This window comes from Pseudodonghicola flavimaris (assembly GCF_030164425.1).
Lineage (GTDB): Bacteria > Pseudomonadota > Alphaproteobacteria > Rhodobacterales > Rhodobacteraceae > Pseudodonghicola > Pseudodonghicola flavimaris.
This window is the reverse complement of sequence record NZ_JASNJD010000015.1, coordinates 1-110,586: the sequence shown is the minus strand read 5'-3', so window position 1 is coordinate 110,586 and position 110,586 is coordinate 1. Positions and strand designations below refer to the sequence as shown.

107 protein-coding genes, 3 tRNA genes and 1 pseudogene are annotated in these 110,586 nt (G+C 67.0%); 57 read left to right on the top strand and 54 right to left on the bottom strand.

Annotated features, from left to right (window positions below; translation table 11 throughout):
- Window positions 1-418: 418 nt before the first annotated feature.
- Window positions 419-2,137, bottom strand: coding sequence for a methionine--tRNA ligase (gene metG / locus QO033_RS17870; RefSeq protein WP_284482323.1), 1,719 nt, complete (start codon window positions 2,135-2,137; stop codon window positions 419-421).
- 95 nt (window positions 2,138-2,232) lie between these two features.
- Window positions 2,233-3,456, bottom strand: coding sequence for an MFS transporter (locus tag QO033_RS17865; protein WP_284482322.1), 1,224 nt, complete (start codon window positions 3,454-3,456; stop codon window positions 2,233-2,235).
- Window positions 3,457-3,769: 313 nt separating this feature from the next.
- Here QO033_RS17865 and QO033_RS17860 point away from each other — a divergent pair, with 313 nt between their 5' ends.
- The gene (locus tag QO033_RS17860) at window positions 3,770-4,816 is read left to right on the top strand and encodes an aldo/keto reductase (protein ID WP_284482321.1); all 1,047 of its coding nucleotides are present in this window, start codon (window positions 3,770-3,772) and stop codon (window positions 4,814-4,816) included.
- Window positions 4,817-4,902: 86 nt separating this feature from the next.
- Here QO033_RS17860 and QO033_RS17855 read toward each other — a convergent pair whose 3' ends face one another.
- The gene (locus QO033_RS17855) at window positions 4,903-5,874 is read right to left on the bottom strand and encodes a GlxA family transcriptional regulator (RefSeq protein ID WP_284482320.1); all 972 of its coding nucleotides are present in this window, start codon (window positions 5,872-5,874) and stop codon (window positions 4,903-4,905) included.
- A 93-nt stretch (window positions 5,875-5,967) separates the two neighbouring features.
- Here QO033_RS17855 and QO033_RS17850 point away from each other — a divergent pair, with 93 nt between their 5' ends.
- Genes QO033_RS17850 through QO033_RS17840 form a run of 3 tightly spaced genes read left to right on the top strand, consistent with a single transcriptional unit; the run spans window position 5,968 to window position 9,129 of the window.
- Window positions 5,968-6,885: a BKACE family enzyme gene (locus QO033_RS17850; protein WP_284482319.1), complete on the top strand. Its 918-nt coding sequence runs from the start codon at window positions 5,968-5,970 to the stop codon at window positions 6,883-6,885.
- A 4-nt stretch (window positions 6,886-6,889) separates the two neighbouring features.
- Window positions 6,890-7,657 carry an SDR family oxidoreductase gene (locus QO033_RS17845; protein WP_284482318.1) on the top strand — a complete coding sequence of 256 codons (768 nt, stop codon included), beginning with the start codon at window positions 6,890-6,892 and terminating at the stop codon, window positions 7,655-7,657.
- Window positions 7,654-9,129, top strand: a complete 1,476-nt coding sequence (locus tag QO033_RS17840; RefSeq protein ID WP_284482317.1) for a carnitine 3-dehydrogenase — start codon at window positions 7,654-7,656, stop codon at window positions 9,127-9,129. The genes QO033_RS17845 and QO033_RS17840 overlap by 4 nt, the downstream gene beginning before the upstream one ends.
- Before the next feature lie 18 nt (window positions 9,130-9,147).
- Here QO033_RS17840 and QO033_RS17835 read toward each other — a convergent pair whose 3' ends face one another.
- Window positions 9,148-10,008, bottom strand: a complete 861-nt coding sequence (locus tag QO033_RS17835; protein ID WP_284482316.1) for a helix-turn-helix domain-containing protein — start codon at window positions 10,006-10,008, stop codon at window positions 9,148-9,150.
- 103 nt (window positions 10,009-10,111) lie between these two features.
- Here QO033_RS17835 and QO033_RS17830 point away from each other — a divergent pair, with 103 nt between their 5' ends.
- Both QO033_RS17830 and QO033_RS17825 read left to right on the top strand, forming a co-directional pair.
- Window positions 10,112-11,008 (top strand): fatty acid desaturase, encoded by an 897-nt coding sequence (locus QO033_RS17830; RefSeq protein ID WP_284482315.1) that lies wholly within the window; start codon window positions 10,112-10,114, stop codon window positions 11,006-11,008.
- A 19-nt stretch (window positions 11,009-11,027) separates the two neighbouring features.
- On the top strand, window positions 11,028-11,930 hold the full coding sequence (locus tag QO033_RS17825; RefSeq protein WP_284482314.1) for a DMT family transporter: 903 nt from the start codon (window positions 11,028-11,030) through the stop codon (window positions 11,928-11,930).
- Window positions 11,931-11,936: 6 nt separating this feature from the next.
- Here the strand turns inward: QO033_RS17825 and QO033_RS17820 are convergent, their stop codons facing one another.
- Window positions 11,937-12,656, bottom strand: a complete 720-nt coding sequence (locus QO033_RS17820) for an NUDIX hydrolase (protein WP_284482313.1) — start codon at window positions 12,654-12,656, stop codon at window positions 11,937-11,939.
- 26 nt (window positions 12,657-12,682) lie between these two features.
- A complete protein-coding gene (locus tag QO033_RS17815; protein WP_284482312.1) occupies window positions 12,683-13,081 on the bottom strand; it encodes a DUF983 domain-containing protein in 399 nt (132 codons plus the stop codon).
- 172 nt (window positions 13,082-13,253) lie between these two features.
- Here QO033_RS17815 and QO033_RS17810 point away from each other — a divergent pair, with 172 nt between their 5' ends.
- From QO033_RS17810 to QO033_RS17795, 4 genes are all read left to right on the top strand, one after another.
- Window positions 13,254-13,919, top strand: coding sequence for a CREC-EF hand family protein (locus tag QO033_RS17810; protein ID WP_284482311.1), 666 nt, complete (start codon window positions 13,254-13,256; stop codon window positions 13,917-13,919).
- 124 nt (window positions 13,920-14,043) lie between these two features.
- A complete protein-coding gene (locus tag QO033_RS17805) occupies window positions 14,044-14,589 on the top strand; it encodes an RNA polymerase sigma factor (RefSeq protein ID WP_407682130.1) in 546 nt (181 codons plus the stop codon).
- Window positions 14,582-14,959: a hypothetical protein gene (locus QO033_RS17800; RefSeq protein ID WP_284482310.1), complete on the top strand. Its 378-nt coding sequence runs from the start codon at window positions 14,582-14,584 to the stop codon at window positions 14,957-14,959. Before QO033_RS17805 ends, QO033_RS17800 begins: the two co-directional genes overlap by 8 nt.
- Window position 14,960: 1 nt before the next feature.
- On the top strand, window positions 14,961-15,470 hold the full coding sequence (locus tag QO033_RS17795; protein WP_284482309.1) for a periplasmic heavy metal sensor: 510 nt from the start codon (window positions 14,961-14,963) through the stop codon (window positions 15,468-15,470).
- 48 nt (window positions 15,471-15,518) lie between these two features.
- Here QO033_RS17795 and QO033_RS17790 read toward each other — a convergent pair whose 3' ends face one another.
- From QO033_RS17790 to QO033_RS17750, 9 genes are all read right to left on the bottom strand, one after another.
- On the bottom strand, window positions 15,519-16,943 hold the full coding sequence (locus tag QO033_RS17790) for a diguanylate cyclase domain-containing protein (protein ID WP_284482308.1): 1,425 nt from the start codon (window positions 16,941-16,943) through the stop codon (window positions 15,519-15,521).
- 170 nt (window positions 16,944-17,113) lie between these two features.
- A complete protein-coding gene (locus tag QO033_RS17785) occupies window positions 17,114-19,318 on the bottom strand; it encodes a 3-hydroxyacyl-CoA dehydrogenase NAD-binding domain-containing protein (protein ID WP_284482307.1) in 2,205 nt (734 codons plus the stop codon).
- On the bottom strand, window positions 19,315-19,803 hold the full coding sequence (locus tag QO033_RS17780; protein WP_284482306.1) for a cupin domain-containing protein: 489 nt from the start codon (window positions 19,801-19,803) through the stop codon (window positions 19,315-19,317). The genes QO033_RS17785 and QO033_RS17780 overlap by 4 nt, the downstream gene beginning before the upstream one ends.
- On the bottom strand, window positions 19,803-21,014 hold the full coding sequence (locus tag QO033_RS17775) for an acetyl-CoA C-acetyltransferase (RefSeq protein ID WP_284482305.1): 1,212 nt from the start codon (window positions 21,012-21,014) through the stop codon (window positions 19,803-19,805). The genes QO033_RS17780 and QO033_RS17775 overlap by 1 nt, the downstream gene beginning before the upstream one ends.
- A gap of 10 nt (window positions 21,015-21,024) precedes the next feature.
- Window positions 21,025-21,663 (bottom strand): glutathione S-transferase family protein, encoded by a 639-nt coding sequence (locus tag QO033_RS17770; protein WP_284482304.1) that lies wholly within the window; start codon window positions 21,661-21,663, stop codon window positions 21,025-21,027.
- A gap of 220 nt (window positions 21,664-21,883) precedes the next feature.
- Window positions 21,884-22,096, bottom strand: coding sequence for a hypothetical protein (locus tag QO033_RS17765; RefSeq protein WP_284482303.1), 213 nt, complete (start codon window positions 22,094-22,096; stop codon window positions 21,884-21,886).
- A gap of 136 nt (window positions 22,097-22,232) precedes the next feature.
- On the bottom strand, window positions 22,233-24,014 hold the full coding sequence (locus tag QO033_RS17760) for an acyl-CoA dehydrogenase C-terminal domain-containing protein (RefSeq protein WP_284482302.1): 1,782 nt from the start codon (window positions 24,012-24,014) through the stop codon (window positions 22,233-22,235).
- A gap of 51 nt (window positions 24,015-24,065) precedes the next feature.
- Window positions 24,066-24,467 carry a MerR family transcriptional regulator gene (locus QO033_RS17755; RefSeq protein WP_284482301.1) on the bottom strand — a complete coding sequence of 134 codons (402 nt, stop codon included), beginning with the start codon at window positions 24,465-24,467 and terminating at the stop codon, window positions 24,066-24,068.
- A gap of 828 nt (window positions 24,468-25,295) precedes the next feature.
- Window positions 25,296-25,670 carry a MerR family transcriptional regulator gene (locus QO033_RS17750; RefSeq protein ID WP_284482300.1) on the bottom strand — a complete coding sequence of 125 codons (375 nt, stop codon included), beginning with the start codon at window positions 25,668-25,670 and terminating at the stop codon, window positions 25,296-25,298.
- Window positions 25,671-25,790: 120 nt separating this feature from the next.
- Here QO033_RS17750 and QO033_RS17745 point away from each other — a divergent pair, with 120 nt between their 5' ends.
- From QO033_RS17745 to QO033_RS17735, 3 genes are read left to right on the top strand one after another with little or no spacing between them, the layout of a single operon-like run.
- Window positions 25,791-26,210: a PaaI family thioesterase gene (locus tag QO033_RS17745; protein WP_284482299.1), complete on the top strand. Its 420-nt coding sequence runs from the start codon at window positions 25,791-25,793 to the stop codon at window positions 26,208-26,210.
- Window positions 26,210-26,722: a PaaI family thioesterase gene (locus QO033_RS17740; protein WP_284482298.1), complete on the top strand. Its 513-nt coding sequence runs from the start codon at window positions 26,210-26,212 to the stop codon at window positions 26,720-26,722. The genes QO033_RS17745 and QO033_RS17740 overlap by 1 nt, the downstream gene beginning before the upstream one ends.
- Window positions 26,719-28,047: an MATE family efflux transporter gene (locus QO033_RS17735; RefSeq protein ID WP_284482297.1), complete on the top strand. Its 1,329-nt coding sequence runs from the start codon at window positions 26,719-26,721 to the stop codon at window positions 28,045-28,047. The genes QO033_RS17740 and QO033_RS17735 overlap by 4 nt, the downstream gene beginning before the upstream one ends.
- A 31-nt stretch (window positions 28,048-28,078) precedes the next feature.
- On the opposite strand, the gene arsC is transcribed toward QO033_RS17735, so the two are convergent.
- The 4 genes from arsC to QO033_RS17715 are packed head-to-tail and all read right to left on the bottom strand — an operon-like array spanning window position 28,079 to window position 30,099.
- Window positions 28,079-28,423: an arsenate reductase (glutaredoxin) gene (gene arsC / locus QO033_RS17730; protein WP_284482296.1), complete on the bottom strand. Its 345-nt coding sequence runs from the start codon at window positions 28,421-28,423 to the stop codon at window positions 28,079-28,081.
- The gene (locus QO033_RS17725; RefSeq protein WP_284482295.1) at window positions 28,420-29,478 is read right to left on the bottom strand and encodes a quinone-dependent dihydroorotate dehydrogenase; all 1,059 of its coding nucleotides are present in this window, start codon (window positions 29,476-29,478) and stop codon (window positions 28,420-28,422) included. Before QO033_RS17725 ends, arsC begins: the two co-directional genes overlap by 4 nt.
- A complete protein-coding gene (locus QO033_RS17720; RefSeq protein WP_284482294.1) occupies window positions 29,475-29,813 on the bottom strand; it encodes a DUF952 domain-containing protein in 339 nt (112 codons plus the stop codon). The genes QO033_RS17725 and QO033_RS17720 overlap by 4 nt, the downstream gene beginning before the upstream one ends.
- Before the next feature lie 55 nt (window positions 29,814-29,868).
- On the bottom strand, window positions 29,869-30,099 hold the full coding sequence (locus QO033_RS17715) for a hypothetical protein (protein WP_284482293.1): 231 nt from the start codon (window positions 30,097-30,099) through the stop codon (window positions 29,869-29,871).
- Between the two features lie 71 nt (window positions 30,100-30,170).
- On the opposite strand from QO033_RS17715, the gene QO033_RS17710 reads away from it, so the two are divergent.
- The 3 genes from QO033_RS17710 to QO033_RS17700 all read left to right on the top strand — a co-directional run bounded on the left by QO033_RS17710 (window position 30,171) and on the right by QO033_RS17700 (window position 34,096).
- Window positions 30,171-30,794 carry a TetR/AcrR family transcriptional regulator gene (locus QO033_RS17710; protein ID WP_284482292.1) on the top strand — a complete coding sequence of 208 codons (624 nt, stop codon included), beginning with the start codon at window positions 30,171-30,173 and terminating at the stop codon, window positions 30,792-30,794.
- Window positions 30,795-30,883: 89 nt separating this feature from the next.
- Window positions 30,884-32,413, top strand: coding sequence for a bifunctional aminoglycoside phosphotransferase/ATP-binding protein (locus QO033_RS17705; RefSeq protein ID WP_284482291.1), 1,530 nt, complete (start codon window positions 30,884-30,886; stop codon window positions 32,411-32,413).
- Window positions 32,414-32,515: 102 nt separating this feature from the next.
- Window positions 32,516-34,096 carry a bifunctional metallophosphatase/5'-nucleotidase gene (locus QO033_RS17700; RefSeq protein ID WP_284482290.1) on the top strand — a complete coding sequence of 527 codons (1,581 nt, stop codon included), beginning with the start codon at window positions 32,516-32,518 and terminating at the stop codon, window positions 34,094-34,096.
- A 48-nt stretch (window positions 34,097-34,144) separates the two neighbouring features.
- On the opposite strand, the gene QO033_RS17695 is transcribed toward QO033_RS17700, so the two are convergent.
- Window positions 34,145-35,899 (bottom strand): tetratricopeptide repeat-containing sulfotransferase family protein, encoded by a 1,755-nt coding sequence (locus tag QO033_RS17695; RefSeq protein WP_284482289.1) that lies wholly within the window; start codon window positions 35,897-35,899, stop codon window positions 34,145-34,147.
- A gap of 126 nt (window positions 35,900-36,025) precedes the next feature.
- Here QO033_RS17695 and QO033_RS17690 point away from each other — a divergent pair, with 126 nt between their 5' ends.
- A complete protein-coding gene (locus QO033_RS17690) occupies window positions 36,026-36,700 on the top strand; it encodes an SOS response-associated peptidase (RefSeq protein ID WP_284482288.1) in 675 nt (224 codons plus the stop codon).
- A gap of 9 nt (window positions 36,701-36,709) precedes the next feature.
- Here QO033_RS17690 and QO033_RS17685 read toward each other — a convergent pair whose 3' ends face one another.
- On the bottom strand, window positions 36,710-37,192 hold the full coding sequence (locus tag QO033_RS17685; RefSeq protein ID WP_284482287.1) for a MarR family winged helix-turn-helix transcriptional regulator: 483 nt from the start codon (window positions 37,190-37,192) through the stop codon (window positions 36,710-36,712).
- Window positions 37,193-37,477: 285 nt separating this feature from the next.
- Here QO033_RS17685 and mnmH point away from each other — a divergent pair, with 285 nt between their 5' ends.
- On the top strand, window positions 37,478-38,536 hold the full coding sequence (gene mnmH, locus QO033_RS17680) for a tRNA 2-selenouridine(34) synthase MnmH (protein ID WP_284482286.1): 1,059 nt from the start codon (window positions 37,478-37,480) through the stop codon (window positions 38,534-38,536).
- 25 nt (window positions 38,537-38,561) lie between these two features.
- On the opposite strand, the gene selD is transcribed toward mnmH, so the two are convergent.
- From selD to QO033_RS17620, 12 genes are all read right to left on the bottom strand, one after another.
- Window positions 38,562-40,724, bottom strand: a complete 2,163-nt coding sequence (gene selD / locus QO033_RS17675) for a selenide, water dikinase SelD (protein ID WP_284482285.1) — start codon at window positions 40,722-40,724, stop codon at window positions 38,562-38,564.
- Window positions 40,725-40,726: 2 nt separating this feature from the next.
- Window positions 40,727-41,122 (bottom strand): Na+/H+ antiporter subunit G, encoded by a 396-nt coding sequence (locus QO033_RS17670; protein WP_284482284.1) that lies wholly within the window; start codon window positions 41,120-41,122, stop codon window positions 40,727-40,729.
- Window positions 41,123-41,135: 13 nt separating this feature from the next.
- Entirely contained in the window at window positions 41,136-41,408 is a 273-nt protein-coding gene (locus tag QO033_RS17665; RefSeq protein ID WP_407682128.1) for a K+/H+ antiporter subunit F, read from the bottom strand.
- Window positions 41,405-41,902, bottom strand: coding sequence for a Na+/H+ antiporter subunit E (locus QO033_RS17660; protein ID WP_284482283.1), 498 nt, complete (start codon window positions 41,900-41,902; stop codon window positions 41,405-41,407). The genes QO033_RS17665 and QO033_RS17660 overlap by 4 nt, the downstream gene beginning before the upstream one ends.
- Before the next feature lie 3 nt (window positions 41,903-41,905).
- On the bottom strand, window positions 41,906-43,456 hold the full coding sequence (locus tag QO033_RS17655) for a monovalent cation/H+ antiporter subunit D (RefSeq protein ID WP_284482282.1): 1,551 nt from the start codon (window positions 43,454-43,456) through the stop codon (window positions 41,906-41,908).
- Entirely contained in the window at window positions 43,453-43,806 is a 354-nt protein-coding gene (locus QO033_RS17650; protein WP_284482281.1) for a Na+/H+ antiporter subunit C, read from the bottom strand. Before QO033_RS17650 ends, QO033_RS17655 begins: the two co-directional genes overlap by 4 nt.
- Window positions 43,807-43,810: 4 nt before the next feature.
- Entirely contained in the window at window positions 43,811-46,666 is a 2,856-nt protein-coding gene (locus QO033_RS17645) for a monovalent cation/H+ antiporter subunit A (RefSeq protein ID WP_284482280.1), read from the bottom strand.
- A gap of 387 nt (window positions 46,667-47,053) precedes the next feature.
- Complete coding sequence (locus QO033_RS17640) at window positions 47,054-47,869, bottom strand: M90 family metallopeptidase (RefSeq protein WP_284482279.1); 816 nt, start codon at window positions 47,867-47,869, stop codon at window positions 47,054-47,056.
- Between the two features lie 107 nt (window positions 47,870-47,976).
- Complete coding sequence (locus QO033_RS17635) at window positions 47,977-48,222, bottom strand: MoaD/ThiS family protein (protein ID WP_284482278.1); 246 nt, start codon at window positions 48,220-48,222, stop codon at window positions 47,977-47,979.
- Window positions 48,215-50,461, bottom strand: a complete 2,247-nt coding sequence (locus QO033_RS17630) for a xanthine dehydrogenase family protein molybdopterin-binding subunit (protein ID WP_284482277.1) — start codon at window positions 50,459-50,461, stop codon at window positions 48,215-48,217. The genes QO033_RS17635 and QO033_RS17630 overlap by 8 nt, the downstream gene beginning before the upstream one ends.
- Window positions 50,461-50,940: a (2Fe-2S)-binding protein gene (locus tag QO033_RS17625; protein ID WP_284482276.1), complete on the bottom strand. Its 480-nt coding sequence runs from the start codon at window positions 50,938-50,940 to the stop codon at window positions 50,461-50,463. Before QO033_RS17625 ends, QO033_RS17630 begins: the two co-directional genes overlap by 1 nt.
- Window positions 50,937-51,803 carry an FAD binding domain-containing protein gene (locus QO033_RS17620; RefSeq protein ID WP_284482275.1) on the bottom strand — a complete coding sequence of 289 codons (867 nt, stop codon included), beginning with the start codon at window positions 51,801-51,803 and terminating at the stop codon, window positions 50,937-50,939. Before QO033_RS17620 ends, QO033_RS17625 begins: the two co-directional genes overlap by 4 nt.
- Window positions 51,804-52,009: 206 nt before the next feature.
- Here QO033_RS17620 and glpD point away from each other — a divergent pair, with 206 nt between their 5' ends.
- Window positions 52,010-53,560 carry a glycerol-3-phosphate dehydrogenase gene (glpD, locus tag QO033_RS17615; RefSeq protein ID WP_284482274.1) on the top strand — a complete coding sequence of 517 codons (1,551 nt, stop codon included), beginning with the start codon at window positions 52,010-52,012 and terminating at the stop codon, window positions 53,558-53,560.
- Here glpD and QO033_RS17610 read toward each other — a convergent pair.
- The 6 genes and pseudogenes from QO033_RS17610 to QO033_RS17590 all read right to left on the bottom strand — a co-directional run bounded on the left by QO033_RS17610 (window position 53,550) and on the right by QO033_RS17590 (window position 57,632).
- Complete coding sequence (locus tag QO033_RS17610) at window positions 53,550-54,242, bottom strand: sirohydrochlorin chelatase (protein ID WP_284482273.1); 693 nt, start codon at window positions 54,240-54,242, stop codon at window positions 53,550-53,552. The genes glpD and QO033_RS17610 overlap by 11 nt on opposite strands.
- A gap of 183 nt (window positions 54,243-54,425) precedes the next feature.
- The gene (locus QO033_RS17605; RefSeq protein ID WP_284482272.1) at window positions 54,426-55,349 is read right to left on the bottom strand and encodes an HNH endonuclease; all 924 of its coding nucleotides are present in this window, start codon (window positions 55,347-55,349) and stop codon (window positions 54,426-54,428) included.
- 167 nt (window positions 55,350-55,516) lie between these two features.
- The gene (locus tag QO033_RS17600) at window positions 55,517-56,125 is read right to left on the bottom strand and encodes a DODA-type extradiol aromatic ring-opening family dioxygenase (RefSeq protein ID WP_407682127.1); all 609 of its coding nucleotides are present in this window, start codon (window positions 56,123-56,125) and stop codon (window positions 55,517-55,519) included.
- Window positions 56,126-56,162: 37 nt separating this feature from the next.
- Window positions 56,163-56,366 (bottom strand): annotated as a pseudogene (locus QO033_RS25295) (DODA-type extradiol aromatic ring-opening family dioxygenase); the annotation flags it as partial.
- Between the two features lie 4 nt (window positions 56,367-56,370).
- Window positions 56,371-56,730 (bottom strand): protocatechuate 4,5-dioxygenase subunit alpha, encoded by a 360-nt coding sequence (locus tag QO033_RS17595; protein WP_284482271.1) that lies wholly within the window; start codon window positions 56,728-56,730, stop codon window positions 56,371-56,373.
- Window positions 56,731-56,762: 32 nt separating this feature from the next.
- A complete protein-coding gene (locus tag QO033_RS17590; protein WP_284482270.1) occupies window positions 56,763-57,632 on the bottom strand; it encodes an amidohydrolase family protein in 870 nt (289 codons plus the stop codon).
- Window positions 57,633-57,843: 211 nt separating this feature from the next.
- Between QO033_RS17590 and QO033_RS17585 the strand changes: the two genes are divergently transcribed.
- The 12 genes from QO033_RS17585 to QO033_RS17530 all read left to right on the top strand — a co-directional run bounded on the left by QO033_RS17585 (window position 57,844) and on the right by QO033_RS17530 (window position 70,350).
- Window positions 57,844-59,055 carry a LysR family transcriptional regulator gene (locus QO033_RS17585; RefSeq protein WP_284482269.1) on the top strand — a complete coding sequence of 404 codons (1,212 nt, stop codon included), beginning with the start codon at window positions 57,844-57,846 and terminating at the stop codon, window positions 59,053-59,055.
- A 133-nt stretch (window positions 59,056-59,188) separates the two neighbouring features.
- A complete protein-coding gene (ligA, locus tag QO033_RS17580; RefSeq protein WP_284482268.1) occupies window positions 59,189-59,590 on the top strand; it encodes a protocatechuate 4,5-dioxygenase subunit alpha in 402 nt (133 codons plus the stop codon).
- Window positions 59,590-60,441, top strand: a complete 852-nt coding sequence (locus QO033_RS17575; protein WP_284482267.1) for a class III extradiol dioxygenase subunit beta — start codon at window positions 59,590-59,592, stop codon at window positions 60,439-60,441. Before ligA ends, QO033_RS17575 begins: the two co-directional genes overlap by 1 nt.
- A 13-nt stretch (window positions 60,442-60,454) precedes the next feature.
- Window positions 60,455-61,399 carry a Gfo/Idh/MocA family oxidoreductase gene (locus QO033_RS17570; RefSeq protein WP_284482266.1) on the top strand — a complete coding sequence of 315 codons (945 nt, stop codon included), beginning with the start codon at window positions 60,455-60,457 and terminating at the stop codon, window positions 61,397-61,399.
- 96 nt (window positions 61,400-61,495) lie between these two features.
- Entirely contained in the window at window positions 61,496-63,040 is a 1,545-nt protein-coding gene (locus QO033_RS17565) for an acetolactate synthase large subunit (RefSeq protein WP_284482265.1), read from the top strand.
- Between the two features lie 363 nt (window positions 63,041-63,403).
- Window positions 63,404-64,663 (top strand): imelysin family protein, encoded by a 1,260-nt coding sequence (locus tag QO033_RS17560; RefSeq protein ID WP_284482264.1) that lies wholly within the window; start codon window positions 63,404-63,406, stop codon window positions 64,661-64,663.
- Between the two features lie 107 nt (window positions 64,664-64,770).
- A complete protein-coding gene (locus QO033_RS17555; protein ID WP_284482263.1) occupies window positions 64,771-65,796 on the top strand; it encodes a hypothetical protein in 1,026 nt (341 codons plus the stop codon).
- A 192-nt stretch (window positions 65,797-65,988) separates the two neighbouring features.
- On the top strand, window positions 65,989-66,255 hold the full coding sequence (locus tag QO033_RS17550; protein ID WP_284482324.1) for a (2Fe-2S)-binding protein: 267 nt from the start codon (window positions 65,989-65,991) through the stop codon (window positions 66,253-66,255).
- Entirely contained in the window at window positions 66,245-66,730 is a 486-nt protein-coding gene (gene bfr, locus QO033_RS17545; RefSeq protein ID WP_284482262.1) for a bacterioferritin, read from the top strand. Before QO033_RS17550 ends, bfr begins: the two co-directional genes overlap by 11 nt.
- Complete coding sequence (locus tag QO033_RS17540; RefSeq protein WP_284482261.1) at window positions 66,666-68,246, top strand: di-heme oxidoreductase family protein; 1,581 nt, start codon at window positions 66,666-66,668, stop codon at window positions 68,244-68,246. The genes bfr and QO033_RS17540 overlap by 65 nt, the downstream gene beginning before the upstream one ends.
- Window positions 68,246-69,265, top strand: a complete 1,020-nt coding sequence (locus QO033_RS17535; protein ID WP_284482260.1) for an imelysin family protein — start codon at window positions 68,246-68,248, stop codon at window positions 69,263-69,265. The genes QO033_RS17540 and QO033_RS17535 overlap by 1 nt, the downstream gene beginning before the upstream one ends.
- Before the next feature lie 2 nt (window positions 69,266-69,267).
- Entirely contained in the window at window positions 69,268-70,350 is a 1,083-nt protein-coding gene (locus QO033_RS17530; RefSeq protein WP_284482259.1) for a DUF1513 domain-containing protein, read from the top strand.
- 156 nt (window positions 70,351-70,506) lie between these two features.
- On the opposite strand, the gene QO033_RS17525 is transcribed toward QO033_RS17530, so the two are convergent.
- The 5 genes from QO033_RS17525 to QO033_RS17505 all read right to left on the bottom strand — a co-directional run bounded on the left by QO033_RS17525 (window position 70,507) and on the right by QO033_RS17505 (window position 74,538).
- Window positions 70,507-70,581 (bottom strand) — tRNA-Glu (locus QO033_RS17525).
- A gap of 170 nt (window positions 70,582-70,751) precedes the next feature.
- Window positions 70,752-70,826: transfer RNA gene (locus tag QO033_RS17520), tRNA-Glu, on the bottom strand.
- 80 nt (window positions 70,827-70,906) lie between these two features.
- Window positions 70,907-72,649: a single-stranded-DNA-specific exonuclease RecJ gene (gene recJ / locus QO033_RS17515; RefSeq protein ID WP_284482258.1), complete on the bottom strand. Its 1,743-nt coding sequence runs from the start codon at window positions 72,647-72,649 to the stop codon at window positions 70,907-70,909.
- A 192-nt stretch (window positions 72,650-72,841) separates the two neighbouring features.
- Window positions 72,842-74,128 carry a homoserine dehydrogenase gene (locus tag QO033_RS17510; RefSeq protein WP_284482257.1) on the bottom strand — a complete coding sequence of 429 codons (1,287 nt, stop codon included), beginning with the start codon at window positions 74,126-74,128 and terminating at the stop codon, window positions 72,842-72,844.
- A 104-nt stretch (window positions 74,129-74,232) separates the two neighbouring features.
- On the bottom strand, window positions 74,233-74,538 hold the full coding sequence (locus tag QO033_RS17505) for a hypothetical protein (protein ID WP_284482256.1): 306 nt from the start codon (window positions 74,536-74,538) through the stop codon (window positions 74,233-74,235).
- A 146-nt stretch (window positions 74,539-74,684) separates the two neighbouring features.
- On the opposite strand from QO033_RS17505, the gene QO033_RS17500 reads away from it, so the two are divergent.
- Window positions 74,685-75,281 (top strand): TetR/AcrR family transcriptional regulator, encoded by a 597-nt coding sequence (locus QO033_RS17500; RefSeq protein ID WP_284482255.1) that lies wholly within the window; start codon window positions 74,685-74,687, stop codon window positions 75,279-75,281.
- 231 nt (window positions 75,282-75,512) lie between these two features.
- On the opposite strand, the gene QO033_RS17495 is transcribed toward QO033_RS17500, so the two are convergent.
- Complete coding sequence (locus tag QO033_RS17495) at window positions 75,513-76,424, bottom strand: pirin family protein (protein ID WP_284482254.1); 912 nt, start codon at window positions 76,422-76,424, stop codon at window positions 75,513-75,515.
- A gap of 192 nt (window positions 76,425-76,616) precedes the next feature.
- Here QO033_RS17495 and QO033_RS17490 point away from each other — a divergent pair, with 192 nt between their 5' ends.
- A complete protein-coding gene (locus QO033_RS17490) occupies window positions 76,617-77,093 on the top strand; it encodes a hypothetical protein (RefSeq protein ID WP_284482253.1) in 477 nt (158 codons plus the stop codon).
- A 36-nt stretch (window positions 77,094-77,129) separates the two neighbouring features.
- Here the strand turns inward: QO033_RS17490 and QO033_RS17485 are convergent, their stop codons facing one another.
- From QO033_RS17485 to QO033_RS17475, 3 genes are read right to left on the bottom strand one after another with little or no spacing between them, the layout of a single operon-like run.
- The gene (locus QO033_RS17485; protein WP_284482252.1) at window positions 77,130-77,675 is read right to left on the bottom strand and encodes a TadE/TadG family type IV pilus assembly protein; all 546 of its coding nucleotides are present in this window, start codon (window positions 77,673-77,675) and stop codon (window positions 77,130-77,132) included.
- A gap of 5 nt (window positions 77,676-77,680) precedes the next feature.
- Window positions 77,681-78,217, bottom strand: coding sequence for a TadE/TadG family type IV pilus assembly protein (locus tag QO033_RS17480; protein ID WP_284482251.1), 537 nt, complete (start codon window positions 78,215-78,217; stop codon window positions 77,681-77,683).
- Entirely contained in the window at window positions 78,214-79,986 is a 1,773-nt protein-coding gene (locus tag QO033_RS17475) for a TadE/TadG family type IV pilus assembly protein (RefSeq protein ID WP_284482250.1), read from the bottom strand. Before QO033_RS17475 ends, QO033_RS17480 begins: the two co-directional genes overlap by 4 nt.
- A 335-nt stretch (window positions 79,987-80,321) precedes the next feature.
- Here QO033_RS17475 and QO033_RS17470 point away from each other — a divergent pair, with 335 nt between their 5' ends.
- The 10 genes from QO033_RS17470 (at window position 80,322) to QO033_RS17425 (ending at window position 92,568) form a co-directional block, all read left to right on the top strand.
- Window positions 80,322-81,749: a Glu/Leu/Phe/Val family dehydrogenase gene (locus tag QO033_RS17470; RefSeq protein WP_284482249.1), complete on the top strand. Its 1,428-nt coding sequence runs from the start codon at window positions 80,322-80,324 to the stop codon at window positions 81,747-81,749.
- Window positions 81,750-81,951: 202 nt separating this feature from the next.
- On the top strand, window positions 81,952-83,205 hold the full coding sequence (locus QO033_RS17465; RefSeq protein WP_284482248.1) for a sarcosine oxidase subunit beta family protein: 1,254 nt from the start codon (window positions 81,952-81,954) through the stop codon (window positions 83,203-83,205).
- Window positions 83,206-83,256: 51 nt separating this feature from the next.
- A complete protein-coding gene (locus tag QO033_RS17460; RefSeq protein WP_284482247.1) occupies window positions 83,257-83,520 on the top strand; it encodes a sarcosine oxidase subunit delta in 264 nt (87 codons plus the stop codon).
- Entirely contained in the window at window positions 83,517-86,447 is a 2,931-nt protein-coding gene (locus QO033_RS17455; RefSeq protein WP_284482246.1) for a sarcosine oxidase subunit alpha family protein, read from the top strand. Before QO033_RS17460 ends, QO033_RS17455 begins: the two co-directional genes overlap by 4 nt.
- Window positions 86,440-86,985, top strand: a complete 546-nt coding sequence (locus QO033_RS17450) for a sarcosine oxidase subunit gamma (protein WP_284482245.1) — start codon at window positions 86,440-86,442, stop codon at window positions 86,983-86,985. The genes QO033_RS17455 and QO033_RS17450 overlap by 8 nt, the downstream gene beginning before the upstream one ends.
- A gap of 34 nt (window positions 86,986-87,019) precedes the next feature.
- The gene (locus QO033_RS17445) at window positions 87,020-87,388 is read left to right on the top strand and encodes a hypothetical protein (protein ID WP_284482244.1); all 369 of its coding nucleotides are present in this window, start codon (window positions 87,020-87,022) and stop codon (window positions 87,386-87,388) included.
- A gap of 18 nt (window positions 87,389-87,406) precedes the next feature.
- Window positions 87,407-89,410 (top strand): DNA primase, encoded by a 2,004-nt coding sequence (gene dnaG / locus QO033_RS17440; RefSeq protein ID WP_284482243.1) that lies wholly within the window; start codon window positions 87,407-87,409, stop codon window positions 89,408-89,410.
- A gap of 116 nt (window positions 89,411-89,526) precedes the next feature.
- A complete protein-coding gene (rpoD, locus tag QO033_RS17435) occupies window positions 89,527-91,509 on the top strand; it encodes an RNA polymerase sigma factor RpoD (protein ID WP_284482242.1) in 1,983 nt (660 codons plus the stop codon).
- A gap of 162 nt (window positions 91,510-91,671) precedes the next feature.
- Entirely contained in the window at window positions 91,672-92,121 is a 450-nt protein-coding gene (locus QO033_RS17430; RefSeq protein WP_284482241.1) for a hypothetical protein, read from the top strand.
- Window positions 92,122-92,151: 30 nt separating this feature from the next.
- Entirely contained in the window at window positions 92,152-92,568 is a 417-nt protein-coding gene (locus QO033_RS17425) for a hypothetical protein (protein ID WP_284482240.1), read from the top strand.
- 44 nt (window positions 92,569-92,612) lie between these two features.
- Here QO033_RS17425 and QO033_RS17420 read toward each other — a convergent pair whose 3' ends face one another.
- Window positions 92,613-93,479: an SDR family oxidoreductase gene (locus QO033_RS17420; protein ID WP_284482239.1), complete on the bottom strand. Its 867-nt coding sequence runs from the start codon at window positions 93,477-93,479 to the stop codon at window positions 92,613-92,615.
- Between the two features lie 108 nt (window positions 93,480-93,587).
- On the opposite strand from QO033_RS17420, the gene QO033_RS17415 reads away from it, so the two are divergent.
- Both QO033_RS17415 and QO033_RS17410 read left to right on the top strand, forming a co-directional pair.
- Entirely contained in the window at window positions 93,588-93,980 is a 393-nt protein-coding gene (locus QO033_RS17415; protein WP_284482238.1) for a winged helix-turn-helix transcriptional regulator, read from the top strand.
- 54 nt (window positions 93,981-94,034) lie between these two features.
- Window positions 94,035-94,451, top strand: coding sequence for a secondary thiamine-phosphate synthase enzyme YjbQ (locus tag QO033_RS17410; RefSeq protein ID WP_284482237.1), 417 nt, complete (start codon window positions 94,035-94,037; stop codon window positions 94,449-94,451).
- A gap of 6 nt (window positions 94,452-94,457) precedes the next feature.
- Here QO033_RS17410 and QO033_RS17405 read toward each other — a convergent pair whose 3' ends face one another.
- On the bottom strand, window positions 94,458-95,999 hold the full coding sequence (locus QO033_RS17405) for a calcium-binding protein (protein ID WP_284482236.1): 1,542 nt from the start codon (window positions 95,997-95,999) through the stop codon (window positions 94,458-94,460).
- A gap of 675 nt (window positions 96,000-96,674) precedes the next feature.
- Between QO033_RS17405 and nrdR the strand changes: the two genes are divergently transcribed.
- Both nrdR and ribD read left to right on the top strand, forming a co-directional pair.
- Window positions 96,675-97,142, top strand: coding sequence for a transcriptional regulator NrdR (nrdR, locus tag QO033_RS17400; RefSeq protein WP_284482235.1), 468 nt, complete (start codon window positions 96,675-96,677; stop codon window positions 97,140-97,142).
- Window positions 97,139-98,245 (top strand): bifunctional diaminohydroxyphosphoribosylaminopyrimidine deaminase/5-amino-6-(5-phosphoribosylamino)uracil reductase RibD, encoded by a 1,107-nt coding sequence (ribD, locus tag QO033_RS17395; RefSeq protein WP_284482234.1) that lies wholly within the window; start codon window positions 97,139-97,141, stop codon window positions 98,243-98,245. Before nrdR ends, ribD begins: the two co-directional genes overlap by 4 nt.
- Before the next feature lie 256 nt (window positions 98,246-98,501).
- Here the strand turns inward: ribD and QO033_RS17390 are convergent, their stop codons facing one another.
- The 3 genes from QO033_RS17390 to QO033_RS17380 form a co-directional block, all read right to left on the bottom strand.
- Entirely contained in the window at window positions 98,502-100,529 is a 2,028-nt protein-coding gene (locus QO033_RS17390) for a capsular polysaccharide biosynthesis protein (protein ID WP_284482233.1), read from the bottom strand.
- 4 nt (window positions 100,530-100,533) lie between these two features.
- Window positions 100,534-101,658, bottom strand: coding sequence for a polysaccharide biosynthesis/export family protein (locus QO033_RS17385; protein ID WP_407682129.1), 1,125 nt, complete (start codon window positions 101,656-101,658; stop codon window positions 100,534-100,536).
- 105 nt (window positions 101,659-101,763) lie between these two features.
- Window positions 101,764-103,065, bottom strand: a complete 1,302-nt coding sequence (locus QO033_RS17380) for a capsule biosynthesis protein (protein ID WP_284482231.1) — start codon at window positions 103,063-103,065, stop codon at window positions 101,764-101,766.
- 173 nt (window positions 103,066-103,238) lie between these two features.
- Here QO033_RS17380 and QO033_RS17375 point away from each other — a divergent pair, with 173 nt between their 5' ends.
- The 7 genes from QO033_RS17375 to QO033_RS17345 all read left to right on the top strand — a co-directional run bounded on the left by QO033_RS17375 (window position 103,239) and on the right by QO033_RS17345 (window position 108,552).
- A complete protein-coding gene (locus QO033_RS17375; protein WP_284482230.1) occupies window positions 103,239-103,850 on the top strand; it encodes a riboflavin synthase in 612 nt (203 codons plus the stop codon).
- Between the two features lie 155 nt (window positions 103,851-104,005).
- Window positions 104,006-104,629 carry a hypothetical protein gene (locus QO033_RS17370; protein WP_284482229.1) on the top strand — a complete coding sequence of 208 codons (624 nt, stop codon included), beginning with the start codon at window positions 104,006-104,008 and terminating at the stop codon, window positions 104,627-104,629.
- A 160-nt stretch (window positions 104,630-104,789) separates the two neighbouring features.
- Complete coding sequence (gene ribB, locus QO033_RS17365) at window positions 104,790-105,911, top strand: 3,4-dihydroxy-2-butanone-4-phosphate synthase (RefSeq protein WP_284482228.1); 1,122 nt, start codon at window positions 104,790-104,792, stop codon at window positions 105,909-105,911.
- A 3-nt stretch (window positions 105,912-105,914) separates the two neighbouring features.
- Entirely contained in the window at window positions 105,915-106,466 is a 552-nt protein-coding gene (locus QO033_RS17360) for a 6,7-dimethyl-8-ribityllumazine synthase (protein ID WP_284482227.1), read from the top strand.
- Window positions 106,463-106,945 (top strand): transcription antitermination factor NusB, encoded by a 483-nt coding sequence (gene nusB, locus QO033_RS17355; protein ID WP_284482226.1) that lies wholly within the window; start codon window positions 106,463-106,465, stop codon window positions 106,943-106,945. Before QO033_RS17360 ends, nusB begins: the two co-directional genes overlap by 4 nt.
- Before the next feature lie 247 nt (window positions 106,946-107,192).
- Window positions 107,193-107,528 (top strand): hypothetical protein, encoded by a 336-nt coding sequence (locus QO033_RS17350; protein ID WP_284482225.1) that lies wholly within the window; start codon window positions 107,193-107,195, stop codon window positions 107,526-107,528.
- A gap of 574 nt (window positions 107,529-108,102) precedes the next feature.
- Window positions 108,103-108,552 (top strand): MmcB family DNA repair protein, encoded by a 450-nt coding sequence (locus QO033_RS17345; RefSeq protein ID WP_284482224.1) that lies wholly within the window; start codon window positions 108,103-108,105, stop codon window positions 108,550-108,552.
- Here QO033_RS17345 and QO033_RS17340 read toward each other — a convergent pair.
- Complete coding sequence (locus tag QO033_RS17340; protein ID WP_284482223.1) at window positions 108,542-108,730, bottom strand: DUF6324 family protein; 189 nt, start codon at window positions 108,728-108,730, stop codon at window positions 108,542-108,544. The two genes, QO033_RS17345 and QO033_RS17340, sit on opposite strands and share 11 nt — an antisense overlap.
- A 79-nt stretch (window positions 108,731-108,809) precedes the next feature.
- Between QO033_RS17340 and QO033_RS17335 the strand changes: the two genes are divergently transcribed.
- The 3 genes from QO033_RS17335 (at window position 108,810) to QO033_RS17325 (ending at window position 109,963) form a co-directional block, all read left to right on the top strand.
- Window positions 108,810-109,292: a GNAT family N-acetyltransferase gene (locus QO033_RS17335; RefSeq protein ID WP_284482222.1), complete on the top strand. Its 483-nt coding sequence runs from the start codon at window positions 108,810-108,812 to the stop codon at window positions 109,290-109,292.
- A 46-nt stretch (window positions 109,293-109,338) separates the two neighbouring features.
- Window positions 109,339-109,415: transfer RNA gene (locus QO033_RS17330), tRNA-His, on the top strand.
- A gap of 350 nt (window positions 109,416-109,765) precedes the next feature.
- Window positions 109,766-109,963, top strand: a complete 198-nt coding sequence (locus QO033_RS17325) for a hypothetical protein (protein WP_284482221.1) — start codon at window positions 109,766-109,768, stop codon at window positions 109,961-109,963.
- Window positions 109,964-110,586 lie beyond the last annotated feature (623 nt).

Genomic DNA, 110,586 nt, shown 5'->3' with positions numbered 1-110,586 from the left:
GGAAGTTAAGTGCCGTCGCGCCAATGGTACTGCGTCTCAAGACGTGGGAGAGTAGGTCACCGCCAAACCTAATAAGCGCTCTTGTATCTCTATATACGATAAAATTTACCCAAACATAAAACACATCAATCCAAGCTCCCCGAGCTACGCCGCAACACCGTGGAGCCACGCACTCCCTCAAGTGCGCGCTGTCCCTCTGCTTCTTCGCATCGGGCTCCACGCGCCCACCTGGGCTCCAGATGGGCTCCAGACCCTCTCCCCCGCGCGAAGACCACCCAAAGGCAGGGCGGCGATCAGCCCACCCACCAGATCGCCGGCGCACCACAACCCAAAACCTCCCGCACAGACACACCACAAAAAAACCGGCAGAGGTCATACCTCCCCCGGTTCCATCTCATTCAACTGCGATCCCCAAGGCTCAGCTGCGGATACCCGCAAAGCGGCTTTGCCAGTCTTCCCGGTCCTCGTCGCTGATCTTCGCGAACAGCACATCGGGAACGCTGAAGCCATGGCCCGCGGGCAGGGCGGTCAGCGCCGCGGCGACATCGTCCGGCCAGCCCAGATCGGGAATGCCCATCGCTTCGGCCAGCCGGGCGGAGGTGAAGGGGATGAAGGGCGCCGAGAGCACCGCGTAGAGCCGGATCAGGTTCAGCCCCAGACGCACCTGCATCGCCGCTGTTTCCGGATCGGTCTTGAAGGTCGACCAGGGGGCGGCGGATTGCAGGTATTCGTTGCCGGCGACCCAGATCGCCCGCAGTTCCTGCGAGGCCTTGCGCACCTCCATCGCCTCCATGCAGCCCTCATAGGCGCGCACCCGGGCGGTCAGATCGGCGAGCAACGCCTCTTCCTGACTACCATAGGCGCCGCCCTCGGGCACCGCTTCGCCGAATTTGGAACGGCAGAACTTGGTGATCCGGCTGACGAAGTTGCCCAGCACGTCGGCCAGGTCCTTGTTGACGGAGACCTGGAAGTTGTCCCAGGTGAATTCCGCGTCCGAGCTTTCGGGCGCATGGCTCAGCAGCCACCAGCGCCAGTAGTCCGCCGGCAGGATCTCCAGCGCCTGGTCCATGAACACCCCGCGTCCGCGCGAGGTGGAGAACTGGCCGCCGTCATAATTCAGATAGTTGAACGACTTGATGTAATCGACCAGTTTCCACGGCTCGCCGGATCCCATCAGGGTGGCGGGGAAGCCCAGCGTGTGGAAGGGGACGTTGTCCTTGCCCATGAATTCGACATAGCGCACGTCGTCGGCACCCTTGTCGGTACGCCACCAGCGTTGCCAGGCGCTGTCGTCCAGCCCCTTGGCATCGGCCCATTCCTTGGCGCAGGCGATATATTCGATCGGCGCATCGAACCAGACATAGAAGACCTTGCCTTCCATCCCCGGCCAGTCCTCGGCACCCTTCTTGACCGGGATGCCCCAGTCCAGATCGCGGGTGATGCCGCGGTCCTGCAGCCCGTCGCCGTCATTCAGCCATTTCTTGGCGATTGACGTGGTCAGCACCGGCCAGTCGGTCTTGCTATCGATCCAGGCCTCGAGCTTGTCCTTCATCGCCGATTGCCGCAGGTAGAGATGCTTGGTCTCGCGCAGCTCCAGATCGGTGGAGCCGGAGATCGTCGAATGAGGGTTGATCAGGTCGGTCGGGTCCAGCTGCTTGGTGCAGTTGTCGCATTGATCGCCCCGCGCGCTTTCAAAGCCGCAGTTGGGGCAGGTGCCCTCAATATAGCGGTCGGGCAGGAACCGGCCGTCCGCCCGGGAATACATCTGTTGTTCCACCACTTCGCGGATCAGCCCATGCTCGGCCAGTTGGCCGGCGAAATGCTGGGTCAGCGCATGGTTCTGCGGGCTGGACGAGCGGCCGAAGTGATCGAAGCTGAGGCCGAAGCGGCGGGCGATATCGGCCTGCACCTCATGCATCTCGGCGCAGTAATCGGCCACCGGCTTGCCGGCCTTGGCCGCAGCCAGCTCCGCCGGGGTGCCGTGTTCGTCGGTGGCGCAGAGAAACATCACCTCGTTGCCCCGGCCGCGCTGGTAGCGCGCGAAAAGATCGGCCGGCAGCTGAGAGCCCACCAGATTGCCCAGGTGTTTGATCCCGTTGATGTAGGGAATTGCAGAGGTGATGAGAATGCGTGCCATGGGATGCCCGACTGTTTGGTGATCGGACCTCCCATACATTTCGGGCCGCCGAAAGGCCAGAGGCAAGCCACCGGGGGCGTGCGGTCGCGGTGGGCCTAGCGGTCGCGGTCGCGTTGTCGCCCGGTCAGCCGCCCGATCAGAAAGGAGGTGCGGGGGCTGTAGACATAGCGCGTGCGTCGCTCGGCCGGGCGGGCGCGCATTCGCCACAGGCCGAAGACGATCAGCAGCGCATGTGCGAGAGAGATCATGGTGAACATCGCCGCTGGCCCATAGGCGTCGATCAGTACGGAGGCGCTGTAGGGCGCGGCAATCGCCCCCAGCGCGAAATAGAACATCAGCGCCGCCGACAGCTCCACCCGTTCCGATGTCTCGGTGAAGTCATGGGCATGGGCCACCGCCACCGAATAGATCGGAAAGCTGGTCAGCCCGAACAGGAAGGCCGCGCCCATCACCGCCCAGGTGCCGTTCTGCTGCATCAGAATGGTCACCGCCGCCGCCGCGATGGTTGCGACCGACAGCCAGATCAGCACGGCGCGGCGGTCGAATTTGTCGGCGATCCAGCCGATCGGATATTGCGCCAGCGCGCCGCCGAGCACGAAGGCGGCGAGAAAGGTGGCGATCTGATCGGTGCTGAGCCCGACGGCGCGGCCATAGACCGGCCCGACCATCCGGAAGGAGGCGGAGGAGAGCGCCGCCACCAGCACGCCCGCCACCGCCAGGGGCGACCGGCTGAGCGGCAGCAGCGGTCTCAGCCGCGGCGCCGCCGGCGTCTCCGGCTGCGCCACCCGGGTCAGGGTCAGCGGCAGCAACGCGGCGCAGCAGAGGATGGCGAGGAAGTTGTAGGAGACGTAGCTGGCCGGCTCCAGCACCCCGATCAGCAGCTGGGCGAGCAGTGAGGCACTCATGTCCACCACCCGGTAGGTTCCCATCGCCCGGCCGCGGGTCTCATTGGTGACCTTGGCCTGAATCCAGGCCTCGATCACCGTGTAGCAGCCCGCCACGCAGAGCCCGGTCGCCACCCGCATGATCGCCCAGGCGGTGGGGTTGATCAGCAGCATATGCGCCAGCAGCCCGATGGCGCCGGCGGCGGTGAAGGCAGCAAAGGCGCGGGAATGGCCGATGGTGCCCATCAGCCGCGGCGCCCACCAGCAGCCGATGAAGAAGCCGATGAAATGCGACGACCCCAGCGCGCCGATCTCGGCGGTGGAAAACCCAAGGGAGAGGCCCGAGAGCGCGTCGAGCGGACTGACCCCGCCTGAGGACAGCTGCAGCAGCAGAATCGACAGAAACAGGGCAGAGAAGGAGATGATCAGGCGCATGGTCTGCCCAACCTGACGCGCACGTTCCGGTTGTCGAGCCGGTTTGCGACGGAAAATGTCGCCTTTCACCCTCTCTCGCGGTGCGGGCCGGGGTCGGGATGGGGCCTGTCGCCGCCGCGGCTGTTCCGTGGCTTGGGTCCTGCCGCTGGGGCGGGGGAGGGCGGGCGCTGCCGTGGTGTCCATTTCGCGGACGCTCGCCGGGCCGGTGTGCCGTCATCGTCGCCTTGCGGCCGGATTTCGATTGCCCCCGTCCCGCCAGGGACTAGGGTCCGCCGGGACTGACGACATGGAAGACTGACGAAAGGAACGCGCGATGAAAATGAATCCGCTCGGCCGCACCGGCCTGATGGTCTCGGAGCTCTGCCTGGGGACGATGACCTATGGCAACCAGACCCCGCCGGAGGAAGCCCATGCGCAGATCGACCGGGCGCTGGCCGCCGGCGTCAACTTCATCGACACCGCTGAGATGTATCCGGTCAACCCGCCCCGCAAGGAGACGCTGGGCCATAGCGAGGCGATCATCGGCGACTGGATCGCGGCGAACCCGGGGCGGCGGCAGGAGTTCATCCTCGCCACCAAACACTCCGGCGAAGGCTCGGCGATTGCCCGCGACGGGGCGCCGATTTCCTCGCGCACCATCCCCGAGGTGGTCGAGGCGTCGCTGCGGCGGCTCAAGACCGATGTCATCGACCTTTATCAGTTCCACTGGCCGAACCGGGGCAGTTACATGTTCCGCAAGAACTGGACCTATGACCCCTCGGGCGGCGACCGAGAGGCGGTGATCGCGGATATGGTCGATTGTCTCGAAGCGCTGAAGGCGCAAGTCGACAAGGGCAATATCCGCCATTTCGGCCTGTCGAACGAAAGCGCCTGGGGCACCGCGCAATGGCTGCGGCTGGCAGAGCAGACCGGCGGCCCCCGCGTCGCCACGATCCAGAACGAATATTCGCTGCTCTGCCGGCTCTATGACACTGATCTGGCGGAACTGTCGGTCTATGAGGATGTCGGGCTGATGGCCTTTTCGCCGCTCGGGGCGGGATATCTGACCGGCAAGTATCGCGGTGGCGCGGTGCCCGAAGGCTCCCGCATGTCGCTGGTGCCGGAGCTGGGCGGGCGCAAATCGCCCTATGTCGACGCGGCGGTCGAGGCCTATATCGGCATCGCCGAGCGGCATGGGCTCGACCCGGTGCATCTGGCGCTGGCCTGGTGCCGGACCCGCCCGTTCATGGCAAGTGCGATCTTCGGGGCCACCCGGCTGGAGCATCTGGACCGGATCCTGAGCTCGGTCGAGGTCGAGTTGAGCGAGGAAATCCTGGCTGAGATCGACCAGGCGCACCGGGCGCATCCGATGCCCTACTGACCGATCCCGGCGCCCGGGGGGATGCCGCTGGCGCGGCATGCCTCCGGCGGGGATATTGGGCGCTAGAAAAAGATCGCGGCGGGGCGTCAGGGCCGGGCGCGGCGCAGGCTGCGGGCGCTCTGGCCATGGGCGGCGCGGAAGGCGCGGGAGAAACCGGCGGCAGAGGCGAAACCAGTGGCGAGCGCCACATCCATCAGCGGCAGGTCGGTTTCGAGGACCAGGCGCCGGGCCTCGGCCAGCCGCAGGCTCAGCGCGTGGGCGCTGGGGGTGGTGTCGAGGCGGGCGCGGAACTGGGTTTCGAGGCTGCGCGCACTGCAGCCGCAGCGGCGGGCGATTTCGGCGATGGGCAGCGGCGCGTCCAGGTTCTGCTCCATCAGCAGGCTGGCCTTGCGGGTGAGGGCGGAGTGGCGCGGATCGCGGCCGAGGCGCCGCTGCGCCCGGGCCGGATCGCCGGGACTGTCGTAGAGGAAGAGACCGGCGACCCGCGCCGCCAGCGGGGTGCCGAAACGATGGCCGATCAGGTGCAGCATCATGTCGATTGCCGGCAGGGCGCCGCCGCAGGTCATCCGCGGTCCGTCGATGTGAAAGCGGTCCTGCAGCACCTGCACCTCGGGGAACCGGGTGGCGAAGCGATCGAGATCCTCCCAATGAGTGGTGGCGCGATAGCCGTCGAGCAGCCCGGCCGCCGCCATCAGCCAGGGACCGCCGTCGACGCCGGCCAGGGTGGCGCCGGTGGCGGCGATCCGGCGCAGGCTGGCGCGCAGGGCCGGGGTATCGTGCCGCTCCAGTCCGAAGCCCGCCACTGTCAGCAGCAGATCGCAGCCGGACACCCGGGCCAGCGCCTCGCCCGGCACGGCGATGCCGCTGGTCAACTGCGACGGGGCGCCGTCGGGGGTGGCGAAGCGCCAGTCGAACAGCGGCCGACCGGCCATCCGGTTCGCCGCGCGCATCGGGTCGACGGCCGCGGCGAAGCTGAGCGTATTGGTCTCCTCCGGCACCAGGATCACGGTGCGCAGCGGGCGGGCGCTCGGGGTCAGGATGTTTTTTGCGGATTTCATCAACTTTGCTTCGTATCATGAAAACTCTTGCAGCAGAACCCGGGTCAGGCTGGCGGCGACACCATCATCAGACAGCCTGAGGGAGTTTCCACAATGCCGCTTGCCATGAACCGCGAGGTCTTCATCACCTGTGCCGTCACCGGATCGGGCAGCACCCAGGACCGCAGCCCGCATGTGCCCCGCAGTCCGGCGCAGATCGCCGACAGCGCCATCGAGGCGGCGCGGGCCGGGGCGGCGGTGGTGCATTGCCATGTCCGCGATCCCGAGACCGGGGCGCCGTCGCGCGATCTGGCGCTCTATCGCGAGGTGACCGAACGCATTCGCGAATCGGAGGTCGACGTGGTGCTGAACCTGACCGCCGGCATGGGCGGCGATATGGTCTTCGGCCCCACCGAGCGGCCGCTGCCGCTGATGGAGGCGGGCACCGATATGGCCGGCGCGGCCGAGCGGGTGGCGCATGTGGCGCAATGTCTGCCGGAAATCTGCACGCTGGACTGCGGCACGATGAATTTCGCCGAGGCCGATTACGTGATGACCAACACGCCGGGCATGCTGCAGGCGATGGGCCGGATGATGACCGAGCTTGGCGTGAAGCCCGAGATCGAAGCCTTCGACACCGGCCATCTGTGGTATGCCAAGCAACTGGTCAAGGACGGGGTGCTGGACAGCCCGGCGCTGGTGCAGCTCTGCATGGGGGTGCCCTGGGGTGCGCCGGACGATCTGAACACCTTCATGGCGATGGTCAACAACGTGCCCGACGACTGGACCTTCTCTGCCTTCGGGCTGGGGCGCAACCAGATGTCCTATGTCGCGGCCTCGGTGCTGGCGGGCGGCAATGTCCGGGTTGGGCTGGAGGATAACCTCTGGCTCGACAAGGGGGTGCTGGCGACCAACGCGCAGCTGGTCGAGCGTGCGGCGGGCATCGTCGAGCGGATGGGCGCCCGGGTGATCGGCCCGGAGGAGGTCCGCGCCAAGCTGGGCCTGACCAAACGCGCGCCCAAGGCGGTCTGATCCGATGACGGCAGGGCGGGTGGTGATCACCGGCGGTGCGGCGGGGATCGGCCTGCGGTTGGCGGAACGGTTCGCCGCGCGCGGCGACCGGGTGGCAGTCTGCGATGCTGACGCGGCGGCGGTGGCGGCGGTGGCCGCCGCCCATCCCGACTGGATCGCGGCGCCGGCCGATGTCACCGACGAGGCCGAGATGGGCGCCTTTCTCGCCCGGGTGGAATCCGACTGGGGCGGCGCGGACGTGGTCTGCGCCAATGCCGGGATCGGCGGGCCCGCGGGCCGGATCGAGGATCTGGATTATGACGGCTGGCGCGCCTGTCTCGATGTGTCGCTGAACGGGGCGTTTCTGACCTGCCGCTGGGCGGCACGGGTGATGCGGGCGCAGGGGGCGGGGCTGATCCTTCTGACCTCTTCGACGGCCGGGCTCTTCGGCTATCCGCTGCGCGCGCCCTATGCGGCGGCGAAGTGGGGCATCGTCGGGTTGACCAAGACCCTGGCGATGGAACTGGGGCCGGACGGTGTCCGGGTGAACGGGTTGGCTCCGGGCGCGGTCGAGGGGCCGCGCATGGAACGGGTGCTGGCCAAGGAGGCGGCGGCCTCCGGCCTGCCGGTGGAGCAGGTGCGTCAGCAATATGTTAAGGGCGTCAGCCTGCGCAGCTGGGTCAGCGCCGATGAGGTGGCGGATATGGCGCTGTTTCTCGCCTCTCCCGCCGCGGCAAAGATTTCCGGCCAGATCCTGGCCATCGACGGACATACGGAGACATTGGTGCCATGAGCAAGATTGCAACCATCGTCGGCGGCGGCGTCATCGGCGGCGGCTGGGCCGCGCGGTTTCTGCTGAACGGCTGGGACGTGCGAATTTTCGATCCCGATCCGCAGGCAGAGCGCAAGATCGGCGAGGTGCTGGACAACGCCCGCCGTGCCCTGCCGGGGCTGACCGATGTGGCGCTGCCGACGGAAGGCGCGCTGACGTTCCACGACGATCTGGCGGAGGCGGTCGCCGGCGCGGCCTGGATTCAGGAAAGCGTGCCGGAGCAGCTGCCGCTGAAGCAGAAGGTCTTCGCCCAGATCCAGGCCGCCTGCGATCCGGGGGCGGTGATCGGTTCCTCGACCTCGGGGTTCAAGCCGTCTGAATTGCAGGCAGGGGCGGCCTGGGTCGGGCAGATCGTTGTCACCCATCCGTTCAACCCGGTGTATCTGTTGCCGGTGGTGGAACTGGTGACCTCGCCGGACAACCCGGCCGAGCTGGTGGCGCGGGCCGCCGATACGCTGACCTCCATCGGCATGTATCCGTTGCACCTGAAGAAGGAGATCGACGCCCATGTCGCCGATCGCCTGCTGGAGGCGGTCTGGCGCGAGGCGCTCTGGTTGGTCAAGGATGAGATCGCCACCACCGAGGAGATCGACAACGCGATCCGCTATGGTTTCGGCATCCGCTGGGCGCAGATGGGGCTGTTCGAGACCTATCGGATCGCCGGGGGCGAAGCCGGCATGCGGCATTTCATGGCGCAATTCGGTCCGGCGCTGAAATGGCCCTGGACCAAGCTGATGGATGTGCCGGAGTTCACCGAGGACCTGGTCGATCTGATCGCGGACCAGTCGGATGCGCAATCCGGGGCCTATTCCATCCGGGAGCTGGAGCGAATCCGCGACACCAACCTGGTCGGCATGATGCGGGCGCTGAAGGCGCAGAACTGGGGCGCGGGCGAGCTGCTGAACGCCCAGGACGGGCGGCTGAAATCCGGCAGCGTGCTGGGGGCCCGGGCCGGCGAGATCGCGGATGTCAGCCAGCCCATCGTCACTCTGCGCCGCGCGGTGCCGCTGGACTGGACCGATTACAACGGCCATATGACGGAATTCCGCTATCTGGAGGCCTTCGCCAGCGCCTCCGACCGGTTCATGGAACTGGTGGGGGCGGATGCGGATTACATCGCCTCGGGGGGCAGCTATTTCACCGCCGAGAGCCATATCCGCCATATCGACGAGCTGCACGCGGGGGCGCTCTTCACCATCCACACCCGGGTTCTGCTGGGGCAGGGCAAGAAGATGCACCTGTTCCACGAGATGCGGGCCGGCGACCGGCTGATCGCCACCGGCGAACATTTCCTGCTGCATGTCAGCCTGGAGAGCCGGCGCCCCTCTGACCCGTCGGCCGAGATTCAGGCGGCGCTGGAGCGGATCGCCACCGCCCATGCGGCGCTGCCCTTGCCGGAGGGCGCCGGGCGCTTCGTCGGGCAGCCGCGCTGATCTCCGGGGGGCGGGGGGTCAGGTGATCTCCCGGCGCAGGCGCCGCAGATGATCGGGCAGGCCGCGGGCGGTGACCGTGGCCTCCCGCACCAGCCGGTCGAAATGATGGGTAAAGACCTCGATCCGGTCGCGGTCGCGAAAGGTCAGGTAATGGCCTCCGGCATAGAAGACGCAGAGCAGCGGACCGAACAGCGTCACCGGCGCCGAATAGAGCCGCCGGGCGTCGAAGAGATAGAGCCTGAGCCGCGGATAGAGCTGTTCGCTGAGTGTCAGGAACTGCGCGATCTGCTCCTGCCGGACCGTTGCCGGCAAGCCGTGGTAGTAGCCGGTGCCGCGCGCGAAACTCTCCATCTCATGCAGCGGCAGGGCGATTTCGTAATCAGATTGCGAGCCGCGCATCCAGTTCAGTCGATCCTCTGACGCGCCGATGGCCTGATCGGCCGTGCGCCCCAGATGCGGGGTATATTCCCACTCCAGCATCGCCCGCGTCTTCAGCATGTCGGGCAGGGCGGCGGGCACATGGCGGATCTTGTACCCGGCGGCCTCGCGATGCCAATCGAAGATCTGCTCGTCGACCAGTGCCCGCGGCGCTTCGGTCATGCCGAGCGAGGTGGACAGCAGTTCCGCTGCGCTTTCGGGCCGGTCGGAGAGGCTGAGCAGCCAGTCGGCCGAGACCCCCAGCGCGGCTGCACAGGCGCCGATCACATGGGCGTTGGGCAGGCGGGCGCCCTGATCGGTCAGCAGCTGCGAGATGGTGGAGCGGTCGACGGCGATGGCCCGGGCCAGCGCGCTCTGGCTGATGCCGGTCTGGGCCATGGCGGCGGCGAGCCGGGCGCGAAACTGCGCGGCGCGCAGGCGTTTGTCGATGATTTGCGACATGTGGTGATAAATATCACATCCGATGAATTTTGTTAATCACATTCAGAATGGTCACATGCCGCGCCGCAGCGTTAGCTGGAGCGAAGGCAGGCATGAGGGTGACATGAGCAGACAGGGCAGGGCGGCAGGACAGATAGATTGGCCCACGGTTCTGCTGATCCCGCTCTGCTACGGCGGCTGGATGGCGGCGCTGTGGCTCCTGCCGCTCTGGGCCGGATGGCCGCTGGCGGTGCTGGCCATCGTGCTGCATTCGTCGCTGAGCCATGAGGTGTTGCACGGTCACCCGACGCGCTGGCGCTGGCTGAACGAGGCCAGCATGGCTCTGCCGATCGGGCTGGCCTTTCCCTATAACCGGTTTCGCGATCTGCATCTGGCACATCATCGCGACGCCAATCTGACCGATCCCTATGACGATCCGGAATCCAATTACCTCGACCCGGCGGTCTGGGCCGGGCTGCCGCGCTGGCGGCGGCGGCTTTTCCGCGCCAACAACACGCTGCTGGGGCGGATACTGCTGGGGCCGGCCATCGGTCAGGCCAGCTTCCTGGCGGCGGACTTCGGGCTGGCCGGGCGCGGCGACCGGGCGGTCTGGCTGGCCTGGGGGCTGCATCTGCCCGGGGTGGCGCTGGTGATCTGGCTGGTGCTCTGCGCGCCGATGCCGCTCGGCTCTTATCTGAGCGCGGCCTATGCGGCGATGGGCGTGCTGAAGATCCGCACTTTCCTGGAACATCGCGCGCATCAGAAGACCCGCGCCCGCACGGTGATCGTCGAGGATCGTGGCCCGCTGGCCTTTCTGTTTCTGAACAACAACCTGCATGTGGTGCATCACCTGAACCCGGCGGCACCCTGGTATCGGCTGCCGGCGCTCTATCGCGCCGGGCGGCAGCGCTATCTGGCGGTGAACGACGGCTATCGGTATCGCTCCTATGCCGAGGTGTTTCGGCATCATTTCCTGCGTGCCAAGGATCCGGTGCCGCATCCGCTCTGGCCGCAGGGGTGATTTGGGCGCATAGGGGGGCATGAGCCTCTGGATTCCCGTTACCCTCGCCGCCGCCAGCTTTCAGACCGTCCGCTTCATGCTGCAGAAGGTGTTGAGCGGGGGCCGCCTGTCGGTCTCTGGCGCGACCTTTTCGCGGTTCGCTTATTCGGCTCCGGTGGTGCTTGCTGCACTCGGCCTCTATCTCGCCGTGACCGGCCGCAGCCTGCCGGCGCTGGACGCGCGGTTCTGGGCCTTCGCGATGATCGGCGGGACCACCCAGATCCTCGCCACGCTCTGTGTCGTGGCGCTGTTCAAGCAGCGCAACTTCGCGGTCGGCATCACCTTCAAGAAGACCGAGGTGATCCAGACCGCCATCGTCGGCCTGCTGGTGCTGGGCGACCGGATCAGCCTGGGGGGATGGATCGCCATCCTGCTGGGGCTGAGCGCGGTGCTGGTGCTGTCGAAACCGCCGGAGGGCGATGGTCGCTGGTGGCAGCATCTGACCAACCGCGCCTCGCAGCTCGGGCTTGGGTCCGGCGTGCTCTTCGCGATCTCGGCGGTCACCTATCGCGGTGCTTCGCTCGAACTCGACAGCGCGGACCCGGTGTTCCGCGCCGGGGTGACGCTGGCCTGCGTGGTCAGTTTCCAGATGCTGGCGATGGGGCTCTGGCTGCTGTGGTGCGACCGGGCAGAGCTGCGCGCAGTCTGGGCGGCGCGCCGCACCGCCGCCTTTGTCGGGCTGACCAGCCTCGGCGGGTCGTTCTGCTGGTTCCTGGCCTTCACGCTGCAGAACGCCGCCTATGTCAAAGCGCTGGGGCAGGTCGAACTGCTCCTCAGCCTCCTGGCCTCGATTCTGGTGTTTCACGAGCGGATCACCCGGCGCGAGATCGCCGGGATGGCCCTGTTGGGGCTGTCGATTCTGGCGCTGGTCCTGGCGCTCTGATCCGGGTCAGCCGTCCGGCATCGGAAAGCCACGCAACCGCAGGAACAGGCTTTCCTCATCGTTGTTGCGGAAGAAGGGCACCGATTCCGGCGGCGCCGGATCCTGGACCCGGCCGGCGACCTCGGCCAGCACCACTTCGGTGATGAAGGGCAGATCGAAGCTGCGCGCTTCCTTCAGCGGAATCCATTGCAGATGCGACAGCTCGTCCGAGGCATGGGTGAAATCGTCCAGGTCGCCCTGAATCGCCTCCGCATCGACCAGGAAGAACCGGGCATCGAACCGCCGCGGCCGGCCCGGCGGGGTCAGCGCGCGAAACACGAATTGCAGTGCCTCGGCCGAGGGCAGGTTGCCGGTATCGGCAAAGCGCTGCCAGTCGGCGGGCACCGCGCCCGGCCAGGCACCGGGACGGCCCAGCACCAGCCCGGTCTCTTCCCAGAGCTCGCGGATCGCGGCGGCGGCCAGTGCCCCCTGCATGCCGCCCGGCGCGTTCTCCTCCAGCCGGTTATGGCAAAGCGCGGGCAGGGGGGTGGCCAGCGGTATATGGGCATCGCCCGGATCGACCGCGCCGCCGGGAAAGACGAACTTGTTCGGCATGAAGGCGGCCTTGGCGCCGCGCTGCCCCATCAGGATCGCCGGCTGGTCCATGCGGTCGCGCAGAACGATCACGGTCGCGGCGTTGCGCACGGCAGTCTTGTCCGGCGCGGGTTTGGTCTGGTCGTTGGTCATGCCCCCTCCTCATATTGGCGGAAGGGTCAGTCTTCGTCTCCGAACCCGTGCATGCGCCGCGCCCATTGGAAAGCGACCACCGCGCCCTTCAGTCTGGGCAGAAGGTAAAGCGACAGGACCAGACAGCCAACCGCAAAGATGGAAAACAGCACCATCGGTTCGGGACGGAAGATCTCAAAAGCCACCAGCAGCAGCGGCGCCATCAGGTGCCCGACGATCAGGATCGTCAGATAGGCCGGGCCGTCATCGGCGCGGTGATGGTGATAGTCCTCGTTGCAGACCGGGCAGTGATCCACCACCTTCAGATAGCTGTGCAGCAGCCCGCCCTTGCCACAGTTCGGGCATTTGCGCCGAAAGCCGCGAAACACCGAGGCGCCGAACGGCCGCTCTTCTGTCGCGGTGACGGCCATCGTCTGATCTGTCATGCTCCCCCCTCATCGAATGCGGTCCACAGACCGGCAGCAGCCTTGCAAATCCCGGCCGGAAAGGGAACCGAAAACGCAGGTCGAATTTTCTGCGACGGATTTTTCGCCCGGCATCGTTTGAAGGATATGAACGGCGGCGCTGGGCCGTCGGGCAGCGAAAGGAAAGACAGATATGAAACACCGTCATTTCATCGCAGGTATCGCGGTCGCAACAGTGGCACTGGCCGGCGGGGCCGCGCTGGCGCAACAGCAAGGGCCGATGGGCGGTCGTCACATGGGGCAGGATATGCGTCCGCCGATGTCCTTCGAACAGCTGGATAGCAACGGTGACGGCCAGATCACCAAGGACGAGATGCAGGCGCGGGCCAAGGCACGCTTCGACGCGCTGGACACCGACGGCAACGGCACGCTGAGCCAGGAGGAACTGGGGGCGCCGGCCCGCAAGTTCGCCGACGAGCGGACCGCCCGGCGGTTCCAGATGCTGGACGAGAACGGCGACGGCGCCATCAGTGCAGAAGAGATGAAGGGGCCGCGTCGGGACGACGACATGATGAACCGGATGTTCATGCGCTCCGACGCTGACAAGAGCGGTGGCATCTCGCAGGAAGAGTTCGACGCGGCCCGCGAAAGAATGCAGGCCCGTATGGGCGACCGGCCGCAGATGGGCGGACAGCCGCAGATGGGCAAGCAACATGGCATGGACGGCGGCATGGGCCACGGTCATGGCATGGACCGGATGCATCAGAAAGGTCCGCGGATGGGCGGTGACTGCGACGGCTCCGGCCGTGGCGGGATGAAGCCGGCGATGCCGGGGCAACCCACGCCCGAGGGCAACTGATCCGGTGGCCCGGTTCGGGACCATATTTGGCTCCAGGGCCGGGCGTGGCCGTGCCGTTCCGCCCACCGGCGGGGCGGCCGCATCCGGGGCGACGGCGGCTGACGATCTGTCGGACGATGCGCTTTTGGTGCTTTTCGCGAATGGCGATCCGCTCGCCGCGCGGCACCTGGCCCAGCGGTTGGGGCCGCGGACCTATTCGGTCGCGTTCCGGGTGCTGGGAGATCGCGACGAGGCCGAGGACGTCGCGCAGGAAGCGATGATGCGGCTGTGGAAGATGGCGCCGGACTGGGTGCCGGGACAGGCGCAGGTCTCCACCTGGCTTTACCGGGTGACGATGAACCTCTGCCTCGACCGCAAGCGCCGCGACGGCCGCAGCGGGCTGCAACGGCTCGATGACGTGCCGGAGCCGCTGGACCCGGCCCGGACCGCTCCGGAGCAGATGCAGGAAGACGCGCGCGCCGATGCCCTGCAACGGGCGCTGCAGAGCTTGCCGGACCGGCAGCGCCAGGCAGTGGTGCTGCGCCATATCGAGGAACTGTCGAACCCCGAGATCGCGGGGATCATGGATATCAGCGTCGAGGCGGTCGAAAGTCTGACCGCCCGGGGCAAACGGGCGCTGGCAGCGGCTCTGGCCGGCCGGCGCGAAGAACTGGGGTATAGCGATGACTGACAAACAGAGACAGGACGTCGGGCTGGACGGGTTCTTCGCGGCGGCCCGACGCGACCGCGATACGATGCCGGTGGGGCTGGCCGAACGGATGCGCGCAGATGCCGCGATGGTGCAGGCCGGTTTTGCCCGCGCCGCCGCACCGGTGCCTGCGCAGGGCGACGGGTTGCTGGGACAGCTGTGGCGGGCGCTGGGGGGATGGCCGGCGCTGTCGGGGATGGCGGCGGCCTGTGCCGCCGGCGTCTGGATCGGTGTTGCTCCGCCGACCTTCCTGCCCGATCCGCTGGGGCTGGTGACGCAGGCGCAGGAACAGGCGGATGTGAATGTTCTGGACGGTTACACCCTGTCCACCCTGATCCAGGAGGATGGATAAGATGACCAAGTCTGACAGCAAACCGCCCCGGATGCGGCCCTGGATTCGCGTGCTTCTGGGGGCGTCCCTGGCGCTGAACCTGGCGGTGGCCGGGCTGGCGATCGGGTCGGCGATCCGGTTCGGCGGCGATCGCCCGGACCGAGCCCGCCCGCCGATGCCTTTGGGGGCGCTGATGTATCGCGCCCTGCCGCGCGAGGATCGCGACATGCTGCGCCAGCGCGACCGAATGACCCGTGAAGAACATGAGGCGCGGCGCAAGTCGGAGGCGGCAGAGCTGGACGCCGCCCTGCGCGCGGTGCCCTTCGATCCGGCGGAGGTCGAGGCCTTCGTCCGCCGCGACGCGGAGCGCCGGCAGAATTTCGACCGCGAGATGCGCGAGGCCTGGATGGCCCGTATCATCGGGATGAGCGATGCGGAACGCGCCAACTACGCCGATCGTCTGCAACAGGCGCTGACGGCGCAGGCCCGTCACCCGGGTCCGCCGCCGCACGACAAGAAAGACCGCGACTGAGGCACACATGAGGCGCGCGCTCGGCGGATGGCGTTCGGCGGTCGCGGCTCAGGCCGGGGCGGTCTGGGCCAGAGTCACCCGGTTGCGGCCGTCGCGCTTGGCGGCATAGAGCGCGCGGTCGGCCCGACGGATCAGCCGGCTGAGCGCCAGTGCCGGATCCGGTCCTGAGACCTGCGCAGGATGCCCCGGCGCGACGCCGATGCTGGCGCTGATATGGATCGGCTCCTCCACCCCCATCACTTGCATCGGTGTGTCGGACAGGCTGCGGCGCAGGAAATCGGCGGTTCTGGCTGCGGTCTCGGCGGTGCAGCGGGGCAGGGCGATCAGGAATTCCTCTCCCCCCATGCGGGCGATCAGGGCGCTGTCGTCCAGCGCCTCGCGCAGCCGATGGGCGGTTTCGACCAGAACCGCATCCCCGGCCGGATGGCCCCAGCGGTCGTTCACCCGTTTGAATTCGTCCAGATCGGCCAGCATCACCGCGAAGCCTTCGCCGCGGTCGGCGGCGGCGCGGGCGATCTCGGCCAGGCGCGGCATCGCATAGCGGCGGTTGAACAGCCCGGTCATCGGATCGCGCAGCGCCGCCTGCAGCTCATCGCGCAGGGTGGCGCGCAGCCGGTCGGCCATTGCCTTGCGCCGGATCTGCGCATCCAGCCGCAGCGCCAGTTCCTCCGCATCGAACCCGTCGGTCAGAACGTCATGGGCGCCCCGGTCCAGCGCCTCGGCGGCGAGCGGCAGATCGCCGGCCGGCGGGACCGCGATCACCGCGGTGTCGCGGGTGGCGCCGCGGGCGCGCAGATCGGCCAGCAGCCGCAGCCCGGCATCGCGGGCGGGACCGCTGAGATCGACCACCGCCGCATCGGGGCCGGGGCGCACCGGAAACCGGTCGAGATCGCCGAAGCTCATCGCCCGCATGCGATAGGGCAGCTCACGCTCCAGCGCCCGTCGCCAGCCCGCCGCGGTGGCCGTCTGATCGGCCAGCAGCACCACCTGATCGTGATCCTGCGGTTGGGCGATATAGGCCGGCGCCGGATCAGCCATGCCCGAGGGGTTGTAGCCGCGGATCGTCACCGCCGGGGTCGCCAGTGTCAGATCCTCGGAGGTGAAATGCGACCGGATCAGGCTGCGGATGCGGGCCTGCAGCAGCCGGTCGTCGAGCGGCTGGAACAGCGCCTCATCCATCCCGGCCTGCAGCGCGCGCAGCTTGGCGGGGCGGTCGTTCTGGCCGACCACGGCGATGATCGGGATCGCCGCCAGCAGCGGATCGGGTTGCAGCAACTGCCGTAGCCGGGTGGCATCGCCATCGGGCAGCGACATCGAGGTGATGATCAGATCGGGCCGGACCTTGCGCACCAGATGCAGGATGCCGGCCAGCCGGCTCGCCTGCACCACGCGATACCAGGCGGCGGAAAGCTGGACTTTCAGCATGATGCGGGTGGTTGAGACCCCATCGAGGATCAGGATTGTCCCTTGCACACGACGGCCTTTCGCATTCCCCCGGGGGGCAGAACTGTCGAAACAATTTTGGCGCAGTCTGGTTAATAAAGCGTTGCGGTTTTGCCTGGACCCCGCGTCAGGAAAGGAAAAGGCCCGGCATCGCGGGGATGCCGGGCCCGGTGATCAGCGCCGGAGCGCGTGGCGGCCGGTTAGGCCGCCTGCTGTGCCTCGGGGTCGAAACGTTCGTAGAAGGTCTCGCCCTTCTCGGCCATCTCGCGCAGCAGCGGCGGGCAGGCGAAGCGGTCGCCATAGGCGGTGGTCAGCTGGTCGCAACGCTCGGCGGCATATTCGGCGCCGATGATATCCAGCCAGCTCAGCGGGCCGCCCGACCAGGGGGCGAAACCCCAGGCCAGGATGGCGCCGACATCGCCTTCGCGGATGTCCATCAGCACGCCTTCCTCCAGTGCGCGGACGGCTTCCAGCACCTGGGCGAACATCAGCCGCTCCTGTACCTCGATCAGGTCGGGCTGCGGATCGGCCAGCGGGTATTTGTCCGCCATCCCTTTCCAGTAGCCCAGACGCTTGCCCTTGTCGTCATAGTCGAAGAAGCCGGCCTTGGCCTTGCGGCCCAGACGGCCTTCGTCCTCCATCCAGAACACCAGATCGTCCGACGGGCTTTCGGGATAGGCATTGCCCATCGCCGCCTTGGTCGCCCGCGCGATCTTGGCGCCGAGGTCGATCGAGGTCTCGTCGGTCAGCTGGATCGGCCCCACCGGGAAGCCGAGCTGCTGTGCGGCATGGTCGATCAGCACCGGCGAGACGCCCTCGGTCACCATCCGCATCGCCTCGTTCATGTAGGGGATGATGCAGCGGTTGCAGTAGAAGAACCGCGCATCGTTGACGACGATCGGGGTCTTGCGGATCTGGCGCACATAATCCAGCGCCTTGGCCACCGCCCGGTCGCCGGTTTCCTTGCCCTTGATGATCTCGACCAGCAGCATCTTCTCGACCGGCGAGAAGAAGTGGATGCCGATGAACTGGTCGGGTCGTTTCGAGGCCTTGGCCAGTTCGGTGATCGGCAGGGTCGAGGTGTTGGAGGCGAAGATGCACTCCTCGGGGATGATGGCCTCGACCTTCTGGGTCATCTCGGCCTTGACCTTCGGATCCTCGAACACCGCCTCGATGATCAGGTCGCAGCCCTTGAGCTGTTCCAGATCGGGGGTGGCGGTGATCCGCGACAGCATCGCCTCTTTCTTCTCCGCCGTCACCTTGCCGCGCTTCATCCCCTTGTCGAGGTACGCCTCGGTATAGGCCTTGCCCTTGTCGGCGGCGGCCTGGTCGCGGTCGATCAGAACGACCTCCATGCCCGCCTGGGCCGACACCAGCGCGATGCCCGCGCCCATCATGCCGGCGCCCAGCACGCCCAGTTTCTGCACCCGTTGATCGGGCACGTCCTTGGGCCGCACGGCGCCTTTTTCCAGCGCTTCCTTGTTCAGGAACAGCGATCGGATCATGGCGGAGGACGACGGGTTCATCAGCACGTTGGTGAACCAGCGCGCCTCGATCCGGAGCGCGGTGTCGAAATCGACCAGCGCCCCCTCATAGACGGCAGACAGCAGCGCCTTGGGCGCGGGAAAGGCGCCCTTGGTCTTGCCGTTGACCATGGCGTTGGCGCCGACGAAGGTCATGAAGCCCGCGGGATGATAGGGGGCGCCGCCCGGCATCTTGTAGCCCTTCGCATCCCAGGGCTTGACCAGATCGGCATCCTTGGCCTGCAGCACCCAGTCCTTGGCGGCGGCGACCGGATCGGTGGCGATCTCGTCGATCACGCCGGCGGATTTCGCCTTGGCGGCATCGACCATCTTGCCTTCCAGCAGGAAGGTCGAGGCACCCATGGCGCCCAGCTTGCGGGCCATGCGGGTGGTGCCGCCGGCGCCGGGGAAGATGCCGACCAGGATTTCCGGCAGCCCGTATTTCGCCTTGGGGTTCTCGGCCACGAAGATGCGATGGGTCGCCAGCGGCAGTTCCAGACCGATGCCGGCGGCGGTGCCGGGCAGGGCGGAGGCGATCGGCTTGCCGCCCTTCTTGGTCTTCAGGTCCATGCCGGCGAGCTCGATCTTCCGCAGCAGCCCGTGCATCTGCATGATGCCGTCGAACAGGCCCTGGGCGGGGTTGTCGCCGGCGTCTTCCTTCATCTTCGCCAGCAGGTTCAGATCCATGCCGCCGGCGAAGGAGCCGGGCTTGCCGGAGGTGATGACGATGCCCTTCACGGCCTCATCGGCCAGGGCGTCGCTGACGCAGGCGTCCAGCTCGGCCAGACCCGTGAAGGACATCACGTTCATCGACTTGCCGGGCACGTCCCAGGTGATCAGGGCGACGCCGTCGGCGTCCTTGGTCATTGTGAATTCGGTCATGTTTCGTCTCCGATCTGGTCAGCCGTCAGCGGGCTGCCGTCCTTGCGGGTAAAGTTCGCGCCCTCGGCGCCGATCTTCACCATCACGTCGATATCGCTGTAATACGCGGTTTCGGTTTCGGTGCGCGTGCCCACCACCAGAAAGCTGGCCGGCACGTCGGTCCTGTTGACGAAGTGGTGGCCGTTGGCCTCCCCCGCCTTGAAGGTGGCGCAATCGCCCGGGCGCATCTCGGTCTCGCCGTCGTTCTCGATCAGGGTCAGCACCCCTTCGGTCACCATGGCGAATTCGTCCTGCTGCATGTGGTAGTGGCGCAGCGAGGATTGCGCGCCGGGCTCCAGCCGGACCAGGTTCACCCCGTATTGGGTGAGCCCGCCGGCGTCGCCCAGCCGCTGGCTGGCGCGCCCGGCCACCGCGTCGGCAAGCTTGCCGGCGGGGTAGATCGAGCCCGTGCGCCAGGGGATCTGTGTCAGGTCCAGCTTGGGCATCACACCCGCTCGATGATGGTGGCCGCCCCCATGCCCGAGGCGATGCAGAGCGTGGCGAGACCCACTTCCTTGTCCTGGCGTTCCAGCTCGTCCAGCACGGTGCCGATGATCATCGCCCCGGTGGCGCCCAGCGGGTGGCCCATGGCGATCGAACCGCCGTTGACGTTGACCTTGGAGGCGTCGACATCGAAAGCCTGCATGAAGCGCAGCACCACGGCGGCAAAGGCCTCGTTCACCTCGAAGAGGTCGATGTCGGAAATCGACATGCCGTTGTCCTTGAGGATCTTCTCGGTCACCGGCACCGGGCCGGTCAGCATGATGGTCGGATCGGTGCCGATCTTGGCGGTGGCCTTGATGCGGGCGCGCGGCTTCAGACCGTATTTCTCGCCGAATTCCTTGTTGCCGATCAGCACCGCGGCGGCGCCGTCGACGATGCCGGAGGAGTTGCCGGCATGGTGCACGTGGTTGATCTTTTCCAGGTGCGGGTATTTCAGCAGCGCCACCTTGTCGAAGCCTGGCATCTGTTCGCCCATCATCTGGAACGAGGGGTTCAGTGCGCCAAGGCTCTGCATATCGGTGCCGGGGCGCATGTACTCGTCACGGTCGAGGATGGCGAGCCCGTTCTGATCGCGCACGGTGATCACCGATTTGGCGAAGCGGTTGTCGTCCCAGGCGGCCTTGGCGCGGCGCTGCGATTCCACCGCCAGCGCATCCACCTCCTCGCGGGAGAAACCGTATTCGGTGGCGATGATATCGGCCGAAATGCCTTGCGGCACGAAATAGCTGTCCATCGCCAGGCTGGGGTCGACCGCGATCGCGGCGCCGTCCGAGCCCATGGCGACCCGGCCCATCATCTCGACGCCACCGGCGATATAGGCCTCGCCGGCGCCGCCCTTCACCTGGTTGGCCGCCAGGTTCACCGCTTCCATGCCGGAGGCGCAGAAGCGGTTGATCGCCAGGCCAGGGATCGATTCATCGAGGTCCGAGGCCAGCACCGCCGACCGCGCCAGGCAGCCGCCCTGTTCCATCACCTGGGTGACATTGCCCCAGATCACATCCTCGACGGCATGGCCGTCGAGATTGTTGCGCTCCTTCACCGCGTTCAGCGTCAGGGCGCTGAGCCGCAGCGAGGTCACCTCGTGCAGGGCGCCGTCCTTGCGGCCCTTGCCGCGCGGGGTGCGCAGCGCGTCATAGATATAGGCTTCGGTCATGGTCTTCTCCTTATGCGCGGTCCGACGGGTTGCCGGGCATCAGATCATAGGGGTGTTTCCAGCCGGGCTGTTCGGAAAGCCGAGAAAGCCAGGCGTCGATATGGGGCCAGTCGGCCCGGTCGAACCCGAAGGGTTCGGGATAATAGAGATAGCCGCAGCAGCTGAGATCGGCATTGGTGAGACCGTCGCCGACGATCCAGTCGCGTCCCTCCAGATGGGCATTCAGCACCTGATAGGCCGCCTTCAGCCGGCCCTGGGAAAAGGCGATCACATCGGCGTTGCGGTGCTGCTCGGGCAGGAAGTTCATCAGGAAGCGGGTCATGCCGGCCTGGGAACTGAGCTTGTGGTTGTCCCAGAGCACCCAGCGCAGGACCTCGTATTTCTCCGCCTGGGTGGTGCCGCCGAACTTGCCGGATTTGTCGGAAACATATTGCTGGATCGCGCCCGACTGGCTCAGCCTGAAATCGCCGTCCACCAGCACCGGCGCCTCGCCCAGCTCGTTGACGGTTTCGCGATAGGCCGGCGTGCGGGTCTCGCCGTTGAAGAAGTCGACATAGACCGGCTCCCAGTCCAGCCCGCTCAGTTGCAGCGCCAGAGCTGCCTTGTAGGAATTGCCGCTTTCGCCGAAGCAGTAGAGTTTGATGGTCATGTCAGATATCCTCCCGTTGCGCCTGTGACTGCTGCCGGATTTGAGTATTTGGGCAGAGAAGAAGCAAGGGCCGGGGTGCCCGGTAACGCAGTGTCACGTGCGGCTCTGCACCGGGGAGCGGCGCGCGCGCCCGGTATCCTCTCTGCTGAAATACTCTCGCCGGAGGAACCCGCAGCGGGCCATCCGGCCGGCCGCTCATGCGTGGCGCGCCGCGCATCGCTCAGCGTTTCCTCGCGTCGAGCTCGGCGTTGAACCGGCGCAGCCGGAACGCCAGCTCCTCCGGATCGGTCACTTGGTCGAAATTCTCGAACAGGAAAGACAGCGCCTCTCCTTCGTCGAGCCCGGCCTCGGCGGCGAAGCTGCGCAGGCGGCGAAAGCCGTCTTCGGTCATCGCGACGGGGAAGCGGCGGGTCAGTCGGAAGCGTTTCGGCATGATCTCCTCCCAGAGGTCCGACAGGGCGGGGTCCGGCGGGGCCAGATCCGACAGGGCCAGATCCGACAGGGCCAGTTCCGACAGGGTCAGAACCGGCAGGGCAGGGCGCGCCGCGATCAGGCGCGCCCCACCGGGATCAGAACAGCTCTGCGTCCAGGCTCATCACCGGGTCGGCGCCGCTTTGGATCCGCGCCAGGTGCAGTGCCGTCGCCGGCAGGCGCCGCGCCATGTAATAGCGGCCGGTGGTCAGCTTGGCGCTGTAGAAATCCGGGTCCGAGGTGCCGCCGTCCAGCGCCGCGCGGGCGGCCTTGGCCATCCGCGCCCACATCAGCCCGAGGCAGACATGGCCGAACATGTGCATGAAGTCATAGGAGCCGGCGAGCGCGTTGTTGGGGTTCTTCATGCCGTTCTGCATGAAATACATCCCCGCCGCCTGCAGGTCCTTCGACGCCGTCTTCAGCGGTTCGATGAAATCGCGGTCATAGGCCTCGTCCGCGCCGGCGCTCTCCTTGCAGAAGCTCTTCACCAGGTCGAAGAAGGCCATCACATGCTTGCCGCCGTCGGTGGCCAGCTTGCGGCCGACCAGATCCAGCGCCTGCACGCCGTTGGCACCCTCGTAGATCATCGCGATACGGGCGTCGCGGGTGTATTGCGACATGCCCCATTCCTCGATGTAGCCATGGCCGCCGTAGACCTGCTGTGCCTGCACCGTCATGTCGTAGCCCTGATCGGTGAGGAAGCCCTTGATCACCGGGGTCAGCAGCGAGATCAGCCCGTCGGCGTCCTTGTCCTCGGCGCGGTGCGCCTGGTCGATCAGCGTGGCGCCCCAGAGGATGAAGGCCCGGGCGCCTTCGGTGAAGCTTTTCTGATCCATCAGGCTGCGGCGAATGTCGGGGTGCACGATCAGCGGGTCGGCCGGGCCGTCGGGGTTCTTGACGCCGGTGACGTCACGGCCTTGCAGCCGGTCCTTGGCGTAGATCACCGCGTTCTGATAGGCGGCCTCGGCCTGGGCCAGGCCCTGCATGCCGACGCCCAGGCGGGCCTCGTTCATCATGGTGAACATGGCGCGCATGCCCTTGTGTTCCTGACCCAGCAGGAAACCGGTGGCACCGTCGTAGTTCATCACGCAGGTGGAGTTGCCGTGAATGCCCATCTTCTCTTCGATCTTGCCGACCGAAACCGCGTTGCGCTCGCCCAGGCTGCCGTCGTCATTGACCATGACCTTCGGCACGATGAACAGCGACACGCCCTTGATGCCCTCGGGGCCGCCGACGATCTTGGCCAGCACCAGATGGACGATGTTCTCGGCCATGTCGTGGTCGCCGGCGGAGATGAATATCTTCTGACCGGTGATCTTGTAGCTGCCGTCGGCCTGCGGCTCCGCCTTGGTGCGCATCAGGCCCAGATCGGTGCCGCAGTGGGGCTCCGTCAGGTTCATGGTGCCGGTCCATTTGCACGACACCATATTGGGCAGATAGGTCTGTTTCTGCGCGTCCGAGCCATGCGCCAGGATGGCGCTGGCGGCACCGTGGGTCAGGCCCTGGTACATGGTGAAGGCCTGGTTGGAGGCCGAGAACATCTCGCCCACCGCGGTGGACATCAGATAGGGCAGCGCCTGACCGCCGAAATCCTCGGGCATGTCCAGCCCCGGCCAGCCGCCGTCCTTCATCTGTTCGAAGGCGTCCTTGAAGCCGGAGGGGGTATAGACCACCCCGTTTTCCAGCCGGCAGCCCTCGGTATCGCCGACCACGTTCAGCGGGTGCAGCACCTCGGAGGAGAGCTTGCCGGCCTCTTCCAGCACCGCGGCGGTGAAGTCGCGGTCCAGCTCGTCATAGCCGGGGATGCCGGAGGCGCTGATGTTCAGGACGTCATGCAGGACGAACTGCATGTCCTTGGTGGGGGCGGTGTAACTGGGCATGTCGAGCCTCTCCCAAATTGTCTCGGTTTGCGTCAGAGGGGTGGGACGGGCCTATTCGGCGGCCTTCCCGGTTTCAGTCATCGACGCGATCACCCGCTCGCCCCATTTCAGCTGATCCTTCAGCTCGGAAATGGCGCTGTCGAGTTCATCGCGCTGGCGTTCCATATCGGCCAGACGCTCGCGCGCGATGTCATAGGTGCGCGAGATCTGGGTGTGTTGCTGGTCGCCGATATCGTAGAGATCGAGCAGCTGGCGGATCTCCTCAAGGCTGAACCCGAAACGCTTTCCGCGCAGGATCAGCTTCAGCCGGGCGCGGTCGCGCTTGCTGAACAGCCGCTTCTGGCCTTCACGTCTGGGAAAGAGGAGTTCCTTGGACTCGTAAAAACGGAGCGTGCGCGGTGTCACGTCGAAGGCGTCACACATTTCGCGGATTGTCATCATCTGTTCGCTCATAACTACTGTCTCTCGCGGCCTGGTTCTTCGATCTTGCATCGAGCCTCAGGTGCGACCTTGAGGGCTCGTATACAACAGGGAGTTGACGTTTACGTAACCCATACGTCACGTCACTTTACGGTGTGACGTGGGATCACGTCAATTTACGGGTTCGACCTGTACAAATGTCATTTTGTCCTTTGTTTCCAATGTATAGGACGGTGCCCCAAGGGAAGTGTAAGCGCTCGGCGGCGGCGCGGCTACCGGAAACGACCGAAAACAGCTGAATGTTGCCGAACCAAAGGGGACCGGCTGAACCCGCTTGCGGCCCGCGTCGAGTCGGGGCGGCGCCGGCGTTTCGCGGCGCCTGGCGGCAGCGGAAGGGGAGACAACGATGCTCCGCGCGCGTTCGTCGGGGGCGGTATCGCGAGGCAGGGCGGTGGCCGTCGGTCCTGACGATCCGGGGCACCGGGCGCAGGCGGCGATGGAGGGCCTGCGGCGTGCGGGGCGCTGGGCGGCCGGGGGATGGCCGATCCGGGGGCGATCCGGGGCGGGGCGTTTCGGGCGTGGCAGGACAGGCCGGCGGTGCGGCGGTGGCCCGAGGTCACTCAACCTGAAATGGAAAAAATCTTTGGTTTCAACGGGCTTCGGAGCGGATCGGTTCGGGCGGTCTGCGGCCAGTCTCGGGCAGGACGCGCAGGGGCAGGCCCAAGCTCTGGCCGCGCGGGCCATGGCCCGGGCGAATCGCCCGGCCAAGCGGGTGGCGCTCTCAGCGCCCGGAGGCTTCGGCGAAGCGGCAGAGCGCCCGTCCTTCAGGCAGTGCGGATGGACAGGCGCAGGAACGTCACGTCAGAGCTGGTCGAGCGCCCGCAGGGTTTCCGCCCGCATCTCGGTCAGTTCGTCCAGCGCCTCGTCGATCTGCTGACGCTGGGTCTTCAGTTCCTTGAGCTGCCGGTCGGCCATTTCGATGAAGGCCTGAAGCTGCGCTTCCGTGCCCTCATTCTCATAGATCAACAGCCATTGGCGAATCTCTTCGAGCTGGAAGCCGAATCTGCGGCCGCGCATGATCAGGATCATCCGCGCCTTTTCGCGCGGCCCGTAGAAGCGGGACCTGCCTTCGCGCTCGGGGCTGAGCAGCTCGATATATTCGTAATAACGCAGCGTACGCGGAGTCACGTTGAACTCAGCGCACATTTCCTTGAAGGACAACCGCGGATCGGACATTGAACTTTCTCCCTCGCGGCGCAACTTATGGCGGCGCCGGGGCGAGCGCAATGGCCGCGCTTGCCTTGGGGGAGGGGCAGACCCTAAACAGAGACGACCCACAAGCAGGAGATCACCCCCTTGGCGGATAAGGTCAAAATGGCACAACAATTCATCCAGGCCTTGCCGCACGCGCGCGCGCTCGGGCTGCAGCTGACGGAGATCGGCGATGGCCGGGCCGTCATCTCGATGCCCTATGACGCAGCGCTGATCGGCGATCCCAAGACCGGGGTAATTCATGGCGGCGCGGTGTCGGCGATGATGGACACCTGCTGCGGCGCCGCGGTGATGAGCCATCCCGAAGCCCCCGGCGCCACGGCGACCATCGGGCTCAGGATCGATTACATGCGTGCCGCCACCCCGGGCCAGACCGTGACCACCACCGCGACCTGCTATCACGTCACCCGCAATGTCGCCTTCGTCCGTGCCGTGACGGTGGACGAAGACGCGGATCGCCCCGTCGCCACCGCGACCGGCAGTTTCACGGTGGAGAAAAGCTGATGGCCCGTCCCAGACCCGAACCCGTCCAGGTGGTGAAACAGCGCCGCGATGCCGCGCTGAAGGCGCTGGTCGAGGCGGTTCCCTATATCAGCTTTCTCGGCATCACCTTCGACCGGCGCGGCGATGAGCTGACGGCGGTTCTGAACTATGACGAACGGCTGATCGGCAACCCGCTGCTGCCGGCGCTGCACGGCGGGGCCACGGCGGCCTTTCTTGAGGTCACGGCGATCATCACGCTGGGCTGGTCGCAGCTCTGGCCGCAGGTGGAATCGGGCAGCATTGCGCTCGACGATCTGACCGCCGGAAACCTGCCGCGACTGCCCAAGACCATCGATATGTCGGTCGACTACCTGCGGTCCGGCCTGCCGCGCGATGCCTATGCGCGGGCGCGGATCAGCCGGTCGGGCCGGCGCTATGCCTCGGTCCACGTCTCGGCCTGGCAGGATCAGCACGACAAGCTCTTCGCGCAGGCGACGGGTCATTTCCTGATGCCACGGCCGCCCCAGGCATGAGCATGTCTTCGGCGCCGGGCGGCGCGCTGACCAACCGGCGCATCCTGCACATCGCCCTGCCGATCGTGCTGTCGAACATCACGGTGCCGATCCTGGGCGTGGTCGATACCGCCGTGGTCGGACAGATGGGGGCGGCGGCCCCGATCGGCGCCGTCGGGCTGGGGGCGATCATCCTGTCCGCGGTCTACTGGATCTTCGGCTTTCTGCGGATGGGAACGGTCGGGCTGACCAGCCAGGCGCTGGGTGCCGGCGAACGCGGCGAGGTCACCGCGCTGCTGCTGCGGGTGCTGCTGATCGGGCTGTCCGCCGGTCTGGTGATGATTCTGCTGCAGGTGCCGATCTTCTGGGCCGCCTTTCGGCTGGCCCCCGGCAGCGTCGAGGTCGAAGGGCTGACCGCGACCTATCTGCAGGTGCGGATCTGGTCCGCCCCGGCGGCGATCGCGCTATTCGGCATCAACGGCTGGCTGATCGCGCAGGAGCGGACCCGGTCGGTGCTGGCGCTGCAGCTGTGGATGAACGGCATCAACGTGGCGCTGGATCTGCTCTTCGTCCTCGGGCTCGGCTGGGGCGTCGGCGGTGTCGCGCTGGCCACCTTCCTGGCGGAATGGTCCGGGCTGGTCTTCGGGCTCTGGCTCTGCCGCGGGGCTTTCTCCGGCGCCGGCTGGCGCCAGCGCGCGGCGATCTTCGACCGTGACCGCCTGGCGCATATGCTGGTGGTCAACACCGACATCCTGATCCGGTCGCTGCTGCTGGAGGCGATGCTGGTCAGCTTTCTCTTCGTCGGCGCCGGCTTCGGCGATGTGACGCTGGCGGCCAATCAGGTGCTGATGCAGTTTCTCACCTTCTCCGCCTTCGCGCTGGATGGTTTCGCCTATACCGCCGAGACGCTGGTGGGGCAGGCGATGGGCGCCCGGGCGCGGGCCCGCCTGCGCGAGGCCGCCCTGCGCAGCAGCGCCTGGGGGGTGCTGGTGGTGGTCCTGGTGGCGGCGGTGTTCGGGCTGTTCGGCGGCGCGATCATCGATCTGATGACCACGGCGCCCGAGGTCCGCGAACGGGCGCGGGAATTCCTGCCCTATCTGGTGGCGGCGCCGGTGGTCGGGGTCGGCGCCTTCATGCTGGACGGTATCTTCATCGGGGCCACGGCAACCCGCGACATGCGCAACATGATGGCGGTGAGTTTTGCCATCTATGCCGCCACCGCGGCGGCGCTGGTGCCGCTGCTGGACAATCACGGGCTGTGGCTGTCGCTGCTGGTGGGCTTCGTGGCGCGGGGCGTCACACTGGGCCTGCGCTATCCGGCGCTGGAGGCGCGGGCCGCCGCCTGAGCTTCAGGACCCGTCCCTCAAAGGCCGGTTCTCAGAGCAGGTCGAGCAGCGCCTCGGGCGGGCGACCGATCACCGCGCGACCGTCGCGGATCGCCAGCGGGCGTTCGATCAGCACTGGATGCGCGGCCATCGCCGCCATCAGCTTGGCGTCGTCGTCGGTCTTCGACAGGCCCAGGTCGCGGAACAGCTTTTCCTTGGTCCGCATCATCTCCACCGCCGGCGGATTGCCCAGGGCGGCGCGGGCGGCCGCCAGTTCCTCGGCGCTGGGGGCATCGTCCAGATAGCGGCGGATATGCAGATCGGCGCCCTTCTCCTCCAGCAGGGTGAGCCCCTGGCGCGATTTGGAGCAGCGCGGGTTGTGCCAGTATTCGATCATAGCCAGTCCTCTCTCTTGCAGCCGGTGGCCTCCGCCACCGAGGCGAAGCCATCGCGTTCCAGCAGCCGGTCGAGCCCGCGGGCGATCTCGGCCACCAGCCCCATGCCCTGATAGATCAGCGCGGTATAAAGCTGCACCGCGCTGGCGCCGGCGCAGATCTTGGCATAGGCCTGTTCGGCGGAGCCGACCCCGCCGACCCCGATCAGCGGCACCTGCGCATCGGTCAACTGGCTGAGCCGGGCCAGAACCCGGGTCGATTTCTCGAAAAGCGGCGCCCCGGAGAGGCCGCCCGTCTCGTCCCGGTGGGGGCTTTGCAGCCCATCGCGCGACAGGGTGGTATTGGTGGCGATCACCGCATCGACGCGGGTGCTCAGCGCCACCTCGGCGATATCGGCCAGCTCGGCCTCGTTCAGATCCGGGGCGATCTTCAGGAACACCGGGATCGGCCGTGCCAGGACATCGCGGGCGGCGATCACCCCCGACAGCAACGCCGCCAACGCCGCCTTGCCCTGCAGATCGCGCAGTTTTTCGGTGTTGGGAGAAGAGACATTGACGGTGGCGAAGTCCAGCGCCGCGCCGCAATGGGTCAGCACCCGGGCGAAATCGCCGGCGCGGTCGTCGCTGTCCTTGTTGGCACCGAGGTTGAGGCCGACGGGCAGCCGCCGGGGCCGGGCCTCAAGCCGGGGCAGCACCGCCGCCATGCCCTGGTTGTTGAAGCCGAACCGGTTGATCGCGGCGCGATCGGCATCCAGCCGGAACAGCCGGGGCCTGGCGTTGCCGGGCTGCGGTCGCGGGGTGATGGCGCCGGCCTCGAGGAATCCGAAACCGCAGCGCGCCAAAGCGTCCAGCGCCTCGGCGTTCTTGTCGAGCCCGGCGGCGAGACCGATGGGGTTGGCCAGATCGAGCCCGGCGAGCCGGGTCTTCAGCCGTGGCGAGGTGATCGGGCCGGGGCCGCCCACCAGTCCGGCGCGCAGCGCCTTCAGCGACAGCCCATGGGCGACCTCCGGGTCGAAACGGTGCATCAGCGCCAGCCCGGCGCGGTCGATCAGTCTCATGTCATCGGGTCCGGAAAGCGATGCTGCCCGTCGATCAGCGGCAGCGGCGCCGACCACAGCACATCGGAGATCCGCAGCGGCCGGTAGAGATGCGGAAAGAGCGCCCCGCCGCGCGAGACCTCCCATTTCAGCGCTTCGCCCATCTGTTCGGTTTCGCAGGCCAGAAGCACCAGCCCCTCGGCCCCGGCGAAATGTTTCGCGGCGGTCTCGGCCGCCTGAGCGGCGGTGGAGAAATGGACGAAGCCGTCGGCCACATCCACGGGCGCGCCAGATGTTTCGCCCGCGGCTTGCAGGGCGGCCCATTCGTCGGCGCGGAAAATCTTGTAGATCAGCATGGCGCACCTCTGCCGGGGATTGGCGCGGCGGTCAATCCCCGGCGGGGGGCTCGCGTCACATCCAGCGGGCGCAGCGGCGCTGGATCTGCGGGATGATCACATAGACCATGGAGGCGACGATGATCGGGACCATCACCAGATTGCGCTCCCAGATCGCCCAGCCCTGGGTCAGCGGCATCAGCAGATAGAGCAGGAGGGTCACCAGCGGGTAGACGCCGCAGAAGACGAAGAGCGCGAAGCGGAGCCGCGATGGTTTGCGGGTCAACTGGGGAGGAGGGGAGGACATTCGATTATCCTTTAACGAGACGGAACGTTCCGTTACTATGAGGCGAGGCAAGGAAAAGTAAAGGGGCCGCGATGCCGAAATCCGATGATCCGTCGGCGCCGGAGGAAAAGCGCCACTCGATCGGCGCGCGCCGCAACCCGGCGACCGAGGCCGCGATCCTCGACGCGGCGATCGAGATCGTGGCGGAGAAGGGCATCGCCCGTTTCAGCATGGAGGCGGTGGCGCGCCGGGCGCGGGCCGGCAAGGCGACGCTCTATCGCTGGTGGCCGACGCGGGGGGCGCTGCTGATGGCGGCCTACGAGCGGCAGAAACAGATCGGCGGTTATCCCGACACCGGCACCCTGGAAGGCGACGTGGCCGCGGTGCTGCGGTTGCTGTTCGACCACTGGGCGCGTCCCGAAGGGGCGATCTTCCGCCATATCATCGCTGCCGCCCAGAGCGACGCCGATCTGGCCGCGGCGCTGGAGGGCTATCGACGCGAGCGGCTAGACAGCCTGACGGTGCTGGTGGACCGCGCCGCCGCGCGGCGCGAGCTGTCGGGCGCGGTGTCGGGGCCGGACATGGCGCGGGCGATCATGGCGATGGCCTGGCTGCACCTGATGGTCGGGCGGCTCGATGCCGATGCGGAGGGCATCGCCCGCACGTTGGTGCGCGGCTGGGTGGCCGACACGCCGTCGCCCGGTCCGGCCGTTTGATCCGCCGCAAGGACAGGCCGCGCCGGTCGGGTAGGGTGGTCGGGCAGAATGGGCGGCGGGTGATCGGGAACAGGACCGGAGGCTGAGCGATGCAGGTCGAAGATCAGGGCAGGACGATGGCGTTTCTCGCCGATCCCGCCAGCCATGGCGGCGCGGCGGCGGTGGAGCGGATCGACACCCATATCTCGGCGATCTTCCTGGTCGGCGACCGCGCCTATAAGCTCAAGCGCGCGGTGCATCTGCCCTATGCCGACTTCTCCACTCCGGCGATCCGGCTGGCTGCCTGCGAGACGGAACTGGCGTTGAACCGGCCGGCGGCGCCGGAGCTTTATCTGCGGGTCCGGCGGATCACCCGGGGGCCTGAGGGGCTCTGTTTCGACGGGACGGGAGAGCTGGTGGATGCGGTGGTCGAGATGGCCCGTTTCGATCAGCAGACGCTGTTCGACCGGCTGGCGGCGCGGGGGGCGCTGGACGCGCCGCTGATCCGGGCGCTGGCGGGCCGGATCGCCGCAGCCCACGATCAGGCGCCGGTGGTGGTGCCGACGGACCCGGGGCAGGGGGGCGCGGCCAATATCGCTGGCGTGCTCGACATCAACCGGGCCGGCTTCGGCGAAAGCGACGCGTTCTCCCAGGCGGAGATCGACAGCCTCGACGCCGCCTTCCGCGCCGGGCTGAGGCGGCATGCGGCGCTGCTGGACCGACGCGCGGCGGCGGGGGCGATCCGCCGCTGTCACGGCGATCTGCACCTGCGCAATATCTGCCTCTGGCAGGGGCAACCGCGGCTATTCGACTGCATCGATTTCAACGATCAGCTCGCCACCATCGACGTGCTCTACGATCTGGCCTTTGTGGCGATGGATCTTTGGCACCGCGGCCTGAGGGCAGAGGCCAGCCTGCTGGTGAACCGCTATCTCGACCTGAGCGGGGCCGAGGACGGCTTTGTCCTTCTGCCCTACTTTCTGGCGCTGCGGGCGGCGGTCCGGGCCCATGTCACGGCGACGCAGGTCGCCACCGCGCCGGCGGATCGGCGCGATGGGCTCAGGGCGGCGGCGCGCGGCTATTACGATCTGGCGCTCGCGACGCTGACGCCGCGGCCGCCACGGCTCTGGGCGTTGGGTGGGCTGTCGGGCAGTGGCAAATCGACGGTGGCAGAGGCGCTGGCGCCCGAACTGGGGCCACCGCCGGGCGCCCGGCTGATCGAAAGCGACCGCAGCCGCAAGGCGATGTTCGGTGTCGCGCCGGAGACGCGCCTGCCGGAAGAGGCCTATCGCCCCGAGATCTCCGAGCGGGTCTATGCCGATATGGCGACCCGGGCCGAGGCGATCCTGCAGGCTGGCGGCACCGTGCTGGCCGATGCGGTCTATGACCGGCCCGACCGGCGGGCGGGGATCGCCGCGGCGGCGGCGCGGGCGGGGGTGCCCTTTACCGGGCTCTGGCTCGATGTCCCGGCAGAGGTGCTGCGCGCGCGGGTTGCCGCCCGGCGCGGCGGCGCTTCGGATGCCACGCCGGCGGTGTTGGAGGGACAGCTGGCCCGCGATCCGGGGCCGGGGGATTGGCGGCCGGTGGCGGCGACAGCGTCCATCGCGTCGGTTGTCGCGGCGATTCTGACGCCCCCCTGACGCGCGGAGCCGGGTTCCGCCCCGGCATCGCATCCACGCTTTGACTTGGCCCCGGCACCACGGCAAGCTCGTTCTGTCCCGACACCGACAGAGAGGATTCCGATGTCGTTTCGCCTTTTGACTTCCGCGGCCCTGATGGCGCTCAGCGCCGGGGCGGCCTCCGCCGATTACAAGCTGACCATTCTTCACACCAACGATTTTCACGCCCGTTTCGAGCCGATCAGCAAATACGACAGCGGCTGCAGTGCCGAGGACAACGAGGCCGGCAAGTGCTTCGGCGGCTCGGCCCGGATCGCCACCGCGATTTCCGACGCCCGGGCGCGGTCGAACAATTCGATCCTGCTGGACGGCGGCGACCAGTTCCAGGGCACGCTCTTTTACACCTACTACAAGGGCAAGCTGGCGGCGGAACTGATGAACCGCTTCGGCTATGACGCGATGACGGTGGGCAACCACGAATTCGACAACGGGCCGGAGGTTCTGCGCGGTTTCGTCGATGCGGTGGACTTTCCGGTGCTGATGGCCAATGCCGATATCAGCGGTGAACCGGCGCTGAAGGGCAGTGCGCTGCGGAAATCCGTGGTGCTGGAGCGCGGCGGCGAGAAACTGGGCATCATCGGGCTGACGCCGCAGGACAACCCGGAACTGTCCAGCCCGGGGCCGAACATCATCTTCACCGATCCGGTCGACGCGGTGCAGGCCGAGGTCGACAGGCTGACCGCCGAGGGCATCGACAAGATCATCGTGCTGAGCCATTCGGGCTATACCGTCGACGAGCGGATCGCGGCGGAGACCAGCGGCGTCGATGTGATCGTCGGCGGCCATTCGCATACCCTGCTCAGCGATACTTCAGACCGGGCGGCGGGACCCTATCCGACGATGATCAACGGGGTCGCCATCGTTCAGGCCTATGCCTATGGCCGGTTCCTGGGGGAGCTGAACGTGACCTTCGACGATGACGGCACCCTGACCGAGGCGACAGGGGCGCCGCTGCTGCTCGATGCCAGCGTCGCCGAAGACAGTGCCGTCAAGGCGCGGATCACCGAGGCGGCGCAGCCGCTGGAGGAAATCCGCAACCAGGTCGTGGCCCAAGCCGCCGCTGCCATCGACGCCGGGCGTGAAAGCTGCCGCGCAGGCGAATGTGCCATGGGCAATCTGGTGGCCGATGCCATGCTCGATCGGGTCGCCGACCAGGGCGTGACCGTGGCGATCACCAATGGCGGCGGGCTGCGGGCCAGCATCGATGCTGGCGATATCACCATGGGCGAGGTGCTGACGGTGCTGCCGTTCCAGAACACGCTGTCGACCTTCGAGATCTCCGGTCAGGGGCTGATCGATGCGCTGGAAAACGGGGTCAGCCAGGTCGAGGACGGCGCCGGCCGCTTCCCGCAGGTCTCCGGTCTCAGCTTCACCTGGGACCCGTCGAAACCGCCGATGGAGGGCCGCATCACCGAGGTGCAGGTTGCCAGCGAAGACGGTTTCGTGCCGATCGACCCGGCGGCGACCTATCTGGCGGTCACCAACAACTATGTCCGCAACGGTGGCGACGGTTACAAGGTGTTCACCGGCGACGACAAGAACGCCTATGACTTCGGTCCCGATCTGGCCGATGTGACGGCGGCCTATCTGGCGGCGAATTCGCCCTATGAGCCCTATACCGACGGTCGTATCAGCAAGAAGTAAGCCAGGACTGCCCGGCGCGTCCTGCCAGCGGGCGCGCCGGATCTGGGGTCAGGGCTGTCCCGTGTCCGAAACCCCGGGCCAGAGCGCCGGATCGAGCGTTTCGGTAAAGGGCGCGAGAATCTCCGCATAGGCCCGCCACTTGCCCACCGACCTGCGGTGCACCGGCTGGCGCAGCTGCGTCGCGCTCATCGTCAGCACGGCGGCACCGGTCTCATGCGGGCGCGCCATCTGCGCCTGCCAGTCGAGCCCGCAGTGATCGGCCAGCTGGCGGCTGGCGGCGTCGATATCCGCCGTCATCGCCTCATAGCTCAGATCGAAGATGCGATCGGGGAACAGCGCGTGCCAGCGCTGCATCATCCGGGCATAGAGGTTGAACCGGTGCCCCATGGCCCTGAGGTCATAGGTGTAGTTCAGCGCGCCGCCCTGGAACTGGCTGCGCCACATCGACAGGGCGATATCGCGCGGATCGCGGGTCAGGTGAACGATGCGGGCCCGCGGATGGGCAGCGGCGAGAAACCCCAGCAGCCGGTAATTCTCGGGCATCTTGTCGACAAAGGCGCGGCTGCCGGCGGGCAGGGGCGGGTGCTGCTGTGTCTCGAAGCTGCGGAACTGCGCCAGCTCGGTCGCGCCGATCGGGCTTTGCGCCTCGACAAGCGGATAGAAGTAGCGGCCGGCCGCGATCTGCTCGCCCAACCCGGCCACCTGCGGATGCGCTGCCAGGATCGCCTCGGCCAGGGTGGTGCCGGAGCGTGGCAGCCCGAGGACGTAGATCGGGGTGATGATCTCCTCCTCCGCCATCGCGGGCGGCAGCGGGAAATAGCCCAGCAGCCGGTCGTTCAGCGCGGTGTCGGCCTCCGGGTCATAGGGGCGCTGGCGGGCCATGTCGCGGTTGGCCTCGGCCCAGTGCCGGGCGGCGCGGGGGATGTCATCGGCCTGATCGGCGATCCGGGCCAGGGCGAAATTCAGCAAGGCCTTGTCGGCGCCGCGCGCCGGGGCGCGTTTCAGGGCCGCCTGCGCAACCGGGGCCAGAGCGGCATTCTCGGCCGGGTCCTGCAGCAGGCTGAGCTGTTCGATCGCCTGCGCATTGCGTGGATCGAGCTTGAGGACGCGCTGGTATTCCGCCGCCGCCGCCTGCCGGTCGCCGGTTTCCGTCAGCGCCGTGGCCAGGCGCAGATGCGCGCCGACGTGCCCGGGCGCCAACGCCACCGCCTTGCGCACCACCGCCAGGGCTTCTTCCTGACGCAGCTGGCGCGCCAGCGGCAGGCTGATGTTGATCAGGGTTTCGATGTTGTTGGGGTCGATGTCCAGCGCGGTCTCGAAATCCCGCAGCGCCGCATCGCTCTGCCCCATCTGGTCGCGCATCAACCCGCGCAGGTTGTAGCTGCGGGCCTGCCGGGGGGCGAGGGCGATGGCACGGCCCGCCGCCGCCTCGGCCGCCTCGCTCCGGCCCAGATTGGCCAGTGCCTGCGCCACCAGATACTGCGCGCCCTCATCTCCGGGCTGGGTGGCGCAGAGCCGTTCCAGCACCGTCAGCGCCTTGTCCGCCTGGCCCAGAAGGATCAGCGTCTGGCCGAGATTGCGGTGCGGATCGGGAAACCCGGGGTCCAGCTTCATTGCCTTCTGGAACATCGCCAGCGCCTCGCGCTGTTGGCCCAGGCCGCACATCGCCACGCCGACCAGATTGGGCAGGCGCGCATCCTTCGGCGCCCGCGCCATCGCGGCCTTGGCGCTTTTCAACGCCTGCTTGTATTGTCCGTTCATGAGGTGCGACTGCGCACGCGCCAGGGGCGTCTGGAGTGTCATGGTCTTGTTATCTAGATGTTACGCTGGCGGCGGCAATATGCCCGTTGCGCGATCGGCGGGTCCCGGCCACCCTGACGTCGGGGCCGCCCGGATTTTGGACAGCTGCAGACAGGAAGGACCGGTCCGATGTGCGGACGCTACGCCCTGACGCTGCCGGACGACGCGATGGCGCGGCTGTTCCGGGCCCAACCCTCGAACCGGCTGCCGAAGCTGCCGAATTACAACATCTGCCCGTCAGATCAGGTGCATGTGGTGATGCAGGAGGCGGGCGGCCGCCGGCTGCGGCCGATGCGCTGGGGGTTTCTGCCCTCCTGGTATCAGACCCCGACCGCCGGACCGCTGCTGATCAACGCGCGGGCCGAGACACTGGCCGACAAGCCCGCGTTTCGCGCCGCCTGCCGGCAGCGGCGCTGCCTGATCCCGGCCAGCGGTTTCTACGAATGGGAGCGGCGGGCAGAGACCCGGCTGCCTTGGTATGTGCTTCGCCGCGACGGGGCGCCGATGGCGCTCGGCGGTATCTGGCAGGACTGGGGCCGGGACGATCCGCAGCCGACCTGCGCCATCGTCACCACCGCCGCCAATCCGGTGCTGGCGCCGATTCACCACCGCATGCCGCTGCTTCTCGAACCCGAGGACTGGCCGCTCTGGCTGGGAGAGGCGGGCCACGGCGCCGCCCGGCTGATGCGCCCTGCGGCCGAGGAGATCCTCGTCCGCCACCGTGTCGGGACGGAGATCAATTCCAACCGCGCCGAAGGGCCGGGGCTGATCGAGGAGCTGATCGAGCCCTTCGATCCGGAGTGATCGCCGCCGCTACTCTTCCACGCGGGGGGACCGTGTCTCGGGCGTCTTCAGCGGCGCCCGGCTCAGGGCATTGCCGGCCATCGTGGCCTTCTGCATCAGCCTGAGCAGCACCGCCTGCTCTTCGGGCGACAGGCCCGCCAGGATATCCGGCTGCAACGCCTCCACATGCGGCCGGGCCGCCTCCAGCAGCGCCGCGCCGGCCTCGCTCAGGCTCAGCTCCTTGGCGCGGCGGTCGGTGGCCGAGGTGCGCCGCACCACCAGCCCACGCCGGTCCAGCCGGTCGATCACCTTGCCCAGGGTGGCGCGATCATAGGCGACCAGCCCCGCCACCGTCGCCTGGTCGATGCCGGGATGGTCGTGAATCGCGCTCAGCGCGGCATATTGCACCGAGGTCAGCGACAGCCCCGCCGCCGCCATCCGCTCCATGAACAGCGCGACGGAGATCTGGTTCAGCCGCCGGATCAGATGTCCCGGCATGGTATGAATATCCATTGGCCCTTTCCCTCGGCTGCGGCGCATCGTCATATCTATAGAAGCCTGTCCTCTCCAGGGGAATGGGCGCCGATCCCCGCAGCTTTGCCGCCGGGGGGAGGCGCCCTTGGGTCTTGTTCTGGTCCGAAATATCCCCGGGGGTGAATTTGCGCGGCGCGCAACCAGGGGGCGGACAGCCCCCTGATCCGCCCAGCACCCGCGCACCCCGGCGCGGGGCGCGCCAATCCTCCCCCGAGGTTACCGTGCCGGCTTCCCCTGCGGCGACCGGCGCGCTAAGTCTCGGCCATGCCAATCGCCTTCACCACGCTCGCCGACCTCTTCGCGCACGGGTTCGACACCGTGATCGATGTCCGCAGCCCCGCCGAATATGCCGAGGACCACCTGCCGGGCGCGATCAGCCTGCCGGTTCTCGATAACGAGGAACGCGCCCGCGTCGGCACGATCTACAAGCAGCAAAGCCCGTTCCTGGCCCGCAAGCTGGGGGCGGCGCTGGTGTTTCGCAACGCCGCGCATCACATCGAAACCGCGCTGCAGGGCTATGCGGGCGGCTGGCGGCCGCTGGTCTACTGCTGGCGCGGCGGGCAGCGCTCGGGGTCGTTTTCCTGGATGCTGGGACAGATCGGCTGGCGGGCCGACAGCATCCAGGGCGGCTATCAGACCTATCGCCGGCTGGTTTATCGCGCGCTCTACGATGCGGAGCTGCCCCATCGGCTTATCCTGCTCGATGGCTATACCGGCACCGCCAAGACCGATGTGTTGCACCGGCTCTCCGGGCGCGGGGTGCAGGTGCTCGATCTCGAAGGGCTGGCGGCGCATCGCGGGTCGCTGCTGGGCGAGATGGAGACGCCGCAACCCAGCCAGAAAGGCTTCGAATCGGCGCTGGTCGGTGCGCTGATGGCGCTCGATCCGGCCCGCCCGGTGGTGGTGGAGGCGGAATCCAGCAAGATCGGCGCACGCATCCTGCCGCCGGCGCTCTGGGCGGCGATGAAACGCGCGCCACGGATCGAGGTCTCGGCGCCGCTTTCGGCGCGGGCTGCCTATCTGGTGGCCGCCTATGACGACATCCTGTCGGATGGGGCGCGGCTCACCGACCGGCTCGATCCGCTGCGGGCGCATCGCGGGCATGCGGTGGTCGATGGCTGGGCGGCGCTGATCGCGGCGGGCGACAAGGCCGGGGTGACCCGGGCCCTGATGGACCAGCATTACGACCCCTCCTACGACAAGTCCCGCCGCGCCATCGGGGCGGAGGTTCTGGCCCGGGTGCAGGCCGGGCGGCTCGATGCCGCCGGCATCGATCGCCTTGCGGCGGAAGTGGAGCAGATCGTGGAGACCTGGGCGGGCTGATCCGGGGGGCTCAGGTCTGGCGGGCTCAGGTCAGGTGGATGCCGGGGGGGCCGGCCGACAGGGCGCCGATCCGGGCTGCGGCATAGCCGGCGCGCTGCAGGGCGGCGACGGTCTCTGCGGCCTCTGCTGCCGGGATCGCGGCGAGCAGGCCGCCGGCGGTCTGCGGATCGAACAGCAGGGCGCTCAGCGGATCGTCCGGCAGATCCGGTAGCAGCGCCTTGTTGTCGTCATAGAGCGTGGAGCGATGGCCGGCGCGCGACAGCTCCAGCGCACCCTCCAGCAGCGGCACGGCGGTCAGCTCCAGCGTCGCCGCCAGGCCCGAGGCTTCGCAGATATTCAGCAGATGGCCGGCCAGGCCGAAGCCGGTGACATCGGTCATCGCATGGGCGTTCGCCAGGACCTGCGCCGCGTCGCCTTGCGGTTTGGTCATCCGGTCGAAGGCCGCGGCGATCCAGGCCCCGCGCGCCGCCCCCTGCATCTCGGCCGCCATCAGCACCCCGGTGCCGATCGGCTTGGTCAGCACCAGCGCATCGCCGGGCCGGCCACCGGCGAGGGTGATCGGCGCCCGGTTCAAAAGCCCGGTCAGGGTGAAGCCGATGGTCATCTCCTCGCCCATGGAACTGTGGCCGCCGGCGATCTCGGCCCCCGCCGCGCGCAGCACGGCATCGGCGGCGGTCATGATCTCGGACAGGCTGCGGCGCTGCAGGGCAGGGGACATGCGCGGCAGGATCAGGGTAACCGTGGCGGCCTGCGGCGTCGCTCCCATTGCCCAGATATCACCAAGCGCGTGAACCGCGGCGATCCGGGTCATCGTCACCGGGTCCTCGGTGAAGGCGCGCAGGTGGTCGGTGGTCAGCACCTGCCGCTGGCCGCCGATATGCAGCAGCGCGGCGTCGTCGCCGGGCAGCGGTGTCACGTCGCGGCGCAGCCCGCCGGGCAGCCCGGCCAGCGCCGCCCGCAGCGCACCGCGCCCGACCTTGGCGCCGCAGCCGCCGCACATCGGTTTCTGTGGCAACTCCTCGGCGCCGGCGGTCCGCAGCGCGGGCGGCGCCGGCGGTGCCATTGCCGGCAGGGCGCGGAACCGGTCCATGAACCGCTGGTCGATCCGGTTCTTCCAGCGCCAGATGGCGGGGCCGGAGAACGGCAGGCCCCATTTCTCTCCCAGCGCCGACTGGCCGCCGAGCGAGATCAGCTTGAGGTAATCCTTTTGTGGCCGGTAGCGCCTGAGCGGACCCGTCTCCGACAGCCGGGTGCGCAGGTTGGCCAGTAGGACCGGCGCCTCGCGCACCGCATAGACCCCGGCCTTGGGCCGTGGTGCCGCGCTCAGGTGGGCGCAATCGCCGGCGGCGAAGATCGCCGGATCGCTGCTTTGCAGATATTCATCGACGGCGATGAACCCATCGTGCAGCCGCAACCCGGTGTCGGCGATCCAGTCATAGGGACGGGCGCCGGCGGCCCCGGTGATGAAATCGGCCGCGATCCGCGTGCCATCCGCGAGCCGCAACCCATCTGGCCCGATCGCGGCGATCTCCACCCCCTCGCGGATCGTCACCCCATGAGCGGCCAGCGCCGCCCGCAGCGGGCCGGCGGCGGCACGTCCCAGCGCCGACAGCGCGCGGGCGCGCTCGACAAGCACCAGTTCGGCCGGGCGGCCGCGGGCCTTCAGCGCATGGGCCATGGCCAGGATCAGCTCGGCCCCGGCGACGCCGCCGCCGATCACCGCCACCCGCGCCGGTCCCTCTGCCGCCAGATAGGCAGACCAGCGGCTGGCGAAGGGGCCGAGCGGCTTGGCGGGCACCGCATGTTCGGCGAACCCTGGCAACGCCGGCATGGTCGAGGTGATGCCGACATTGACCGAACAGAGATCATAGCCGATCGGCGGCCGCCCCGGCACATGGATCAGCCGTGCCGCCGGATCGATCCCCTCGCATTGGCCCAGGACCACCCGGGCGCCGGCGAAGCGCGCCAGGCGCACCAGATCGATATCGAGATCGTCGCGCCGGTAATGGCCGGCGACAAAGCCCGGTAACATACCGGAGTAGGGCGCGGTGGGGCCGGGGTTGATCACCGTCACCCGGGTGCCGGGCAGCGGGTCCATGCCCCACATCCTCAGCACCAGCGCATGGGCATGGCCGCCGCCCACCAGCACCAGATCGCGGGTCAGCGGAACCGGCGGCCTCCCCTGCATGATCAGTCCCGGGCGAGGGGCGCGGTCGGCGCCGCTTCGGGCGAGGCCGGCACATCATGGGTGGCCCAGAGCCCGTCCTCGCCGGCGGGCGGCAGGCTCTGCGGCGTCTCGTGACGGTGAATATGCGCCTTGGCGATGAAATTCGCGGTGATCGGCGCGGTCAGGAACAGAAACAGCGTGATCAGGAGTTCATGCCAGGACAGGTGCCCCTCGGAGGCGATCGCATGGATCATCGAGGCGATCAGCACACCGCCGACCCCCAGCGTCGTGGCCTTGGTCGGCGCATGCAGCCGGGACATCGGATCGTTCAGCTTGACCAGCCCGAAGGAGCCGACCAGCCCGAAGATGCCGCCCAGAACCAGGGCGGCGGCGATCAGATATTCGAAGATCTGTGACATCGTCCGGCTCCCCTCACTCGATGATATTGCCGCGCAGCATGAAGCGCGCATAGGCGACCGTCGACACGAAGCCGAGCATGGCGACGATCATCGCGGCCTCGAAGAAGATCTCGGTGCCGTTGGCCAGCCCGTAGAGGATCAGCAGGGCGATGGCGTTGATCACCATGGTATCCAGCGCCAGCACCCGGTCGCCGACACCCTCGGCGGTGGCGATTTTCCACAGGTTCAGCAGCAGCGCGATGGCGAAACAGCCGGTGGCGAAAAAGATGGCATAGGTCAGGATCATTCGAAAATCTCCATCAGGCGGCGCTCGTACCGGGTCTTGATCTCGTCGCGCACGGCGTCGGGATCGGGGGCATCCAGGCAATGCACCAGCAAATAGTGCCCCTCGGCCGACAGGTCGGCGCTGACGGTGCCCGGCGTCAGGGTGATGGTGCCGGCCAGCACGGTGATCGCCTCGGGCTTGCGCAGCTCAAGCGGAATGGTGATCCAGGCCGGGTGGCGGCTGGCATTCGACTTGAACAGCACGATCCGGGCGACGGTGAAGTTGGCCACCACGATATCCCAGATCACGATCAGCAGATAGGCGAGGATCTTCAGCGGATTGCGCAGCGCCGGCCGGTCGGGCCAGTAGGGGCGGGTGATGAAGGGGATCACCGTCCCCAGCAGCAGCCCGAACAGCAGCGAGTTGATCGAATAGCGGTTGACCAGCAGCAGCCAGACCAGCGTCAGAAGGCCGGTCAGCAGCGGGTGCGGAAAGATCCGGGCAAACATGCGCATGGGTCAGGGCCTCTGCAGAACGGATTGGATGTAATCCGCCGGCGCATAGAGCTGGGCGGCGGTGGCTTCGGTGAACTTCAGGATCGGACCGGCCAGAACCGTCAGCAGGACCAGACCGGCCAGCAGGGCGAAGGCCGCGACGAAGGCCAGCCCCGGCACCGGTTCGGGCGCCAGTTCGGGCGTCAGCGGCTGGCCGATGTCGGTTTCCTCCTCGGTCTCGGGCGGGGTCACGCTGCGGTCGTGGGCCTTCCAGAACACCAGGCTGCCGGCACGGCTGAGCCCCATGATGGTGATCAGCGAAGTGATCAGGATCACTGCCCAGATGGTCCAGACCCAGGCGTCGCCGCGGGCGGCATCCATCACCAGAAGCTTGCCGACGAAGCCGGACAGTGGCGGCATCCCGGCCATGGCGATGGCCCCGGCGAAGAACAGCGCCGCGATCAGCCCGTTCTGCGGCATCACCGGCCGCGGGCTCAGCGCGCCGCCGCGCCGTTCCATCACCAGATCGGCGACCAGGAACAGCAGCGCAGCGGTCAGGGTCGAGTGGATGGTGTAATAAAGCGCCGCCGCGGTGGCCTGTGGCGTGAACAGCGCGATGGCGATCAGCAGGGTGCCCATCGAGGCGATGGCGCCGAAGGCCACCAGCCGGCCGATCTCGCGGGTGCCGAGAATACCGATGGAGCCGGCCGCCAGCGTCAGCAGTGCCGCCGGCAGAAGCCAGTCGCCGGCCAGCCCTTCGGCCACCGGAACGTCGGGGCCGAAGACCAGCGTGTACATGCGGATGATCGCATAGGCGCCCACCTTGGTCATGATCGCGAAGAGCGCGGCGACCGGGGCAGGGGCATTGGCATAGGAGGCCGGCAGCCAGAAATGCAGCGGCAGGACGGCGGCCTTGATGGCGAAGACCAGCAGAAGCAGCACCGCACCGACCCGGATCAGCGAGGTGTCCTCGGCCGGCAAAGTCGCGACCCGCACCGCCAGATCGGCCATGTTGAGCGTCCCGGTCACCGAATAGAGCGTGCCGAGCGCGATCAGGAACAGGCTGGAGCCGATCAGGTTATAGACCACATACTGCACCCCGGCGCGCAGCCGCACCGAGCCGCCGCCATGAATCATCAGCCCGTAGGAGGCGATCAGCAGCACTTCGAAGAAGACGAAGAGGTTGAAGGCGTCGCCGGTCAGGAACGCGCCGAGAATGCCCATCAGCTGGAACTGGAACAGGGCATGGAAATGCCGTCCGCGGGTGTCCCACCCCGAGCCGATGGCATAGAGCAGCACCGGCAGCGCCAGCACCGTGGTCAGCAGCACCATCATCGCCGACAGCCGGTCCAGCACCAGCACGATGCCGAAGGGCGCCGGCCAGTCGCCGAGCCTGTAGACCTCGATGCTGCCGTCCAGGGTGCGGGTCAGCAGCGTCACCGCGATCAGGTTCAGCAGCACGACCGAGGCGATCGAGAACACCCGTTGCAGATCGCTGTGAAAGCGGATCGCCATCAGGATGAAGGGGCCGACCAGGGCCGGCAGCACGATGGGCAGGATGATCAGGTGGCTCATGCGTCCTCTCCCCCCTGCGCGTCGCTGTCGGTCATGTCGATCCGGTCATCCTTCGACGCCAGATAGGCGCTTAGCGCCATCATCAGCACCACGGCCGTCATCCCGAAGGAAATCACGATTGCGGTCAGCACCAGCGCCTGCGGCAGCGGGTCGGTATAGCCGACCTCGGCGTATTTGTTCAGGATCGGCGGCTGGTTCAGTGCCAGCCGGCCGGTGGCGAACAAAAACAGGTTCACCGCGTAAGACAGAAGCGACAGGCCGATGATCACCGGGAAGGTGCGTTGCCGCAGGATCAGGTAGATGCCGCCGGCGGTCAGGATGCCGACCGCGCTGGCCAGAAGGAGCTCCATCTGTTCAGTGTCCCTCTTGTTCGATTTCGGCGTCGTCGCGCTCGGGGTTGATGTCCATCGGGTGTTCGCTGGCGATGCCGGGCTGCCACGCATAGCGCGACAGGCTCTGCAGGGCGAGCAGCACGGCGCCCCAGACGGCCAGGAAGACGCCCAGATCGAAGAGCGCGGCAGTGGCCAGTTCGAATTCCTCCAGGAAGGGCAGGTGCACATAGCCGAAGGCGCTGGTCAGGAAGGGCAGCCCGTTGAACCAGGCGCCCATGCCGGTCACCGCGGCGACCAGCACACCGGTGCCGATGATGCCGTGATAGGGCAGTTTCTGACGTTCCGCCGCCCAGCCGAAGCCAGAGGCCATGTATTGCATGATGACGGCGATGGCCGCGATCAGCCCGGCGATGAAGCCGCCGCCCGGCAGGTTGTGGCCGCGGAAGAAGATATAGGCCGCCACCATGAAGGCGATCGGCATCATCATCCGGGTCGCCACCACCATCATCAGCGGGTGGGCGTCACCGGCCAGCGGCTTCCACGGTTTGCGGTTCAGCAGCCGCGCGCGGACCCGGCTGCCCAGCGTCGCCTCGGTGATCGCGAAGATGATGATCGCGGCGATGCCCAGCACGGTGATCTCGCCGAAGGTGTCGAAGCCGCGGAAGTCCACCAGGATCACGTTCACCACATTGGTGCCACCGCCGCCCTTGTAGGAATTGGCCAGGTGATACTCGGAAATCGACGGCATGGCGAAATCGCGGGTCATCATCGCATAGATCAGCCCGCCCATGCCCAGACCGGCGGTGACCGAGATGGCGATATCGCGGATCCGGCGCGCCGGGCTGCTTTCACGCGGCGTTTCCTGCGGCAGGAAGTTCAGCGCCAGCAAGAGCAGGATGATTGTCACCACCTCGACCGAGATCTGGGTCAGCGCCAGGTCGGGGGCGGAGAGATAGCTGAAGCTCAGCGATACCATCAGCCCGGTGACCCCGATCAGCACCAGCGACAGCAGCCGGTTGTGGTGGAAGGCGACGACGCAAAGCGACGAGCCGACGAGGCAGAACCAGCCGAGCAGCGGCATCGCGGTGATCGGCAGCGTCTCATGGGTTTCCGGGCCGAAGGCGCCGGTGCTGAAGGCATACCAGCCAAGACCCATGGTGAAGATCAGGAAGATCACTGCGTAGCGGGTCAGCGATCCGTTGTGCAGCCCGTCGGTGATGCCCCGGCTGGCCTGAGTGAGGCCGCGGACCAGGGCATCGAAGATCACCTTCGCCTCGGGGCGGGGCAGGTTGTTCCAGACCGCGAGCGCACCCCGGTGCAGGGCCAGGAGCAGCAGACCGCCCAGCACCGCCACGATGGACATGTAGAGCGCCGGGGTCAGCCCGTGCCAGAGCGCCGGGTGGAAATGCACCTCATGTCCGGTCACCGCCGTTGCCGCCGCGGTCACCAGCGGCGTGGCGATGGCGTTGGGAAACAGGCCGATCAGCACCACCAGCGTCACCAGAACTGCGGGCGGCAGCCACAGGCCGGGGCCGGGATCATGCGGGTGACTGGGATAATCATGCCGTTTCTTGCCCAGGAACACATGGGCGATATAGCGCAGCGAATAGGCGACGGAGAACAGCGCGCCGAAGACCGCCAGCGCCGGCACCAGCCAGGCCACCCCGGCCCAGTCGGTATGGGCGGCGGCCTCCAGCATCATCTCCTTCGACAGGAACCCGTTGAAGGGCGGGATGCCGGCCATCGACAGCGCCGCGATCCCGGCCAGTGTGAAGGTCACCGGCATCAGGTGACGCAGCCCGCCCAGCAGCTTGATATCGCGGGTATGGGTCTCGTGATCGACGATGCCCGCATTCATGAACAGCGCCGCCTTGAAGGTGGCGTGGTTGATGATGTGGAAGACCGCGGCCACCGCGGCGGCCTCGGTGCCGAAGCCCAGCAGCATGGTGATCAGGCCCAGGTGGCTGACGGTGGAGAAGGCCAGCAACGCCTTAAGATCGTCCTTGAAGAGCGCGATGACCGCCCCCAGCACCATCGTGATCAGCCCGATGCTGCCGACGATGTAGAACCACAGATCGGTGCCCGACAGCACTGGCCACATCCGCGCCATCAGGAACAGCCCCGCCTTCACCATGGTGGCCGAATGCAGATAGGCCGACACCGGGGTGGGGGCGGCCATCGCGTGCGGCAACCAGAAGTGGAAGGGGAATTGCGCCGATTTGGTGAAACAGCCCAGCAGGATCAGGATCAGCGCCGGTGCATAGAGCGGCGAGGCCTGGATCAGCTCCTTGTGCTGAAGGATCACGCTCAGGTCGTAGCTGCCGGCGATATGGCCCAGGATTAGCATGCCGGCGATCATCGAAAGCCCGCCGGCGCCGGTCACCGTCAGTGCCATCCGGGCGCCCTGGCGGCCTTCGGGCAGATGTTTCCAATAGCCGATCAGCAGGAAGGAGGAGAGCGAGGTCAGTTCCCAGAAAATCAGCAAAAGCAGGATGTTGTCGCTCAGAACGATGCCCACCATCGCGCCCTGGAACATCAGCAGATAGCTGTAGAACTGGCCCATCGGGTCCTCGCGGCTCAGATAGAAGCGCGCGTAGGTGATGATCAGCAACCCGATGCCGAGGATCAGCGTCGCGAACAGCAGCCCGAGCCCGTCGAGCTGGAAGTTCGCATTCAGCCCGAGATCGGGAAGCCAGTCGAACCGGGAGGTGACGACCTCGCCGCGCAGCACTGCGGGGGCATGGACCAGAAGACCGACCAGGGCCAGCAGGGTGACCGCTCCGGTCGAGAGCGAGGCGGCATTGCGTCCGGCACGGATCAGGAGGGCGGGGAACACGGCGCCGATAAAGGGCAGGGCCGCGATCAGGAAAAGGGACAAGTCAGTTCTCCAGCGTAGCGGACTGTGGCAATTTCATCTTGCCTAAGCAATTTCGTGCCGCTGTCCAGTCCCGGCGGGGAATGGGCGCGGCAGTTTCAGGGGGGACGGTCATATGTTCGTCAGAACATGGGGGCGTCACGGGCGGGGACAAGGGCGCGGCGGGACCGCAGAGGACGGCTCATGTCACAAAGCGCGCGGCGTGGCAGCTCTGCAACATCTGAACGACTCGCTGTCATTCGATCCTCTCTCCCTGTCGTTGGTTTTGTTGTTTCGCAGATAGCGCGAAGCGGCGGCAATGTCACCCGAAAGCGGCGCAAAACGGGGGCCGCACGGGAGAGACACGGGGCCGCAGCGGCGCCCCGGGGGACGCCGCAGGCAGCCCGCGCGTCAGCCCCAGGACAGCGGGTCGAGCCGGAACAGCTGTGCCAGTTGCCGGTAGACGGCGGGTTCGTGATGGTTCAGCGCGGCGGGCTTTTCGAAGAAGGTTTCCACCGCCACGGCGAAGAATTCCTCCGGCCCGGTGGCGCCATAGGCGTCGAACACGGTCCTGTGCCCGGCCTGCACGTTTTGCACATGGGTCTGATAGGCGGGCACGAAGGTCCGGGCCCAGCCGGCGACGCTCTGGCCTTTGGGCAGGTTGGGCAGCCCGTCGGTATGGCCGGAGAGGTCGTCGATCTGATGGGCGAATTCGTGGAACACCACGTTATGGCCATCACGATCGTTCAGCGCGCCGCGTCGGGTATCGGCCCAGGACAGGATCACCGGCCCGCGGGACCAGCTTTCGCCGCTGCGCACGGTTTCGCGTTCGGTCACGACATAGCCATTGTGCTGCCGCTGCCGCGACTTGAAGGCGGCGGGATAGATCAGGATGGTGGTGAGATGATCGTACCAGGTGTCGCTGTTGACGATCAGCAGGCAGGCCTGGGCGGCGATCGACAGCCGCATCTCCTCACTCACCTCGAGGCCGTTGCAGCCGACGAAATCGACCTGCCCGATAAAGGCGTTGATCTTGCCTTCGAGCGCCTGATGAAACCGGGCCGGCAGCTTGCGGGTCAGCGGCACCTCCGTGGCGACGATGGCGCGCTGTGCTTCGGTCAGCCGGGTCCGCAGCAGGGCGGCGCGGCGGCGGTGTTTCAGGACAAGGCGGATCGCCACGGCCGCGGCCACCGAGACGATCAGCAGCAGGATCAGATAGGCAGCCATGAGATATCCTCCTCCAGCCCGGTCACGCCCGGTTCGGCCGGGCCTGTCTTAGCTGGGGATCGGCCGGCGGGAAACAACCGCCGGCGCTCTGATGCGCGGGGCGGGGGCTACCCGCCCTTCAGCCGCATCATCAGTACGACTTCGCTGTTCTCGCCCACCGGTTCGGTCAGGCTGGAGGCGATCACCCGGCCATCCACCACCACCGACACCCCGGCGTCGAGGGTCGGCGCCAGCGCCGGGTAATTGCGCCGGATCGAGTCGAGGATCTGGCCCACGGTGCGCCCCTCTACGGCGATGCTGTCCTGCCCACCGACAAGGGGCCGCAGCCCGGACCAGAGCGCGACGTCAACCATCCTTGCTTTCCAGCGCCTCCAGCACACGCGAGGGGCGCATCGGCAGCTGCCGCATCCGGACGCCGACGGCATTCGACACCGCATTGGCGATGGCTGCCAGCGGCGGACAGATCGAGGTTTCGCCGACACCGCGCACGCCGAAGGGATGGCCGGGGTTCGGCACCTCGACGATCACCGTGTCGATGAAGGGCAGGTCGGAGGCCACCGGGATACGGTAGTCGAGGAAGCCGGCGTTCTGCAGCCGCCCGTCCTCGCCATAGATGTATTCCTCGTTCAGCGCCCAGCCGATGCCCTGCGCCGCGCCGCCCTGGAACTGGCCCTCGACATAGGTGGGATGGATCGCCTTGCCGGCGTCCTGCACCACGGTATAGCGCACCACCTTGGTCGCGCCGGTCTCGGGGTCGACCTCGGCATCGACGATATGGGTGGCAAAGCTGACGCCGGCGCCTTCCGGGGTCGCCTCGAAATGGCCGTTGATCGGGCCGCCGGTGGCGCCCATGTCGGCGGTCAGCTCGGTGATATGCAGGGGCGCGTGATCGCCGGCATTGGGGCCCGAGGGCTTGGCATAGCCATCTTCCCAATAAACCGCCTCTTCCGGGATGTCCCATTTCGCCGCCGCGCGCCGGCAGAGTTCCTCCACCGCCGCCTCGGCTGCCTTGATGGTGGCGAGACCGGAGGCATAGGTCACCCGGCTGCCGTGGCTGATCTCGTTATAGCCCAGCGAGGAAGTGTCGGCGATGGTGCAGCGGATGTTCTCGTAAGGAATGCCCAGCACCTCGGCCGCCATCAGCGCCATCGAGGCGCGGGAGCCGCCGATATCCGGGGTGCCGACCATGATCTGGGCAGAGCCGTCCTCGGACATCGCCAGCGAGACCGAGGTTTCGCCGCCGTGGTTGAACCAGAACCCGCAGGAGATGCCACGGCCCTGACCCTCTTTCAGCGGGGCGGTGTAATGCGGATGGGCGCGGGCGGCCTCCAGCGTCTCCACCAGGCCGATGCGCGGCCATTTCGGGCCGAAGCTGGCGCGGGTGCCTTCGCGTGAGGCGTTCTTCAGCCGCACCTCGAACGGGTCGAGGCCGAGCTGGTTGCAGAGCTCGTCGATCACCGATTCCACGGCGAAGGCCGCCATCGGCGAGCCCGGCGCGCGATAGGCCGCCTGTTTCGGGCGGTTGGTCATCACGTCATAGCCGACCTGATGCACGTTCGTCAGGTTATAGGGCGCGAAGGCGCACATCGCCGTCATTTCGCAGGGGCCACCGGGGAAGGCGCCGCCCTGCAGCCGGAAGGTGCCCTGCGCCGCGGTGATGGTGCCGTCGGACTTCATCCCGATCTTGACGTCCATCGAGGTGGAGGAGGTCGGGCCGGAGGCGCGGAACACCTCGGCCCGGGTCATCACCAGCTTGACCGGGCGGTTGGCCTTGCGGCTCAGCGCCAGCGCCACCGGTTCGATGAAGATGGTGGTCTTGCCTCCGAAGCCGCCGCCGATTTCCGAGGCGGTGACGCGCAGCTGGCTGGTCTCGATCCCCAGCATCGCGGCGCAGAGCTTCTGCACGTTCCAATGGCCCTGGGTGCAGCACCACAGTTCGCCCTTGCCATCTGCCCCCAGCGTACCGAGGCAGGCGTGCGGTTCGATATAGCCCTGGTGGGTCGCCTCGGTGGTGAAGTGATCCTCGATCACCAGATCGGCCTCGGCGAAGCCGGCCTCGACATCGCCATGGCCGCTTTCGTAATAGCGCACGACGTTGGGGTGCAACCCTTCGGGAACGGAGGCATCGGCGGCGCCGGCACGGATCACCGGGGCATCGGCTGCCATCGCCTTGTCGACATCTGTGACATGCGGCAGCAGCTCGTACTCCACCTCGATCGCCTTCATCGCGTCGCGCGCGATCAGGGCGGAGGTGGCGGCGACGGCGGCGACCGCGTGGCCGTCATAGAGCGCGGTCTCGCCGGCCATGACGTTTTCCAGGACATTCCAGGTCTCGCCGGTGAGACCTTCGGCGAAATCGGCACGGGTGACCACGGCCTTGACCCCGTCCATCGCCAGCGCCTTGCTGGCGTCGATCTTCAGGATCTTGGCATGGGCATGCGGGCTGCGCTTGATCGCGGCGAACAGCATTCCGGGCGCAGTGGCATCGGCACCGAACTTGGCGCGGCCGGTGACCTTGTCGAGCCCGTCGGGCCGGTCGGGCCGGGTGCCGACATATTTGAAATCGGTGGTTTTCGAGCTGTCCAGCGCCATTACGAGGCCTCCCGCATCTCGGCCGCGGTATCCATCACGGCGCGAATGATCTTGTCATAGCCGGTGCAGCGGCACAGGTTGCCGGCCAGCCAGTAGCGTACTTCCGTCTCGGTCGGGTCGGGGTTCTTTTCCAGCAGCGATTTCGCCGCGATCAGAATGCCCGGGGTGCAGATGCCGCATTGCAGGGCGGCATATTCGATGAATTTCTTCTGCAGGGGATGCAGCGTCTCGCCATCGGCGATGCCCTCGACGGTGCCGATCTCCTTGCCCTCGGCCTCGACCCCCAGCATCAGGCAGGAGCAGACCAGCCGGCCGTCGACGGTGACGGAACAGGCGCCGCAATCGCCGGTGCCGCAGCCTTCCTTGGCGCCGGTCAGCCCCAGCCGGTCGCGCAGCACGTCCAGCAGGGTTTCGCGCGGATCGCAGAGGAACTCGACCGCGTCCCCGTTCACTTTAGCGGTTACATGGGTCTTGCTCATGCCTTGGCTCCTTTGGCGCGGTCATAGGCGATCTGGGCCACCCGCCGGGCCAGAACCCCGGCGGTATGGGTGCGGAACTTCACCGTGCCGCGCTTGTCGTCGATCGGATTGCAGCTGGCCTCGGCCAGATCGGTCAGGGCCTTCAGCGCCGCGTCGTCCAGTGTGCGCCCGACCAGCGCGTCGGCGGCGGCATGCACCACGACGGCGGTGGGCGCGACCGCCCCCAGCGCCATCCGGGCCGAGGTGATCACCTCGCCCTCCACCGTCAGGTTGATGGCGCAGCCGACCACGGCGATGTCCATCTCGGTGCGCGGTATGAAGCGCAGATAGGCGTCGCCGCCCTGCGCGCCGCGTGGCGGCAGGGTCAGGGCAGTGGCGATCTCGCCCTTCTTCAGCGTGGTCTTGCCGGGGCCCGCGGGCACCTCCTCGACCGGGATGTCGCGGGCCCCATCGGGACCGACGACACTGAGCACGGCGCCGGCGGCGATCATCGCGGGAACGGAATCGGCCGCCGGAGAGGCGTTGCAGAGGTTGCCGATGGGGGTGGCGCGGCCCTGCACCTGGGTCGAGCCGATCAGGTCCATCGCCTCGACCACCCCGGGCCAGTCGCGGCCCAGGTCGGGATGTTCGGACATCTCCGCCCCGGTCACCGCCACGCCCAGCCGCCAGCCGCCGTCTTCGGTGCGGGTGATGTCATGGGTTCCGGGGATCGCCTTGATGTCGATCAGGACATCCGGCGTCACCAGGTCCGAGCGCAGCTGGACCAGCACGTCGGTGCCGCCGGCGAGGAACCGGGTGATCCCCTCGGCGCCGGCCGCAAGGGCCGAGGCCTCTTCGAAAGTGGCGGGTTTGAAATATTGCATGGGCATTCCTTGCAGATCGCTGGGTCGTCCCCCCGGCGGGACCGAAACGCCGGGCCGGGGTGCTGGGCGGAACTCTAGCGTCTGAATGCCATGTGGCAAGCGTTGTGGCCCCGTCATCAAACTGTCGTGCGGTCAGCCCCAAGGGACGGGTGACATTTTGCGCTGCGCGCGCTAGGCGCAGGGGGAATGTGAAAGAGGCAGGCGATATGCGGGATCTTTTCATCATCGGCGGCGGGATCAACGGGTGTGGGATCGCCCGCGATGCTGCTGGCCGCGGGCTGAGCGTTACCCTGGCCGAACAGGGCGATCTGGCCAGTGCGACCTCCTCGGCCTCGACCAAGCTTTTCCACGGCGGGCTGCGCTATCTGGAGTATTTCGAATTCCGTCTGGTGCGCGAGGCGCTGATCGAGCGCGAGGTGTTGCTGAAGGCGATGCCGCATATCAGCTGGCCAATGCGCTTCGTGCTGCCCTATGAGCGCGAGATGCGCTTCGACAGCGAAACGCCGGCCTCGAAATTGCTGAGCGCGGTGATGCCCTGGATGAAGGGGCGGCGTCCGGCCTGGATGATCCGGCTTGGGCTCTTTCTCTACGATCACCTGGGGGGGCGGCAGATCCTGCCGGGCACCCGGACGCTGGATCTGAAAACCGATCCGGCCGGAGCGGTGCTGAAGGAGCGGTTTGAACGGGCCTATGAATATTCCGATTGCTGGGTGCAGGACGCCCGGCTGGTGGTGCTGAACGCGCGCGACGCCGCCGCCCGGGGGGCAGAGATCCTGACCCGCACCGGGGTGATCGCGGCCGAACGTCTCGCCGATCGCTGGGCGATCACCCTGCGCCGGGCGGACGGGTCCGAAACCCGGGTCGAGGCGAAGATGCTGATCAATGCCGCCGGCCCCTGGGCGGGAGAGCTGCTGCACGGCATGCTGGGCAGCCACACGCCGGGCGATGTGCGGCTGGTGCGCGGCAGCCATATCGTGACGCCGCGGCTTTACGATCACGACAAATGCTATTTCTTCCAGGGGCGCGACGGGCGGATCATCTTCTCGATCCCCTATGAGGAGGAGTTCACCCTGATCGGCACCACCGACGCCGATCATCCCGATCCGGCGACGCCGCCGGTCTGTACCGAGGCGGAGCGCGATTACCTGCTGGCCTTCGCCAATGAGTATTTCAAGCGGCCGCTCAGCCCGGCGGATGTGGTCTGGACCTATTCCGGCGTCAGGCCGCTTTATGACGATGGGGCGAGCTCGGCCACGGCGGCGACCCGCGATTACGTGCTACGCCTGGACCGCGAGGCGGCGCCGCTTCTGACCGTCTTCGGCGGCAAGATCACTACCTATCGCCGGCTCGCCGAGGGTGCGCTGGAGAAGATCGCGGAGGCGCTGCCAGTGGCCAAGGGGCCCTGGACCGCCGGGGTGGCACTGCCGGGCGGTGATTTCGCGGTGACCGGCGTATCGGAGCTGATCGAGCGGCTGCTGGCCGATTATCCCTTCCTCACCGCGGCTTGGGCGCGGCGGCTGATCCGCTGCTATGGCACCGAGGCCCGCGAGGTGCTGGGCGCGGCGAAGACCGCCGCCGATCTGGGCCGGGATTTCGGCGCGACGCTGAGCCAGGCGGAAGTCGACTGGGCGGTGGCAAGGGAATGGGTGCGCGGCGCCGAGGATATGATCTGGCGGCGCACCAAGCTGGGCCTGCGTCTGAGCGCGGCCCAGGTGGCTGAGATCGAGGCCTATATCCGCGGCCGCGTCACGCGCTGAGCGCCGCGGCGATCAGGGCCGGCACCCCCGGGTGCTGACCCAGCGGCGGCAGCAGCGCGCCGAGAAAACCAGCGGTCTCCAGCGCGTCGGGCACGTCTTCGCGGTAATGCCCGCCCTCGGCGGCGAAGACCGGCAGGCAGAGCGTCTGCGCCGGCAATCCCCGCGCCGCCTGGGCCAGATAGGGTGCTTCTTCGACAAAGCCATAGATGGGCGGCGATCCGGGCCAGAGCGTGGCAAGCGCGGCGCCGAGATCCCGCGCCGCCGCCGCCGCGCGCGGGCCGCGGGCAGAGCCGTGGGCGGCGATCAGCAGGGCGGTCGCCGCAGGCTCCCAGCCTCGCGTGGCGCAGTCCCGGGCCAGGTAGGTCGCCGCAAGATCGACCAGCGCCGGATCGCGGCCCAAGGGCGGCAGCACCCGCGCCGGATGCCCGTTCAACCGTTTCGGCAGCGCCTGCCGGACGAACCAGCCGTCGGCCATGAAGAATGGATAGATCGCGCCGTCGGCGCCGAGCCGCTCCAGCGCCGCCTCCAGCGCACCCGGGGCCGCCAGCGTGGCAGAGCCGATGCGCCGGCCCGGCAGCAGGTGTCCGACCCTGGAGGCAAGCTCCGCCAGCGCCGCCTCCGCCGGAGCGGGCGCGGAGGGTTGGCCATGGGCCACGATCAATGCGTCGAGACAGTCGGGCACGCGGAACCTCCTTTTTCCTATGTGGCGCGCCGGGGTCGCCTCGCCAAGGGCCGAGAGGAAAAAAGGCACAGCCATAGCTGCGCCCGTCGTCTTGGTTCAACCATGATGCCGGGGCGGCGTTTCTCATCTCGTCCGCACCATCGCAACCTCGCTTGAGCAAGTGAGCTTTGGCAGCGGGGGCTCTCACCCCCAGTTGATCGGCTCGTCCGTCATCACCTGACCAAAGACGTTCTCACGATGCCACTTCAGGTTTGCGGGGCTGGGCCAGTTCTTTCGATCCGAGGGTTTCCAAAGCTTGCCGTCTGGTCGGAGCAGCCGGGTCACCACATCCCCCGGCACCTTGTTGCGCGAGACCAGTATGGTCTCGCAATCCTCCGCGACGGAGATCAGGCCACGATCAAACATCCAGTGTAACGTTCCGGACAATGCCAGACCATTTCGGATGGCATCGCTGCCCTGTCGCTCGACAGGGCGAATATGCGCGGCTTGCACTTCGGGGCGACCGCCGCCGTTCCGAAGCTGGAGGCCAGACATGGCGCAACGGTAATCGTAGGCCTCGCGGACCTTCCTCCGAAAGGCGACATCCCGATAGGGGCGGCGTGTGAGCCGTTCCAGAACGGGTCGCTGGAAGGGGGTGGCCTCCTCCGCGAGATCGTCGGAAGCGGGATCGTAGCGGGTTGCCTCGCGCCGTTCGAGGTCCTGGGGCAAACCAAGATCAACAATCCGCGCGAAGTCGGCCTCTGGGAGCCGCCGTACGGCGAGCTGAACGGCACCACCTTTCTTTGGTGTTCCGTCCGGTTCTGCCAAGGAGGTCTCCAGCGGGCGTCCCTGCACAAGGCGCGGGACCTCTGCATCGAAAGGAAGGAAGCTGCCCGGCTCGATGAGCGCAAGATACCGCCCCTCAACACCCGGTTTCGGAATGACCTGCTGAATTTTTGCGACAGCAAAGTACCCGCGGGGTCCCGCCTTGACGGGTTCGTAATAGACGATCCAGTCGCCTTCGGCCTCTCGGACGGCTTTCAGATAGCTTCGGGGGAAATCGTAAACGACATCCGGCTCGTCCTCGTAGATCGAGTCGGCCTTGTGCAGAAGAACCAGCTTTACCATGAGATTAGAAAAGCCGATGGCCCTGGAAGTGCAAGCCCTTTCGGCTCATAGCTTTTTAGCGCCGGGGCGTGTTCGCCCCGGGTTTGGTCCCGTCACGACGGCGCGGCATCTAAAACTCCTGATGTCGGCGCCGGTGTGCCCTTTCGGTATTCGTCTCCGAGTTTTGCTCAGTCGACGCATTCCAGCAGCATGGTGCCGGCGCCGGTGTTGGAGATCGGGATGTGGTAGTTGGCGTGCAGCGGGCGCACCTTGTCGCCCAGAGCGCCGCGCATCATCATCCACATCAGGAACTCGGTGCCCTGGGCGCCGGCCTTTTCCACCAGCTCGCGGCGGGAGATTTTCGTCAGCGCCTCGGGGTCGGTGACGATCTTCTCCATGCAATACTGGTCGAACTCCTTGTTGATGAAGCCCGCCCGCTCGCCGTCGAGCTGGTGGCTGAGCCCGCCGGTGCCCAGCACCACCACCTTGATATCCTCGGGGTAGCTGAGGATGGCCTTACGCAGCGCCTTGCCGAAATCGAGCGCCCGTTTCAGCGTCGGGATCGGGTGCTGCACCGTATTGGCGCTGATCGGGATGGCGCGCGGCATGTCGGGGTTGTCCGGCGCCCCGGGCCAGAACAGCTGCATCGGCACCACGAAACCGTGGTCCACCGCCAGTTCCTGACACGAGGTGATGTCGAATTCCTGCTCCACCATGCTTTCGATGATGTGCCAACTGAACGGCGCATCGCCGGGGAAGGGGGGGCAGCTGCGGGATGCCCCAGCCTTCGTCCTCATTCTTGTATTCATGCGCGGCGCCGATGGCGAAGGTCGGCATCTTGTCGAGGAAGAAGCCCAGCCCGTGGTCGTTGTAGATGTTGATCGCCACGTCGGGTTTGTGTTCGTCGAGCCAGTCGCGGATCGGCGGATAGCCGTCGAAGAAGGGTTTCCAGTAGGGGTCCTCGAACAGGCCCTTGTGGATCGCATTGCCCACCGCCGGGATGTGGGAGGTGGTCAGACCGCCAAGAAGTTTCGCCATCGTCTCAGTCCCCCGCCCGACGCAGTTTTTCCTGGAACGCCGCCTTGGTCATGCCGGTCTGCTGCGCGCCGATGTCCTGCATGTCCAGCCGGTAGATGCCGGCGAATTTGGCGAGGTAATAGATATTGCCGCCAGCGGCGATCATCGCCAGCACGTTCTTGTCGCGGCAGGCCTGCTTCTGCGCCTCGTTCAGGCCGAAGCGGTCCATATAGGCCTCCGGGTCGGCCAGATAGGCCTCCCGCGCGGCAGCGGCGTTGAAGGAATAGCACATCTTGTTCAGCGCATATCCCTTCATCGCCATCTCGCCGTCGAAGAGCGTGGTGCCCTCTATCGGCGTGTGGTGATCGAAATCGGTGATCTCCATGGTCTCTCCTCCAGTCAGACCGGTTGCAGTCCTCAGGCCCAGTAAAGGCGCATCGGGTTGTCGATCAGAAGTTTCTGTTGCAGCGCCTCGGTGGGGGCGATCTGCGGGATCACGTCCACCAACTGGCCGTCATCGGGCATGTGGGATTTCATGTTCGGATGCGGCCAGTCGGTGCCCCAGAGCACGCGGTCGGGGAAGGTTTCGACCAGATGCCGGGCAAAGGGGACGACATCTGCATAGGGCGGGCCTGCGACGCTCAGACGTTCCGGGCAGCTCACCTTGGTCCAGAAATTCTCGTTACGCGCCAGCAGATCGACAAAGCGCTGGAAGTCCGGGTGATCGACGCCCTTGTTCACATCGGGGCGGCCCATGTGATCGACCACCACGGTGGTCGGCAGGCTTTCCAGGAAGGGGATCAGCTCCTCCAGATCGGGAGCTTCGAAATAGACGACGATATGCCAGCCCAGTTTGGCGATCCGCTCGGCGACGCCCATGAACACCTCTTTCGGGGTGGCGTCGACCAGCCGTTTGACGAAGTTGAAGCGCACCGCGCGGACGCCGGCGGCATCCATCCGGGCCAGCGCGTCATCACTGATGTCGGGGCTGACGACGGCGACGCCGCGGGCCAGATCGCCGGCGGTTTCAAGCGCGTCGACCAGCGCGGCGTTGTCCGTGCCGTGGCAGGAGGCCTGCACGATCACATTGCGCGAGAATCCGAGGTGGTCGCGCAGCGCGAAGAGCTTTTCCTTCGGAGCATCGCAGGGGGTGTATTTGCGCTTCGGCGAATAGGGGAAGGTCTCGGCCGGGCCGAAGACATGGCAATGGGCATCGACGCTGCCGGCGGGCACCTTGAAATCGGGCACCTTGGGGCTGGGGTGAAACGGCAGGTAATCGGGGTCCATCGGCCCTCCTCCTCGAACGCTTGGGGCACCGCCCGGAACCGGCGGCGCTGATCGGCGCGACCTTAGGCGCGCGACGGCGTGACGCGCCAGTTGGAAGCTTGGCTTTGCGAATTGGCAGATGTTATAGATCCCCTGAAACCCGGGAGAGGAGCCAGCCGGGTCAGCGGGGTTCCAGAGGCCCCGGGCAGGCCGCATCGGCGAGGAGGTCCGGATGGATTTCGTATTCCCGAACGTTCGTCACCTGCAGGCGGTGCAGGAGGTGGCGGTGCAGAACCGCATCAACCTGGCCGCCGATGTGGTGCATCTGTCGCAGCCGGCGGTGACCCAGGCGGTGGCCAAGTTGGAACAGACCCTGTCGGCGCGGCTGTTCGACCGCCGGCCAGAGGGCATGTTTCCCACCGAGGTCGGAGAGATTTTCCTGACGCGGGTGCGCCGGGCGCTCGACCTGCTGAAGGAGGGCGAACGGCAGGCGCGCCGCAAGGCGCCGCGTCCCGGCCCGGCGGGGCGGCGGGATTTTCACCGGCTGACCACGGCGGTGCAGCTCCGGGCGCTGACGGCGGTGGCGCAGACCGGCAACTTCAGCCATGCGGCGCGCCAGCTGGGGGTGTCGCAGCCCGCCGTGCACCGGGCGGCCCGCGATCTGGAGCGGCTGTCGGGGCTGCGGTTCTTCGATCCGGTGCGGCGCGGCGTGATGCTGACCCCGGCGGCGGAGGCCTTCGCCCACCATATCCGGCTGGCCAATACCGAGATCCGGCAGGGGCAATACGAGGTGTCGGAGTTCCTGGGCCGCGATTCCACCCGCATTGCCGTGGGCTCCATGCCGCTGTCGCGTACCGCGATCCTGCCCAATGCGATCGACCAGCTGCTGCGCGAAAGCGGCGGGCAGCTGCAGCTGCAATGCGTCGACGGCCCTTATGGCACCTTGCTGCGCGATCTCAGATTCGGCGATCTGGATCTGCTGATCGGCGCGCTGCGCGATCCTTTGCCGGCCGAGGATGTGGTGCAGGAGGCGCTGTTTTCCGATACCCTGTCGGTGGTGGCCGCGCGCGATCATCCGCTGGCCGGGCGGGCGGGGCTGACGCTGGAGGATACGCTGGACTACCCCTGGATCGCGCCGCCGCTGCCGACGCCCTCGGGCAGTTACCTCTATGACCGGCTGAAGATACCGCAGCTGCCCAACACGCCGGTGCGGGTGGTGGCGAATTCGCTGGTGCTGGTGCGCGGGTTGATGATGCGGGGCGAGTATCTGACCATCATGTCGCACAAGCAGATCGAGGTGGAACAGGAATATGGCATCCTCGCGCCGCTGCCGATCGAGCTGCCCGAGAGCGCCCGCCCGATCGGCCTGACCTATCGCGCCAACTGGCGCCCAACGCCGACACAGGCGCGGTTTCTCGATCTGATCCGGGCGCAGGTGGCCTGATCGCCGCCCGGTGCGGGCGACGATCTGTCGGCGATCTATAACAGAAACGAATGCCCCTGCGCGGCATTGAATTTCTGACCGGGCGGCGGGGCTGGTAAGCGGGTCGCAATTACCGATCCTTGGGAGGAAGGCGATGACGGACCCTCAGGACAAACCCTATGACGATATCCCGGGCACCTTCGTGTTCGACGCGGATCGTTCGCGCGAGGGGTACCATCTCAATCAGTTCTGCATCTCGCTGCGCCTGCAGAAGAACCGTGACGCGCTGACCGCCGATCCGGAGGAATACATGTCCCGTTTCCCGATGACGGAGGCGCAGAAACAGGCGGTGCGGGACCGGGCCTGGAACCGGCTGCTCGAACTGGGAGGGAACATCTATTACACCTCCAAGCTCGCGGCCTTTGACGGCATCACCTTTCAGGACCTCGCCGCGATGATGACCGGCGTGTCGCGGGAGGATTATCGCGACATGATGCTGCACGGCGGCCGCCCGATCGAGGGCAACCGCTACAAATCCGAATGGGAGAAGAAATAATGGCGCGGATTACCGCAGGCGTGGGCTGTTCGCATGTGCCGGCCATCGGTGTCGCCATGGACACCGGCATCACCGATCAGCCCTATTGGAAACCGGTGTTCGACGGCTTCGTGAAGTCGCGCGAATGGATGAAAGAGAACCAGCCCGACGTCATCTTTCTGGTCTATAACGATCATTGCACCGCCTTCGACGCCTCTTGCATCCCGACCTTCGCGCTGGGCTGTGCGGCGGAATTCGCGCCCGCCGACGAAGGCTGGGGGCCGCGCCCGGTGCCGGTGGTGAAGGGGCATCAGAAGCTTGCTTCCCATATCGCGCAATCGGTGATCCTGGATGAATTCGACCTGACCATCATGAACGAGATGGAGGTCGATCACGGGTTGACCGTGCCGCTGTCGGTGATGTTCGGGGAAACCGGCGTCGACGACGCATGGCCCTGTCCGGTGATCCCGCTGGCGGTCAACGTGGTGCAATACCCGGCACCGACGGGCAACCGCTGCTATAACCTCGGAAAGGCGATCCGCCGCGCCATCGACAGCTACCCCGAGGATCTGAACGTGATGATCTTCGGAACGGGCGGCATGTCGCACCAGCTGCAGGCGGAACGCGCCGGGCTGATCAATGCCGAATGGGATCGGCGGTTCCTCGACATGATGGCGAATGACCCAGAGGCGGCGCGACGGATCGAGCACGTCGAATACCTGCGCGAGACTGGCTCGGAAGGCATCGAAATGGTCATGTGGCTGGTCATGCGCGGTGCGCTTGACGAGAAGGTGACCGAAGTGCACCGCCATTATCACGTTCCCGCCTCGAACACCGCGGTGGGTCATATCATTCTGGAAAATCACAGCTGACGGAGACTCCGAGATGAGACTTTGCGTGGCCGGTGCCTATGGCGCCTTCGGCATCAAACACCTCGACGCCCTTGCCAATATCGAAGAGGTCGAGGTCACCTCGGTCATGGGGCCGACCAAGGCGAAGATCGAAGCCTTCGCCGCCGAGCGGGGTATTCCGCATGCGGCGGACAATCTGGCGGATTGCCTGGCACGCGACGATGTCGACGCGGTGATCCTGGCGACCCCGACCCAGCTGCATGCCGAACAGGCGATCGCCTGCATGGAGGCGGGCAAGCATGTTCTGGTGGAAATCCCGATGGCGGATACGCTGGCCGACAGCCAGGCGGTGGTCGACAAGCAGAAGGAAACCGGGCTGGTCGCCATGGCCGGTCAGGTGCGCCGCTTCAACCCGTCGCACCAGTGGATCCACAACAAGATCGCCGCGGGCGAGCTGAAGATCCAGCAGATGGACGTTCAGACCTATTTCATGCGTCGCACCAATACCAACGCCAAGGGCGAGCCGCGGAGCTGGACCGATCACCTGCTGTGGCACCACGCCTGCCACACCGTCGACCTGTTCCAGTATCAGACCGGAGAGACCTGCTCTCAGGCCTTCGGCCTGCAGGGGCCGCTGCATCCCGATCTGGGTATCGCTATGGACATGTCGATCGGCATGAAAACCCCCTCCGGGGCGATCTGCACCCTGTCGCTCAGCTTCAACAACGACGGGCCGTTCGGCACCTTCTTCCGCTATATCTGCGACAAGGGCACCTATCTGGCCCGCTACGACGATCTCTATGACGGCTACGACAAGCCGGTCGATCTGTCGGGGGTCGCGGTGTCGAACAATGGTATCGAGCTGATCGACCGCGAATTCGTCGCTGCCATTGCCGAAGGGCGCGAGCCGAACTCCTCGGTCGCACAGGTTCTGCCGGCGATGGCGACGCTCGACCTGATCGAGCGGGGGCTGACCTAACTCTCCTCTGGTCCCCGGCGACGGGGCGTGAAAGGATATCGACGGGTGCTGCGTCCGCGGCACCCGTCTTTCGTTTTGATGTGAGGAGTACGCGCGATGAACGGCGCCGAAAGCCTGGTGCGCAGCCTGCTGGCCAGCGACGTGGATGTCTGTTTCACCAACCCCGGAACCTCTGAGATGCATTTCGTCGCGGCACTGGATCACGTGCCCGGCATGCGCTCGATTCTGGCCCTGTTCGAAGGGGTGGCCACCGGTGCGGCGGATGGGTACTGGCGGATGGCGCGCAAGCCGGCCTCGACGCTGCTGCACCTCGGTCCGGGGTTGGCCAACGGGCTGTCGAATCTGCACAACGCCAAGAAGGCGGGCTCTGGCGTGGTCAATATCGTCGGTGAACACGCCTCGACCCATATCGCGCTGGATGCGCCGCTGACCGCGGATATCGAGGGCATCGCCCGGCCGGTGTCGCAATGGGTGCAGACCTCGCTCTCCACCGCCGATGTCGGTGCCGATGCGGCCCGCGCGGTGCAGGCGGCGCGGACGGCGCCGGGGCAGGTGGCGACACTGATCCTGCCCGGCGATACCGCCTGGACCGAAGGCGGCGCGGTGGCCGGGCCGCTGGCTCCGCCGGCGCCCGAGGCTGTAGCCGGCGATCTGCTCGACCGCGCGGCGGCGACGCTTGCGCAGGAGGGGGCGCTGCTGCTGCTGGGCGGCGGCGCGCTGACGGCGGAAAACCTTGAGCTGGCGGGACGGATCGCCACAGCCACCGGCTGTGCGCTGATGGGCGAATGGGCGAGCGCCCGGACCGAGCGCGGGGCAGGGCGGGTCAATATCCCCCGTGTGCCCTATCCGATCGACCAGGCGCTGCAGGCGCTGGCGCCCTATGACAAGATCGTGCTGATGGGCGCACGCGAGCCGGTCGGCTTCTTCGCCTATCCGGGCAAGCCGGCGCGGCTGACCCGGCCCGATGTCTCCTTCGTGCCGCTGGCCTCGGCCGATATGGATCTGAGCGCGGCGCTGGAGGCGCTGGCCCAGGCCACCGGCGCGGCGGCAGAGGTGCCGGAGCTGACCCCGGCGGGGCTGCCCGATCTGCCGGCGCTGTCGCCGCTGACGCCCGACAGCATGGCACCGGTGATCGCCCGGGCGATCTGCGAGGGTGCCATTGTGGTGGACGAGACCGTCACCAGCGGCCGGTCGCTGGGGCCGGTCACCGCCGGTGCGCCGCCGCACAGCTGGCTGCAGAACTGCGGCGGCTCGATCGGCTATGGCATGGCGGTGTCGATCGGCGCCGCGGTGGCCTGTCCGGATCGCAAGGTGCTGGCGCTGATCAGCGACGGCAGCGGCATGTATATGCCGCAGGCGCTCTGGACCATGGCGCGCGAGGGGCTGGATATCACCGTGCTGATCTTCGCCAACCGCGCCTATCAGATCCTGCGCGGAGAGCTGACCAACGTCGGCGTGCAGAACCCCGGACCGCGTGCCATCGACATGCTTTCGCTGGACCGCCCGGCGCTGAACTGGGCCGAGATGGCCCGCGGCATGGGGGTGGAGGCCAGCCGGGTGGAGGACACCGCCCAGCTGGATCAGGCGCTGGCGGCGGCGATGGCCACGCCCGGCCCGGTGCTGATCGAGGCGTTGATGTAGGCCGGAGCGCCCGTTCCCCTCTCGGGATCGGATCGGGAAACAGTGTAGATCGGGGCGGCCAGCGGCCGCCCCGATGCGTTTCGGCCTGGCTGTGGCGATTGGGTTGCGAGTGTTTCGCAAGAAATCGACCCGGCCGGGATGCGATTGCTTGACAAATCCGACAATATTAATCAGGTTCCGGCCTCAGCAACCCCTCCCGACCGGGGCAGCCAGACATTCCCCAACCGGAAGAGCCGGGAACGGCCGGGCAAATCCACCGGTCCGCCTTTCCTCCCCACCGGCGGGAGCGTTCTTATTCCGCCGCCGGCGCGCCACCGGTGGCCGCCCCGGGGTCGGACCCCTGATTGCAAGAGGATCAAACGCATGAAACGTCTCGCCCTGACTGCCGCCCTTCTGAGCAGCGTGGCCGCCCCCGCGCTGGCAGCCGACAAGGCCGCGGTTCTTGAAAACTACGCCAATATCGCCGCTGCCGCCTATGGCGACAGCGCCGCCACCGCCAAGCGCCTGCAACAGGCGGTCGACGCGCTGATCGCGGCCCCCTCGGCCGAGGCGCTGCAGGCGGCGAAGACCGCCTGGCGGGAAGCCCGCGGGCCTTATCAGCAGACCGAGGTCTTCCGCTTCGGCAATGCCATCGTCGACGACTGGGAGGGCAAGGTGAACGCCTGGCCGCTGGACGAGGGGCTGATCGACTATGTCGATGCCGCCTATGGCGGAGCGACCGACGAAAACCCGCTGGCGGCGCTGAACGTGATCGCCAACCCGAAACTGACCATCGCCGGCGCCGAGGTCGATGCGACCGAGATCACCCCGCAGCTGCTGGAGGGCACGCTGCAGGAGGCCGAGGGCATCGAGACCAATGTCGCCACCGGTTACCACGCCATCGAGTTTCTGCTTTGGGGCCAGGATCTGAACGGCACCGGTCCCGGAGCCGGCAACCGGCCCTGGACCGATTACGCCCAGGGCGAGGCCTGCACCCATGATCATTGCGACCGGCGCGGCGCCTATCTGAAGGCGGCGACCGATCTGCTGGTCAGCGATCTGGACTGGATGGCGGCGCAATGGGCCGAAGGCGGCGAGGCGCGCACCACTCTGATGGCGGATGAGAACGCCGGGATCGTGGCTATCCTGACCGGTATGGGCAGCTTGTCCTATGGTGAGCAGGCCGGTGAACGGATGCGGCTGGGGCTGATGCTGAACGACCCGGAGGAGGAGCACGACTGTTTCTCTGACAACACCTATAACAGTCATTTCTATGACGGTCTGGGCATTCAGAATGTCTATCTGGGGCACTACGTCGGCGCCGACGGCACCGTGGTCTCCGGCCCTTCGCTGTCGGCGATGGTGGCCGAGAAGAACCCTGATCTGGACGCCGAGATGCGCGCCAAGCTGACCGCGACGATGAGCGCGCTGCTGAACATCAAGATCGCGGCCGAGGCCGGTTTTGCCTATGACCAGATGCTGGCGCGCGGCAATGCCGCCGGTGAGGCGCTGATCATGGGCGGTGTCAACGGGCTGATCGATCAGACCAAGACCATCGAACGGATCGTCGCCACGCTCGACGTCGATACGCCGGAATTCGAAGGCTCCGACAGCCTCGACAACCCCTCTGCCGTGTTCCAGTAACCGCGGCACGGTGACGGCCCCCGCCTGCGGGCGGGGGCTTTTTTATGAAGACCAGCAAGCCCGCCGCCAGCCAGGTCGCTTCCTCTCGAAAAGAAAGACCATAAGAGATGAGCAAACATCTGACTGCGGCGCTGCTGTTGAGCGCGCCGGTTGCGCTGTGCGCGGCCCAGGCCCAGGCGCAGGACGCGGGACGGTTCACCTGGGAAGGGTCGCTGGAGATCGGCAATGATCAGGTGATCGATTCCGACGCCCCCGGCAATGAAATCCGTGACACCTATGCCATCGGCGAGGTCAACGCGGCCTTCGCCCTGACAGACCGGGTTTCGGTCTTCGGCGGGCTGACCTGGGAATCGGTCACCGATGCCACCGCCGACCGCAGCTTCGACGACATGGGGCTCTATCTGCACGAACTGGGGCTGCAGTTCGACCTGGGCAACACCGTCCTGCGGCTGGGTAAGGTGCATCCGGTCTTCGGCTCCGCCTGGGACACGGCGGCCGGGTTCTATGGCTCCTACCTTGCCGACGATTACGAGCTGACCGAGATGGTCGGGGCCTTCGCCGATGTCGATCTGGGCGAGGCGGGGGTGCTGTCCTTCGGCCTGTTCTATGCCGACGACACCGTGCTGAGCGAATCCGCCGGCTTCAACCGGGGCCGCAACGACACCGCGTTCGGCGGTGCCGGCAACACCGGCAAACTGAACAACGCCTCGGTGCAATGGTCGAAGGATTGGGACGATACCTTCGTGCAGATCGGCCTGCGGTATCTGAGTGCCGGCACCGGCGATGTGCAGGATGAAAAGGGCATTCTGGCCGGGATCGGCCATTCCTTCGCCGGTGGCATCGACGTCTTCGCCGAGCTGGCGGCCTTCGACGGCTATGGCGGCACCGCGGATGACGCGACCTATGCCACGCTGAGCGCCGCCTATGCTCTGGGCGACTGGAGCCTGTCGGGCAACTTCGCCACCCGGGATGTCGACAGCACTGGCCGCACCAACATCTTCTCTCTCGGTGCGGATTACGAATTCGCCAACGGCATCACCATGGGCGGCGCGCTGGCCGCCGTCGACGATGCCGGGGTGGACGACACGCTGTTTGGCGTGAACGTGGTGATTCCCTTCGGCAACGGCGCCTGAGGCATCCGGCAGTGCTGCCGGGCAGGCCGGGGGCAAGCTGAGAGGCCGCGCGATCACGCGGCCTCACCTTTATCTGACCAAAAAGATCGGAAAAAAGACTCGCCTGAGCGTCAAAAGCTGACTAATACACTTGGGAAAGCGGTGACCGCGCCGCGTTCAGGGACCGTCACGCCGCAGCCAGAAGGGGGCCGCATGATTGTTTGCCACTGCATGTCGATCAGCGATCACGATATTCATTCCGCCATCGACTGGATGCGCGCCGCCGATCCCGAAACCCTGATCACCCCCCGCAAGGTCTATCGCGCCCTGGGTAAATCCGCCGATTGCGGCGGTTGCCTGCCGCTGTTCCTGGAAACCATGCGGAAAAATTCGAATTTGCAAATCCCGGTGCTCCCGCGCAAGCTGGTCGGCATTCATCAGGAAGAAGCGAAGGCTCGGGAGAAGCGACATGAAGGGTGATGCCAAGGTCATCGAATACCTCAACAAATCCCTGCGGCACGAATTGACGGCGGTCAGCCAGTACTGGCTGCACTTCCGCCTGCAGGAAGATTGGGGCCTGGCCGCCATGGCCGCCAAGAGCCGTGAGGAAAGCATCGAAGAGATGCAGCATGCCGACAAGCTGATCGAGCGGATCATCTTTCTGGAAGGGCACCCGAACCTGCAGAAGCTCGACCCGCTGCGAATCGGCCAGACGCCGAAAGAGACGCTGGAATGCGATCTGGCGGCCGAAGTGGATGCCCGTGCGCTTTACGCCGAGGCGCGTGCCTATTGCCAGCAGGTGGGCGATTTTGTCTCGATGAAGCTGTTTGACGATTTGCTGGCCGACGAAGAGGGTCATATCGACTTCCTCGAAACACAGCTGGACTTGCATGACCGTCTTGGCGCAGAAAAATACGCGCAACTCAACGCCGCGAAAATGGACGCGGGCGAGTAATCCAATCGCTGTCCTGGCGCTTGTCCTCGTGGCGGGCGCCGGGCAGGCCGATCCGCTGCCCCCCCTGACAGAGCCGCACCTGACCTCGGTGCCGCGCCAAGCGGCAGAGGCCGCGCGCGTGCGCGCCGTGACGGCCCCGGCGACCGGCTTCGCGGCGGCGGAAGCCTTCGAGGATCGTCCCGCCGGCGCCGCCACGGTGCTGAAAGCCGACAAGGATGCCTTTGCCCAGCCCTCCGCCAATATGGCGTTCGAGTCGCTTCTGGACTTCCGGCTCGGCCATGGGATGTTCGAAAAGCTCTGGGTGTCCTCGCCGTCCTCGACGTTGGCTTCCGACGGGCTGGGGCCGCTTTACAACGCCCGGGCCTGTCTCAGCTGCCATCCGCGCGATGGCCGTGGCCACCCGCCGGCGGCGGGGGAGGCGGCGCTGTCGCTGGTGCTGCACCTGGCCCGCCCGGTGGGCGTGGCTGGCGACCCGGCACTGGCGGCGGTTCCGGGGTTTCAGCCCACCGCGCCCGATCCGACCTATGGCCGCCAGCTGCAGAACCGCGCCGTGGTGGGGCTGGCGCCGGAATACCGGCTGGGTCTCTCCTATGACCGGATCGAGATTCCCCTCGCCGGTGGTGAGAGCGCGACGCTGCACGCCCCGCGCTACAGGCTGGAGGAGCTGAGCGCCGGGCCGCTCGCCCCCGACACCGCCTGGAGCCCGCGGGTGGCGCCGGCGATGATCGGGCTGGGGCTGCTGGAGGCGATCCCGGCCACCGACATCCTGGCCCATGCCGATCCGGAGGATGCCGATGGCGACGGGATTTCGGGGCGCGCCAATATCGTCTGGTCCGAGGTCTACCGGCGCCCGATGCTGGGCCGTTTCGGTCTCAAGGCCGGCCAGCCCACCGTGGCGGAGCAGAGCGCCCACGCGTTTTCCGACGACATCGGCATCTCCACCCCGCTGTTTCCCGCCGCCTGGGGCGATTGCACCGCCGCCCAGCCCGAGTGCCGAGGCGCTCCTCATGGCGACGGTGACGCGCGCGGCCAGGAGATCGATGCAGAGGCCTTCGGCAAGCTGGTCTACTACAGCCGCAATCTGGCGGTGCCGGCCCGGCGCGACAGCGGCACCCCCGAGGTCCTGCGGGGCAAGCAGGTGTTCTACGATACCGGCTGCCCGGCCTGCCACGTGCCGAAGTTTGTCACCCACCGGCTGGAGGATCGGCCGGAGCAGAGCTTTCAGCTGATCTGGCCCTATTCCGACATGCTACTGCATGACATGGGGCCGGGGCTGGCCGACGATCTGGTCGAGGGCCGTGCCACCGGGGCCGAGTGGCGGACCGCGCCGCTCTGGGGTATAGGGCTGACCAGAACGGTCGAGCCCCGCGCCGGTTTCCTGCACGATGGGCGGGCCCGCAGCCTGCTCGAGGCGATCCTCTGGCATGGCGGTGAGGCCCAGCCTCACCGCGACCGGGTGATCGCGCTGTCGCCCGCCGACCGATCCGCCCTGGTCCGATTTCTGGAGAGTCTCTGATGCGATACCTCATAACTGCCGCCGTCACCCTGTTCGCCGCCCTGGCGGGTCCGGGGGCCCGGGCCGGAGAGAAGGCCGAGGCGATCCTCGATCAGCATGTGTTGCCCGGCATGCGGCTGCTGGCGGAACGGACCGCCGATCTGGATGCCACCGCGCAGGTCGATTGCGCGCCGAAGAGCGAGGATCTGCGCGCCGCCTATGGCGCAGCCTTCGATGCCTGGATCAGCGTCAGCCACCTGCGGTTCGGCCCGGCCGAGACCGATACCCGCGGCTTCGCCCTGGCGTTCTGGCCCGACACCCGCAGCATGACGCCGAAGACCCTGCGCGCGATGATCGCGGCGGCGGATCCGGCGGTCGACACCCCGGAGAGCTTCGCCACTGTCTCGGTCGCCGGCCGTGGCTTCTATGCGCTGGAATATCTGCTCTACGATCCGGCCTTCACCAGCGACGAGACCGCCGATTACAGCTGCCGGCTGGTGCGGGCCATCGCCGTCGATATCGCCCGCAACGCCGCCGCGCTGGAGGCGGACTGGCGCCAGAGCTATGCCGACAAGATGCGCCATCCCAGCGCCGAGGGGCCCTATCAGAGCGAGGAGGAAGTGCTGCAGGAGTTCTTCAAGGCGCTGGTCACCGATCTGGAGGTCGATGCCGACATGCGGCTGGGGCGGCCGATGGGGCAGATCGACAAGCCGCGCCCGACCCGCGCCGAAGTGCGCCGCTCGGGCCGGTCGCTGCGCCATGTGGTGCTGTCGCTGACGGCCCTGCGGCAGCTCTCCGATCTGCTGTCTGCCGACGATGCCGGGCTGAGCACGCGGATGGACAAGGATTTCGATTATGCGCTCAGCCGCGCCGACAAGTTGAGCGACGATCCCGCCCTGGCCGGGGTGGCGACGCCGCAGGGCCGGATCCGGATCGAATCGCTGCAGCAGGCGATCCGTGCGGTGCGTGCCGACGCCAATCAATTCATGGGGCCGACGCTGGGCGTGGCGGCGGGCTTCAATTCACTGGATGGAGACTGATCATGACCTCACGGCGTGGATTTCTGGCCGGGCTGCTGGCCACCGGCGTGGCCCCGGCGGCGACCTGGGCCGATGTCGGGGCTCCGGCCTATCTCTCTGCTGCGCAGGGCGCCGACGGGGCCTATTATCTGCTGGGCGTGGGGCCTGAGGGCGGCATCCGCTTCCGCCAGAAGATCCCCGGGCGCGGCCACGCCGCCGCGGCGCATCCGCAGCGGGCCGAGGCGGTGGGATTCGCCCGCCGGCCCGGCACCTTCGCCTTCGTGCTCGATTGCCTCAGCGGCGATACCGTGGCCGAGCTCAGCTCGCCCGAGGGGCGGCATTTCTACGGCCATGGGGTGTTCTCGCGCGATGGGGCTCTGCTCTTCACGGCGGAGAACGACTATGACAACGCCCGAGGGGTGATCGGCGTCTGGGACGTGCGCGCGGGCTATGTCCGGACCGGCGAATTCGACAGCCAGGGGGTGGGGCCGCATGATGTGCGGCTGATGCCGGACGGTGAAACGCTGGTGGTCGCCAATGGCGGTATCGAGACCCACCCCGACAGCGGCCGCACCAAGCTGAACATTCCGGTGATGCAGCCGAACCTGACCTATCTGCGTCAGAACGGCTCGGTGCTGGAGACGGTGGAACTGGCACCGGCGCTGCATATGAACTCGATCCGGCATCTGGATCTGCGCGCTGACGGGCTGGTGGGCTTCGCCATGCAGTGGCAGGGCGGGCAGGGGACCTTGCCGCCGATCCTCGGGGTGCATCAGCGCGGTGCCGCGCCGCGGCTGTTCGGCGCCGATCCCGAGGTCGCCGGCCAGATGAACGGCTATGGCGGCAGCGTCTCCTTTTCCGGCGACGGCCGGCATCTGGCGGTCTCCTCGCCGCGCGGTGCGCGGGTGCAGGTGTTCGACGTCGCCAGCGGCGCGCTGGCGCAGGTGCTGGAGATGGAGGATGTCTGCGGTCTGGGCGCCGCGCCCGCGGGCTTTCTCGCCTCGGCCGGCACCGGCCAGGTCGCCATGCTGGAGGCGGACGGCAGGCATCCCCTGGGCACCGCCGATGTGCGCTGGGACAATCACCTGGTGCCGCTGCACACCTGATCCTAGACCGGGTTTTCGATCAACCGGCCTCCGCCCCGGCGGGGCCGGTTTTTTCTTGCATGGCAGGGGCTTGACCGGTGGGGCGCCCCGGCGCGCGGCGCACGGCAAAACGCACCGTGAGTCACGATCTCTGTCTGCTGCTTTGCCCGGGAAAAGTGGCAGCCCGTAGGGGAATCGAACCCCTCTTTCCAGGTTGAAAACCTGGCGTCCTAACCGATAGACGAACGGGCCACGCTGTGGTGAGCGCTTCTCTATGCAACTCCGGCAGCGGGCGCAAGAGGGGGTGGAGAGAAAATTGTCATCTTCCCGACATGGAAGATCGGAGGGTGGACAGGCGGCAAAGAGCCACAATGAAACCGGCCCGGGGCGGGGCAGACCTGATGCAGGATGTCGGGAAAAAATGGCAGCCCGTAGGGGAATCGAACCCCTCTTTCCAGGTTGAAAACCTGGCGTCCTAACCGATAGACGAACGGGCCACGTTGTGGTGAGCGGTTCTTTAGGCAATCGCGCCGGCCCCCGCAAGACAAAATCGGTGGTCCGCGGAAAGATTTTTCGCTCAGGCCTCGGCGGCATCCTCCAGCCGCAGCTGCACGTTCTGGCGACCGCCCCAGGTGTTGATCTCCAGCCGGCCGGCCAGGTGAAACCGGGCGCCGCCATGCGTCTCCAGCCGTGGCCCCAGATCGCTGTCGAAGGCGCCGAAGGCGATGGCGTCCAGCCGGCCCTCCATCCCGTCCGACAGCGACAGTTTCAGGTGGCTGGCGCCGACCCGCTTGGCATAGCGAATCTGCACGTCGGGCAGGGCGAAGCGGGGGGCGGGGGCACCGGCGCCATAGGGTCCGGCGCGCTCCAGCTCCTCAATCAGCGGCACGGTGGCGGCGCCGGGCATCAGCAGTCCGTCGAGTTTCAGATCCGCCGGTCCCATCGCCCCGGCGCCCTGTCGCGCCAGCAGGTCCGACAGCCGTGCCATCGCCGGTTCCAGCTGGTCGCGCGCCACCGTCAGACCGGCCGCCATCTTGTGGCCGCCGCCCTTGATCAGCAGCCCGTCGGTCGCCAGCCGCTGGATCGCGGCGCCCAGGTCGATGCCGGAGACCGATCGTCCCGATCCCTTGCCCTCATCGCCGTCCAGCCCGATCACCACCGCCGGCCGGTTGGCGGCCTCCTTCAGGCGCGAGGCGACGATGCCGACAACACCCGGGTGCCAGCCGTCGCCGGCGGCCCAGACCAGCGGGGCATCCAGCCCGCGCTCTTCGGCCTGGGCCATCGCGGCGGCGCGCACCGCCTCTTCGATCTCGCGCCGCTCGGTGTTCAGCTGATCCAGCCGGTCGGCCAGCGCCTGCGCCTCGACCGGGTCATCGGTGGCCAGCAGCCGCGCGCCCAGGTCGGCCTTGCCGATGCGGCCGCCGGCATTGACCCGCGGCCCCAGCAGAAAGCCCAGATGATAGCTGTTCGGGGCCGCATCCATCCGCGCCACATCGGCCAGCGCCACCAACCCGGGCCGTTGGCGCTGCGCCATCACCCGCAGGCCCTGACGCACCAGCGCCCGGTTGGCGCCGATCAGCGGCGCCACATCGGCCACTGTCGCCAGCGCCACCAGATCCAGCATGGCCATCAGATCGGGGCCCGGCGCCTGACCGGCGGCGCGCAGCTGCCGCCGCACCTCCACCAGCATCAGGAACACCACGCCGGCGGCACAGAGATAGCCCAGCTCGCCATCCTCGTCCTGGCGGTTGGGGTTGACCACCGCCAGCGCCGGCGGCAGCGTCTCGCCACCCAGGTGGTGATCCAGCACGATGACATCGGCGCCCTTGGCCGCGGCAATCGGCTCGTGGCTGAGGGTGCCGCAGTCGACACAGACGATCAGATCGTGGCGCGCCGCCAGATCGCGCATCGCCGGTTCGTTGGGGCCATAGCCCTCGTCGATGCGGTCGGGAATATAGAGCGTCGCGGCCAGTCCCATCTGTCGGAGCCAGACCAGGAGCAGCGCGGCGGAGCTGCCGCCGTCGACATCGTAATCGGCAAAGACCGCGATCCGCTGGCGCCCCCGCACGGCGGCGACGAAGCGGGCGGCGGCGGCCTCCATGTCGCGCAGGCGCCGCGGGTCGGGCAGCAGATCCTTCAGCTGCGGCTGCAGGAACCCCCGGGCCTCTTCCTGCGGCACTCCGCGCCGGGCCAGCACCTGGGCCACCGGCCGCGGCAGGTCGATGCTCTGTGCCATCGCCTCGGCGGCGCGGTCGGTCTCCACATCGGGGCCGACCCAGCACCGTCCTGTCAACGACCGTTCCACCCCCAGAAATGCCATTCTCTCACCCTTTGTCCTGCCTGCGCCGCACGGGGCCCTCCGCGCGTCTCCCGGGTCGGGATCGAACCCCGCGACCGGGCTGTTTCCCGGGCACCCCTCACCGTCTTTTCTGGCCCCCAATATCCCCGCCGGAGGCTCCCGCCGGCGCCCTTTGCACAGCTGGCTGCAAGGCCCGGGCCTGACGCCGATGCCTCAGACGTGTTCGATTCGCAGCGCCACGGGCTGCAGCGCCACCACATCGGTGGCCTGCATCTCCTCCAGCGCCACATCCAGTGCAGCCCGCGTGGTCTTGTGGGTCACGAACAGCACCGGCGCGGCGCCATCGGTATGGCCGTATTGCCGCATCCGGTCGATGGAGACTCCGGCATCGCCGAGGATCTTGGCGATCTTGGCCAGCGCGCCGGGTTTGTCCAGCAGCGCCATGCGCAGGTAATAGGGCGCCGGCAGCCCGGTCTGGGCCGGCGTGGCGGCCTCCAGCGTGGCGGCGGGCTGGCCGAAGACCGGCAACCGGCAGCCGCGCGCCAGATCGCAGATATCGCCCAGCACCGCGCTGGCGGTGGGGCCCTCTCCGGCGCCGGGACCGCGCAGCACCAGTTGTTCGATCGCGTCGCCCTCGATCACCACCATATTGGTGCCGCCTTCCAGCTGGCCCAGCGGCGAATGCGCCGGCACCAGGCAGGGCTGCATCCGCTGCACCAGCCCGCGCGGGCTGCGCTGCGCCACGCCCAGAAGCTTGATGCGATAGCCCATGTCGGCGGCCTGGCGGATATCCTCAAGGGTGATCCGCTGAATGCCCTCCAGCTCGACACCGTCGAAATTCACCTGGGTGCCGAAGGCCAGCGAGGCGAGGATCGCCAGCTTGTGCCCGGCATCGATGCCGCCGACGTCGAGGTTCGGATCGGCCTCGAGATAGCCCAGATCGCTGGCCTCCTGGAACAGCGCGTTATAGCCCTGTCCGGTCGCTTCCATCCGGGTGAGGATATAGTTGCAGGTGCCGTTCATCACCCCCATGACGCGGGTGATCTCATTGCCGGCCAGCCCTTCGGCCAGCGCCTTGATCACCGGGATGCCGCCGGCGACGGCGGCCTCATAGCGGATCGACAGGCCGGCTGCCTCGGCCAGTTCCGCCAGCGCCTGACCGTGATGGGCCAGCATCGCCTTGTTGGCGGTGACCACGTCCTTGCCGCTGCGCAGTGCCGCTTCGACCGCGTCCTTGGCCGCGCCCTCGGCGCCGCCCATCAGCTCGACGAAGACATCGATGTCGTCGCGTTTGGCCAGGGCCACCGGATCGGTCTCCCAAGCATAGGCGGAAAGGGGAACGCCGCGGTCCTTGGCGGCGTCCCGGGCGCTGACGGCGACGATTTCGATCCTGCGGCCAGTGCGAGCCTCGAGCAGGGCAGCCTGTTTGCGCAGGATGCGGACGACGCCCACACCGACCGTGCCGAGACCGGCAATCCCAAGGCGCAGAGCGTTCGTCATCGGTGGTATCCTTCGTGCTGTCGTAGTGAAACGCTGACCCGTGCCTTAACCGCTTCGCAAAAAGGGTGCAACGCGGCAGCCGCGTGCCGCAGGGCAGATGCGGGTCAATCGACGGGGCGGTTGCGCAAACGCGCGGCGCGGGCATCCAGCCGGGCCTGGCGGGCGCGCATCTGGGTTTCCAGATCCTCGGCCGCCTGCGGTGCCGGCGCCTGCTGCGCCAGCGCCTGATCCAGCGGCACCAGCGCCGGATAGGGGGTGGCGCGCAGATCGCCGGTGATCCGGTCCTCCAGCTCCGGGACCGGGGTGCAGGCCGTCGCGGTGAGCAGAAGCAGGCCGAGCGGCCCCATCAGGCGCAGTCGCGTCTGGCGCAGGGCAGTGAAGGAAGGGACAGGCAGGTGCGGCTGGGTCATGGGTCTGGTCCGGTGTTCGGCCCTTTGTGCCCGCTCCGCCCGGGCAGCGCAAGCTGTGGCGCTTTGGCGGCGGTCAGAGGATCTCCTTGGGAGATCCGGTGGCGCGCCGGGTTTTTTCTGAACGTACGTTCATATAGACTCGGCGCATGGCACGCACTGCAGGCTCACATTCCGACATCACCGGCCCGCGCATCCAGCGCGCGGCGCTCAGCCTTTTCGCGCGGCAGGGCTATGCCGCCGTTTCCATGCGCCAGATCGCGGCGCAGGTGGGGGTGCAGGCCGGCGCGCTCTATAATTATACTCCCGACAAGCAGAGCCTGCTGTTCGGGCTGATGCGCGATCATATGGAAGAGCTGCTGGCGACCTGGCGGGCGCGGGCCGGCAGCGGCAGTCCGATGGCGCGGCTGGAGGATTTCACCCGCTTCCACATCCGGTTTCACCTGACCCGGCCGGAGGAGGTGTTCATCGCCTATATGGAGTTGCGCAACCTCAGCCCGGAGAATTTCGCGGTGATCGAGGGGCTGCGCGGCGATTACGAGGACGCGCTGGAAGAGATCCTGCGCGCCGGGGTGGAGGCGGGGGTGTTCGACGTGCCCGATCCGAAGATCGCCACGCTCGCCGTGATCGCCATGCTGACCGGGGTGAACACCTGGTATCGCAGCGGTGGGCGGTTGTCGCTGGAAGAGGTCGAGACGATCTATTGGGACATGGTGCGCAAGGCCGTCGGCGTCGCACCGGCGTGACCGGGGGAGGGGCGCTGCCCCCGTCTCCCGCGGAGACTCCACCGGGATATTTAGAGCCAGAAAAAGAACGGGGGTGAGCGGCGCAGGGACAAACAGTCCGGTGGACTGTTTTCTGCCGCGACCGGGCGGAGCCCCGGGAGGCGCCCGGACATGCTCCGGGCCACGGCACTCAGGGGAAAAGCATCGGAGCCCCGAATGGGGCTCCGGTGGGCGTTACGGGCTGGCGGGGCGTCAGTGCTGCGCCTTGATGAAGGTGCCGTTGCGGAGATCGCGCATCGCCTGCATCAGCTCTTCCTGCGTGTTCATCACGATGGGGCCGTGCCAGGCCACCGGCTCGGCGATGGGGGCGCCGGAGATCAGCAGGAACCGCACCCCTTCTGGGCCGGCCTGCACCGTCACCTCGTCACCGGTGCCGAAGCGGATCAGCGTGCGGTTGCCGGAGAGGTCGCGGATGTTGACCTCCTGTCCGGCGACTTCCTTCTCCAGCAGCACCCCGGTCGGCTGCGAGGCATCGGCGAAGGCCGCGGAACCGTCGAAGACATAGGCGAAGGCGCGGCGGTAGGTGTCGATCCGGAAGGTCTTCTTCACGCCGGCAGGCACGAAGATATCGAGGTATTGCGGATCGGCGGCGATGCCGTCCACCGGGCCGCGCTTGCCCCAGAATTCGCCGACGATGACCTTTACCCGGGTGCCGTCGTCGTCGACGATCTCGGGGATCTCCTGGCCCTGCACGTCCTGATAGCGCGGCGCGGTCATCTTCTGGGCCGAGGGCAGGTTGCCCCACAGCTGAAAGCCGTGCATCTGCCCCTTCGCGTTCCCCTTCGGCATCTCCTGATGCAGGATGCCCGAACCGGCGGTCATCCACTGCACATCGCCGGCGCCGAGCGTGCCGGTGTTGCCCAGAGAGTCGCCGTGTTCGACGGTGCCGGAGAGCACATAGGTGATGGTTTCGATGCCGCGATGCGGGTGCCAGGGAAAGCCGCGGATGTAATCCTCGGGTCGTTCGTTGCGGAAATCGTCCATCATCAGGAAGGGATCGAGCTCGGTCGGGTCCTGAAAGCCGAAGACGCGGTGGATTTTCACGCCGGCGCCTTCGGTGGCGGGGATGGCGCGGCGGGATTCGAGAACGGGTCTGATCGACATCGGAGGGTCTCCTGTCTGAAGGCTTGGCCCTGAAGATAGGGCCTGGCGGCATTTGCGCAATCCGGCAGAGATCACGCTGACTGTGCGCCACCGCGCAATGGCGTCGGCCGGGCACCCGTCGCCGGCCCCCCTGTTGCGTGGCGTCGGAATCGGATACATCGGCAGCGGCTGACAACGGCGGCGGAGGGACCGATGGACGAGGAAATTCTTGCGGTGATCGAGGTATCGCCGCTGCGCCGGGCCTTCGGGATCGCGGTGCTGGTCTGCTTCGGGGCGGTTCTGATCTATGTCGCGCTGGCGACCCCGCCGGCGCCGGGCTGGCAGCTGTTCCTGATCGCGGTCGGCGGCCTGTCGCTGTGGATGGCGGATCGGATGCGGCGGGCGACGGCGCAGCGGCTGGAGCTGACCGCGACCGCGCTGCGCGACGATGCCGGCCTGCGGATCGTCGAGATCGCCGATATCGCCGGGCTGGAGCGCGGCACCTTCGCCTTCAAGCCCTCGAACGGCTTCGTCATCCGCACCCGCAGCGGTGCCGCGCGGCACTGGCGTCCCGGGCTGTGGTGGCGGCTGGGGCGGCGGGTCGGTGTCGGCGGCGTGACCTCGGCGCCGCAGACCAAGGCGATGGCCCAGATCATCGAGGCGATGCTGCTGGAACGCGGCGAGGGCTGAGCCGCCCCGGGCGGACAAGGCCGGGACCTTGTGCGGTCAGCTGTCGGACCAGGCGAGCTGGGGGCCGAACCGCAGGCTGGTGAAGACGAAATTGTCCAGATGTTTGGTGCCGATGCCGACCGCGAAGGGCGGCTCGTAGGTGGCTTCGGTCTCGACCAGGATCACCCGCTCGTTATGCGGCATCAGCGGCAGCTTGTCGGCGATCTCCAGCATGTCGGCATCGGTGCGCGGCGCGTCGAAGCCGCGGGTTTCCGACCAGTCGACGTAATAGCGGTTGTCGTCGGCGTCCCAGCGTACCACGCTGATGCGCAGCTTGGTGGCGCTGCGGGTCATCATGCTCAGGACCTTCGCCATGCTGTCGATATAGGTGTCGTTCACCGCCTCGGTCTCGCGCGAGACCATGTCGCCGATGGAATAGGCCGCCTTCAGGTTCAGGACGCTCTGGCGGTATCCGTCGAAAAACACGTAGCTGGCCATGAAGGCCCAGAACAGCGCCGGCATCACCAGCACGAATTCGACAGAAATGCTGCCACGGGTGTCACGGGCGAAGCGGCGGAGCAGAGCGGTGAGAGCGGCACGCATCGCGGTTACCTCGGTTCCTGCACGAAGACGGTCAGCGCCGTCAGCGAATATTGTCCGAACTCGTCCTTCACCAGTTCCTTGCCCAGGCCAGTGGTGGGGAAGACCGGATCGAATTTGGCGCAGGCGCGCAGCACCATCAGCTCGTTCGACTGGCCGTTGACGAAGTTGCGCACCGGCGAGACTTCCTCGGATTTGTCGGTGCAGTCCGGGGTGGGGTCGATATCGGTCCAGGCGCGGGGGTCGACCTGGATCATCTCCAGACGCAGGTTGGTGTCGCAATTCGGGATGAAGCCGGCATAGCCGCAGATCATGTTCTTGATATCGTCATGCTGCGGTGCCGTGCCGGTGCCCAGCCGGATGTCGCGTGCGGTCAGATCCATGGCCCGCTCCAGCATCGCGTGTTCCAGGGTAATGAATCCCAGTTCCAGCCCCGAGAGCATGATGGTGATGATCGCCGGGAAGACGATGGCGAATTCGATGGTCGCATTGCCGTCCTCGGCCCGCCACAGCCGGTGCAGGCGGTCGCGCAGGGAGGCGATCATTGGGTCAGCCTCAGCTTGCGGATCGACGAGGCGATGGAGGAAAACGCATCGGCGATCTCCAGCCCCTCGACGTCGAAGAAATGGCTGTCCGAACTGGCGCAGTCCTTCAGGACGGCGAGGCCGCTAGAGGGCGCTTCGAAACCGATGGTGAAGACGATGATCCCCTTGGCCTTGGCGGCGGAGCAGATCGCTGAGGTCCGCGCGTTTTTGGTATAGGCGTCGACATAGGTGTAGCGGGTATCGTCATTGTACCAGTCGTTGCGCGCCTTGGCGCTGCCGAAGACCGGGGCGAAGATATCGTCGGCGATGGCGTCGGCAGTGGTCTTGGCAAAGAGATCCGCCTTGCTCAGCGCGACCGGGGTTCCCTCCTCCTCGACCGTGGTTGTGGTCGTGGTTGTGGAGTATTCGATGCACCAGCTGGTCCCGTACCAATAACGCGAGCAGGTGGTTTCCGTGGAGGTTTTCTCGTAAGTGCCGGCCCCGTAGGGGTGGTCGGCCCAGACATTCTTGCCCACCCAGTAGTAGATATCCTCACTGGTGTCGTCGTCGCTGTCGCGGTCATAGACATCGGGGCCGTACAGGACGGAATAGACCTTTTCCTCGGGATTCCAGAACACGCCGGCATCGCCGGAGTGATACTCGTCGGGCAGGTAGTATTGCGCGGTGTTCTGGCCGTCGGTCATCAGCACGATGACCTTGATGGTATCGCCGCTGGCATAGGTGGTCGGCCGGTCGCTGAACTGGAGGGAGACCTCGCCATCGTCGATCATCTGGATGACCACCGGGTTGATGCTGGGGTCGAGCAGGGCGGTCCCCCATTTCATGCCGACGTCGATCGAGGTGTTCCCCTGCGCCGAGAGATTGGAGATGAAGGTCTTCAGCGTGTCGCGGTTCTTTTCCAGCACGACCATTTCGCGATGTGCCGCATTCGAACAGACCGGGGTTCTGACCAGCCGCTCGGGGCTGTAGGCGCGCCCGTCGTAGTTTCTGTTCCAGGGGTCGAAATGCATGGTCCGCTGCATTGCCAGATCGGGGGCGAGCGTGGTGGTGGCGAAATCGGCGCCCTGGAAGTTGACGCAGTTGGAATAGTTGTGCTCCGCCGAGACATTGAATTTGGACAGGAAGTTGGCCGGGGCGGAGACCTGCGTCGCATAGGGCACGATCGAGATCGACAGATTGCCGTCCTCGGTGTTGTCCTCCATCTCGTCGACGAACTCCCGTGCCGCCAGTTTCAGGTTGGTCAGCTTGTTGTTGCTGGCCATGGAGCCGGATACATCGAGCACGAGCGAGATCTCGACCCCGTCGATGCGTTCCTCGGCGGTGCTGGCGGCCGGGGTGGACAGCGATTTGACCCCGGTCAGCTTCATGAACTGCGTGGCCATGGAGCTTTTCGCGGTGGCGGAGACGACGCGATAGCTCAGCCCCTCGTCGACGGTGACGCTGGTGAGGTAATCGCCCACCCCGGCCTTGTCGAGGTAATCGCGCACCACGGTTTCGGGGTCGAGCGTCTGGTCGAGGTCGGCGGCGGCCAGAACCGCGCGATCCAGCGTGTTCTGCAGGCTGGTGCGGTTGCGTTCGTAGTGCATCAGGTCGACGCCGATGCCGGCGAACATCAGGATGATCAGAAACACGTAGATGCCGAAGACGATCAGATTGCCGTCTTCCTCGCGGGCGAAGCGGCGCAGCGCTGGCGCCAGCCGGATGCGGGGCCGCCCGGTCGCGGGGGCTGTTCTGGGCTGATCGAGCGGTGTCTGACGCGGTGCGGGCATCGGGGTCTTCCCATTCTTCTGAAACGGGCTTCGGTATCTGGCCTCTGGATCGGGGTCGGGCGGCCGTCGGCGGCGTCGGACGGATCTCGGGCTGGACTTTCAGATGCGCGGCAATCATGGCCCAAATGCGGCGAAAGCCGGGGAATTTCCGGGTCATCCCCTTGGCATACAGGCTTTTGCGGGAGTCCCGGCGGCCGGGTTCAACCAGATGGGAAATATTTGCTCGAATCCCCCTCCCAAAGTCGCCGGGACTGGGTCAAGTTGGGAGCCATTGCGCCGGCGGGGGCGAGTCGCAGCGACCGTCCCGCCGGGCAGGACTGAAGGAGAAGAAAGCAATGGTCCGGCAGGAGCCGAGTTTCCGGGAAAGCGTCGATCTGATGTTCAACAGGGCCGCCGCCCTGATGGATCTGCCGCCCGGGCTGGAAGAGAAAATTCGCGTGTGCAATGCCACCTACACGGTGCGTTTCGGGGTGCGGCTGCGCGGTCAGATCCAGACCTTTACCGGATATCGGGCGGTGCATTCCGAACATATGGAGCCGGTCAAGGGCGGCATCCGCTTCGCGCTCAGCGTCAATCAGGACGAGGTCGAGGCGCTGGCGGCGCTGATGACCTACAAATGCGCGCTGATCGATGCGCCGTTCGGTGGCTCCAAGGGGGGGCTCTGCATCGATCCCCGCCAGTATGAGGAGCATGAGCTGGAGCGGATCACCCGCCGCTTCGCCTATGAGCTGGCCAAACGCGATCTGATCAACCCCAGCCAGAACGTGCCGGCGCCCGATATGGGCACGGGCGAACGGGAAATGGCCTGGATCGCCGACCAGTATGCCCGGATGAACACCACCGACATCAACGCCTTGGCCTGCGTCACCGGCAAGCCACTGAACGCCGGTGGCATCTATGGCCGGGTCGAGGCGACCGGGCGCGGCGTGCAATATGCGCTGCGCGAGTTCTTCCGCCACCCCGAGGACGTGGCCAAGGCGCAGCTGTCGGGCAAGCTCGACGGCAAGCGGGTGATCGTGCAGGGGCTGGGCAACGTCGGCTATCACGCCGCCAAGTTCCTGTCGGAAGAGGATGGCGCCACGATCACCGGCATCATCGAACGCGACGGTGCGCTGTTCGATCCCGAGGGGCTGGACGTGGATGCGGTGCACAACTGGATCGCGCGTCATGGCGGGGTGACGGGCTATCCCGACGCCACCCATACCGCCGAGGGCGCGGCGGTGCTGGAGGAGGAGTGCGATATCCTGATCCCGGCGGCGCTGGAGGGGGTGATCAACCTGACCAACGCGCACCGGATCAAGGCGCCGCTGATCATCGAGGCCGCCAATGGCCCGGTGACCGCCGGTGCCGATGAGATCCTGCAGCAAAAGGGCACGGTCATCATCCCCGACATGTACGCCAATGCCGGCGGGGTGACGGTGTCCTACTTCGAATGGGTCAAGAACCTCAGCCATATCCGCTTCGGCCGCATGCAGCGCCGGCAGGAGGAGGCGCGCCACCAGCTGGTCGTCGATCAGCTGGAATCGCTCAGCGCGGCCCTGGGCAAGACCTGGTCGCCGACGCCCGACTTCAAGCAGAAGTATCTGCGCGGCGCCGATGAGCTGGAACTGGTGCGCTCCGGTCTCGATGACGCCATGCGCGAGGCCTATCAGACCATGCGCGTCCTCTGGCACGAGCGCGAGGATGTGAAGGATCTCAGGACCTCTGCCTATCTGGTGAGCATCGACAAGGTGGCCCGCAGCTACCGCGCCAAGGGGCTCTGACTGCGCAAAGCGCCTGAAAGACCCTGGAACGGCGCCGGACCTCCGCGGGTCCGGCGCCGTTTTGCGCATTTGCACGCCGCTGCTGCCGTGCGGGTCTCGGCGGCGGCATCGGGCCGGCGGGAAATCCGGGGCTGGTTTGACGGCGGCGCGATGCTAGTCTCGGCGGCAGGCGGGCGAGGCGCGCCGCGGGCAGGAGGTCAGAATGCGATTTTCCGGATGGCGGATCCTGAAGGAGGGGCTCACCGGCAACAGCGGCTGGACGCCGCAGTGGCGCGACCCCGAGCCGAAGGAGGCCTATGACATCGTCATCATCGGCGGTGGCGGCCATGGCCTGTCGACCGCCTATTACCTGGCGCGCGAACACGGGCTGCGCAATGTGGCGGTGCTGGAAAAGGGCTGGATCGGTGGTGGCAATGTCGGCCGCAACACCACCATCGTGCGGGCCAATTACGGGTTGCCGGGGAATTCCGAATTCTACTCGCATTCGCTCAAGCTCTGGGAGGGGCTGGAGCAGGAGCTGAACTACAACGTGATGTTCTCGCAGCGCGGGGTGATCAATCTCTATCACTCCGATGGCCAGCGCGATGCCTTCGTGCGGCGTGGCAATGCGATGGTCAACCAGGGCGACGATGCCATCCTGCTGGATCGCGCCGCGCTGCGCCGCAAGCTGCCCTATCTCGATTTCGACACCGCGCGGTTTCCGGTGCTGGGCGGCCTCTATCACCCGCGCGGGGGGACTGCGCGCCATGACGCGGTGGCCTGGGGCTATGCCCGCGGCGCCGACAGCCGCGGCGTCGATCTGATCCAGAACTGCGAGGTTACCGGCATCGATATCGACGCCGGCCGGGTCACCGGGGTGCAGACCAGCCGCGGTGCGATCCGCGCCGGCAAGGTCGGCATCGTCGTCGCCGGCCGCTCCAGCCAGGTGGCGGCGATGGCGGGGCTGCGGCTGCCGATCGAAAGCCATGTGCTGCAGGCCTTCGTGACCGAGGGGCTGAAACCGGTGATCGATCAGGTGGTGACCTTCGGCATGGGGCATTTCTATATCAGCCAGTCGGACAAGGGGGGGCTGGTCTTTGGTGGCGATCTCGACGGCTATGCCTCCTACGCGCAGCGCGGCAACCTGCCGCTGGTCGAACATGTGATGGAGGCCGGCATGGCCTTGATGCCGATGATCGGCAAGGCGCGGGTGCTGCGCAGCTGGGGCGGTATCATGGACATGTCGCCCGACGGCTCGCCGGTGATCGACCGGACCGGGATCGAGGGGCTCTATCTGAACTGCGGCTGGTGCTACGGCGGCTTCAAGGCGGTGCCGGCCTCGGGCCATTGCTTCGCGCATCTGCTCGCCACCGACCGGCCGCACGCGGCCGCGGCGGGCTTCCGGCTGGATCGGTTCCGCAGCGGCGAGGGGATCATGGACGAGGAGGCGACCGGTGCGCAGCACAACCTGCACTGAGGCGCGGTCCCTGGACCGCCGCGTTTCCACCACGAGCCGGAGGGCGCCGCGATGAGGATCTCCTGTCCGCTCTGCGGCCCGCGCGATCGCCGCGAATTCTATTACAGGGGGGCGGCGGTTGCGCTGCAGCGGCCAGCCGCGGATGCCGGCGAGGATGCCTGGCAGGCGTATGTCTTTCTGCGCGACAACCCGGCGGGGGTGACCCGCGATCTGTGGTATCACGCCCAGGGCTGCGGGGCCTGGCTGGTGGTCACCCGGGACACCGCCAGCCATGAGATCCTGGCCACCGAACTGGCGGCGGAGGTCGCATCATGAGGATCGCGGGCAAGGGGCTGCTGGACCGCTCGAAACCCGTCGCCTTCCGGTTCGACGGGGTGCGCTACGAGGGGCTGGAGGGCGACACGCTGGCCTCGGCGCTGCTGGCCAATGGCGTCCGGCTGATGGGCCGGTCGTTCAAGTATCATCGCCCGCGCGGGGTGCTCAGCGCGGGCAGCGAAGAGCCGAATGCCCTGGTCACGATCGGGCGCGGGGCGGACCGTATCCCCAACACGCGAGCGACGGTGCAGGAGATTTTCTCCGGCCTCGACGCCGTCAGCCAGAACCGCTGGCCGTCGCTGGCGGTCGATCTGCTGGGCCTGAACGATCTGGCCGCGCCGTTCCTGGGCGCGGGCTTCTATTACAAGACCTTCATGTGGCCCGCGGCGTTCTGGGAAAAGCTCTATGAACCGGCGATCCGGCGGGCGGCCGGGCTGGGGGCGCTGTCGGGGCAGGCGGATGGCGATGTCTATGACCGCGCCTATGCCTTCTGCGATCTGCTGGTGATCGGCGCGGGGCCCGCCGGGCTGATGGCGGCGCTGGTCGCGGGCCGGGCCGGGGCCGATGTGATCCTCGCCGATGAGGATGCCCGCATGGGTGGGCGGCTGTTGTCGGAAACCGGCGCGGTGGGGGAGGAGGCCGGGGTGTCCTGGGCCGGCGAGGTGCTGGCAGAGCTGGAAAGCCTGCCGAATGTCCGGCTGATGCGGCGCACCACGGTGGTGGGGCCCTACGATCAGGGCACCTTTGGCGCGCTGGAGCGGCTCGGTCATCATCTGCCACACCGGGGCGGCGGCCCGCTGGAATGCTTCTGGCGTATTGTCGCCCGGCGCAGCATCCTGGCCGCCGGCGCGCTGGAGCGTCCGATCGCCTTTCGCGACAACGACCGCCCCGGCATCATGACCGCCGGCGCGGTGCGCAGCTATCTCAACCGTTGGGGGGTGAGCCCGGGGCGCGCCGTCACCGTCTTCGGCAACAATGACGATGCCCATCGCACCGCCCGTGACCTGGTCGATGCCGGGGTGCATGTCGCCGGGCTGATCGACAGCCGCCACGATGCGCCGCAATCCGATCTGTTCCCGGTCTATCGCGGCGCCCAGGTCTGCGGCAGCGCCGGCCGGCGCGGGCTGGAGAATATCACCATCCGCAGCATCGCCGGCGAGGACCGGCTGCAGACCGATTGCCTGGCTGTCTCCGGCGGCTGGAACCCCAGCCTGCATCTGACCTGCCACATGAACACCCGCCCGCACTGGCGCGAGGATATCGCCGCCTTCGTGCCGGCGCCGGGGGCGGTGCCGGGGCTCAGTGCCGCCGGGGCCTGCAACGGCACCTTCTCAACCGCCGGCTGCCTGCGCGAGGGGGCGGCGGCGGCGCGGGCGGCGCTGGAGGATCTGGGGCGTACCGCGCCGCCGGTGGTGGTGCCGGAGGCAGAGGACGATCCCTATCGGATCACCCCGCTCTGGGCTGTGGCGGGGCGCGGTCGCGCCTGGCTGGATTTCCAGAACGATGTCACGGTGAAGGACGTCAAGCAGGCGGCGGCGGAGAACTTCCGCTCGGTCGAGCATATGAAGCGCTATACCACGCAGGGGATGGCCACCGATCAGGGCAAGAGCTCGAACGTCGCCGCGCTGGCGGTGCTGGCCGATGTCACCGGCCGCAGCATCCCCGAAACCGGGGCGACCGGCTTTCGCCCGCCCTATAGCCCGGTGGCCATCGCGGCGCTGGGGGCGGGCGGCAGCGGCAAGGGCTTCGCGCCGGAGCGGCAGACCACCAGCCATGCCGCCAGCCTGGACCGAGGCGCGCCGATGATCGAGGCGGGGCTATGGTATCGGCCGTCCTTCTTTCCGGCGCCGGGGGAGAAGACCTGGCGGCAGTCCTGCGACCGCGAGGTGCGGATGGTGCGCGAGGCGGTGGGCATCTGCGATGTCTCCACTCTGGGCAAGATCGACATTCAGGGCCCGGACGCGGCGCGGCTTCTGGACTTCGTCTATACCAACGGCTTCGGTTCCCTGCAGGTCGGGCGGGTGCGCTACGGGCTGATGCTGCGCGAAGACGGCTATGTGATGGACGACGGCACCACCGCCCGGCTGGCGGACCAGCAATACCTGATGACCACCACCACCGCCGCCGCCGGGGACGTGATGCGGCATTTGGAGTTCGTCACCCAGGGGCTGCATCCGGACTGGGATGTGCGGCTGATCTCGGTCACCGAGCAATGGGCGCAGTTCGCTGTCGCCGGGCCGTGGGCGCGGGCGCTGCTGAACGGATTGCTCGATGCGCCGCTGGCCGATGGCGATTGGCCGTTCATGGCCTGCGGCGAGGTCTCGGTCATGGGGGTGGCGGGGCGGCTCTTCCGCATCTCCTTCTCGGGCGAACATGCCTATGAGCTGGCGGTGCCGGCGCGGTACGGCGAGGCGTTGTTTCGCGAACTGGTGGCCCGCGCCGAGGGGCTGGGCGGCGGTCCCTACGGGATGGAGGCGCTGAACGTGCTGCGCATCGAAAAGGGACTGATCACCCATGCCGAGATCGATGGGCGCACCACTGCCTTCGATCTGGGGTTGGGGCGGATGCTGTCGTCGAAGAAGGATTTCATCGGCAAGACCCTGGCGCAGCGTCCCGGCCTGCTGGCCGCGGACCGGCAGCGGCTGGTCGGGCTGAAACCGGTGGGCGCGGTGAAGCTGATCACCGCCGGCGCGCATCTTTTCGCGGCAGAGGCCGAGCCGCTGCGTGCGAACGATCAGGGCTGGGTGTCCTCCACCGCGTTTTCGCCGACGCTGGGGCATCAGATCGCGCTCGGCTTTCTGAGCCGCGGGCCGGAGCGGCTGGGCGAGGTGGTGAAAATGGTCGATCACCTGCGCGGGGTGGAAACCCTGTGCGAGGTGGTGGCCCCGGTGTTCTTCGATCCAGAAGGAGGGCGCGCACGTGGCTGAACTGACTGCGAAATCCCCCTGCGCGGGGCGGTTGCCCCTGACCATCGGCGCCGCGACGGTGACGGAGGAGACGCTGGGGCCGATGACCTCCATCGCGCCCTACCGCGGGCGGCAGGCCGATCTGGCCGCGGCGTTGGCGGCCGCCCACGGGCTGGGCTGGCCGCAGCCCAACCGCAGCCTGACCGGGGCCGGTGTCCGGCTGATCTGGTTCGGCCGCGATCAGGCGCTGCTGACCGGGGCGGTGGCCGATCCGGCGCTGGAGGACATGGCGGCGCTGGCCGATCAGTCCGATGCATGGGCGGCGGTGCGGCTGCAGGGGGAGGCGGCCGAGGCGGTGTTGGCGCGGCTGGTGCCGGTCGACCTCAGGCGCGCGGTTTTTGCGCCGGGCGCGACGCTGCGCAGCCAGCTCGGCCATATGCCGGCCTCGCTCACCCGGCTGGACGATCACGGCTTTCTGATCCTGGTCTACCGCTCGATGGCCGGCACTTTGCTGCATGATCTGAAAACGGCGATGGAAGCGGCCGCCGCGCGGGGGTAATCTGGGCCATCCCAACCGATTCAGGAGCCGCCCGATGACGATCCGCCCCCTTTCCGTGTTTGCAGCCGCTATTGCCGTCGGCGTGTCCGCCCTGGCGTTGCCGGCGCTGGCCGAGCAGGAGCTGAGCAAGGAAGAAAGCTGCGGCTATGAGGGGCAGGTGATGGCGGCGGTGCAGCAGGCGCGGCTGGACCGGGTCGCCCAGGACAAGGTGGCGGCGCATATCGCCGCCGGCAATCCCGGCTGGCCGGCGCAGTTCAATGCCGCGATCCCAGGCATGGCCGACTATATCTATCAGCTGCGCCGCAAGGACCTGCGGGGCAACGATTTCGGCGCGATCTGGAAGGACCAGTGCATTGCGGTCTGGGATCAGCGCCAGGAGATGATCAAGCAGCTCAACAACTAAGCGGATCCAACGCCCCCGATGTCACTGCCTCCCGGATTCCTCGATGAATTGCGCAACCGCACCTCGCTGACCCAGGTGGTCGGGCGCAAGGTCATGTGGGACACGCGCAAATCGAACCAGGGCAAGGGCGACATGTGGGCGCCTTGCCCGTTTCATCACGAAAAGAGCGCGTCTTTTCATGTCGATGACCGCAAGGGCTTTTATTACTGCTTCGGCTGCCACGCGAAGGGGGATGCGATCTCCTTCGTGAAGGAAACCGAAAACGTCTCGTTCATGGAGGCGGTCGAAATCCTCGCGCGTGAGGCGGGGATGGAACTGCCCAAGCGCGACCCGCGCGCCCAGCAGAAGGCCGACCGCCGCAGCCAGCTGGCCGAGGTGATGGAACAGGCGGTACAGATCTTCCGCCTGCAGCTGCGGACCGGGGTGGCCGGGCCGGCGCGGGACTACCTGACCCGCCGGGGGCTCAGCCCGGCGGCACTGGAACGCTGGGAAATCGGCTTCGCGCCGGAGGGCTGGCAACACCTGTGGGATCAGCTGCGCGCCAAGGGGGTGGAGGAGGAACTGATCCTGGGCGCCGGGCTGGCCAAGCCCTCGACCAAGGGCGGCAAACCCTATGATACCTTCCGCAACCGCATCATGTTCCCGATCCGCGACGCCCGTGGCCGCGCCATCGCCTTTGGCGGCCGGGCGATGGATCCGAACGACAATGCGAAATACCTGAACTCGCCCGAGACCGATCTGTTCGACAAGGGGCGCAGCCTGTTCAACCACGGGCCGGCGCGGGTGGCGGCGGGCAAGGGGATGCCGCTGATCGTGGCCGAGGGCTATATGGACGTGATCGCGCTGTCCGAGGCCGGGTTCCAGGCCGCGGTCGCCCCCTTGGGCACGGCGGTCACCGATAACCAGCTGCAGATGCTCTGGCGCATCGCCGACGAGCCGATCATCGCGCTCGACGGCGACAAGGCCGGGATCAACGCGGCGCTGCGGCTGATCGATCTGGCGCTGCCGCTGCTGGAGGCGGGAAAATCGCTGCGGTTCGCGCTGATGCCAGATGGCCAGGACCCTGACGATCTGATCCGGGCCGAGGGCGCCGGCGCGGTGCAGGCGGTGCTGGATCAGGCGCAGCCGATGGTCAACCTGCTGTGGCAGCGGGAGACCGAGGGGCGCAATTTCGATAGTCCCGAACGCCGCGCCGCGCTGGACAAGGCGCTGCGCGAGAAGCTGCGGCTGATCCGCGACCCCTCGATCCGCAGCCATTACGGCGAGGCGATCAAGGACCTGCGCTGGGAGCTGTTCCGGTCGCGTAAGCCGGCGCGGGAGGCCTTCGTGCCCGGTGGCGGCGGCGGCAAGGGCGGTGGCAAGCCCGGCCGCGGCGCCCGGGCGCCCTGGGCCGGTCGCGGCCAGCCGCTGGCGCCGCAACCCAGCACCAAGACCTCGCTTCTGGTCGCCGCCGGCGAACAGGCGGAGACCCAGCTGCGCGAGGCGGTGATTCTGGCCACCGCGATTCTGGCGCCGGGGCTGGTGCCGGAATTCGAACACCGGATCGAGCGGATGACCTGCAGCGATCCCGACCACGCGCTGCTGCGCGATCTGATCCTGCGGCACGCGGATGAGGCTTCCGAGGCACTCAAAGACAGAATCGCCGCGGCGGCGGGGCCGGAGGCCCTTGAAAACCTCTTTGCCTTGCGCCATGTCGCAATCAGCCCCTGCGTGCGCAAACCCGGCGATATCGACCTGGCCCGAATGACACTGGCCGAGGAACTCGCAAAACTCGAAGCGCGGCGCGGGCTTTATGCCGAGGTCGCCGAGGCCGAGGAAGAGTTGACCGGTATGGCGGATGAGGCCGTGACCTGGCGCCTGGGACAGGCGGCACGGGAGCGGGATCGCGCCATGCGCAGTGCCGGTGCCGAAAACAAGGTGGAATATGACACCGGAGAAAACGGCGCCCGCATCAACCGCGAGGAGCGAGACGCCTTCGACGACCTGCTGAGCCGGATCAGCTATTCCAAATCGGGCCGTTGAGGCGGAATTTTGTAACGAATAGAGGTGGACAACCGGGCGAACCGATGACCGAATCGCGGGATTATCCGATGATTCGGATCCGAGCGAATCGCCCCACGCCTCTGCAGGAGCACCGAATGGCAGCTAAGGACACCGACGACCAGAAGCCTGAGGAACAGGAACAGGAAATCTCGCTGGACATGAGCCAGGCCCAGGTCAAGAAGATGATCGCCGAGGCCCGCGAGAAAGGCTACATCACTTATGATCAGCTGAACCAGGTTCTGCCTCCCGATCAGGTCAGTTCGGAGCAGATCGAAGATGTGATGTCCATGCTTTCCGAGATGGGCATCAACATCATCGAGGACGAAGAGGCCGAGGAAGAAGAGCAGAACAAGGGCTCGACCGAGGTGGTTACCACCTCCGACGCCCGTGAGGTGACGCTCGCCAACCAGCAGACCGAGAAGCTGGACCGCACGGATGACCCGGTGCGCATGTATCTGCGTGAGATGGGGTCGGTCGAGCTGCTGTCGCGCGAGGGCGAGATCGCCATCGCCAAGCGGATCGAGGCCGGGCGCAACACGATGATCGCCGGGCTGTGCGAAAGCCCGCTGACCTTCCAGGCGATCACCATCTGGCACGACGAACTTCTGTCCGAAGACATTCTGCTGCGCGACGTGATCGACCTCGAGGCGACCTTCGGCAATCAGCTGGAGGACGACGACGGCGTGGCCGAGCCCATCGTGTCGGCCGGCGGTGCGGCGAAGAAATCCGAAAGCGACAGCGGCCCCGAGCTCGATGCCGACGGCAACCCGATCGCCAAGGACGACGACGAAGACGACGATCAGGCCAACATGTCGCTGGCCGCGATGGAAGCGGCGCTGAAGGATCAGGTGCTGAGCACGCTGGAGCGGATCGCCAACAATTATTCCGAACTGTCCGAGATGCAGGACGACCGGATCGCCGCCACGCTCAGCGACAGCGGCGCCTTCAGCGATACGCAGGAGGCGCAGTACCAGAAACTGCGCTCCGAGATCGTCGAACTGGTGAACGGTCTGCATCTGCACAACAACCGGATCGAGGCGCTGATCGACCAGCTCTACGGCATCAACAAGCGGGTGATGTCGATCGACGGGTCGATGGTGAAACTGGCCGACCAGGCCCGGATCAACCGGCGCGAATTCATCGACGAATATCGCGGCCGCGAACTGGATCCGACCTGGCTGGACGAGATGAGCCAGAAGTCGGGCCGGGGCTGGCAGATGCTGATCGAGCGCAGCTCTGACAAGATCGAGGAACTGCGCGCCGATATGGCCCAGGTCGGTCAATACGTCGGTCTCGACATCAGCGAATTCCGCCGCATCGTGCAGCAGGTCCAGAAGGGCGAGAAAGAGGCGCGTCAGGCCAAGAAGGAAATGGTCGAGGCGAACCTGCGCCTGGTGATCTCCATCGCCAAGAAATACACCAACCGCGGGCTGCAGTTCCTTGATCTTATTCAGGAAGGCAACATCGGCCTGATGAAGGCGGTGGACAAGTTCGAATATCGTCGCGGCTACAAGTTCTCGACCTACGCCACTTGGTGGATTCGTCAGGCGATCACCCGCTCGATCGCCGATCAGGCACGCACCATCCGGATCCCGGTCCATATGATCGAGACGATCAACAAGCTGGTCCGCACCGGTCGCCAGATGCTGCATGAGATCGGCCGCGAGCCGACCCCGGAGGAACTGGCCGAAAAGCTGCAGATGCCGCTGGAGAAGGTCCGCAAGGTGATGAAGATCGCCAAGGAGCCGATCTCTCTCGAAACGCCGATCGGCGACGAGGAAGACAGCCAGCTGGGCGATTTCATCGAGGACAAGAACGCGGTTCTGCCGCTGGACTCGGCGATTCAGGAAAACCTGAAGGAAACCACCACCCGTGTTCTGGCCAGCCTGACCCCGCGCGAGGAACGGGTTCTGCGGATGCGTTTCGGCATCGGCATGAACACCGATCACACGCTGGAAGAGGTTGGTCAGCAGTTCTCGGTCACCCGCGAACGGATCCGTCAGATCGAGGCGAAGGCGCTCAGGAAGCTGAAGCACCCGAGCCGCTCGCGCAAGCTGCGCAGCTTCCTCGATCAGTAAGCCCGGAAAACCGACGCTATCGACGCCCGCGCAGGTCTGCTCCCTGCGCGGGCGTTTTTGTCGGCGGTCCGCCGCCATGATTTACCCTGCGTCTCTGCGCCGCTGTTCGCGGCGGTTGCGCAGTCCTATGTTACACTTGAAAAATCTCTGAAGGTCACAGCCATGAAACGGTTTTCTTTCGTCCTGGCCGGTGTTTCGGCCATGATCCTCAGCTTTCCCAGCCTGGCGGCCGCAGATCGGGTGGGGCGGAACATGCGTGCCTATCCGGTCGATGCGGCCGTGTTCGAAGTGATCCCGCGGACGGCCTCCGGCGCTGGGGATTACTGGTGCGGTGCATCCGATTACGCCCAGCGGGTGCTGGGGGCCAGCTGGACCGATCCGCTGTTCGTGGTGCGCGGGCGTGGCCCCAGCGCGACCACCGGGCGCAAATCGGCGGTGCAATTCACCCTCGATCCGGTGGCGGCGGGCCTGAGTGGCGCGGCTGCCGCGCGGGCCAATGCACCGCTGAACGACCGGTTCCCGATCATTCTGACCAACAGGCTGTCGCCCGGCGATCACATGTCGGTGCAACAGGCGCGCAGCTATTGCGACCGTAATCCGGCCCGGCCCTGAGGCCGGTGCCTGAGTGTGAGGAGTAAGATCATGAGACAGATGCTGTTGGGTGTCGCCCTGCTGACGGCGCTGCCAGGGGCCGCTCTGGCCTGGCGGGCGCAGAACGGTCATCAGGTTCACGATCTGGGGCAAGGGGTGTTCGAGGTGGTCGGCCGCGCCGGGTCCGGGGCGCAAGACTACTGGTGCGGGGCGGGCGATTATGCCCGCAGCGTGTTGGGCGTGGCGGCGGCGCAGCGGATTTTTCTCTGGGCGCCGGTCGGGCCCTCTGCCAGCTCTGCCGGCAAGCGGGCGGTGCAATTCGCGCTGACCGCGCCGAAAGGGGCCGATACCACGCCTGGCCTCAGCCTCAGCGTGAAACGTGTGGGCGATAATCTCAGCGCGTCGATGGCCCAGCAATATTGCTATGGCGGCAAGTTCGACAGCTTCCCCTGGTCCATGCGCCCCTGAGGGGCGACCCCGGCCCGCCGCGGCAGGCCGAGGCCTTGTCGGGATCAGCCGGCCAGGGCGGCGGCGATGGTGGTGGCCAGCGGCGTGGTCGGATGGCCGATCAGCTGCGACAGGTCCTTGCTGGTGGTGGTCAGCGCGCCGCCTGCGGCCTTGGCGTCGCTGTCGGCGAGGATGGCGGCGAAGCCTTCAGGCAGGCCGGCCTGAACCAGAGCGGCGGTATAGGCCTCTTCCGGCATATCGGTATAGCTGACTGGCTTGCCGGCCAGTTTGCTCAGCGCGGCGGCGAAATCGGTAAGGGTGAAATCGCTGTCGCCGGCCAGTTCATAGGTTTTGCCGGCGTGATCGCCGCCCGCCAGAACGATGGCCGCGGCTTCGGCATAATCCTTGCGCGTCGCGGTGGCGAAGCGGCCCTCTCCGGCGCAGCCGAAATGTTGGCCGAGCTCCAGATCGGTGGGCAGGCTGGCCAGCAGGTTTTCGGTGTACCAGCCGTTGCGCAGCAGCGCGTGGGGAATGCCGCTCTCGGCCAGCATCGCCTCGGTGGCCTTGTGCTCTTCGGCCAGCGCCATCGGCGAGGTCGCGGCGTCGAGGATCGAGGTATAGGCGATGAAGCCGACGCCGGCGGCCTTGGCGGCGGCGATGACATTGCCGTGCTGGCGGGCGCGTTCGCCCACCGCGCTGGAAGAGATCAACAGCAGACGGTCGACACCGGCGAAGGCGGTGGTGAGCCCTTCGACATCGTCGTAATCGCCGATGCGGGCGGCGATGCCGTCCGCCTCATAGGCGGCCTTGACCTCGGGTTTGCGGACCAGCGCCACGATCTGCGACGCGGGCACCAGGGTTTTCAGATGGGCGACGGCCAGCTGGCCCAGCTGACCGGAGGCGCCGGTCACCATGAGAAGAGGGGTGGACATGAGAGACTCCTTTTAGTCTTCAATCGTTGACAGGTCTCAGATAGAGACCTATTTGACCTCTGAAAAGGAGGCAGGTTTTTCTGCCCAGGTTACACGAAGGGAACCACCATGCGCGATGCCGTTGCCCTCGACCGGTTGGAAGTCTGGAAACAGAAGGGGCAGGATCTGTCCAAATGCCCGGTGCGCCACGTGCTGGATCACGTTGCGGCGAAATGGACCACGCTGATCCTGATGGAGCTGTCGAAGGGACCGGCGCGGTTCAACGCCATCGGCCGGGCGCTGCCGGATATCTCCAAACGCATGCTGACCCAGTCGCTGCGCGATCTGGAGCGGGACGGGCTGATCGCGCGGGAGGTCTTTCCCACCAAGCCGCCCAGTGTCGAATACCGTCTGACCGAGATGGGCCTGTCGCTGCTGGGGCCGCTTGGGGCGCTGATCGACTGGGCGGAGCTGCATGCCTCTCCGATCGCCGAAGCCCGCCGCGCCTATGCCGCCGGCTGAGCGGCTCGGCACCGGCGCCTTGCCTTCGTGCGCCGGCCGGGCCTAACTGCGCGCATGCAGACGAGTTTCACCATTTCGACCCGGGGCCAAGGGCTCTATGAATTCACCGCCGATGTGGCCGGCTGGCTGCGCGGGGTGGAGGCGAGCGATGGGGTGCTGACGCTTTTCGTGCGTCACACCTCCTGTTCGCTGTTGATCCAGGAAAATGCCGACCCGGAGGTGCAGAGCGATCTGCGGGCCTTCTTTCACCGGCTGGTGCCGCCCACCACCGACCCGACGATGCGCTATCTGACCCATACCTATGAGGGACCGGACGATATGCCAGCCCATATCAAGGCGGCGATGATGCCGGTCAGCTTGTCTGTTCCTGTGATGGATGGGCGTATGCGGCTCGGAACCTGGCAGGGAATTTACCTTTTCGAACATCGGACCGCGCCGCACCGGCGCGAGGTCGCCGCTCACCTGGGCTGAGCGCGGCTAGAAGTCGTCTTCTGACGGCGGGTGGAAAAAGAACCGGTCCAACGCCAGGTCGGCCGCGCGGATGCCCTCGAACAGGATATTGGTGACGCCGCCATCGCCGGTGACCAGCGCCCCTTCGGTGGTGTCCTTGATGTCGAGATGGAACAGCCCCTCCCAATCGGTCAGGACCGCTTCGCGCAGATCGTAATCGACGATGCGGGCGGTGAGACCGGAGCGGGTGAAATCGGTGCGGGTGAAGTCGAACCGGTCGATCCCGGAACCGCCCTGCAGGATATCGCCGTCGAAATCCGAATAGAGCAGATCGCGATTGGCACCGCCGAACAGCCGGTCGCTGCCGGCGCCGCCATCGAGCTGGTCCCGGCCGGCGCCGCCCCGGATGATATCCTCGCCGCCCAGCCCCAGCAGCGTGTTGCCCTCGGCCGAGCCGGTCAGCACATCGCTTCGTTCGGTGCCGGCAACATGTTCGATCTCGCGAATGCGGAACTTCTGCGGCCCGTCCGGAGAGGCGAGGTTCCAGCCCTTGCCAACCCCGAGATTGATTTCCAGCCCGCGCAGCAGCGCCCCGGTGGACAGCGTCACCATGGAGAAATCGACCGTGTCGCCGCCCCGGCCATCGGTGCCCCCATCGATACTCACCCCATAGAGGCTGCCCTGAGTGCGGGTGATATCCAGGCTCCAGTGGCCGGGGGCGCCGAACAGGATGGTATCGGCGCCGTCGCCGCCGTGAATGATATCGTTGCCCGAAAGGGAGCGGATGATGTCGCGCCCGGCGCCGCCCACCAGCTTGTCATCGCCGGAAAAGGAAAACAGCAGGTCCGCGCCGCCGCCGCCATAGAGCCTGTCCAGATCGGCATCTGTGCTGGCCGGCGGGCCAGTTCTCGGGTCGAAATGATCGAAGAGAACATCCCGATAGCCGCCGCCGCGCAGCACATCCGCGCCCACGCCGCCGACAAGCGTGCTGCCCCGGTCGGGGTGCCCGGGATTTTCCAGCGGGTTGGCGACCAGCCTGTCGTCGCCGCTGCCGCCGATCAGTTCGAAGGTGGCGCCGCCGGCGCGCAGCACATCGTCGTGGGCGCTGCCGATCACGGTTTCGATGGACTTCAGCTTGACCGCGGCGATGCCGTCGACAAAGACCGTGTCGCCGCGCAGATCGGCGGCGTCGGGGGTCAGGTGAAACCAGAAGCTGTCGGCGCCGGCGCCGCCGTTGGCCAGATGCACCTTGCCGTCGATCGGCCTGGTGGTGCTGCCGTAGAATATGTCCGAGCCGGCGCCGCCATAGGCCCGGTCCCAGGCCAGCCCGTCGCCGACATCGCCCAGGGTGATCCGGTCGTCACCGGCCTCAGCGAACAGCAGGTTGCGGCCTCTCTCTCCGTCCAGAAAATCGTCGCCGCCCCCGGCGCGGATTTCGTCCCTGGTCTGGAAGCTGCCCTTATGGGGACCGCTCGGGACGGTGCCATCGCCGGTGAAGATATCACCGGCACCGTCGCCGATCTGCAGCCAGGTCCGGTTGAAGTCCTGAAAGACGCGGGTGAAGGCCATGGCTCAAATCTCGCTGCGGCGGAATGGATGAAATATGCGGCTATCCTAGGGGAAACCGTTGCGCTTGTGCACCCTTTGCGGATTTCCGCGCCATTGCGGGGCGGGAACATGTGCCCGGGCAGGTCCAGCGCGATCACTCTGAAGTCTTCCGCCGGAATGTTGGTCCAGCCGGCCCATGTCTGCAGCGCGGCGTTGGAACCGTGCACCAACAGCAGCGCCGGGCCGCTGCCCTCGTCGCGGTAGTGCAGGCGCAGCCCGTCGATTTCGGCAAAACGGGGGGCATCGCTGTATTTCTGTTCGAGCTCTGCGGCCGGCCGTTCTGGCGTATAGGCGGCCAGCCCTGCCAGCAGCATGGTTGCCAGCGCCAGCAGCGCGACGAGTTTCGGTTTTGGTGTCATGGTCCTCTGCTCCTTTGAGGGATGTTCGGGGCTGGGGAGCGCGACAGCCGTTGCGGCGGCCATCAGAGAGAAAACGGACCAGGCCTGCGATCTGCGACAGGAGGGTGGGAAAAAACCGCATCGCGCCGGTTTCCCCGGATCCGAGGTCCGCATATTGCGGCTGCATTTCCCCTCTACCCAAACCCTAGCGGGCAGCCTATAGTTGTGGATAACTATGCCGGGACCTCCACAACCAGAAACTGGGGCGGTCGGGGCGGTCAGAAGAGGGGAACGGCACATGCGCTGCCCGTTTTGCGGAAATATCGACACGCAGGTGAAGGATTCCCGGCCGGCGGAAGATCATGCCGCCATCCGCCGGCGCCGGTTCTGTCCGGCCTGCGGTGGCCGTTTCACCACCTATGAGCGGGTGCAACTGCGCGATCTGGTGGTGATCAAGACCTCCGGCAAGCGCGAGGATTTCGACCGCGACAAGCTGGAACGTTCGATCCGCATCTCGATGCAGAAACGCCCCGTGGAGCCCGAGCGCATCGATCAGATGATCTCCGGCATCGTGCGGCGGCTGGAGAGCATGGGTGAAACCGATATCCCCTCGAAACGGATCGGTGAGATCGTGATGGAGGCGCTGGCCCGGATCGATACCGTCGCCTATGTGCGCTTTGCCAGCGTGTACAAGAACTTCCAGGCCGCGGACGATTTCGAAAGCTTCGTCTCGGAACTGCGTCCCAACCCGGCCCCGGAAGAGTGAGCGATCAGGATCAACGTTACATGGCGCTGGCTCTGTCGCTGGGCCGGCGCACTCAGGGCGCCTGCTGGCCGAACCCTGCGGTGGGCTGCGTCATCGTCAGGGACGGGCGGATCGTCGGCCGCGGCTGGACCGCGCCGGGTGGCCGGCCGCATGCCGAACCGCAGGCGCTGGCGCAGGCGGGACCAAAGGCGCGCGGCGCGACCGCCTATGTCACGCTGGAGCCCTGCTCTCATCATGGTCAGACCCCGCCCTGCGCCGATGCGCTGATCGGCGCCGGCGTGGCGCGGGTGGTCGCGGCGCTGGAGGACAGCGATCCGCGCGTCTCGGGCCAGGGGTTCGACCGGCTGCGCCGCCACGGGATCGAGGTGGTGACCGGCGTTCTCGCCGATGAGGCTGCTCGCGATCACGCCGGTTTCTTTCTCAGGACCGAACAGGGTCGGCCGCTGGTGACGCTGAAGATGGCCTCCAGTTTCGACGGACGTATCGCCACCGCCACCGGTCACAGCCAGTGGATCACCGGGCCCGGCGCCCGGCGGGCGGTGCATGCGATGCGGGCGCGCCACGATGCGGTGATGGTCGGCGCCGGGACCGCGCGGGCCGACGATCCGGCGCTGACGGTGCGCGACATGGGGGCCAGTCGCCAGCCGGTGCGGGTGGTGGTCTCGCGCCATCTCGACCTGCCGCTTCTGGGCCAGCTGGCCCGCAGCGCCGCCGAGGTGCCGCTCTGGCTCTGCCACGGGCCCGGGGTGGACAGCGAACGGGTGCGCGCCTGGGAAGGGCTGGGCGCCCGGCTGATCCCCTGTGCGCTGCGCGGTCCGCAGGTCGATCCGGCCGATATGCTGCGCCAGCTGGGGGCTGCGGGGCTGACGCGGGTGTTCTGCGAAGGCGGCGGCGCGCTGGCCGCCTCGCTCTTGGGCGACGATCTGGTCGATGAGCTGGTCGGCTTCACCGCCGGGCTGACCATCGGGGCTGAAGGCCTGCCGGCGATCGGCGCGCTGGGGCTTGGCCGGTTGGATGAGGCGCCGCGGTTCGATCTGGTCGAAACCCGCGCCATCGACGGCGACGTGATGACCCGCTGGTGCCGGGCGTTGATCCCCGGCTGAGCTTTTCGGTCCTGCCCAGGGCGGGCGCTTTTGAGCAAGCCTTACCCGGCGTTTTGCCCGTTCCTGCCGAACGGCCACCGCGCGCGGCTTATCCCTGCGCCTCTCGGGGCTCCGCCTGTTCGCGGCTGGGAACTGTCCATCGGCCTGTTTGTTCCTGCGCCACTCAGCCCCGTCCTTTTTCTGGCTCTAGATATCCCGGGGAAGTCTCTCCGCAGGAGACGGGGGCAGCGCCCCCTTGAACCACCGCCGTCTGGTGTCACCGCCACAGATGTGCGCGGCTGGCGAAGATCCCCTGCAACTTGGCAAGGCTGCGGTTGGCTAGGCGGGGGCGGGGCAGATCGCCGGTCGCCAGCCGCTCGGCCACCACTTCGGCCGGGCAGGGCAGGCCGGTCCTGGGATCGAAATACCGAGGGTAGTCGATCAGCACCGCATGGGCCAGCCCGTGCAGACCGGGGCGTGCCTGACGCCGCGCCGGCACCGGACCCAGATCCCGGGTCAACCCCCAGCCGGCGTAGAAGGGCGCGCCCAACGTGGTCACCGGCAGCCCGCGCAGCAGCGCTTCGAACCCCAGCAGGGAGGTCAGGGTCCAGACCTCCTGCACCTCGGAGAGAAGCGCCATCGGATCGGCGTTCCGCGCCACCAGGTCGGCGAAGGCCTCCGGCTGCTCCACCGCGCCCCGGCGCAGCCCGGCCTCGACATCGGGGTGGGGCTTGTAGATCAGCACCGCGTCGGGATTGGCGGCGCGCGCCGCCCGCAGCAGATCGAGATTGCCGCGCTGTCCCGCCACCGTCCCGGTGAGGATCGAGGCATCGTCTTCCACCTGGCCGGGCACCAGGATGCGGTGCCCCTCGGGCAGGGCGGGGCATGTGCCGCCGAGGTTGTACTTGCTGAGCGCGGCGGCGGTGATCCGGGCGATCAGCCGCTCCGCCCGCAGGTCCTGATCGGCGCGCAGATCGGCGCGGGCCTCGATCAGCCGTTCCAGCCGGCTGGGCCGGCCGGGGTCGTAGTAGATGCCGAGATCGTCTGTCACCAGCGACAGCGGCGGCACCAGATCGGCACCGAGGCCGCGCGATCGCAGAAACCCGTCCTCGACCCGGACCAGACCGGACGCGGGACTGGCCTTCGACGCCCAGGCCATCTGCCGCCGTCCGCCCGCCGTGGCCAAGGCCTGCGCCTTGTCTGGATCGTCGGTGAAGATGATCGGCTTTTCGGTGCCGAAGACCGCCTGCAGCGGGCGCCGCTTCCACAGCCGCATGCCGGAGGCGACCCAGCCATGACGGTCTTCGCGCCAGGCCCGCACCTGCGCCTCCAGCGTGTCCAGCGCGGTTTCCAGCGGGCACAGCGCATCGCGATAGGGATCGTACCAGATCGGATAGATCATCATCGCCGCCGCAAACAGCTGTGCCCGGGTCAGCCGGCGCTGGCGCCGCGGCAGCGGGTATTCATCCTCGCTCAGCCCCCAGCCGGCATAGAAGGGCTGGCCGAAGACGCGTGGGCGGTGGCCGGCCAGGATCGCCTCGAACCCCATTTGAGAGGAGACGGTATAGACCCCCACCGCGCCCTCCATCAGCGCCCAGGGATCGACCGGATCGCTGAGCAGGCTGACCCGGTCGTTTGCGTCCTCGGGGCCGAAATGGCCGGGGCGATAGCCGGCGCGGGTTTCCGGGTGGGTCTTGATCACCACTTTCATGCCGGGGTGTTCGACCTGAGCGAAGACCAGCATTTCGCGGAACCGGGCCAGATCGGCGCCGCTGGCGGTGACAGAGGCATCGCCGCGGGTCTGGTCGATCACCAGCACATAGGGCGCCTCGGGCAGCGGGGCATCGGGATCGAAACCGCTGTATTTGGTCAGTCCGATCTCACGCATCCGGGCGATGGCGTCGCGGGCGCGGGCCATCATCGCGCTGTCGTCCAGCGGGTGGCGGGCGAGGATCGTCTCAAGGTCGGAGGGCCGGGCCGGGTCGAAATGCGGCCCCGACCAGTCGAGGTTCAGCCCGATCGGCGGCTCTCCCGCCCGGCCGGGGTGGAGCGAGCGCAGGAAGGCATCCTCTACCCGCAGCACCGGAACCTGCCGGCGCGCGGCGACCGACAGGCCGCGATGGGCGGTGGGGCTGTTGCCCCAGACGGCGACGGCGTCGTCGTGCCCGGGCAGGCCCAGATGCAGGCTGTGGCCGGCGAGGCGTAGCATGCGCCTGAGCCGGCGCTGGGTCAGGAAACCGCCGTTGAAAACGAAAAGCCGGGGGCGCTGGCCCCCGGCTGTCTCTGTCCCGGATCGGGCGCTCATGCGGTTAGCCGCCGGCGAGCGACTGGACGCTGGCCACCGGGGTGATCGACCCGGCAATGAGCGAGATGGTCTTGGTCCACTGGGCGTAGGGCGCCTCGGTGACATAGAGGGTATCGTCGTCGCGCACCACGAAATCGCGGGCGACGAACATTCCGTTGGGCTCGGTCAGGTTCAGCACGTAGACCATGCGCTGCGCCCCCTGCAGATCGTCACGGCCCAGCACCTGATTGGCGATTTCCGCCGGTTCGTTGCGGAAGATGAAGACGCCGGTGGGGTCGGAGGAGGTGGAGATCAGACCGCCGACCTGGGCGATGGCCTCCAGCGCCGACAGCTGCTGGGTCTCGAAGGGGACGCGGGCCTGCTGGCTGGTGGCGCCGAGCGCGGTGAAGGCGCGGGTATCTTCCTCGACCAGAATACGGTCGCCGCTGCGCAGCGCGATGTCGAGGCTGGGGTTGTCATAGAGGTCCTGATACCAGATCTTGCCGCGCTGATCGCCGCGGTTGACGGTGACCTGGGCGACGCCGGGGCGAATGGTCAGGCCGCCGGCGCGCGACAGCATGGCGCTGAGCGTCCGGGTCGGGCGTTCGATCGGATAGACGCCCGGAGCACCGACCGAGCCGGCCAGCGAGACGGTCGAGCCGTCGCCGGCGACGCGGCGCACCTGCACCTGCGGATCGGGGGTCTGGTCCTGCAGCCGCTGGGTGATGGTCTCGCGCAGTTCGTCCGGAGTGCGGCCCGAGGCGCGCAGCCGGCCGGCATAGGGGACGAAGATATAGCCGGCGCTGTCGACCTGCACCTCGTCCAGCACGGTGGCGTTGGTACCCTGATTGGCCAGCAGCCCGTCATCGACGTTTTCCCAGATGGTCAGGCCGAGGACGTCGCCCGGGCGGATCGCGTCGGAGGTCAGCAGCCCGGCGCTGACGAAGGAGCGGGAAAAGCCCAGGGCGGGTGTCACCGCGGTGGCCCGGGTCACGCGATCGTTGACCGAAACGACAAAGGCATCGCCCTCGCGCTGAACCGATCCTGCGAAGATTTCTCGTTTGTTGGGGCCGACTCGCGGCAATGCACAAGCCGCCAGCAATGCAAGCACAGCCAGCATAGCGACGGGCTTAGCCCATCGGGGGGTCATGGGTTTCACTGCTCGGTCTCCTCGACCTGTTATTGTTCTGCCTCAGGTTTTTTTGCCAAGCTACCGGAAAGGGGAATAAAAATCCAGTCTTGCGTCACCCGTCCGTCAGGTCACCGCGCGCAGGTGTTGCCGCGGTGCCGCTGTGCCCGATTTCAGGGCGTCATAGGGGTCCTCGGGAGAGAGCATCATATCGACCACGTGGCGCAGCAGCTGGCGGCGCCCACGGCGGGAATAAAAGCCGCCGGGCACCTGGCTGGTTTCCAGCAGATAGCGGCGATAATCCTTGTAGGCCCGGCTGTCCGGACGGCCGGCGGCGGCGAAGAATTCGCTCAGCGGCTGGGTCGAGACGAACTCCGGCTTGTCATAGACGGCCCGGCCGAAGACCTTGATCGGAATGCCGCGCCACAGCACCTGCTGGCCGGCGGTGGAGTTCACCGTGACCGCGCTGCGGGCATCGTTCAGAAGCTGCGCCAGCTTGCCGCCGCGCACGTAATGTACCCGGGTCTCGATCCCGTATTGCCGGGCCAGCCGGCGGGTTTCGGCGCGCACCGGCACCCGGCCGTCCTCCAGCGGATGCGCCTTGATCACCAGGTGATGGTGCCGTGGCGCGCCCTCGGCGAAGCCGGCGATCACCCGCTCCAGAAACTCGGTCATCGAGGAGAACGGCGAATGCATCTGGAAGGAGCTGTCGTGTTCGAGCTGCAGCAGCGCCAGGTGATAGGGAAAGCCGCCGTTGCGGATGCGCCAGGTGGCGATGCGCCGGTCGATCGCCTGGAACGGCATCAGCACCAGCCGTTTCAGATAGAGCTGGAATTCCTTGGTGACCGGCAGCGCCCGATGTGGCCGGAAGTTGCGGTAGCCGCGGTTCCAGAACATCACGAACCAATGGTAGAGCGCGCCATAGAACACATGCTGGCGCATGTCGCCCCAGCTGGCCGGCGGCAGCGGCGCCTCCATGTCCGACAGCGCCAGCGCCGACTGCATGTCGGCGATGCTCATCTCCATCAGCCGGGAATTGCCGTTCGATCCGCCGCGTTCGTAGGTGATCCAGTAGGGCCGCATGTAGCCTTCTTCGAAGACATGCACCGTCAGCCCGCGCGCCCGGGCGGCGGCGACGGCGGCGGCATGGATCGGCCGGGTGTCGCCATAGAGCACGATATCGGTGATCCGCCGTTCGGCCAGCAGGCTGTCCAGCCGCTGCGGCCAGTCTTCCGGCCGGCCCCGATAGGGGATGTAGCTGTCGCGATGGCGCCAGAACATCCGGTCGCCGGCGTTGAAACCGACCCGCCAGACGGTGGCGCCGGCGGCTTGCAGCAGCGTCGCGAGACCGCTGAAGAACGGGCCGTGCGGTCCCTGCAGGAACAGAAATGCCCGTTCGGCCTGATCTGTCTTCAATGCCTGCCTCATCGTCCCGTCTGCTGTCCTGTCCGGCCAAAGCCTAATGCGCTAGATTTGAACGATGATTAGCGGTTTATTTTGTCGAAACTATGGCCCTGCGCCGGCGAAGGTGCAACCGGGGGCTTGCCGGGGGCAGGGCGGATCGTTACCTCGGGGGCGTCGCAGAAGGCAGGAGTAGCGCCATGTTCACAGGGATCATCACCGACGTCGGCACCGTGACCGAGCTGGAACGGCGCGGCGATCTCCGGGCGCGGATCGCGACGCATTACGATACCGCCGGCATCGATATCGGCGCCTCGATCGCCAGCGACGGCGTCTGCCTGACGGTGATCGACCTCGGCCCGGACTGGTACGATGTCGAGATCTCGGCCGAGACCCTGTCAAAGACCAATATCGGTGGCACCGACAATGATCCCAGCGGCGGCTGGCAGACCGGCAAGAAGGTCAACCTGGAACGCGCCCTGAAGGTGGGGGACGAACTGGGCGGGCATATCGTCTCGGGCCATGTCGACGGTGTCGCCGAGGTCATCGCCATGGCGGAGGAGGGCGACAGCACCCGCATCACCTTCCGCGCGCCGGCGGCATTAGCGCGCTTCATCGCGCCGAAGGGATCGGTGGCGCTGAACGGCACTTCGCTGACGGTGAACGAGGTGGCCGGCGAAACCTTCGGTATCAATGTCATTCCCCATACCCAGCAGGTCACCACCTGGGGCCAGGTCCGGGTCGGCGATCGCATCAACCTCGAAGTCGATACGCTGGCCCGCTATGTCGCCCGGCTGAACGAGGCCGGCTGACCTCTGGCGCCGGTGGTCCCGCATCCCGGTCTGCCCAGTCCTTGGGCAGAGACGCGGCGATCGGGGGCGGAGGCGGGCGCCGGTGTTCCGGGGGATATGTCCTTCGCCCCGGTGTCGGCATAGCTCTGGTCCGAGGACCGAACAGGAGACGCCGCATGAGCCTCATCAGACTTCCCAGCGCCGCGGGCGCCGCCGGAACGCCCGCCGCCTCAGCCGGGATCGGCCATAACGGCGGCCCGTCGATGGAGCCGGGGCAGGTGTTGCGGACTCACCAGTGGCGCCGGGCGCAGCGGGCGCTGATGCCCAATGCGATCCCCAAGCTGGTGCTGCAGATGCGCATCAGCCGGGCGGCGGAACTGGGAATGGACTACAAGACCTATGCGCGGGTGCGGCAGTATTCCGGCGACGATATCACCGGGCTTCTGTTTTCCTCCAACGCGCTGCGCATCTTCGCCGGCGATGCCCGTATTCCTGTGCCCGAAGCGGAGCATCTGGAGCAGGTGCGGCGCGCCCGCAAGCTGGCGCTGGTCCACCGGCCGCAGACGCCGGAGCGGGTGCTGACTGCCAACCCGGTGCTGGATGCCGCCGATGCCGCCCCCCGCTTCACCGACAGCTGGACGCAGATCCGGGACCGGGTGCAGGGGCTGATCCGCACCGAACGGCTGTCCGGCGCCCGGGTGCTGGTGATCGGAGATGCGCCGCTGGAATCGGAATGGATGGCCGCCGGCCGCGCCGCGGCCTATCTGACGGCGGGCGAATACTTCCGCGCCACCGGCTGACCGGCCCGGCGCGGAGCAGGGTAGGAAAATTTGTTTGATTTTGCATGCTTTCGCCTCGTGCAGGGCTGCTGTGCAGGCCTGCGGGGGCCCGTAGGTCTGGCAATCGTGGGCGCCGTGGTCTATCTGCCCTTCTAAGCGATGGAAGAAAGGCCGCTGTCCCATGACTTTTGAAACCCCCGGCCCCGTGGAAGCCGGGCTGCGCGATGCGATCAGCCCGATTGAGGATATCATCGAAGACGCCCGTCTGGGCCGCATGTTCATTCTGGTCGATCACGAGGATCGCGAGAACGAGGGCGACCTGGTCATCGCCGCCGAATTCGCCGATGCCGATGCGATCAATTTCATGGCCACCCATGGCCGCGGTCTGATCTGCCTGCCGATGACGGCGGAGCGGGTGGAACGCCTGGGCCTGCCGATGATGGCGATCAACAACTCCTCGCGGCACGAGACCGCCTTTACCGTCTCGATCGAGGCGCGCGAGGGGGTGAGCACCGGGATTTCCGCCGGGGACCGGGCCCATACCATCGCCACCGCGATCAACGAACAGAACACGATGGCGAGCCTGGCCACCCCCGGCCATGTGTTTCCGCTGCGGGCCAAGCGGGGCGGCGTTCTGGTGCGCGCCGGTCATACCGAGGCCGCGGTCGATATCGCCCGCCTGGCCGGGCTGAAGCCCGCTGGCGTGATCTGCGAGATCATGAAGGACGACGGCAGCATGGCCCGGTTGCCCGATCTGGTGGAATTCGCCCGCCGACACGATCTGAAGATCGGCACGATCTCGGACCTGATCACTTACCGGTCGCGCAACGACAACCTCGTGCGCGAGACCGCGCGGCGCACCGTGATGTCGGAATTCGGCGGCGAATGGGACATGCGCATCTTCACCGACCAGACCCATGGCACCGAACATGTGGCGATGATCAAGGGCGACATCACCACGCCTGAACCGGTGCTGACCCGGACCCATGCGCTGCATGAGGCCACTGATATCCTCGGCCTGGGGCCGAAATCGGCGCGCCAGCTGCCCCGGTCGATGGAGATCATCGCCGCCGAGGGACGGGGTGTTGTCACCCTGTTCCGGCAGCCGCGCAACGTGCTCTTCGCCGATGAGGACGAGGGGCCGCGCACCATCAAGCAGACCGGGCTGGGGGCGCAGATCCTGGCCAAGCTGGGTCTGAGAGATCTGATCCTGCTGACCGATTCGACGAAGACCAAATACCTGGGCCTCGATGCCTTCGGTCTGCAGATCGTCGGCACCCGCCCGATCCTGAAGGAGGACTGAGCCATGGCCGGACATGAGAGCCATTACATCCTGCCGCGCCCGGTCTTCGACACGCCGGTGAAGCTGCTGATCGTGGTCGCGCCCTATTACAAGGATATCGCCGACAACCTGATCGCCGGCGCCAAGGCGGAGATCGAGGCCGCGGGCGGCAGCTGGGACATCGCCGAAGTTCCCGGCGCCCTGGAGGTGCCGACCGCCATCGCCATGGCGGACCGCTATTCCAACTACGATGGATTCGTCGCCCTCGGCTGCGTGATCCGTGGGGAAACCACCCATTACGACACTGTCTGCAACGACTCGAGCAGGGCGATCCAGCTGATGGGTCTGCAGGGGCTGTGCATCGGCAACGGCATCCTGACGGTGGAAAACCGTCCCCAGGCCGAGGTGCGGGCCGATCCCGCCGATCAGAACAAAGGCGGCGGCGCTGCGGCTGCGGCCTTGCATCTGATCGCGCTCAGCCGTAAGTGGGGCAGCCAGAAAAAGAACATAGGCTTCCGGCCCGCCTCAGAAGAGATCCTTCTGGCGGGCGACAACGACGGATCCCCCACCGCATGACCAGCACCGACGCCCCCCTGTCCGGGAACCAGAAACGCAAGATGAAATCGGCGGCCCGGCTTTATGCCGTGCAGGCGCTGTTCCAGATGGAACAGTCCGGCCAGACGACCGATCAGGTGGTGCGCGAATTCCTCGATTTCCGCTTCGGTGCGGAATACGAGGATGGCGAGATGGTCGAGGGCGATGCCGCGCTGTTCCGCAAGCTGGTCAGCGATGCCGTCAACTATCAGGCGCGGATCGACCAGATGACCGACCGGGCGCTGGTGGCGAAATGGCCGATCGCCCGCATCGATCCGACGCTGCGCGGTCTGTTCCGCGCTGCTGGGGCCGAGCTGACGCAGTCGACGACGCCGCCGAAGGTGGTGATCAGCGAGTTCGTCGATATCGCCCGCGCCTTCTTTCCCGATGGCAAGGAGCCGAAATTCGTCAATGCTGTGCTAGATCACATGGCGCGCGAAGCCCGGCCCGAGGCGTTCTGATCCACTGCGCTCTGCCCCGACTCGGGCAGGTTTCGCCGCCCCGCGATACCGGGCCCGCCACTGGCCCGTCCCCCGCCCGAGAGGGCGGGTTTTTCGTATCTCCGGCCCGGGAGAGGGCGGCAAACCTTGGATTTCGCCCGATCCGTCACCATATCAGCTGTAATCCGCCCCTGCGACGAGATGCGCGTGAATTCGGCATAGACGAGGCGCAATCGCGTGATACCATCGGCGGGATTGGAGATTGATCATGCCCGAACTCATCAAGCTTTATATCCGCAACGTTCTGATCGGTTTCGCCATTGCGGCGGTCTTCGTCGGCCTGCTGTTGTGGTTCAACGTGATGAACCTTTGGCATCTGGTCAGCAGCTCGGACGCCGGTATTCTGGCGGCAGTGGTTCTGTGGTTCGCCCATGGCATCGTCTTCGCCGGTGTGCAATTCGCCTGGGCGGTGATGGCCATGGCCGAGCGTGAGGACAGCGGCCCCCGCGGTGGCACCCCGGTCGCGGCGCGGGAGTTCCTGACCGTGCCGGTGCCGGTGGAAGAGCCCAACGCCCGCAACCGTCAGCTGCAGCGCCGACGCTGAGATGGCCGGACTGAGGCCGGGTGGGGCGGTATGCCCCGCTCATCGGTGAGAAAGATTTGCGCCCCGGGCTTCGGCCGCCGGGGCGTTTTTGTGTCCGCTGTGTAGGGTGGAGGCGAAACGGGGAGGGGCGAGACGCTGGGAAAAGGGGAGAGAGGCCGAGTGTCGGGCATGTCCGGCGTCCGCAGCGGCGGACAAGTGGCGGGACCACCGCAAACGTGCGATTTTGATTCCCGAGGACCTGTATATACAGGTGGGCGCCAGGTAATCAGGCCAGGACCTGAACAGAGCCAGCCCCCTCGGAATTGCTTAAGGCCACCGGAATGCTATCGGCACAGGAAGGGCAGAGCCCGCCACCGGCATGAGGTAGGGCGCAGCGGCGGCCGGCGCAAGGGGGCAGTTGCGTTTTCGCAGACTGTTGCCGAGTAGACCGGCGGCAGGGCGCCCAGGCGAAGGTCGGGGGGCTGCGCCCATCGCCTGCGGCGAGTCCCGGGGGATATTTTCGGTCAGAAAAAGACCGGCCGTCACGGGCGGGTCGGGGTTTGACTTTTGTTCCGCTTTCGTTCACATCTGGGGCATGCCTGATGACCTTCAGCCCGGACAATTGCTGGCCCGCGGGGTGGCGCGCCACCTCAGGCGGCTGGGATTCGTCTCGGTCGAGGAATTCGTGCCGACGCGTGGGCTGCGGGTCGATGTGATGGGGCTGGGGCCGAAGGGTGAGCTCTGGGTGATCGAATGCAAGTCGAGCCGGGCGGATTTCCAGTCGGACGCGAAATGGCAGGGTTATCTGGATTGGTGCGACCGCTACTTCTGGGCGGTCGACATGGCGTTCCCGACCGAGCTTTTGCCGGAGGAGACCGGGCTGATCATCGCCGATGCCTATGATGCGGAGGTGATCCGTATGGCGCCGGAGGCGCGGCTGGCGGCGGCGCGGCGCAAGGTGCTGATCCAGAAATTCGCCACCCACGCGGCGCGCCGGCTTCAGGCGCTGCGCGATCCGGGGGTGATGGGGATCGTCAGCGCGTGACGCTGCGGGCGGCCTGGGCGGCGGCGCGGATTTCCTCGGCGATTTCCTCGGCTTCCTCGGGATCGAAATCCATCGGAATCTCGACCCCCTGGGCGTCGATGAACAGGCGCACCATGCCGGTGTCGGTGGGGCCGATCTGAAGATTGGCTTCGATGTCGCGTTCGGTGTTGATGCCCATTGCGGACCTCCTGTCTCAAGGCGCTTCTGCTAGCGGTTTGAGGGTTGAGAATCAAGCGGCATCCGCGCTCATATGGCCTATGACAGATGTGATCCTGCGCCCGTTTCGCCCCGAAGATGCCCCCTGGTTGGTGGAGCGGCACCAGACGCTCTATGCCCGCGATGAGGGTTTCGACGAGAGCTTCGGGCCGCTGGTGGCGGAGATCCTGCAGGGCTTCATCGCCGATCACGATCCCGGGCGGGAAGCTGGCTGGATCGCCGAGGCCGAGGGGCAGCGGCTGGGCAGCATCTTCTGCGTCGATGCCGGGGATCGCGTCGCCAAGCTGCGGCTGTTCCTGCTGGTGCCGGAGGCGCGGGGGCTGGGGCTGGGCAAGCGGCTGCTGTCCACCTGCATGGACTATGCCCGCGCCACCGGCTATCGCGAGATGGTGCTCTGGACCCATGAAAGTCATCGCGCGGCCTGCGCGCTCTATGCCGCCGCGGGCTGGGTGCTGGAGGAGAGCAAGCCGGTTCATTCCTTCGGTGTCGATCTGGTCGAACAAAGCTGGAGAATAGTTCTGTAAACCGCTTGCAATCCTCCAACCGGTTGGCTAAATCGGCCTCCACAGTGCCGCCTTAGCTCAGTTGGTTAGAGCGCTGGATTGTGGATCCAGAGGTCCCCCGTTCAAGCCGGGGAGGCGGTACCAAAAATCACTCAATCAAGATGACGATGCCAACTCGCCGGGATGGTGCGTTTTGGGCGGAGAGCGTCTGGGGTAACACCTTTTACCTCAGCGTGCAGGCTAAAAGCGTTATATGTCACATGTGGCCGAATGGCATGTGGCGGATCTTGTCGGCCCGCCCTGATTCTGTCGGAGAAACCGGGGCTTGAAAAGGCAGGGCTCTCGGTGTCGACAAGGCGGGACACATCTCAGGCACCCGGGCTGTTGCTGCTTTCCTCTTCGTCGCAGTCTTCCTTTCCGCCTGTCGCATTCTTTATGGGGCGACACGGGGTTCTGTGCGATGACGCGCGCCTCCGCAGGAAAATGAGTTCGCCATGCATCTTTACGTTGCCGAAACAGATCATCTCGGGCGAGTGACCCATGTCTGGGCGCAAAAAGCCCCCCATGAGAGAGCCTCTCCGGTCAACATGAGATGCGACGGACTTGACCACGCCAGCCCGCTTCAACATGCGGAAGTGTCGGGGGCAACGAAGGAAGAAATCGAGCAGTGGCTTTTGAAGGCCCGAGGCTGACGGAGACGACGCCTTGCGGGACAAGGTCGGGTGGTATGGGACATCGGCGTCCTCCCGGCCCCCCCCCCCGCAGCCGGCGCATGGCCGTCGAGGACATGTTCGAATTGCCGAAACGGCAAGGTTAGTTCCCGATGCGATCGTGACGGACCGGCTTGGGTCCCGGGGCACCGCCCTGCGGGAGCCGGGAGCGGCAGAAAACTTCCTCCAAGTCGGCCGGATCGGCGCATCGCGTCCGCTCCTTTCACGCGGCCATTGCCAAGGGGTCTGAGCAGAAGGGCGTGCGATCATGGCGGCTAGAGGATGCTCTCGGACGGTGCCTCTGGCTCCGGCAAGATCCGATGGCAGCGCCGTGCAAAATGTCCCGACGGCGGACACACCCATGACAACGCCGGGCGGGGAGCTGCCGAGAGCCCGCGCCGCCGTTCCGGGCCTTGACGTGATATCTCTTTCGGGCGAATGATGCGGCAACTTTTTTCATCGCCCGTCCGCAGATGGTTTTCATGTCTGTGGCATCAGGGTTTCGGGGTCGGCCGGTTTTGGCCCGCTCCGCGCGGTCGGTAGGGCGGCCGGACTTTCAAGACGGGCCGTTGGGCCCATAACTTCAATGAATGACAAGCGATCCC

Bases quoted from the DNA above. Each gene is read 5' to 3' on its own strand.
- metG (WP_284482323.1), bottom strand. From the start codon at position 2,137: ATGGCACGCATTCTCATCACCTCTGCAATTCCCTACATCAACGGGATC.
- QO033_RS17385 (WP_407682129.1), bottom strand. From the start codon at position 101,658: ATGACCCCCCGATGGGCTAAGCCCGTCGCTATGCTGGCTGTGCTTGCA.
- QO033_RS17860 (WP_284482321.1), top strand. From the start codon at position 3,770: ATGAAAATGAATCCGCTCGGCCGCACCGGCCTGATGGTCTCGGAGCTC.
- QO033_RS17335 (WP_284482222.1), top strand. From the start codon at position 108,810: ATGACAGATGTGATCCTGCGCCCGTTTCGCCCCGAAGATGCCCCCTGG.
- QO033_RS17470 (WP_284482249.1), top strand. From the start codon at position 80,322: ATGGTCCGGCAGGAGCCGAGTTTCCGGGAAAGCGTCGATCTGATGTTC.
- selD (WP_284482285.1), bottom strand. From the start codon at position 40,724: ATGCAGGGGAGGCCGCCGGTTCCGCTGACCCGCGATCTGGTGCTGGTG.
- QO033_RS17370 (WP_284482229.1), top strand. From the start codon at position 104,006: ATGAGCCTCATCAGACTTCCCAGCGCCGCGGGCGCCGCCGGAACGCCC.
- QO033_RS17760 (WP_284482302.1), bottom strand. From the start codon at position 24,014: ATGCCCAGTTACACCGCCCCCACCAAGGACATGCAGTTCGTCCTGCAT.
- rpoD (WP_284482242.1), top strand. From the start codon at position 89,527: ATGGCAGCTAAGGACACCGACGACCAGAAGCCTGAGGAACAGGAACAG.
- QO033_RS17625 (WP_284482276.1), bottom strand. From the start codon at position 50,940: ATGAGCAAGACCCATGTAACCGCTAAAGTGAACGGGGACGCGGTCGAG.
- QO033_RS17775 (WP_284482305.1), bottom strand. From the start codon at position 21,014: ATGACCGAAGCCTATATCTATGACGCGCTGCGCACCCCGCGCGGCAAG.
- QO033_RS17840 (WP_284482317.1), top strand. From the start codon at position 7,654: ATGAGCAAGATTGCAACCATCGTCGGCGGCGGCGTCATCGGCGGCGGC.
- QO033_RS17630 (WP_284482277.1), bottom strand. From the start codon at position 50,461: ATGGCGCTGGACAGCTCGAAAACCACCGATTTCAAATATGTCGGCACC.
- QO033_RS17485 (WP_284482252.1), bottom strand. From the start codon at position 77,675: ATGCGTGCCGCTCTCACCGCTCTGCTCCGCCGCTTCGCCCGTGACACC.
- QO033_RS17620 (WP_284482275.1), bottom strand. From the start codon at position 51,803: ATGCAATATTTCAAACCCGCCACTTTCGAAGAGGCCTCGGCCCTTGCG.
- QO033_RS17540 (WP_284482261.1), top strand. From the start codon at position 66,666: ATGACCGTCTTGGCGCAGAAAAATACGCGCAACTCAACGCCGCGAAAA.
- QO033_RS17815 (WP_284482312.1), bottom strand. From the start codon at position 13,081: ATGACAGATCAGACGATGGCCGTCACCGCGACAGAAGAGCGGCCGTTC.
- QO033_RS17565 (WP_284482265.1), top strand. From the start codon at position 61,496: ATGAACGGCGCCGAAAGCCTGGTGCGCAGCCTGCTGGCCAGCGACGTG.
- QO033_RS17410 (WP_284482237.1), top strand. From the start codon at position 94,035: ATGCAGACGAGTTTCACCATTTCGACCCGGGGCCAAGGGCTCTATGAA.
- QO033_RS17510 (WP_284482257.1), bottom strand. From the start codon at position 74,128: ATGACGAACGCTCTGCGCCTTGGGATTGCCGGTCTCGGCACGGTCGGT.
- QO033_RS17360 (WP_284482227.1), top strand. From the start codon at position 105,915: ATGGCCGGACATGAGAGCCATTACATCCTGCCGCGCCCGGTCTTCGAC.
- QO033_RS17380 (WP_284482231.1), bottom strand. From the start codon at position 103,065: ATGAGGCAGGCATTGAAGACAGATCAGGCCGAACGGGCATTTCTGTTC.
- dnaG (WP_284482243.1), top strand. From the start codon at position 87,407: ATGTCACTGCCTCCCGGATTCCTCGATGAATTGCGCAACCGCACCTCG.
- QO033_RS17765 (WP_284482303.1), bottom strand. From the start codon at position 22,096: ATGCCGAAACGCTTCCGACTGACCCGCCGCTTCCCCGTCGCGATGACC.
- QO033_RS17500 (WP_284482255.1), top strand. From the start codon at position 74,685: ATGGCACGCACTGCAGGCTCACATTCCGACATCACCGGCCCGCGCATC.
- QO033_RS17810 (WP_284482311.1), top strand. From the start codon at position 13,254: ATGAAACACCGTCATTTCATCGCAGGTATCGCGGTCGCAACAGTGGCA.
- QO033_RS17655 (WP_284482282.1), bottom strand. From the start codon at position 43,456: ATGAGCCACCTGATCATCCTGCCCATCGTGCTGCCGGCCCTGGTCGGC.
- QO033_RS17490 (WP_284482253.1), top strand. From the start codon at position 76,617: ATGGACGAGGAAATTCTTGCGGTGATCGAGGTATCGCCGCTGCGCCGG.
- QO033_RS17705 (WP_284482291.1), top strand. From the start codon at position 30,884: ATGCAGGTCGAAGATCAGGGCAGGACGATGGCGTTTCTCGCCGATCCC.
- mnmH (WP_284482286.1), top strand. From the start codon at position 37,478: ATGCCAATCGCCTTCACCACGCTCGCCGACCTCTTCGCGCACGGGTTC.
- ribB (WP_284482228.1), top strand. From the start codon at position 104,790: ATGACTTTTGAAACCCCCGGCCCCGTGGAAGCCGGGCTGCGCGATGCG.
- QO033_RS17465 (WP_284482248.1), top strand. From the start codon at position 81,952: ATGCGATTTTCCGGATGGCGGATCCTGAAGGAGGGGCTCACCGGCAAC.
- QO033_RS17585 (WP_284482269.1), top strand. From the start codon at position 57,844: ATGGATTTCGTATTCCCGAACGTTCGTCACCTGCAGGCGGTGCAGGAG.
- QO033_RS17835 (WP_284482316.1), bottom strand. From the start codon at position 10,008: ATGTCGCAAATCATCGACAAACGCCTGCGCGCCGCGCAGTTTCGCGCC.
- QO033_RS17495 (WP_284482254.1), bottom strand. From the start codon at position 76,424: ATGTCGATCAGACCCGTTCTCGAATCCCGCCGCGCCATCCCCGCCACC.
- QO033_RS17575 (WP_284482267.1), top strand. From the start codon at position 59,590: ATGGCGCGGATTACCGCAGGCGTGGGCTGTTCGCATGTGCCGGCCATC.
- QO033_RS17850 (WP_284482319.1), top strand. From the start codon at position 5,968: ATGCCGCTTGCCATGAACCGCGAGGTCTTCATCACCTGTGCCGTCACC.
- QO033_RS17665 (WP_407682128.1), bottom strand. From the start codon at position 41,408: ATGATCCTGACCTATGCCATCTTTTTCGCCACCGGCTGTTTCGCCATC.
- QO033_RS17460 (WP_284482247.1), top strand. From the start codon at position 83,257: ATGAGGATCTCCTGTCCGCTCTGCGGCCCGCGCGATCGCCGCGAATTC.
- QO033_RS17640 (WP_284482279.1), bottom strand. From the start codon at position 47,869: ATGGCTGCCTATCTGATCCTGCTGCTGATCGTCTCGGTGGCCGCGGCC.
- QO033_RS17750 (WP_284482300.1), bottom strand. From the start codon at position 25,670: ATGTCCGATCCGCGGTTGTCCTTCAAGGAAATGTGCGCTGAGTTCAAC.
- QO033_RS17690 (WP_284482288.1), top strand. From the start codon at position 36,026: ATGTGCGGACGCTACGCCCTGACGCTGCCGGACGACGCGATGGCGCGG.
- QO033_RS17340 (WP_284482223.1), bottom strand. From the start codon at position 108,730: ATGGGCATCAACACCGAACGCGACATCGAAGCCAATCTTCAGATCGGC.
- QO033_RS17720 (WP_284482294.1), bottom strand. From the start codon at position 29,813: ATGCTGATCTACAAGATTTTCCGCGCCGACGAATGGGCCGCCCTGCAA.
- QO033_RS17350 (WP_284482225.1), top strand. From the start codon at position 107,193: ATGCCCGAACTCATCAAGCTTTATATCCGCAACGTTCTGATCGGTTTC.
- QO033_RS17505 (WP_284482256.1), bottom strand. From the start codon at position 74,538: ATGACCCAGCCGCACCTGCCTGTCCCTTCCTTCACTGCCCTGCGCCAG.
- arsC (WP_284482296.1), bottom strand. From the start codon at position 28,423: ATGATCGAATACTGGCACAACCCGCGCTGCTCCAAATCGCGCCAGGGG.
- QO033_RS17845 (WP_284482318.1), top strand. From the start codon at position 6,890: ATGACGGCAGGGCGGGTGGTGATCACCGGCGGTGCGGCGGGGATCGGC.
- QO033_RS17570 (WP_284482266.1), top strand. From the start codon at position 60,455: ATGAGACTTTGCGTGGCCGGTGCCTATGGCGCCTTCGGCATCAAACAC.
- QO033_RS17795 (WP_284482309.1), top strand. From the start codon at position 14,961: ATGACCAAGTCTGACAGCAAACCGCCCCGGATGCGGCCCTGGATTCGC.
- ligA (WP_284482268.1), top strand. From the start codon at position 59,189: ATGACGGACCCTCAGGACAAACCCTATGACGATATCCCGGGCACCTTC.
- QO033_RS17390 (WP_284482233.1), bottom strand. From the start codon at position 100,529: ATGAGCGCCCGATCCGGGACAGAGACAGCCGGGGGCCAGCGCCCCCGG.
- QO033_RS17635 (WP_284482278.1), bottom strand. From the start codon at position 48,222: ATGGTTGACGTCGCGCTCTGGTCCGGGCTGCGGCCCCTTGTCGGTGGG.
- QO033_RS17445 (WP_284482244.1), top strand. From the start codon at position 87,020: ATGACGATCCGCCCCCTTTCCGTGTTTGCAGCCGCTATTGCCGTCGGC.
- QO033_RS17425 (WP_284482240.1), top strand. From the start codon at position 92,152: ATGAGACAGATGCTGTTGGGTGTCGCCCTGCTGACGGCGCTGCCAGGG.
- QO033_RS17595 (WP_284482271.1), bottom strand. From the start codon at position 56,730: ATGGAGATCACCGATTTCGATCACCACACGCCGATAGAGGGCACCACG.
- QO033_RS17530 (WP_284482259.1), top strand. From the start codon at position 69,268: ATGACCTCACGGCGTGGATTTCTGGCCGGGCTGCTGGCCACCGGCGTG.
- QO033_RS17555 (WP_284482263.1), top strand. From the start codon at position 64,771: ATGAGCAAACATCTGACTGCGGCGCTGCTGTTGAGCGCGCCGGTTGCG.
- QO033_RS17825 (WP_284482314.1), top strand. From the start codon at position 11,028: ATGAGCCTCTGGATTCCCGTTACCCTCGCCGCCGCCAGCTTTCAGACC.
- QO033_RS17800 (WP_284482310.1), top strand. From the start codon at position 14,582: ATGACTGACAAACAGAGACAGGACGTCGGGCTGGACGGGTTCTTCGCG.
- QO033_RS17405 (WP_284482236.1), bottom strand. From the start codon at position 95,999: ATGGCCTTCACCCGCGTCTTTCAGGACTTCAACCGGACCTGGCTGCAG.
- QO033_RS17590 (WP_284482270.1), bottom strand. From the start codon at position 57,632: ATGGACCCCGATTACCTGCCGTTTCACCCCAGCCCCAAGGTGCCCGAT.
- QO033_RS17560 (WP_284482264.1), top strand. From the start codon at position 63,404: ATGAAACGTCTCGCCCTGACTGCCGCCCTTCTGAGCAGCGTGGCCGCC.
- QO033_RS17600 (WP_407682127.1), bottom strand. From the start codon at position 56,125: ATGAGGACGAAGGCTGGGGCATCCCGCAGCTGCCCCCCCTTCCCCGGC.
- QO033_RS17420 (WP_284482239.1), bottom strand. From the start codon at position 93,479: ATGTCCACCCCTCTTCTCATGGTGACCGGCGCCTCCGGTCAGCTGGGC.
- QO033_RS17480 (WP_284482251.1), bottom strand. From the start codon at position 78,217: ATGATCGCCTCCCTGCGCGACCGCCTGCACCGGCTGTGGCGGGCCGAG.
- QO033_RS17430 (WP_284482241.1), top strand. From the start codon at position 91,672: ATGAAACGGTTTTCTTTCGTCCTGGCCGGTGTTTCGGCCATGATCCTC.
- QO033_RS17605 (WP_284482272.1), bottom strand. From the start codon at position 55,349: ATGGTAAAGCTGGTTCTTCTGCACAAGGCCGACTCGATCTACGAGGAC.
- QO033_RS17375 (WP_284482230.1), top strand. From the start codon at position 103,239: ATGTTCACAGGGATCATCACCGACGTCGGCACCGTGACCGAGCTGGAA.
- QO033_RS17855 (WP_284482320.1), bottom strand. From the start codon at position 5,874: ATGAAATCCGCAAAAAACATCCTGACCCCGAGCGCCCGCCCGCTGCGC.
- QO033_RS17475 (WP_284482250.1), bottom strand. From the start codon at position 79,986: ATGCCCGCACCGCGTCAGACACCGCTCGATCAGCCCAGAACAGCCCCC.
- QO033_RS17415 (WP_284482238.1), top strand. From the start codon at position 93,588: ATGCGCGATGCCGTTGCCCTCGACCGGTTGGAAGTCTGGAAACAGAAG.
- QO033_RS17755 (WP_284482301.1), bottom strand. From the start codon at position 24,467: ATGAGCGAACAGATGATGACAATCCGCGAAATGTGTGACGCCTTCGAC.
- QO033_RS17345 (WP_284482224.1), top strand. From the start codon at position 108,103: ATGCCTGATGACCTTCAGCCCGGACAATTGCTGGCCCGCGGGGTGGCG.
- QO033_RS17325 (WP_284482221.1), top strand. From the start codon at position 109,766: ATGCATCTTTACGTTGCCGAAACAGATCATCTCGGGCGAGTGACCCAT.
- QO033_RS17670 (WP_284482284.1), bottom strand. From the start codon at position 41,122: ATGTCACAGATCTTCGAATATCTGATCGCCGCCGCCCTGGTTCTGGGC.
- QO033_RS17865 (WP_284482322.1), bottom strand. From the start codon at position 3,456: ATGCGCCTGATCATCTCCTTCTCTGCCCTGTTTCTGTCGATTCTGCTG.
- QO033_RS17695 (WP_284482289.1), bottom strand. From the start codon at position 35,899: ATGACACTCCAGACGCCCCTGGCGCGTGCGCAGTCGCACCTCATGAAC.
- bfr (WP_284482262.1), top strand. From the start codon at position 66,245: ATGAAGGGTGATGCCAAGGTCATCGAATACCTCAACAAATCCCTGCGG.
- QO033_RS17785 (WP_284482307.1), bottom strand. From the start codon at position 19,318: ATGACCGAATTCACAATGACCAAGGACGCCGACGGCGTCGCCCTGATC.
- nusB (WP_284482226.1), top strand. From the start codon at position 106,463: ATGACCAGCACCGACGCCCCCCTGTCCGGGAACCAGAAACGCAAGATG.
- QO033_RS17830 (WP_284482315.1), top strand. From the start codon at position 10,112: ATGAGCAGACAGGGCAGGGCGGCAGGACAGATAGATTGGCCCACGGTT.
- QO033_RS17820 (WP_284482313.1), bottom strand. From the start codon at position 12,656: ATGACCAACGACCAGACCAAACCCGCGCCGGACAAGACTGCCGTGCGC.
- QO033_RS17770 (WP_284482304.1), bottom strand. From the start codon at position 21,663: ATGACCATCAAACTCTACTGCTTCGGCGAAAGCGGCAATTCCTACAAG.
- QO033_RS17735 (WP_284482297.1), top strand. From the start codon at position 26,719: ATGAGCATGTCTTCGGCGCCGGGCGGCGCGCTGACCAACCGGCGCATC.
- QO033_RS17780 (WP_284482306.1), bottom strand. From the start codon at position 19,803: ATGCCCAAGCTGGACCTGACACAGATCCCCTGGCGCACGGGCTCGATC.
- QO033_RS17715 (WP_284482293.1), bottom strand. From the start codon at position 30,099: ATGTCCTCCCCTCCTCCCCAGTTGACCCGCAAACCATCGCGGCTCCGC.
- QO033_RS17740 (WP_284482298.1), top strand. From the start codon at position 26,210: ATGGCCCGTCCCAGACCCGAACCCGTCCAGGTGGTGAAACAGCGCCGC.
- QO033_RS17710 (WP_284482292.1), top strand. From the start codon at position 30,171: ATGCCGAAATCCGATGATCCGTCGGCGCCGGAGGAAAAGCGCCACTCG.
- QO033_RS17550 (WP_284482324.1), top strand. From the start codon at position 65,989: ATGATTGTTTGCCACTGCATGTCGATCAGCGATCACGATATTCATTCC.
- QO033_RS17725 (WP_284482295.1), bottom strand. From the start codon at position 29,478: ATGAGACTGATCGACCGCGCCGGGCTGGCGCTGATGCACCGTTTCGAC.
- QO033_RS17650 (WP_284482281.1), bottom strand. From the start codon at position 43,806: ATGGAGCTCCTTCTGGCCAGCGCGGTCGGCATCCTGACCGCCGGCGGC.
- glpD (WP_284482274.1), top strand. From the start codon at position 52,010: ATGCGGGATCTTTTCATCATCGGCGGCGGGATCAACGGGTGTGGGATC.
- QO033_RS17685 (WP_284482287.1), bottom strand. From the start codon at position 37,192: ATGGATATTCATACCATGCCGGGACATCTGATCCGGCGGCTGAACCAG.
- QO033_RS17660 (WP_284482283.1), bottom strand. From the start codon at position 41,902: ATGCGCATGTTTGCCCGGATCTTTCCGCACCCGCTGCTGACCGGCCTT.
- QO033_RS17535 (WP_284482260.1), top strand. From the start codon at position 68,246: ATGCGATACCTCATAACTGCCGCCGTCACCCTGTTCGCCGCCCTGGCG.
- QO033_RS17700 (WP_284482290.1), top strand. From the start codon at position 32,516: ATGTCGTTTCGCCTTTTGACTTCCGCGGCCCTGATGGCGCTCAGCGCC.
- QO033_RS17455 (WP_284482246.1), top strand. From the start codon at position 83,517: ATGAGGATCGCGGGCAAGGGGCTGCTGGACCGCTCGAAACCCGTCGCC.
- recJ (WP_284482258.1), bottom strand. From the start codon at position 72,649: ATGGCATTTCTGGGGGTGGAACGGTCGTTGACAGGACGGTGCTGGGTC.
- nrdR (WP_284482235.1), top strand. From the start codon at position 96,675: ATGCGCTGCCCGTTTTGCGGAAATATCGACACGCAGGTGAAGGATTCC.